This window comes from Caballeronia sp. AZ1_KS37, from assembly GCF_023631165.1.
Lineage (GTDB): Bacteria > Pseudomonadota > Gammaproteobacteria > Burkholderiales > Burkholderiaceae > Caballeronia > Caballeronia zhejiangensis.
In genome coordinates this window covers 57,001-169,476 of the sequence record NZ_JALQDP010000004.1, presented here as the reverse complement: position 1 = coordinate 169,476, position 112,476 = coordinate 57,001, and the positions used below count along the sequence as shown (strand labels likewise).

The 112,476-nt window shown below is 63.5% G+C and carries 109 protein-coding genes and 5 tRNA genes (2 of these 114 cut by a window edge); 59 read left to right on the top strand and 55 right to left on the bottom strand.

Annotated features, from left to right (window positions below; genetic code table 11):
* Both NCS00_RS04615 and NCS00_RS04610 read right to left on the bottom strand, forming a co-directional pair.
* On the bottom strand, positions 1–1,007 hold the 5' portion of the coding sequence (locus NCS00_RS04615; protein ID WP_250439411.1) for an ATP-binding cassette domain-containing protein. 928 nt of this gene lie to the left of the window's left edge; the window shows 1,007 of its 1,935 coding nt (coding positions 1–1,007); it begins with the start codon at positions 1,005–1,007; the stop codon falls past the left edge of the window.
* A 201-nt stretch (positions 1,008–1,208) separates the two neighbouring features.
* Entirely contained in the window at positions 1,209–1,616 is a 408-nt protein-coding gene (locus tag NCS00_RS04610; protein ID WP_033536673.1) for a DUF4399 domain-containing protein, read from the bottom strand.
* 217 nt (positions 1,617–1,833) lie between these two features.
* Here NCS00_RS04610 and NCS00_RS04605 point away from each other — a divergent pair, with 217 nt between their 5' ends.
* Positions 1,834–2,016, top strand: a complete 183-nt coding sequence (locus NCS00_RS04605; RefSeq protein WP_008350739.1) for a rubredoxin — start codon at positions 1,834–1,836, stop codon at positions 2,014–2,016.
* A gap of 41 nt (positions 2,017–2,057) precedes the next feature.
* Here NCS00_RS04605 and NCS00_RS04600 read toward each other — a convergent pair whose 3' ends face one another.
* From NCS00_RS04600 to NCS00_RS04575, 6 genes are all read right to left on the bottom strand, one after another.
* Positions 2,058–3,869: a GT99 family glycosyltransferase N-terminal domain-containing protein gene (locus NCS00_RS04600; RefSeq protein ID WP_250439409.1), complete on the bottom strand. Its 1,812-nt coding sequence runs from the start codon at positions 3,867–3,869 to the stop codon at positions 2,058–2,060.
* A 124-nt stretch (positions 3,870–3,993) separates the two neighbouring features.
* On the bottom strand, positions 3,994–5,958 hold the full coding sequence (locus NCS00_RS04595) for an HAD family hydrolase (protein ID WP_250439407.1): 1,965 nt from the start codon (positions 5,956–5,958) through the stop codon (positions 3,994–3,996).
* A gap of 2 nt (positions 5,959–5,960) precedes the next feature.
* The gene (locus NCS00_RS04590) at positions 5,961–7,043 is read right to left on the bottom strand and encodes a glycosyltransferase family 2 protein (protein ID WP_244807829.1); all 1,083 of its coding nucleotides are present in this window, start codon (positions 7,041–7,043) and stop codon (positions 5,961–5,963) included.
* Positions 7,044–7,628: 585 nt separating this feature from the next.
* Complete coding sequence (locus NCS00_RS04585) at positions 7,629–8,375, bottom strand: class I SAM-dependent methyltransferase (RefSeq protein WP_008350746.1); 747 nt, start codon at positions 8,373–8,375, stop codon at positions 7,629–7,631.
* Complete coding sequence (locus NCS00_RS04580; RefSeq protein ID WP_008350748.1) at positions 8,375–9,172, bottom strand: bestrophin-like domain; 798 nt, start codon at positions 9,170–9,172, stop codon at positions 8,375–8,377. The genes NCS00_RS04585 and NCS00_RS04580 overlap by 1 nt, the downstream gene beginning before the upstream one ends.
* A gap of 123 nt (positions 9,173–9,295) precedes the next feature.
* Positions 9,296–9,370: transfer RNA gene (locus NCS00_RS04575), tRNA-Arg, on the bottom strand.
* A gap of 140 nt (positions 9,371–9,510) precedes the next feature.
* On the opposite strand from NCS00_RS04575, the gene NCS00_RS04570 reads away from it, so the two are divergent.
* Entirely contained in the window at positions 9,511–9,828 is a 318-nt protein-coding gene (locus NCS00_RS04570) for a hypothetical protein (RefSeq protein ID WP_008350750.1), read from the top strand.
* Positions 9,829–9,834: 6 nt separating this feature from the next.
* On the opposite strand, the gene NCS00_RS04565 is transcribed toward NCS00_RS04570, so the two are convergent.
* On the bottom strand, positions 9,835–11,733 hold the full coding sequence (locus tag NCS00_RS04565; protein ID WP_033536690.1) for a bifunctional sugar phosphate isomerase/epimerase/4-hydroxyphenylpyruvate dioxygenase family protein: 1,899 nt from the start codon (positions 11,731–11,733) through the stop codon (positions 9,835–9,837).
* A gap of 249 nt (positions 11,734–11,982) precedes the next feature.
* Between NCS00_RS04565 and NCS00_RS04560 the strand changes: the two genes are divergently transcribed.
* Positions 11,983–12,840 (top strand): shikimate dehydrogenase, encoded by an 858-nt coding sequence (locus NCS00_RS04560; protein WP_034471290.1) that lies wholly within the window; start codon positions 11,983–11,985, stop codon positions 12,838–12,840.
* Positions 12,841–12,909: 69 nt separating this feature from the next.
* Here NCS00_RS04560 and NCS00_RS04555 read toward each other — a convergent pair whose 3' ends face one another.
* Positions 12,910–13,590, bottom strand: a complete 681-nt coding sequence (locus tag NCS00_RS04555; protein WP_008350756.1) for a TetR/AcrR family transcriptional regulator — start codon at positions 13,588–13,590, stop codon at positions 12,910–12,912.
* Positions 13,591–13,720: 130 nt separating this feature from the next.
* Here NCS00_RS04555 and NCS00_RS04550 point away from each other — a divergent pair, with 130 nt between their 5' ends.
* The gene (locus tag NCS00_RS04550; RefSeq protein ID WP_239295192.1) at positions 13,721–14,119 is read left to right on the top strand and encodes a hypothetical protein; all 399 of its coding nucleotides are present in this window, start codon (positions 13,721–13,723) and stop codon (positions 14,117–14,119) included.
* On the opposite strand, the gene NCS00_RS04545 is transcribed toward NCS00_RS04550, so the two are convergent.
* Positions 14,120–15,598: a sensor domain-containing diguanylate cyclase gene (locus NCS00_RS04545; RefSeq protein WP_008350760.1), complete on the bottom strand. Its 1,479-nt coding sequence runs from the start codon at positions 15,596–15,598 to the stop codon at positions 14,120–14,122.
* Between the two features lie 282 nt (positions 15,599–15,880).
* On the opposite strand from NCS00_RS04545, the gene NCS00_RS04540 reads away from it, so the two are divergent.
* From NCS00_RS04540 to NCS00_RS04515, 6 genes are all read left to right on the top strand, one after another.
* Positions 15,881–16,384 (top strand): YbhB/YbcL family Raf kinase inhibitor-like protein, encoded by a 504-nt coding sequence (locus tag NCS00_RS04540; RefSeq protein ID WP_250439405.1) that lies wholly within the window; start codon positions 15,881–15,883, stop codon positions 16,382–16,384.
* Positions 16,385–16,487: 103 nt separating this feature from the next.
* Positions 16,488–17,855: an MFS transporter gene (locus NCS00_RS04535; RefSeq protein WP_034471296.1), complete on the top strand. Its 1,368-nt coding sequence runs from the start codon at positions 16,488–16,490 to the stop codon at positions 17,853–17,855.
* Between the two features lie 115 nt (positions 17,856–17,970).
* Positions 17,971–18,519 carry a type 1 glutamine amidotransferase domain-containing protein gene (locus NCS00_RS04530; RefSeq protein ID WP_244807824.1) on the top strand — a complete coding sequence of 183 codons (549 nt, stop codon included), beginning with the start codon at positions 17,971–17,973 and terminating at the stop codon, positions 18,517–18,519.
* A gap of 25 nt (positions 18,520–18,544) precedes the next feature.
* Positions 18,545–19,075 (top strand): DUF4142 domain-containing protein, encoded by a 531-nt coding sequence (locus NCS00_RS04525; protein ID WP_250439402.1) that lies wholly within the window; start codon positions 18,545–18,547, stop codon positions 19,073–19,075.
* Complete coding sequence (locus tag NCS00_RS04520) at positions 19,072–19,431, top strand: DUF1488 family protein (RefSeq protein ID WP_008350770.1); 360 nt, start codon at positions 19,072–19,074, stop codon at positions 19,429–19,431. Before NCS00_RS04525 ends, NCS00_RS04520 begins: the two co-directional genes overlap by 4 nt.
* Before the next feature lie 56 nt (positions 19,432–19,487).
* On the top strand, positions 19,488–20,063 hold the full coding sequence (locus NCS00_RS04515; RefSeq protein WP_034471300.1) for a glycine zipper domain-containing protein: 576 nt from the start codon (positions 19,488–19,490) through the stop codon (positions 20,061–20,063).
* A 58-nt stretch (positions 20,064–20,121) separates the two neighbouring features.
* On the opposite strand, the gene NCS00_RS04510 is transcribed toward NCS00_RS04515, so the two are convergent.
* Positions 20,122–20,373 (bottom strand): hypothetical protein, encoded by a 252-nt coding sequence (locus tag NCS00_RS04510; protein ID WP_250434238.1) that lies wholly within the window; start codon positions 20,371–20,373, stop codon positions 20,122–20,124.
* Between the two features lie 183 nt (positions 20,374–20,556).
* Between NCS00_RS04510 and NCS00_RS04505 the strand changes: the two genes are divergently transcribed.
* Complete coding sequence (locus tag NCS00_RS04505) at positions 20,557–21,009, top strand: PA2169 family four-helix-bundle protein (RefSeq protein ID WP_008350776.1); 453 nt, start codon at positions 20,557–20,559, stop codon at positions 21,007–21,009.
* A gap of 102 nt (positions 21,010–21,111) precedes the next feature.
* Here NCS00_RS04505 and NCS00_RS04500 read toward each other — a convergent pair whose 3' ends face one another.
* Positions 21,112–21,333, bottom strand: a complete 222-nt coding sequence (locus NCS00_RS04500; protein ID WP_008350777.1) for a hypothetical protein — start codon at positions 21,331–21,333, stop codon at positions 21,112–21,114.
* Positions 21,334–21,655: 322 nt separating this feature from the next.
* Complete coding sequence (locus NCS00_RS04495; protein ID WP_008350779.1) at positions 21,656–21,997, bottom strand: BON domain-containing protein; 342 nt, start codon at positions 21,995–21,997, stop codon at positions 21,656–21,658.
* Positions 21,998–22,447: 450 nt separating this feature from the next.
* On the opposite strand from NCS00_RS04495, the gene NCS00_RS04490 reads away from it, so the two are divergent.
* Positions 22,448–23,935 (top strand): RNA polymerase factor sigma-54, encoded by a 1,488-nt coding sequence (locus NCS00_RS04490; protein ID WP_008350781.1) that lies wholly within the window; start codon positions 22,448–22,450, stop codon positions 23,933–23,935.
* Positions 23,936–24,007: 72 nt separating this feature from the next.
* Here the strand turns inward: NCS00_RS04490 and NCS00_RS04485 are convergent, their stop codons facing one another.
* The 9 genes from NCS00_RS04485 to NCS00_RS04445 form a co-directional block, all read right to left on the bottom strand.
* Positions 24,008–24,919, bottom strand: a complete 912-nt coding sequence (locus NCS00_RS04485; RefSeq protein WP_034471304.1) for a YihY/virulence factor BrkB family protein — start codon at positions 24,917–24,919, stop codon at positions 24,008–24,010.
* 116 nt (positions 24,920–25,035) lie between these two features.
* Positions 25,036–25,383, bottom strand: a complete 348-nt coding sequence (locus NCS00_RS04480; protein ID WP_008350784.1) for a hypothetical protein — start codon at positions 25,381–25,383, stop codon at positions 25,036–25,038.
* Between the two features lie 109 nt (positions 25,384–25,492).
* A complete protein-coding gene (otsA, locus tag NCS00_RS04475) occupies positions 25,493–26,947 on the bottom strand; it encodes an alpha,alpha-trehalose-phosphate synthase (UDP-forming) (RefSeq protein ID WP_008350786.1) in 1,455 nt (484 codons plus the stop codon).
* 190 nt (positions 26,948–27,137) lie between these two features.
* Complete coding sequence (locus tag NCS00_RS04470; protein ID WP_008350788.1) at positions 27,138–27,374, bottom strand: hypothetical protein; 237 nt, start codon at positions 27,372–27,374, stop codon at positions 27,138–27,140.
* 224 nt (positions 27,375–27,598) lie between these two features.
* The gene (locus NCS00_RS04465; protein WP_008350790.1) at positions 27,599–27,817 is read right to left on the bottom strand and encodes a hypothetical protein; all 219 of its coding nucleotides are present in this window, start codon (positions 27,815–27,817) and stop codon (positions 27,599–27,601) included.
* Positions 27,818–28,039: 222 nt separating this feature from the next.
* Positions 28,040–29,443, bottom strand: a complete 1,404-nt coding sequence (locus NCS00_RS04460; protein WP_008350792.1) for a sigma-54-dependent transcriptional regulator — start codon at positions 29,441–29,443, stop codon at positions 28,040–28,042.
* A 323-nt stretch (positions 29,444–29,766) separates the two neighbouring features.
* Positions 29,767–30,000 carry a hypothetical protein gene (locus NCS00_RS04455; RefSeq protein ID WP_008350794.1) on the bottom strand — a complete coding sequence of 78 codons (234 nt, stop codon included), beginning with the start codon at positions 29,998–30,000 and terminating at the stop codon, positions 29,767–29,769.
* A 71-nt stretch (positions 30,001–30,071) separates the two neighbouring features.
* Positions 30,072–30,389 carry an ElaB/YgaM/YqjD family protein gene (locus NCS00_RS04450; protein ID WP_250439400.1) on the bottom strand — a complete coding sequence of 106 codons (318 nt, stop codon included), beginning with the start codon at positions 30,387–30,389 and terminating at the stop codon, positions 30,072–30,074.
* Between the two features lie 48 nt (positions 30,390–30,437).
* Positions 30,438–30,767, bottom strand: a complete 330-nt coding sequence (locus NCS00_RS04445; RefSeq protein WP_008350796.1) for a hypothetical protein — start codon at positions 30,765–30,767, stop codon at positions 30,438–30,440.
* A gap of 589 nt (positions 30,768–31,356) precedes the next feature.
* Here NCS00_RS04445 and NCS00_RS04440 point away from each other — a divergent pair.
* From NCS00_RS04440 to NCS00_RS04430, 3 genes are all read left to right on the top strand, one after another.
* The gene (locus tag NCS00_RS04440; RefSeq protein ID WP_008350797.1) at positions 31,357–32,424 is read left to right on the top strand and encodes a sigma-54 interaction domain-containing protein; all 1,068 of its coding nucleotides are present in this window, start codon (positions 31,357–31,359) and stop codon (positions 32,422–32,424) included.
* Positions 32,425–32,718: 294 nt separating this feature from the next.
* Positions 32,719–33,273, top strand: a complete 555-nt coding sequence (locus tag NCS00_RS04435) for a hypothetical protein (protein WP_008350798.1) — start codon at positions 32,719–32,721, stop codon at positions 33,271–33,273.
* On the top strand, positions 33,270–33,794 hold the full coding sequence (locus NCS00_RS04430) for a hypothetical protein (RefSeq protein WP_008350799.1): 525 nt from the start codon (positions 33,270–33,272) through the stop codon (positions 33,792–33,794). Before NCS00_RS04435 ends, NCS00_RS04430 begins: the two co-directional genes overlap by 4 nt.
* Positions 33,795–33,857: 63 nt before the next feature.
* On the opposite strand, the gene NCS00_RS04425 is transcribed toward NCS00_RS04430, so the two are convergent.
* From NCS00_RS04425 to NCS00_RS04410, 4 genes are all read right to left on the bottom strand, one after another.
* Positions 33,858–34,259 (bottom strand): type II toxin-antitoxin system HicB family antitoxin, encoded by a 402-nt coding sequence (locus tag NCS00_RS04425; protein ID WP_033536674.1) that lies wholly within the window; start codon positions 34,257–34,259, stop codon positions 33,858–33,860.
* 13 nt (positions 34,260–34,272) lie between these two features.
* Positions 34,273–34,473: a type II toxin-antitoxin system HicA family toxin gene (locus tag NCS00_RS04420; protein ID WP_075644177.1), complete on the bottom strand. Its 201-nt coding sequence runs from the start codon at positions 34,471–34,473 to the stop codon at positions 34,273–34,275.
* Positions 34,474–34,646: 173 nt separating this feature from the next.
* Positions 34,647–36,002: an ABC transporter ATP-binding protein gene (locus NCS00_RS04415; RefSeq protein ID WP_033536675.1), complete on the bottom strand. Its 1,356-nt coding sequence runs from the start codon at positions 36,000–36,002 to the stop codon at positions 34,647–34,649.
* A gap of 12 nt (positions 36,003–36,014) precedes the next feature.
* Positions 36,015–37,778, bottom strand: coding sequence for an ABC transporter permease (locus tag NCS00_RS04410; protein WP_008350803.1), 1,764 nt, complete (start codon positions 37,776–37,778; stop codon positions 36,015–36,017).
* Between the two features lie 726 nt (positions 37,779–38,504).
* Between NCS00_RS04410 and NCS00_RS04405 the strand changes: the two genes are divergently transcribed.
* Entirely contained in the window at positions 38,505–40,190 is a 1,686-nt protein-coding gene (locus NCS00_RS04405; protein ID WP_034471417.1) for a sensor domain-containing diguanylate cyclase, read from the top strand.
* Positions 40,191–40,310: 120 nt separating this feature from the next.
* Positions 40,311–40,574 carry a hypothetical protein gene (locus tag NCS00_RS04400; protein WP_008350806.1) on the top strand — a complete coding sequence of 88 codons (264 nt, stop codon included), beginning with the start codon at positions 40,311–40,313 and terminating at the stop codon, positions 40,572–40,574.
* A gap of 31 nt (positions 40,575–40,605) precedes the next feature.
* Here the strand turns inward: NCS00_RS04400 and NCS00_RS04395 are convergent, their stop codons facing one another.
* Both NCS00_RS04395 and NCS00_RS04390 read right to left on the bottom strand, forming a co-directional pair.
* Positions 40,606–41,946 (bottom strand): ATP-binding protein, encoded by a 1,341-nt coding sequence (locus tag NCS00_RS04395; RefSeq protein WP_008350808.1) that lies wholly within the window; start codon positions 41,944–41,946, stop codon positions 40,606–40,608.
* On the bottom strand, positions 41,930–42,652 hold the full coding sequence (locus tag NCS00_RS04390; protein ID WP_008350810.1) for a response regulator: 723 nt from the start codon (positions 42,650–42,652) through the stop codon (positions 41,930–41,932). The genes NCS00_RS04395 and NCS00_RS04390 overlap by 17 nt, the downstream gene beginning before the upstream one ends.
* 245 nt (positions 42,653–42,897) lie before the next feature.
* Here NCS00_RS04390 and NCS00_RS04385 point away from each other — a divergent pair, with 245 nt between their 5' ends.
* Positions 42,898–43,494: a Spy/CpxP family protein refolding chaperone gene (locus NCS00_RS04385; RefSeq protein ID WP_250439398.1), complete on the top strand. Its 597-nt coding sequence runs from the start codon at positions 42,898–42,900 to the stop codon at positions 43,492–43,494.
* A gap of 69 nt (positions 43,495–43,563) precedes the next feature.
* On the opposite strand, the gene NCS00_RS04380 is transcribed toward NCS00_RS04385, so the two are convergent.
* Positions 43,564–44,262 carry a pirin family protein gene (locus NCS00_RS04380; protein ID WP_008350815.1) on the bottom strand — a complete coding sequence of 233 codons (699 nt, stop codon included), beginning with the start codon at positions 44,260–44,262 and terminating at the stop codon, positions 43,564–43,566.
* A 355-nt stretch (positions 44,263–44,617) separates the two neighbouring features.
* On the opposite strand from NCS00_RS04380, the gene NCS00_RS04375 reads away from it, so the two are divergent.
* The 5 genes from NCS00_RS04375 (at position 44,618) to NCS00_RS04355 (ending at position 49,992) form a co-directional block, all read left to right on the top strand.
* The gene (locus NCS00_RS04375) at positions 44,618–45,304 is read left to right on the top strand and encodes an ABC transporter permease (RefSeq protein WP_008350817.1); all 687 of its coding nucleotides are present in this window, start codon (positions 44,618–44,620) and stop codon (positions 45,302–45,304) included.
* Positions 45,305–45,331: 27 nt separating this feature from the next.
* Positions 45,332–46,045, top strand: coding sequence for an ABC transporter permease (locus tag NCS00_RS04370; RefSeq protein WP_008350819.1), 714 nt, complete (start codon positions 45,332–45,334; stop codon positions 46,043–46,045).
* 25 nt (positions 46,046–46,070) lie between these two features.
* A complete protein-coding gene (locus NCS00_RS04365; protein ID WP_008350821.1) occupies positions 46,071–46,850 on the top strand; it encodes an ABC transporter ATP-binding protein in 780 nt (259 codons plus the stop codon).
* A 550-nt stretch (positions 46,851–47,400) separates the two neighbouring features.
* Positions 47,401–48,549: a porin gene (locus NCS00_RS04360; protein WP_008350822.1), complete on the top strand. Its 1,149-nt coding sequence runs from the start codon at positions 47,401–47,403 to the stop codon at positions 48,547–48,549.
* 333 nt (positions 48,550–48,882) lie between these two features.
* Positions 48,883–49,992 (top strand): porin, encoded by a 1,110-nt coding sequence (locus tag NCS00_RS04355; RefSeq protein ID WP_250439396.1) that lies wholly within the window; start codon positions 48,883–48,885, stop codon positions 49,990–49,992.
* Positions 49,993–50,070: 78 nt separating this feature from the next.
* Here the strand turns inward: NCS00_RS04355 and NCS00_RS04350 are convergent, their stop codons facing one another.
* The 3 genes from NCS00_RS04350 to zwf all read right to left on the bottom strand — a co-directional run bounded on the left by NCS00_RS04350 (position 50,071) and on the right by zwf (position 54,261).
* Positions 50,071–51,981 (bottom strand): bifunctional transcriptional regulator/glucokinase, encoded by a 1,911-nt coding sequence (locus NCS00_RS04350; RefSeq protein ID WP_033536676.1) that lies wholly within the window; start codon positions 51,979–51,981, stop codon positions 50,071–50,073.
* The gene (gene pgl, locus NCS00_RS04345; protein ID WP_034471312.1) at positions 51,962–52,672 is read right to left on the bottom strand and encodes a 6-phosphogluconolactonase; all 711 of its coding nucleotides are present in this window, start codon (positions 52,670–52,672) and stop codon (positions 51,962–51,964) included. The genes NCS00_RS04350 and pgl overlap by 20 nt, the downstream gene beginning before the upstream one ends.
* Before the next feature lie 128 nt (positions 52,673–52,800).
* Positions 52,801–54,261: a glucose-6-phosphate dehydrogenase gene (gene zwf / locus NCS00_RS04340; RefSeq protein ID WP_008350831.1), complete on the bottom strand. Its 1,461-nt coding sequence runs from the start codon at positions 54,259–54,261 to the stop codon at positions 52,801–52,803.
* Between the two features lie 586 nt (positions 54,262–54,847).
* Here zwf and NCS00_RS04335 point away from each other — a divergent pair.
* The 6 genes from NCS00_RS04335 to NCS00_RS04310 all read left to right on the top strand — a co-directional run bounded on the left by NCS00_RS04335 (position 54,848) and on the right by NCS00_RS04310 (position 61,724).
* The gene (locus tag NCS00_RS04335) at positions 54,848–56,101 is read left to right on the top strand and encodes an ABC transporter substrate-binding protein (RefSeq protein WP_008350833.1); all 1,254 of its coding nucleotides are present in this window, start codon (positions 54,848–54,850) and stop codon (positions 56,099–56,101) included.
* 255 nt (positions 56,102–56,356) lie between these two features.
* The gene (locus tag NCS00_RS04330; RefSeq protein WP_235366287.1) at positions 56,357–57,214 is read left to right on the top strand and encodes a carbohydrate ABC transporter permease; all 858 of its coding nucleotides are present in this window, start codon (positions 56,357–56,359) and stop codon (positions 57,212–57,214) included.
* On the top strand, positions 57,204–58,061 hold the full coding sequence (locus tag NCS00_RS04325; protein ID WP_008350838.1) for a carbohydrate ABC transporter permease: 858 nt from the start codon (positions 57,204–57,206) through the stop codon (positions 58,059–58,061). The genes NCS00_RS04330 and NCS00_RS04325 overlap by 11 nt, the downstream gene beginning before the upstream one ends.
* Positions 58,062–58,091: 30 nt before the next feature.
* Positions 58,092–59,210, top strand: a complete 1,119-nt coding sequence (locus tag NCS00_RS04320; protein WP_008350840.1) for an ABC transporter ATP-binding protein — start codon at positions 58,092–58,094, stop codon at positions 59,208–59,210.
* 106 nt (positions 59,211–59,316) lie between these two features.
* Positions 59,317–61,428: a prolyl oligopeptidase family serine peptidase gene (locus tag NCS00_RS04315; protein WP_250439390.1), complete on the top strand. Its 2,112-nt coding sequence runs from the start codon at positions 59,317–59,319 to the stop codon at positions 61,426–61,428.
* 89 nt (positions 61,429–61,517) lie between these two features.
* Entirely contained in the window at positions 61,518–61,724 is a 207-nt protein-coding gene (locus NCS00_RS04310; RefSeq protein ID WP_250439375.1) for a hypothetical protein, read from the top strand.
* Between the two features lie 428 nt (positions 61,725–62,152).
* Here the strand turns inward: NCS00_RS04310 and NCS00_RS04305 are convergent, their stop codons facing one another.
* Positions 62,153–63,364, bottom strand: a complete 1,212-nt coding sequence (locus tag NCS00_RS04305; RefSeq protein WP_250439373.1) for a Bcr/CflA family multidrug efflux MFS transporter — start codon at positions 63,362–63,364, stop codon at positions 62,153–62,155.
* Between the two features lie 146 nt (positions 63,365–63,510).
* On the opposite strand from NCS00_RS04305, the gene NCS00_RS04300 reads away from it, so the two are divergent.
* The 4 genes from NCS00_RS04300 (at position 63,511) to NCS00_RS04285 (ending at position 67,175) form a co-directional block, all read left to right on the top strand.
* Positions 63,511–63,963, top strand: a complete 453-nt coding sequence (locus NCS00_RS04300; RefSeq protein ID WP_008350847.1) for a hypothetical protein — start codon at positions 63,511–63,513, stop codon at positions 63,961–63,963.
* A gap of 154 nt (positions 63,964–64,117) precedes the next feature.
* Positions 64,118–65,401, top strand: a complete 1,284-nt coding sequence (gene hemL / locus NCS00_RS04295) for a glutamate-1-semialdehyde 2,1-aminomutase (RefSeq protein ID WP_250439365.1) — start codon at positions 64,118–64,120, stop codon at positions 65,399–65,401.
* A gap of 18 nt (positions 65,402–65,419) precedes the next feature.
* Positions 65,420–66,532 (top strand): bifunctional diaminohydroxyphosphoribosylaminopyrimidine deaminase/5-amino-6-(5-phosphoribosylamino)uracil reductase RibD, encoded by a 1,113-nt coding sequence (gene ribD / locus NCS00_RS04290; RefSeq protein ID WP_034471322.1) that lies wholly within the window; start codon positions 65,420–65,422, stop codon positions 66,530–66,532.
* A 28-nt stretch (positions 66,533–66,560) separates the two neighbouring features.
* Positions 66,561–67,175: a riboflavin synthase gene (locus NCS00_RS04285; RefSeq protein ID WP_175981801.1), complete on the top strand. Its 615-nt coding sequence runs from the start codon at positions 66,561–66,563 to the stop codon at positions 67,173–67,175.
* Between the two features lie 19 nt (positions 67,176–67,194).
* Here NCS00_RS04285 and NCS00_RS04280 read toward each other — a convergent pair whose 3' ends face one another.
* Together NCS00_RS04280 and NCS00_RS04275 are read right to left on the bottom strand one after the other, a co-directional pair.
* Positions 67,195–67,599: a hypothetical protein gene (locus NCS00_RS04280; RefSeq protein WP_008350857.1), complete on the bottom strand. Its 405-nt coding sequence runs from the start codon at positions 67,597–67,599 to the stop codon at positions 67,195–67,197.
* A complete protein-coding gene (locus tag NCS00_RS04275; RefSeq protein ID WP_502801570.1) occupies positions 67,592–67,927 on the bottom strand; it encodes a type II toxin-antitoxin system Phd/YefM family antitoxin in 336 nt (111 codons plus the stop codon). Before NCS00_RS04275 ends, NCS00_RS04280 begins: the two co-directional genes overlap by 8 nt.
* Positions 67,928–68,135: 208 nt before the next feature.
* Between NCS00_RS04275 and ribBA the strand changes: the two genes are divergently transcribed.
* The 4 genes from ribBA to NCS00_RS04255 are packed head-to-tail and all read left to right on the top strand — an operon-like array spanning position 68,136 to position 71,472.
* Positions 68,136–69,299 (top strand): bifunctional 3,4-dihydroxy-2-butanone-4-phosphate synthase/GTP cyclohydrolase II, encoded by a 1,164-nt coding sequence (gene ribBA, locus NCS00_RS04270; RefSeq protein WP_033536677.1) that lies wholly within the window; start codon positions 68,136–68,138, stop codon positions 69,297–69,299.
* Positions 69,300–69,334: 35 nt separating this feature from the next.
* Positions 69,335–69,844: a 6,7-dimethyl-8-ribityllumazine synthase gene (gene ribH / locus NCS00_RS04265; protein WP_008350863.1), complete on the top strand. Its 510-nt coding sequence runs from the start codon at positions 69,335–69,337 to the stop codon at positions 69,842–69,844.
* Positions 69,841–70,278 (top strand): transcription antitermination factor NusB, encoded by a 438-nt coding sequence (gene nusB, locus NCS00_RS04260; RefSeq protein WP_008350865.1) that lies wholly within the window; start codon positions 69,841–69,843, stop codon positions 70,276–70,278. The genes ribH and nusB overlap by 4 nt, the downstream gene beginning before the upstream one ends.
* Positions 70,279–71,472: a pyridoxal phosphate-dependent aminotransferase gene (locus NCS00_RS04255; protein ID WP_250439355.1), complete on the top strand. Its 1,194-nt coding sequence runs from the start codon at positions 70,279–70,281 to the stop codon at positions 71,470–71,472.
* A 69-nt stretch (positions 71,473–71,541) separates the two neighbouring features.
* Here the strand turns inward: NCS00_RS04255 and NCS00_RS04250 are convergent, their stop codons facing one another.
* On the bottom strand, positions 71,542–72,687 hold the full coding sequence (locus NCS00_RS04250) for a lytic transglycosylase domain-containing protein (protein ID WP_033536678.1): 1,146 nt from the start codon (positions 72,685–72,687) through the stop codon (positions 71,542–71,544).
* A gap of 587 nt (positions 72,688–73,274) precedes the next feature.
* Between NCS00_RS04250 and NCS00_RS04245 the strand changes: the two genes are divergently transcribed.
* Genes NCS00_RS04245 through NCS00_RS04235 form a run of 3 tightly spaced genes read left to right on the top strand, consistent with a single transcriptional unit; the run spans position 73,275 to position 76,538 of the window.
* A complete protein-coding gene (locus NCS00_RS04245) occupies positions 73,275–74,870 on the top strand; it encodes a UbiD family decarboxylase (RefSeq protein WP_250439354.1) in 1,596 nt (531 codons plus the stop codon).
* Positions 74,867–75,865: an asparaginase gene (locus tag NCS00_RS04240; protein ID WP_250439343.1), complete on the top strand. Its 999-nt coding sequence runs from the start codon at positions 74,867–74,869 to the stop codon at positions 75,863–75,865. Before NCS00_RS04245 ends, NCS00_RS04240 begins: the two co-directional genes overlap by 4 nt.
* Positions 75,866–75,869: 4 nt before the next feature.
* Positions 75,870–76,538 carry a LysE family translocator gene (locus NCS00_RS04235; RefSeq protein ID WP_250439509.1) on the top strand — a complete coding sequence of 223 codons (669 nt, stop codon included), beginning with the start codon at positions 75,870–75,872 and terminating at the stop codon, positions 76,536–76,538.
* A gap of 10 nt (positions 76,539–76,548) precedes the next feature.
* On the opposite strand, the gene NCS00_RS04230 is transcribed toward NCS00_RS04235, so the two are convergent.
* Positions 76,549–77,514, bottom strand: a complete 966-nt coding sequence (locus tag NCS00_RS04230) for a threo-3-hydroxy-L-aspartate ammonia-lyase (protein WP_175981788.1) — start codon at positions 77,512–77,514, stop codon at positions 76,549–76,551.
* A 129-nt stretch (positions 77,515–77,643) separates the two neighbouring features.
* Complete coding sequence (locus tag NCS00_RS04225) at positions 77,644–77,946, bottom strand: hypothetical protein (RefSeq protein ID WP_034471336.1); 303 nt, start codon at positions 77,944–77,946, stop codon at positions 77,644–77,646.
* 1,332 nt (positions 77,947–79,278) lie between these two features.
* On the opposite strand from NCS00_RS04225, the gene NCS00_RS04220 reads away from it, so the two are divergent.
* The 3 genes from NCS00_RS04220 (at position 79,279) to trmB (ending at position 80,784) form a co-directional block, all read left to right on the top strand.
* Positions 79,279–79,839, top strand: a complete 561-nt coding sequence (locus NCS00_RS04220; RefSeq protein WP_008350879.1) for a YggT family protein — start codon at positions 79,279–79,281, stop codon at positions 79,837–79,839.
* Positions 79,840–79,893: 54 nt separating this feature from the next.
* Positions 79,894–79,968, top strand: a tRNA-Gly gene (locus tag NCS00_RS04215).
* A gap of 75 nt (positions 79,969–80,043) precedes the next feature.
* Positions 80,044–80,784 (top strand): tRNA (guanosine(46)-N7)-methyltransferase TrmB, encoded by a 741-nt coding sequence (gene trmB, locus NCS00_RS04210; protein WP_250439341.1) that lies wholly within the window; start codon positions 80,044–80,046, stop codon positions 80,782–80,784.
* Between the two features lie 69 nt (positions 80,785–80,853).
* Here trmB and NCS00_RS04205 read toward each other — a convergent pair whose 3' ends face one another.
* The 3 genes from NCS00_RS04205 to NCS00_RS04195 form a co-directional block, all read right to left on the bottom strand.
* Complete coding sequence (locus NCS00_RS04205; protein WP_175981786.1) at positions 80,854–81,687, bottom strand: undecaprenyl-diphosphate phosphatase; 834 nt, start codon at positions 81,685–81,687, stop codon at positions 80,854–80,856.
* A gap of 62 nt (positions 81,688–81,749) precedes the next feature.
* Positions 81,750–82,343, bottom strand: a complete 594-nt coding sequence (locus NCS00_RS04200; protein ID WP_008350882.1) for a DUF1439 domain-containing protein — start codon at positions 82,341–82,343, stop codon at positions 81,750–81,752.
* A 72-nt stretch (positions 82,344–82,415) separates the two neighbouring features.
* Complete coding sequence (locus NCS00_RS04195) at positions 82,416–82,703, bottom strand: YkgJ family cysteine cluster protein (RefSeq protein ID WP_250439322.1); 288 nt, start codon at positions 82,701–82,703, stop codon at positions 82,416–82,418.
* 148 nt (positions 82,704–82,851) lie between these two features.
* Between NCS00_RS04195 and hemN the strand changes: the two genes are divergently transcribed.
* The 8 genes from hemN to NCS00_RS04155 all read left to right on the top strand — a co-directional run bounded on the left by hemN (position 82,852) and on the right by NCS00_RS04155 (position 92,288).
* Positions 82,852–84,234 (top strand): oxygen-independent coproporphyrinogen III oxidase, encoded by a 1,383-nt coding sequence (gene hemN, locus NCS00_RS04190; RefSeq protein ID WP_250439320.1) that lies wholly within the window; start codon positions 82,852–82,854, stop codon positions 84,232–84,234.
* A 146-nt stretch (positions 84,235–84,380) separates the two neighbouring features.
* Positions 84,381–85,760 carry an amidase gene (locus NCS00_RS04185; protein ID WP_008350885.1) on the top strand — a complete coding sequence of 460 codons (1,380 nt, stop codon included), beginning with the start codon at positions 84,381–84,383 and terminating at the stop codon, positions 85,758–85,760.
* A gap of 145 nt (positions 85,761–85,905) precedes the next feature.
* Complete coding sequence (locus tag NCS00_RS04180) at positions 85,906–86,424, top strand: disulfide bond formation protein B (protein ID WP_033536679.1); 519 nt, start codon at positions 85,906–85,908, stop codon at positions 86,422–86,424.
* Positions 86,425–86,881: 457 nt separating this feature from the next.
* A complete protein-coding gene (gene xdhC, locus NCS00_RS04175; protein ID WP_250439304.1) occupies positions 86,882–87,907 on the top strand; it encodes a xanthine dehydrogenase accessory protein XdhC in 1,026 nt (341 codons plus the stop codon).
* 40 nt (positions 87,908–87,947) lie between these two features.
* On the top strand, positions 87,948–88,970 hold the full coding sequence (locus NCS00_RS04170; protein WP_008350888.1) for an adenosine deaminase: 1,023 nt from the start codon (positions 87,948–87,950) through the stop codon (positions 88,968–88,970).
* A gap of 9 nt (positions 88,971–88,979) precedes the next feature.
* Complete coding sequence (locus tag NCS00_RS04165; RefSeq protein WP_008350890.1) at positions 88,980–90,350, top strand: NCS2 family permease; 1,371 nt, start codon at positions 88,980–88,982, stop codon at positions 90,348–90,350.
* 25 nt (positions 90,351–90,375) lie between these two features.
* Complete coding sequence (gene guaD, locus NCS00_RS04160) at positions 90,376–91,704, top strand: guanine deaminase (protein WP_034471346.1); 1,329 nt, start codon at positions 90,376–90,378, stop codon at positions 91,702–91,704.
* Between the two features lie 149 nt (positions 91,705–91,853).
* A complete protein-coding gene (locus NCS00_RS04155) occupies positions 91,854–92,288 on the top strand; it encodes a hypothetical protein (protein WP_008350894.1) in 435 nt (144 codons plus the stop codon).
* On the opposite strand, the gene NCS00_RS04150 is transcribed toward NCS00_RS04155, so the two are convergent.
* The 8 genes from NCS00_RS04150 to NCS00_RS04115 all read right to left on the bottom strand — a co-directional run bounded on the left by NCS00_RS04150 (position 92,289) and on the right by NCS00_RS04115 (position 100,425).
* A complete protein-coding gene (locus NCS00_RS04150) occupies positions 92,289–93,353 on the bottom strand; it encodes a 2-aminoethylphosphonate aminotransferase (protein ID WP_250439294.1) in 1,065 nt (354 codons plus the stop codon). It abuts the gene before it with no gap.
* Complete coding sequence (aepY, locus tag NCS00_RS04145; protein WP_250439292.1) at positions 93,353–94,510, bottom strand: phosphonopyruvate decarboxylase; 1,158 nt, start codon at positions 94,508–94,510, stop codon at positions 93,353–93,355. Before aepY ends, NCS00_RS04150 begins: the two co-directional genes overlap by 1 nt.
* Positions 94,503–96,200, bottom strand: a complete 1,698-nt coding sequence (gene aepX / locus NCS00_RS04140; protein ID WP_008350901.1) for a phosphoenolpyruvate mutase — start codon at positions 96,198–96,200, stop codon at positions 94,503–94,505. The genes aepY and aepX overlap by 8 nt, the downstream gene beginning before the upstream one ends.
* On the bottom strand, positions 96,197–96,973 hold the full coding sequence (locus tag NCS00_RS04135; protein ID WP_008350902.1) for a phosphocholine cytidylyltransferase family protein: 777 nt from the start codon (positions 96,971–96,973) through the stop codon (positions 96,197–96,199). The genes aepX and NCS00_RS04135 overlap by 4 nt, the downstream gene beginning before the upstream one ends.
* Positions 96,974–96,997: 24 nt before the next feature.
* Positions 96,998–98,014 carry a flippase-like domain-containing protein gene (locus NCS00_RS04130; protein WP_008350904.1) on the bottom strand — a complete coding sequence of 339 codons (1,017 nt, stop codon included), beginning with the start codon at positions 98,012–98,014 and terminating at the stop codon, positions 96,998–97,000.
* Entirely contained in the window at positions 98,011–98,823 is an 813-nt protein-coding gene (locus tag NCS00_RS04125) for a HalD/BesD family halogenase (protein WP_008350907.1), read from the bottom strand. The genes NCS00_RS04130 and NCS00_RS04125 overlap by 4 nt, the downstream gene beginning before the upstream one ends.
* Complete coding sequence (locus tag NCS00_RS04120; protein ID WP_175981768.1) at positions 98,820–99,518, bottom strand: CDP-alcohol phosphatidyltransferase family protein; 699 nt, start codon at positions 99,516–99,518, stop codon at positions 98,820–98,822. Before NCS00_RS04120 ends, NCS00_RS04125 begins: the two co-directional genes overlap by 4 nt.
* A gap of 187 nt (positions 99,519–99,705) precedes the next feature.
* Entirely contained in the window at positions 99,706–100,425 is a 720-nt protein-coding gene (locus NCS00_RS04115) for a DUF4136 domain-containing protein (RefSeq protein ID WP_250439267.1), read from the bottom strand.
* Between the two features lie 223 nt (positions 100,426–100,648).
* Between NCS00_RS04115 and pepN the strand changes: the two genes are divergently transcribed.
* The 3 genes from pepN (at position 100,649) to NCS00_RS04100 (ending at position 104,722) form a co-directional block, all read left to right on the top strand.
* A complete protein-coding gene (gene pepN / locus NCS00_RS04110) occupies positions 100,649–103,366 on the top strand; it encodes an aminopeptidase N (protein WP_034471352.1) in 2,718 nt (905 codons plus the stop codon).
* 165 nt (positions 103,367–103,531) lie between these two features.
* Entirely contained in the window at positions 103,532–104,551 is a 1,020-nt protein-coding gene (locus NCS00_RS04105) for a class 1 fructose-bisphosphatase (RefSeq protein ID WP_008350914.1), read from the top strand.
* 95 nt (positions 104,552–104,646) lie between these two features.
* Positions 104,647–104,722 (top strand) — tRNA-Thr (locus NCS00_RS04100).
* A gap of 370 nt (positions 104,723–105,092) precedes the next feature.
* On the opposite strand, the gene NCS00_RS04095 is transcribed toward NCS00_RS04100, so the two are convergent.
* Positions 105,093–105,347: a hypothetical protein gene (locus NCS00_RS04095; RefSeq protein WP_250439265.1), complete on the bottom strand. Its 255-nt coding sequence runs from the start codon at positions 105,345–105,347 to the stop codon at positions 105,093–105,095.
* On the opposite strand from NCS00_RS04095, the gene NCS00_RS04090 reads away from it, so the two are divergent.
* Together NCS00_RS04090 and NCS00_RS04085 are read left to right on the top strand one after the other, a co-directional pair.
* A complete protein-coding gene (locus NCS00_RS04090) occupies positions 105,346–105,495 on the top strand; it encodes a hypothetical protein (protein ID WP_008350916.1) in 150 nt (49 codons plus the stop codon). The two genes, NCS00_RS04095 and NCS00_RS04090, sit on opposite strands and share 2 nt — an antisense overlap.
* Positions 105,496–105,729: 234 nt before the next feature.
* Positions 105,730–106,332 (top strand): chorismate mutase, encoded by a 603-nt coding sequence (locus tag NCS00_RS04085; RefSeq protein WP_250439263.1) that lies wholly within the window; start codon positions 105,730–105,732, stop codon positions 106,330–106,332.
* 7 nt (positions 106,333–106,339) lie between these two features.
* Here NCS00_RS04085 and NCS00_RS04080 read toward each other — a convergent pair whose 3' ends face one another.
* Positions 106,340–107,485 carry an exonuclease domain-containing protein gene (locus NCS00_RS04080; protein ID WP_008350920.1) on the bottom strand — a complete coding sequence of 382 codons (1,146 nt, stop codon included), beginning with the start codon at positions 107,483–107,485 and terminating at the stop codon, positions 106,340–106,342.
* Between the two features lie 1,241 nt (positions 107,486–108,726).
* On the opposite strand from NCS00_RS04080, the gene NCS00_RS04075 reads away from it, so the two are divergent.
* Positions 108,727–109,869, top strand: coding sequence for a porin (locus NCS00_RS04075; protein WP_008350922.1), 1,143 nt, complete (start codon positions 108,727–108,729; stop codon positions 109,867–109,869).
* 71 nt (positions 109,870–109,940) lie between these two features.
* On the opposite strand, the gene greB is transcribed toward NCS00_RS04075, so the two are convergent.
* Positions 109,941–110,492, bottom strand: coding sequence for a transcription elongation factor GreB (gene greB, locus NCS00_RS04070; protein ID WP_250439260.1), 552 nt, complete (start codon positions 110,490–110,492; stop codon positions 109,941–109,943).
* Positions 110,493–110,664: 172 nt separating this feature from the next.
* Here greB and NCS00_RS04065 point away from each other — a divergent pair.
* Both NCS00_RS04065 and NCS00_RS04060 read left to right on the top strand, forming a co-directional pair.
* Positions 110,665–110,741, top strand: a tRNA-Arg gene (locus NCS00_RS04065).
* Between the two features lie 87 nt (positions 110,742–110,828).
* A tRNA-Arg gene (locus tag NCS00_RS04060) sits at positions 110,829–110,905 on the top strand.
* A 61-nt stretch (positions 110,906–110,966) separates the two neighbouring features.
* On the opposite strand, the gene NCS00_RS04055 is transcribed toward NCS00_RS04060, so the two are convergent.
* Together NCS00_RS04055 and NCS00_RS04050 are read right to left on the bottom strand one after the other, a co-directional pair.
* Positions 110,967–111,458, bottom strand: a complete 492-nt coding sequence (locus NCS00_RS04055; protein WP_008350926.1) for a phage protein NinX family protein — start codon at positions 111,456–111,458, stop codon at positions 110,967–110,969.
* 62 nt (positions 111,459–111,520) lie between these two features.
* Positions 111,521–112,476, bottom strand: partial view of a RelA/SpoT family protein gene (locus NCS00_RS04050; RefSeq protein ID WP_008350928.1) — the 3' end only. Its footprint extends 1,441 nt past the window's final position; the window shows 956 of its 2,397 coding nt (coding positions 1,442–2,397); its start codon lies off the right edge, out of view; its stop codon occupies positions 111,521–111,523.

Here is a 112,476-nt window from a genome sequence, read left to right as displayed (position 1 = left end):
CGTTCGCCGTAGCGCTTGGTCACATCGGTCAGTTCGGCGACGATCTTGCCGGACTTCTCGCCCTGCCCGACATCGAGCCTGACATTGCCCTGCACGTTGCGGCGCTCGGCGCGTTCGTTGCGCATTTCGACGAGCCGTGCGATGCGTCCGACGCTGCGCGTGCGCCGCGCCTCGACGCCTTTGCGGATCCACACTTCTTCCTGCGCGAGCAGCTTGTCGAACTTCGCCTGTTCGATCTGCTCGACTTCGAGCTGTTGCGCCTTCCTCGTCTGATACGCGCTGAAATTGCCGGGATACGACAGCAACCGACCGCGATCCAGTTCGACGATGCGCGTCGCCACGCGATCCAGAAACGCGCGATCGTGCGTGATGAAGAGCAGGCCCGTGCGCAACGTGACGAGCAGTTCCTCCAGCCAGCGGATGCCGTCGAAGTCGAGGTGGTTGGTCGGCTCGTCGAGCAGCAGCACGTCGGGCTGAACGACGAGCGCGCGCGCCAGCGCCACGCGCTTTTTCATGCCGCCGGACAGATCGCCTGCGCGGGCATCGCCATCGAGACCGATCTGCGCGAGTGTCGTCGCGACGCGCGTGCGCCAGTTCCACGCGTCGCGGGTATCGAGCGCCGACTGCAGCGCGTTCATGCGCGCGAGCAGCTCGTCGTGCTTCGCGCCTTCGGGCGTATCGGCGAGCGCGTGCGCGACGGCGTCGTACTCGTCGAGCAACGCGCGCGCTTCGGTGAGGCCGGACGCGACGACATCGAACACGGATGCGTCGAGATCGAACTCGGGTTCCTGCGGCACGTAGACGGTCGTGAGCTCGCTCTGACGCGTGACGAGCCCGTCGTCGGGCGCGGCGAGCCCCGCGACGATCTTGAGAAGCGACGACTTGCCCGCGCCGTTGCGGCCGATCAGCCCGACACGCTCGCCCGCTTCGAGCGAGAAGTCGGCGTGATCGAGCAATGCGACGTGGCCGAACGCGAGCTGCGCGTCCGAGATGGAATAAAGCGACATGGGAAAACCGGATGAATGGCGAAGAATCGGCGCCGAACACGCGAGCAACCGATGGAAGCGGCCATTGTACCGGGCGCGGCGCGCGATCACGCACGCTCCATCCGCCATTGGCCGAACGGACGAGGCGCGCAGCGCCAGCAAGCGCGAAAGGCCGCCCGGATGGCTCCGTGGCCGCCTTTCCTCGCGTCGTGCCGAAACAACTTACTGCACGTGCACCTTGATCGTCTGGCTCATTTCGGGGCCGTACGAGCGGTGCGCGCCGTCGCCGAACTGCATTGTCAGCGTGTGATCGCCGGGCGGCAGCTTCACGTCGGCTTCGGTCTGGCCCTTGCCGAAGTGCAGCGACGTGTCGTTCGCCGGGATCACGGTGCCTTTGGGCAGCGGCTTGCTATCGATCAGCAGGTGGTGATGGCCGGTTCCATCGGTCATCGTGCCCGCCGGAGCGACCGACATGCCGTCGACGCCGAATCTGACGTGCACGGGGCTCGTGACGGTCGCGCCATCCTTCGGTTCGACGAAATAGACGCGCGCCTGCGCATGCGCCGCGCCGGCGTACTGGGTGAGCAGGACCGCGCCCGTCAGCATCGCGCCCAAGAGCTTTTTCTTCATCGTTTTCTCCACGTTGTGAAACCGGTCGATGGCGCGAGTCGGCGCCGGAGCCTCGAAAAGCATACACCGGGCTTTCGGCACGCCGGAATCGGGACCATCCTGCCTACGGCGATCGGGGAACGATCGCGCCGATTACGGTAAGATGCCGGCTCGCTGCGCCGCGCATCGTCTTCGAACGCACGCGGTCCGTTTATTTCTTTCGAATCAAGAGTCTGTCGTGAGCGAAGTCATCGAATTCAAAAGCTGGGTCTGCCTGATTTGCGGCTGGATCTACAACGAGGAAGAAGGTCTGCCGGACGATGGCATCGCTGCCGGAACCCGTTTCGACGACATCCCCGCCGACTGGCGCTGCCCGCTGTGCGACGTGGGCAAGGCCGATTTCGTCGTCGTCGAGTTTTGATGCTGGCGCCGCGCCTAATTGGCGGCGCGGCGCAGGCCCTGTCAATCGCAAAGTTTTAGCATCGCGACAAGGTGGCGGGTGCGCCATCTGGTTGTGACCAATCTACTTTGCAGATATGACGCTACGATGCGCGCGGCATGAAGCAGTCGGTCATGGCGCAATTCTAGCGCCGCCAGCCTGCTACTCAACATCACCGCATCGCCTTCTGCTTTCTCGCGCAACGCGACTTCCGTTGCTTTCTGCGCGTCGATGTTTGCAAATTCCTCCCTTAAACGCTCGTGTTCTTGCTTTTCAATTTCCCGCGCTTCCTTCGACTCCGCCAACTCCAGCCGTAACGCTTCGGCTTCTGCCGACAGCCGATCAAGCGCAACGTTGCGGTCATTCAGCGCGAGTTCCTCGGCAGCGCTTCGGCCATCCGGTCTTTCCGAACTTGCGTTGTGCTCGATGCCGCAGGTTTCCAGCACCCGAATTCTGGCGTCTCGCTCCTCGATCCACTGATCACGCTCTTTTATCCAGCCGTCCCTATCGCTTATCCAGCGATCACGGTCGAGAATGAACGTTTGCAGTTGTGAGATACGGGTATTTTGCTCAGCGCACTGACGTCTCAGATTGAAGAGCTCATCAAGGAGTTTATTTGGAGCATCAACCTCCAGCGTTCGGCCGCTAGTTTCCGGAACTGGCTTTTTGTCCACGAGCCGTTCACCGCGCCGTTGATTCTGAAACGAAACGAAGTGTTTTTCTGCGATGTCCGCAACTGAAGGGTTCGATAACCGCCATAAGTAGTATTCAGACGAAAACAACAGCGAATACGGTATCAAATAATTCAGGAAGAACCATATCCGAAATAACCGTGACGATTCGCCGGACTCGTCGAAAAAAGTCTGAATAGGGGTGCTACCGAAGAATCGAACCTTTTTGCGCCACAGTACCGCCTCGATCCCGAGGCTCGAATTGATGGTCCATAATTCCTGAATCGCGCCAAGGAATTTCAATGGCGAGCTTCCCAGGTCGACCTTGCCGGGATAAAGCGCCTTTCCGTTCGGATGATATCGGACAAGCGGAGTGTGTTCGGAGGTTGATCTCGACGCGAATTCGAGCAGCGAGAGATTGTTCCATCCTTTGCTGAAGGCGAGCGCGTTAGAGTCCGTTTCCACCTGCAGCGCGACGCCGATCGTATGCGAGTCTTCCGAAGAACGATACATCTCGCGCGCTTCATCCGAGATCAGTACCGATTCGAGAGTCTCGGAAATCGCGGCGTCACCTCGATCGCCGACCCAATCGCGAAATGCGGCTTTCTCGCGCTGCCACCGGATGCCGACTTCAGTATCTCCGTTGACTCCGCTCGTGTCCCAGTAGGCGCATTGTGCGTAATACGGTTTCCGCAGTGGTCCGATCTCATTGAAAACAAGCGCGCAGCCGGACTCTTGGGCCGCGCGTCGCATTGACGGACAATTGAGCCATGTGACCGCGACAACTTCTTGATGCAGCGCTTTCAAGCGCGAAAAGGCGTCTGCGAAATATCGATGCAATTCCGAAGAGTCTCGTGTCACGTAAGAGATGAACCGGTCAAGCGGCGCTTTGTCAAGTGACCAGTCCGTCAAACCGTCTTCATAGCAAACCAGCCGGACCCTTTCAGAATCCAAATTCCCCACGTTATACTCGTGAAACTGCTTTGACCAGTCCGACAGTTCCCAACGAGAAAGGTCGGATTCGATATTCAAGTAGTACCGCGGTAAAAGAATGGTCGACTGCTTTGCTCTGAACGCGTGAAGCCATTTCAGGATTACCCAATAGTAATGAGCAGTTCCTTCCACCGGAGCGACGAGTGGAACGAGCAGGACGAAATGCGTCATACGATTTGCCGGTCTGATGCTTCGTGATTTTCGATGGGACTTGAAACGAAGCGTGCAGTGCGTCCTCGCGTCGTGCGCGAGCCATTTGCGGCGCTTCTTCCTCTCAGCAATCCAGCTACTTGTTTTAAGTTAGCGCATTCAATACATCAAAACCAGCCTTCCAGAAAGAGCGAGCTCTGCTGAGCGCGATTTCCTCGTTGCTCGGCCGGCCATTTTTGACGTCAAGCCGTTCGGCGAGGCTCGTTCGTGCGCTGGTGTCGCCTGCAGAATCCGAGTGCGTGAGCGCGCCGAATAACGCCGCCTCGCTCTTGCTCGGACGCTCGACCAGTCGGCTGAACGGCTGCGCCCATGCCGGCGAGATGAATTTCTCGTAGCCGAAAGCCAGGATCGTCGGCAAGACCGTATGCACATATTCGAGCGCGCCAGCTTGAACCTCCGCCGCAAGCTTTTGCACGGCGATGTCTTCGTTGTTCTCCTCGAGTATGGGAACGATCTCCTCTCCTTCACGACGGTATCCCAATGTCGTGCCGTGCGGTGCTACCGTCGCAAACTCCAGAATTTCGACGCCCCCCGCTTGCAAAAGCTCCGTTTCGTGACGGGGATCGCTGTTCTGAACCATGAAACCGAAGTAGGCGTCACTCGGTAGCTGATTGATTCTCACCGATTCGAAAGTCCCGAAATAATAGCCAAACGTACGGAAGTCGCTTCGAGACGTCTGGAGGATACGTGAGAGGCCCCCTTGCATGTTTCCTCCCCAGCCAATGTCAGACACGGCGATTCTCTTGCATCCGATAACTGTCTTCGACAAGTACGCAGATACCAGCGCACGCTGCTCGGCTGCGACGTCCATGAGTTGCGAAAGAAGAATACTGATCAGCCGGTGCATTCGCATGTCGCCGCCTACTACTCGCTCGTCTTCGCTTGCGAAGCCGACCGCCTTTATCGCGGCACGATTACGCGAAACGTCGAGCCCCAGACGTTTGAAATGCTGCTTGACCGTTCTCTCCGTTTTTCCACCGAAAAGATGCCACACACGATCGGGCGGAAAATCGACGAAGCTCGGCAGGAGCGTGGCGGCGCGCGAAATGTAAACGTACTCGCTCGGAATTTTGACACCCATTTGCTCCGCGTACTGCTCATACAGCTTATGGAACAGGTAACTGTCACGCGCGAAGAACAGAACCTTGTCAACGTTGTCCAGCTTCAACTGATGCATCATCCAGATGAAGTAGCCGAGGAACAACGGTCCAAACACCTGTGCGCCGATGTCGAACCATGGCTCCGCCACCTCGCGCTTTCTCTGCATAAGTACTGCCCGCGTCCCGCCGGCGATGAGACTGGCGGTGTGCGGCATGTCCACTGACGACACTATCGGATTCCGTAAGAAATCGGACTCGATGCGGGCGAGATAATCGAAATGCACGCCCTTCACGCCAGCGCGCTTCGCCATTTCTACATCCGCGTGGAGGTTGTCACCGAAGTGCAGCATGCCCCGCGTCGTGCCGCCTGCCCTTTTTGCAGCGATCGCGAAAAGAGAGCCTTCGTGCTTGCTGGCTCCCTCCTCGCAGGACACCACCAGTTCTATCTTTCCGTATCCGCATGCCTGAATGAGTTCGAGAATGACCGTCGACGGGAGATACATGTCGGAGCAAAGCACCACGGGCTTGCCAATGGCTTGCGCGTATGGCACTAGCTCCCGCATGACTGGGTTGCAACAGACGATTGCCCGCTCCACCTGGAGTTCTACCACCTTGCACCGGTCAACCAGGCGATCCGCTCCCAGTTGCGATGCCAACTCTTCATAGATCTCGTCGTAAGTCACTTCGTAGGAGTTGCGGAGCCTGTAGTACTTCTCGCGCGTCTGAATTTCCGCGAGAAGTCGATTCGCCGGAAACGAGTCGACCATCCCGTAATCCAATTCAGTGTACTCATCGTGCCGCAATTGAGCCGCCACCAAGTCGAAAACGTCAGCAGGTCTTGCAACCAGACGATGAATGAGCGTATCGAACACGTCGAACGACACGATTCCTGCTTCGTCGATCAGACGTTTTGCGTCCTCAAAACTGCAATTCTTGTTTATGCGCCACATATCTATCGCTGCAGGAGTAACCAGGTTTTTGTTCGGTCCACGGCTTGCCGCAAGCCGACCGAATTCGCCGTCCGCAAGAACTGAAGCAAGTAATGAAGTGCGCGGCCAGAGCGCAGCCACAAATAGCCGAGCTTGAACACGTTTCGCACTGGACGACGTGAGACTCTGCCGGACACGTTCGACAGCTCCGCCCCCAAGGCCCCTATGTCGCCGTGTAATCGTTCGAGCATCGCTCGGGACGAGTTGCTGCTTTGCGTCGCGTACCACGACAAGTGCTCAAGAACCGGTCGAATGCTGTTCAGAAACCCAAGGCCGACTGTTCCCGATGAAATGTCGGCTCTAAGCCAGGCATTTCCCAAAATCGTTGCTTCTGCGACGGTCCCGGCAAATGCACGAGCGGCGGCCGAACGGTTTGCATAGGGGCCGCGTACCGAGCTTCGGACGTGAGAAAACACTAGCACCTGCGGAATAACATAGATATCTCCTGCCATGAGCAGACGAAGGTGAAAATCCCAGTCTGACATTCCGCCGAATAGCGAATTGAAGCGAATTTTGGCAACCGCACTTTTCTTTACGAGTAGCTGAATGTTCTTGAACTGATTTTCGACCACCATCGCATTAAGCGAAATAAATCCCGCGCTCATATGCGGCCGCATCAGCTCCGTGCTTTTGACACGCACCACGTTACCGTCGATTTCCTCATCGACGCGTTTTCCCAAAGCTATCACGGCCACCGTTGCCGGATATATTTCCGATAATGTTTCTAATTGCCTAACGCAGATTCCCAGAAAATCCGGGGCCCAGCTATCGTCATCGTCGTGAAATGCGATATGCTCTGCGCCGCTCAGACGCTCCAGCGCCGCGTTCGTTGCATCTTCCGCGCTGAGCTCCTTGTCCAGATGCACTATCTCGATAGCTAGACCGTCGGTGGCTCCCAAGCTTTCCAACACGCGTTGAACGACTCGCGGATCACCGGTATTAGCAATGACGACGTGCCATTTTTTCCACGATTGCCGCATGACGCTTTTCAGCGCTCTACGCAGAAGGACTGGCCGGTCCTTCGTACGCATCACAATCCCGATCATGACGATTCCTTGACCGCTGACTTGTAGAGGTTTCGCGACATCGAGAAATCCGATGCCGAGATGGGACGGGTTGAATTCATAAAGTGCGAACCATTTGCTTTTATGCGCCTTAAGGCCCGAACCAGCCGGATGTCTAACTGGGTCTCAAATTGACGATCCGAGCCATGCGCGATAATTGCCGAAAATCAACAGACGCTTGCCCTTCAGCAGACCTTCGGAATTAACCTTCGCATCTTCCGCTAAGGCCTGAACACTATAAGTGTAATCGCCGATGCTCACAGGTCGATCATGATGCGCTGAATACAACGATGATTTAGGAAATTTCGGCGTTTATTCTGTGATAAATTGTTTTCCGATGTACAGGTTTAGATGCGCAACTGCTATTTGTATAAAGCCTATTATCAGGATAATATCGCGAATTAGATTGCAAACGTCCGAGGTTTTCGGCGCGTCAACTTATCGATCCCGGCGAAAGGCATAGGGTTCGCGCATGACACCGCGCGCCGAGGTTCAAACAATGCGAAGAACATCGATCCGCTGGACAGAATGCCAACGCGTTAAGTCAGGCGATTGAACTTGATCCAGTCAGCGCGCCACCGCGATCAACTCGCGGCTCACTTCATCAACCGGCGCGCGGTTCCAGTCTCCGAACCAGTCGATTTTTGCGAAGCCCGCATCGGTCAGCAAGCGCGCAAGTTCGTCACGCGTGCGAAAGCGCAGCTCGCTCACGGCGCTCAGCGTTTGCTCCGGCGCGTCGGGCGTCGGCATGAAGCGGTAATGCGTCGTGAACGCGACGCGTCCCGTCGAAAGCGGATCGGGCTCGGCGTGCCGCTCCTGCCACACTTCCACCGCGCGTCCATCGGGCGCGCTCACGCATCTCGACGAACGCTCGCGCGTCCAGTTGTCCCACGCGCGCGCCGCCGGATGGCGGCTCTCGAACGCGATCGCGCCGCCCGGCCGGATCGCCCGGCGCGCGGCTTTGAGCGTCGCGAGAAACGCGTCATCGTCGAGAAAGACTTGCGCGACGTGGCCCGTCATCACGAGCAGATCGGCCGCGCCGACGAACGGCAGCGCGCTCGCGTCGCCTTCGATCCACGTCACCTCGTCGCCGTCGGGACGCGAGCGCGCGACGCGCAGCATCTGCGGCGACGGATCGATGCCCGTCACGCGATGGCCGCGCTTGGCCAGCTCGCAAGCCAGCAACCCCGTGCCGCAACCCAGATCGACGACGTGCCGCGCCGATTGCGCCAGCGCGAGATAAAACGCCGTGTCGGCGGCGAACGGATTGAGGACGTCGTAGAGCGCGACGAGGCGCGGATCGTCGTAGAGCATCAGCGGGATTCGTAGGAGAGCGCGTCGCGCATCGGCTGGCTGCCGACCATGATCGGCCCGGTGAACGGCGTATCGAGATCGAGGATCACGAGCACCGCCGACGCGATCGACAGCGCGCCGAGCATGATCGTCACGAGCGAGAGCGCGTTGCGCGGCGCGATCAGCCCGAAGCACAGAAAGATGATGAGCAGCCAGCCGACGAGAATCCGGTCGAACGGATACGAAATCGATCCGTGCGCCTCCTCGATCAGCTTCCAGCGCAGCGCGATCAGCTGCTCGAAGCGCGCGGCGGCTTCGACCGCGAGCTGGCGATGATAGTCATCGCGCGGAACCAGCAAGCGCACTTCGCGCTGCGCCTCGCTCAGCATGGCGCCGAGCGTGCTGCTCGCGAGACTGTCGTTCTTGTTCGGTGCCTCGACCGCCGGATATTCGCCGGGCGGCCGCGGCTCGCTCGGCCACGTGCTCGCCACCGCCGCCGCCGTGTATTTGCGCAGGAGTTGCCGCGCGTGACCGAGTTCGGCGCCGTAGTCGCGCATCGTGCGATCGAGTTCGATGATCGAGGACGCGTAGCTGCGCATGTCGTTGTTGGTCGTGTCGAAAACCGTTTTCGCCGATGCGGTCAGAAGGCCGAGCACGAGCGCCGCGAACGTGACCAGCATGCCGACGAGCAACTGGACCAGTTGCACCGTCTCCTGCGCCTTGTGTTCCTCGGGCAGAAGCGGCCGCACGATCGCGCCGATGCCCGTGCTGGCCAGAAGGAGAACGAAGACGAGCACCGCGGATTGAATTTCCGTCATGAGCGCGCGAGCCGTGATGGCGTGACCGGAGTGGACGCATTATCGACGGGAAAGCGCGCGCGGTCCAATGCGGACCGGATACGGCGAAGAAAAAGAAGGGGGAAAAACGGCGTGCGGGAATCGTGGTCCCCCCGGCAGGAATCGAACCTGCATCTAGCGCTTAGGAGGCACTCGTTCTATCCATTGAACTACGGGGAGCGGACCGCGCAGGGCCGACAGCGTCGGCGAAGCGAGCGCAGAGTATAGCAAACGCTTTCGTTCGCCGCGTATCCGAAAAATCGGCGAAAACCAGGGTTTGCACCTATCAAGTTCCGCCTGATCGCGCCGCCATCGGAGTAATGGACCCATTTCCCGATACAAAGCCGCAGGGCGCGTTTTCGGCGTTGCTGGCAGACCAAGACCTGACGCACCTCGAACTGGTGCTGCGTCGTTCATTGTCGTGCGATCTCGGCGGCCCGCTGCTGCCGCCTTCGTACTGGCGCGAGCGGCTCGCATCGATCACACGTCGGTCACATCTCTCTCATACGCAGATCCAGACCGTGCATCGGCTGTTTCTGCACATCGACGCGTTCGAGGCCGCCGGCCGCGCCCGCGAAGAAGAACTCAGGCGCGAGCGTGAACTCGCCGCGGGCAGCGGAAAAACCGCAAGCGCCTGAGCGTCTTCAGGCCGACTGACGCGCGCGCTGTTGCGCGTGCGCGGCGAGCCGCACCGCCGCGTTGGCCGCGCCGTAGCCGTCGTAGCCGCCGCGCCGCTCGATCACTTCGAGGAAGAAGCGCTGATCGAGCTGCTCCGTGTACGCATGGAAGAACTCGCCACCGCGCTCGTCGCGGTCGTAGAGGATATTGTGCTCGCGCATCTGATCGATCTGCTCGTCGGGCAGGCCGAAACGCGCGACAAGGTCGTCGTAGTAGTTGCGCGGGATTCGCAGGAATTTGACGCCATCGGCTTCGAGGCGCGGAATCGCGTCGAAGATATCGGGCGTGCTGAACGCGACGTGATTCAGACCCGAGCCCCGATACGTCGACAGCGACTCCGACACCGCCGTATAGCGATCCATCGACGCATTCAGCGCGATTCGCACCGAACCATCGCGGCTTCGCACCGCGCGGCTGCGCACGAGCCCGTACGGATCGGGCACGAGCACGGCGGGCTCGGTCTCGAAACCGAACGCGCTGCGAAAGAAAAGCACCCAGGTATCGAGCGCATCGGCGGGAAGCGACAGGCACACGTGATCGATGCGCGACAGCGGCCCGACTTCGTACGGCCCGTCGATGTCCGTCAGGATGAAATCCGATTCCCACAAAGTCGGGCCGCCTTTCGCTTCGTCGACGAAATAGTCGAGGCTGCCGTCGGGCGACTGCACGCCCGGCACCACGCGCTCGTTCGGACCGACGCGCCCCGAGAACGGCTGCGAGCCATACGCGGCGGCGCGCTCGAACGCCTGCTTCGCGTCATCGACGTGAAACGCCGACGCGCACAGCGACAAGCCGTGCTTCTGGAAGAACGCGCTCGCGAAGGAATCGGCCTCGGCGTTCAGCACGATCGAACCCGCGCCATGCCGATACAGCGCGACATCCTTCGAGCGATGCTTGCCCGCGAGCCTGAAGCCGAGCCGTCCGAGCCATTGCGACAGATGCTCGCGCGTCGAATCGTCGACGGCGAATTCGAGGAACTGAAAGCCGATGTGCTCGGGCGGCGCGGGCGGATTGAACAGCTCCGGCGGGACGGCCTTGCCTTCGGAAACCAGCAGCTCGCGCGTCTGCTCTTCCAGAAAGCGCAGCGAGCGATAGCCGTCCGCCGCCGTGATCGCGGTCGGCGCGGCGCGAAAGCCGTCGTTGAAGATTTCGAGCGACAGCGGCCCCTTGTAGCCCGCTTCCAGCACGCGCGCGGTGAAGCGTGCGACATCGAACGCGCCTTGCCCCGGAAAGCACCGATAGTGACGGCTCCATTCGAGCACGTCCATCGCGAGAATGGGCGCATCGGCGATTTGCACGAACGCGATGCGCTCGCCCGGAATCGACGCGATCTCGTCGACGGAATCGCGGATCGACAGCGTGTGGAACGTATCGAGCGCGAGGCCGAGACTCGGATGATTCACGGCATCGACGAGTTTCCACGCGTGCTTGTACGAGTTGACGTAGCGGCCCCACGCGAGCGCTTCGTACGCGACGATCACCCCCGCTTCTTCCGCGATTTTGGCGAGCACGCCGAGCTGGTCGACGATGAGCGCGTCGTCGCGAATCGTATCCGGCGACACGTTGCTGCAGACGAGAATGCGGTCTGTGCCGAGCTCGTGCATCAGCTCGAACTTGCGCTTCGCGCGCTCGACGTTGCGCGCGAGACGCTCGGCGCTCACGCCGTCGAAATCGCGGAACGGCTGAAACAGATAGATCTCGAGGCCGAGATCCGCGCACATGCGGCGCACGTCGGCGGGCGTGCCGTCGAAATACAGCAGGTCGTTCTCGAAGATCTCGACGCCGTCGAATCCGGCGGCCTTGATAGCGTGCAGCTTCTCGGGAAGCGTGCCGCTGATGGAAACCGTCGCGATGGAAGTGCGGATCGAACGCAGCATCGCTGCCTCCTCGTTGCAATTCAGTGAATGCGGGATGGATCGAGCGGTGCCTTCCAGTGTAGGACGTCCGCATGGCGAACGCGCGCAATCCATGTCATTCTGCGAGATAATAACAAACTAACTAGACCGTACAAATCAGTGGAAACACGAACCGACAAGCCTCGCGCGGGCGTTCACACTGCGACGTATTCATCTCGCACTGCAGCATGCAGTGCTCATCCATGCCGGAGCGCTCGCATGACCAACAAGACTTCGTATCTCATCGGCCTGATCGGATCGGGCATCGGCGGCTCGCTCACCCCCGCCATGCACGAAAAGGAAGGCAGCAACCTCGGACTCAATTACGTCTACCGGCGCATCGACCTGCAGGCGCTGGAACTGGAGCCGTCCGCCCTGCCCGATCTGCTCGATGCCGCCGAGCGCATGGGCTACGACGGCCTGAACATCACGTATCCGTGCAAGCAAAGCGTGATCCCGTTGCTCGATGACCTCGATCCCGACGCGCGCGCGCTCGGCGCGGTCAACACCGTCGTGCTGAAGGACGGCAAGCGCATCGGCTACAACACGGACTGGTCGGGCTTCGCGCGCGCGTTTCAGCGCGGTCTGCCGGACGCGCCGCTCGAACGCGTCGTGCAACTGGGCGCGGGCGGCGCGGGCGCGGCCGTCGCGCACGCGGCGCTCACGATGGGCGCGCGCGAACTCACGCTCTTCGATTCCGACGACGCCCGCGCGGCTTCGCTCGCCGCCGAGCTCGCGGCGCGCTTTCCGGATCGCGTCGTGAAAAGCGGCGGCGACTTGCGCGACACGCTCGCCGGCGCGAGCGGCCTCATCCACGCGACGCCGACCGGCATGGCGAAACTGCCCGGCCTGCCGTTGCCGGCCGAGTATCTGCACAAGGAACTGTGGGTCGCGGAAATCGTGTACTTCCCGCTCGAAACCGAGCTGCTGAAAGTGGCGAAGGCGCTCGGCTGCCGCACGGTGAGCGGCGGCGGGATGGCGGTGTGTCAGGCGGTCGATGCGTTGCGCATCTTCACCGGGCTGGAGCCGGATGCCGAGCGCATGTTCGCGCACTTCCAGAGCCTGCTGGAACGCTGATGCATCGGCAGCAATGAAAAAACGGCGACCTCGCGAGAGCGTCGCCGTTTTGCTTTGCGCGCGGGGAAATCAGCCGTCGCGCCGCATGAACCGCAGCACCGCATCGACGATCATCTCGCGATGACGCGCACGCGAGCGCGCGCCCGACGGATCGCGCCCGAACGCCGCGCCCCAGGTATGACGGTTCGCCACGCGATGAAAGCAGAACGAGCTGATCATCAGATGCAGGTCGATCGGATCGACGTCTTCGCGAAACTTGCCGGCCGCGACGCCACGCGCGATGAGATCTTCGATCGTCTTCACGACCGTCGAATTGCGCGCCTTGAAGGTCTTCGATTGTTCGATGTACTTCGCGCCGTGGATGTTTTCGATTGTCACGAGCCGCACGAAATCGCGATGCTTGTCGTGATAGTCGAACGTGAAGCCGACGAATTCGCGCAGCGCTTCCTCCGGCTCCATTTCCGCGAGCTGCAATTCCTGTTCGAGCGCGCGGATATCGCCATAGACCTGCTCCAATACCGCTTCGTACAGCCCTTCCTTGCTGCCGAAGTAGTAATACAGCATGCGCTTCGTGGTGTTGGTGCGCTCCGCGATGGCATCGACGCGCGCGCCCGCGAGTCCCATCGCCGAGAACTCCTGCGTGGCGATGTCGAGAATGTTCCGCTTGGTCTCCTCAGGATCGTACTTGCGCCGCCCCTGCTCCGTGGTCGACGAGGGCGCGGCGCTAGCGGCCTTGCTTCCTTTTTTCATTTTTCTGTCTGAGAACGGCGTTGAAAATCGATTCTAGCACGCGATATTGACGCATCCTCGCCATAACAGACGTTGCGCACGGAGGGCTTCACCTATAATTTTTTGACCCCACGAACAAAGCGAAAATCACATGCCGACGAAGCGCTCGACCCTACTCGTTCCCGCCGTTCTGACCACATGGTGCCTGTGTGCGATGGCGCAGACCGCGATGCCGCCGGGCCATCCGTCATCGAAGGAACTGGCGGCTGCGGAAGGCGTGATGACGAGCGCGAACATCGCTCGGGGCGCGGCGGATGTCTGTCATATCGACGCCGCCAAGGTCGCGCGCTTCAAGAACGTCGTGCGGACAAGCTATCCCGACGCACCCGATTTCGATGGCGAATGGAAGCTCGGCCTTGCGCAGGCGCAACCGACCGTCGATCGCTTCGACAAGCTGAAGACGAGCAATCCCGCCGAGTACAAGAAGCAGATCGGCGAAGCGTGTCCGGCGCTCAGCCGCGGCATCGACGAAGTCACACAGTCGCAGTGATCACTCGCTCGCGCCGTCGTAATGCGCGCGCTTTTCCGCGTACATCGCGGCATCGGCGCGTTGCAGCATCGGTTCGAGACGCTCGCCTTCGTGCGCGGTGGCCGCGCCCGTCGCGAAGGAAAGCGGATTGCCCGAATAGAACTGATTGTTCACTTCGAGCAACTGGCGAATGCTCTCGATGACCGTCTCGCCGCCGCGTTCGTCGGTGCCCGGCAAGAGCACCATGAACTCGTCGCCGCCGATGCGCGCCGCCTGGAACGGCTTCTCCACCGCCTTGGCGAGCACTTCGCCGGCGCGCCGCAGAAGCGCATCGCCGGCGGCGTGGCCGAGTTGATCGTTGACGGCCTTAAGGCCATTCACGTCGATGGCGATCGCCGTCACCGGGAACGGGCCTTTGCGTTCGAGACGATTGATCTCATCGATATAGAACGAGCGATTCTTGAGCTTCGTGAGCACGTCGTGCTTGCCGAGAAACTCCAGATACGCCTCGGCCTTCTTGCGCGCGGTGATATCCGTCAGCGCGACGAGCACGAGATCCCAGCGCGCCTCGTGCCCCGGAAACACCGAGAACTGCAGATGCACGTGCACCTCGTGGCCTTCGAGCGAATAGTTCAGCACTTCGCGCTGCTGGAAGAGCTTGCCGTCCCACAAATCGATGAGCTGTTCCTGAAAGTACTGTTGCATGTCGTCGCGGAACACATCGGACAGGCGCGCGAGCAGCGTCGCCTTGTCGGGCGCGGCGAACATCCGCAGCGTGTGCTGATTGACGTCGAGAACGTGGATCTCCTGCATGCAGCGCTCGACGAACTCCGGGTGCACGTTCGTGAAAGTGCGAAAGTCGACGATGCCGCGCTCGCGCACATCGTCCAGCAGCGATTTCACGGAGCTGAAATCCTCGACCCACAACGACACCGGCGAATGCTCGAAGAGCCCGCGCGCATAGAGCTCGCTTGCGGCGGCGCTGCGGCGCATCGCTTCGAGCTCGGTGATGTCCTCGATCGTGACGAGCACGCGGCTCCATGTGTCCTCGTGTCCCGGCAGCACGACCGCCTTGAGCAGCACGTCGAGACGCTTGCCGTCGAGCGTGTAGTTGACCGTCTGACTGACGAAGCGCGATTGACCCGCCCAGAGTTGCTCGAGTTCGTCGACGTGCGTGGTGAGCATGTCGTCGCGGAACACGCGATCGAGGTTCTGCACGAGATGATCGACATCCTTCGCGTGAAAGAGCGACAGCGTGCGCCGGTTGACCTTCACGACCCGAATGCGCGACGAGCACTCCGCGATACGCCCGGGATTCTCCGCGAGAAACGACCGCAGATCGGCGACGCCCGCCGCGCGCCAGCGTTCGAACTGCTCGCGCACGGCGCTGAAATCTTCGAGCCAGAGCGAAACGGGCGCGAGCTCGAACATGTCGGCGTCGTCCGCCGGCATGCTCGCCGGCACGAATTGACCGGCAGCGCGGCGCGGGTCGTTTGGCATGGTCGTCCTTTCGGCTCGCGCCGGCTGAATTCATCTCATTATTGTAGCGCGCGTCATATTTCGAGGGCTCGATCGCCCGCTTCCGGCCGTCTTCGCGCATTCCGTCCGGCGGCATTCGCGCTCATGCGGGATATCGGGGGCGGATGCTACACTCGACTGGCTTCGTCCTTGCCGCCTCGGGCACGTTTGCTGCACCGGCTCACGCGAGGCTCGCGGCGCCACGCAGTCCGATGCGCCGTGCCGCATCCATCCACATCGCTATAAGAAGGAGGCTCGACTCTCATGGCTGATTTCCGCATCTGGTCCGACGAATTTCCGGCGAACGGCTTCATGACGCGCGCGCAGGAATTCGACCAGCAGGCCTTCGGCGGCTCGGGCGAGAACGTATCGCCGGCGCTGCAATGGGAAGATCCGCCCGCCGAAACGCGCAGTCTCGCGCTCACCGTCTACGATCCCGACGCGCCGACCGGCAGCGGCTTCTGGCACTGGATCGTCGTCAACATTCCGCCCGACGTGCGCTCGCTGCCGCGCAACGCCGGCAAGGGCGACGGCAGCCTGCTGCCGCCAGGCGCGCTGCAGTTGCGCAACGACTACGGCACGGTCGGCTTCGGCGGCGCGGCGCCGCCGCGTGGCGACAAGCCGCATCGCTACATCTTTCGCATCCACGCGCTCTCGGCGGAAAGCCTGCCGCTCGATGGCAACGTGACCAATGCCGTCGCGCGCTTCATGACGCATCTCAACGAGATCGATTCGGCAACTTACACCGGCCTCTACGAACTGAAGTAAGCACGCGGGCGAAGACGCGGCCCCGCGTGGCGGCGTCTTCGTCCTGGCCATTCGAAATAACGGCGCGACACACGATGCGCCGCCCGCCACTTCCCGCCCATCGATGGACTCCGATAAAGGTCTGCCGCTGCCCCAGCGATACTGGGCCATTGCCGTCGTCGCGCTCGGCATCACGCTCGCGGTGCTCGACGGCGCCATCGCCAACGTCGCGCTGCCGACCATCGCGCGCAATCTGAACGCGTCTCCCGCCGACTCCGTCTGGATCGTCAATGCGTATCAGCTCACGATCACCATATCGCTGCTGCCGCTCGCCTCGCTCGGCGACCGCATCGGCTACCGGCGCGTGTACATGACGGGGCTCGCGCTCTTCACGCTGTCGTCGCTCGCGTGCGCGCTGTCGGGCTCGCTCGCTGCGCTCACCATCGCGCGCGTCGTCCAGGGCTTCGGCGCGGCAGGCATCATGAGCGTGAACACGGCGCTCGTGCGCATCATCTATCCGCAGGATCAGCTCGGTCGCGGCGTGTCGATCAACGCGACGGTCGTGGCGATCTCGTCGGTGATCGGGCCGACCGTCGCGTCCGGCGTGCTTTCGGTCGCGACGTGGCCGTGGCTCTTCGCGATCAACGTGCCGATCGGCGTCGCGGCGTTCGCCATCGGCTGGAACGCGATGCCGCGCACGCCGGGGCATCGGCAGCCGTACGACTACATCAGCGCGATCATGAACGCGCTCTTTTTCGGCCTCGCGATCGTTGCCGTCGACGGCATCGGGCACGGCGAGCATCGGCCGTATCTCGTCGCCGAATTCATCGCGACGGCGGTCATCGGCTATTTCTTCGTCAAGCGGCAACTGACGCAAAGCGCGCCGCTTCTGCCCGTCGATCTGCTGCGCATTCCGGTGTTCGCGCTGTCGGTCGGCGCGTCGGTGTGTTCGTTCTGCGCGCAGATGCTCGCGTTCGTTTCGCTGCCGTTCCTTTTGCAGAACAATTTCGGCATGGGCCAGGTCGAGACCGGGTTTCTGATGACGCCGTGGCCGCTCGTGATCGTGTTCGTCGCGCCGCTCGCGGGCGTGCTCGCGGACCGGTATTCGGCCGGCCTGCTCGGCGGCATCGGTCTCGCGATACTGACCGTCGGACTCGTGCTGCTCGCGAGCGTCGGCGCGCATCCGACGGCCCTCGACGTCGCATGGCGCATGGCCGTGTGCGGGCTCGGCTTCGGGCTGTTCCAGTCGCCGAACAATCGTCAGATGCTCGCTTCCGCGCCGCGTCATCGCAGCGGCGGCGCGAGCGGCATGCTCGGCACCGCGCGCCTCACCGGTCAGACGCTCGGTGCCGCGCTCGTCGCGCTGATCTTCGGCGTCGCGCCCAAGCAAGGCCCGGTGATCGCGCTCGGCGTCGCAGCCGTGTTCGCGGCTGCCGCAGCGGTCGTCAGCGTGCTGCGTCTGACGGGCAAACGCAGCGTCGAGCCCGCCTGATCCGCCCTTCCCGCTCAAGGCCGCCCGGCCGTTCCGCTGGGCACAGCCTTTGCTGAACTTCGACCATGGATTCCGCACGCGCGGAAGAGTCGAAATCAGCAATAGGAGTGTGTTCATGGCCAATTCCCTCAACGGTTGCAAGGTCGCGATTCTCGCCGTCGACGGCTTCGAGCAGGCCGAGCTCGTGGAACCGCAACGCGCGCTCAAGGAAGCGGGCGCGCAGGTGGACGTCATATCGCAGAAAGCCGGTCAGATTCAGGGCTTCAAGCATGTCGACAAGGGCGACAAGGTCGATGTCGACGTGACCTTCGACGCCGCCAATCCCGCCGACTACGACGCGATCGTCCTGCCGGGCGGCGTCGTCAACGGCGACGCGATCCGTCTCGACGCGAAAGCGCAAGCCTTCGTCAAGGACGCCGACCGCGCGAAGAAGCCGATCGCAGTGATCTGCCACGGCGGCTGGCTGCCGATCTCGGCTGGCATCGTCGCGGGCCGCACGATGACGAGCTGGCCGAGCCTGCAGGACGACGTGCGCAACGCGGGCGGAACGTGGGTCGATCAGGAAGTGCAGATCGACGGCAATCTCATCACGAGCCGCAAGCCCGACGATATTCCGGCGTTCAACAAGGCGCTGATCGACGCGCTCGGCAAGGCGCGCGCGTGAGCGCATGTTCATCGGAGGCCCGCCGATGCCGAAATACTTTCCATCCGTGACGCGCGTGATCGTGCTGTCGCTCGCCGCTGCTTTCGCGCCGCTCTCGCAGGCACAGACGCCAAGCGAGAAGCTCTCGCCCATCGATCAGCAATTCCTGCAGGACGCGGGTCAGGCGGGCGCAACCGAACTCACGGCGAGCAAGCTCGCGCTCACGCATGCGAGCGACCGGCAGGTGCGGGAGTTCGCACAGCGAATGATCGTCGATCACACGAAGCTCGCGCGCAATCTCGACGTGCTCGCGAAGCGTCACGGCATCACCGCGCCGCCCGCCGCCGATACCGCCGTGATCGGCAGCCTGCAAAATCTCCAGGGTGCCGAGTTCGACAAGGCCTATATTGAAAAGGTGGCCGTGGGCGGGCATCAAAAGGCCGTCGAACTGTTCAGAAAAGAGAGCGAAACCGGCAACGACACCGCGCTGAAAGCCGCGGCGACCAAGGCGTTGCCGATCATCAGCCATCACTACGAGATGGCGCAGCAGCTCGCAAAAGCGAAGGCGGCGTCATGAGGATCGCGCACGTCGCCGGTCGCGCCGCCTTGCGTTCCGTTTCCCGTCCCGCTTATGAGGACTCGACCATGCACATCACGTTTGCCGACGAACCGCCTGTCTACGACGGCGACGATCTCGCGATTCACTTCGCCGCGCTCATCGACGGCGAGCCGGTCGTCTGCTCGATCACCGCCGAAGCCCTCGAAGATCACTTCGGCGCGAAATCGCCGCGCGAGGACGATCTGCTCGCCGCGTTCGAACAAGGCGCGTCGCGCATCCGCGCGGTGTGCGCCGAAGTGCTCGACGACAACGGCGGCCAGCCCGCCGTGCTGAGGAGCGGATTGTTCCGCGTCGCCGGCCTGGAGCCCGAGTGAGCGGCCTCGTCGTCTGAACGACGCATTCCCAAAACCCAAGCCAACAAGGAGGGAACATGTCCCTGATCATTGCGGGCCGATTTCAGACTTTTCGCGCGGCCGAAACGGCAGCGCAGAAGCTCTTTGCGCGCGGCTTCCTGGAAGAAGACGTGACGCTTTTCTTCGTCAATCCGAGCGGCCAGCACGCACGCCATCCGATCGGCGGCGATGTCGGCACCGATGCGGGTGCGAGCGGCGCGCCCAAGGGCGCCGGCAAGGGCGTGACGATCGGCGCGGTGGTCGGCGCGGTCATCGGCGCCGCCATCTTCGCCGTCTTCAAGGCGCCGCTGCTGGTTTCGGTGATCGCGGCGGGCGTCGGCGCGTACGTCGGATCGCTCGTCGGCGCGATGTCGCATACGAAGAAGAAGCCGCACGGCGCGGCGCAAGCGGAAGAGCCCGCGCGTCATGCGGGCGTGCTGGTGGCCGTGCACGTATCGCCGGAAACGCACGATCAGGCCGCGGCGGTGCTGCGTGAAGCAGGCGGAATGGACATCGAACGCGCGTCGGGCCGCTGGCAACAAGGCCGCTGGAGCGACTTCGATCCGCTGAAGCCGCCGCAACCGGCTGGCGAGTTCGCGCAATCGCGCGTGTGATCGTAGTTTCGCGCCGTATCGATGAAACGCCCGCTTCGTGCGGGCGTTTTCGTCTGTCCTAGACCCAGGGCGCGTTCGGCCGATTCGGCTGCACGTTGGCGCGAATGGCGCAGTCGGCCGGCAGCACGCGCCCCTTCTGCGCATGTGCGACGGGCGGCTCGCAGATGCGTCCGTATTCCGCGCGCGAAACGTGTGTCGAGCGCGCGTGCGCGTCGATGCTTTCTTGTCGGATATGCAAGGTCAGCGCCGATGCGGCGACAGCCGCCAGCACCAGAAACTCGCGATGCGCGAGCCGGTTGAAAAATTTCACTGCGTTCTCCTGTTGCCTTGTCGCGCGCACGTCCCGAACCGGTCGCGCGCTGTAGTGCGGTGACGGCAGCAAGGCGTATGCCGCGCGGCCCGCGATCGGGCACGCCGCGTGCGTCATGAATCCGCGAGCCGCATCCCGCAGGGGTTGCGCAGTGGCAATGTCCTAACGAAAAGGAGGTCTCATATGAGCACGAATGTCGTATCGGTACTCAACGATCTGGTCGAAACCTCGAAGGACGGCGAAAAGGGTTTTCTCAAGGCCGCCGAGGATACGCGTGATCCAAGCCTCAAGCTGCTGTTTCAGAATCGCGCGCAAAAGTGCGCCGAGGGCGCGCGCGAATTGCAGGACATCGTTGCACGCCTGGGCGGCAAGCCCGAAACCGGCGGATCGGTGTCGGGCGCGCTGCATCGCGGCTGGGTCGACGTGAAGTCGGCCGTAACCGGCCATAGCGATCACGCGATCCTCGCCGAATGCGAGCGCGGCGAGGATGCAGCGAAGAAGAATTATCGCGAGGCGCTCGACAAGGACCTGCCCGCCGATGTCCGCGCCGTGGTGGAGCGCCAGTATCAGGGCGTGCTGGAGAATCACGACCGCATCCGCGATCTGCGCGATCAATACGCAGCCGCGAAGTCCTGATGCTGACGCGGTGAAGCACGCGGCCCGGCTTTCCGGGCCGCTTCGAAAGCAAACGGCCGCACGAAGCGGCCGTTTGTTCGTCAAGCGACAGTACGACGCGGGTTACTGCGGCTGACCCTTGTCATTGGTGCCGAGCGCCGAAGCCGCCGCCGCTGCGGATGCGCCGTGCAGCTTGTGCGCCTTGTTCTGCTGATGCAGATTGGTGCCCTTCTGCTTCTTCGCCACCGGCGCCGAGGCTGCCGCATCGGAGGCTGCCTGGGCGAATGCCGTCGTCGAGAATGCCAGCGCGAGCGCGCCGATCAATGCCATCTTTTTCGTCTTCATGAAGAGCTCCTTTTTGCCGGGGCCTCTGAACGCCGGGCTACTGCGCATTCGTGAGCCGCCTGTTTGAGTGTCGACCTGAACGGCCGTCTCGTTTTTGAGTTTCGAAGTGCTGCGAGGTGCTGCGCACTGGTGAAGCGTCTTGCGAGAACTTGCGACTGAAGCACCGGACGACGAAAACGTGAACCGATGCCTCCAAGCGAGAACCCGCGCTTCGTCCGAGTCATCGCCTTTTGCGGCGAATCGTCGAACCCGCGCGGGTTCCGGTACTGCTGGCACTCAACCGCGGCCCGCCGAGGCGAAGCCGGGCATACGAACTATGCCATTACTTGGCGGCAATTTTAAGATGGTTCTTCACGGAAGCAACACCCGAGACGTTCGAGACGACTTCTTCGGCGGCGGTCTTGTCTTCCGCCGACGGCACCGTGCCCGTCAGCGACACGACGCCCGCGTGCGTCTTGACGTGGATATGCGTGGACTTGACGTTCTTCGCGCCGAGCAGTTCGGCCTTCACTTTGGTGGTGATCGCGCTGTCGTCGACCTTCTGGCCCATCGACGTGCCGGAACCGCTCGTCGACGACGCTGCGTTGGTCTGTGCGCCGACGTTGAGCGCGAACACCACGCACGCGATACCGCCGGCTGCCTTCAGGATTTGAGTCGTCTTCATGTCGATACTCCCTTTTTTCGATTTTGGTCTGACGCCGCGTTCACGCATTCCGTGCTAGACGCGGCTCTTCGATGACGTCCGCGCCGTAGCACGCGGATCGTGAACTTCGATCCGCAACGTGCGTGCCAGATCCGGCGGCCGCGCGAGCCGACCGAAGCCGAAGCGTCCTGAACGCCCCGCGCGGCAAGGCCTGAGTGCGTGGGCGAACAAATCTTCGACGTTCATCGGAAGGCTTGCCCGCACGCAACGCGACGCGCCTGAAACCCGCAGCGGTTTTGTCTGAGCGCGTGTAAAAACTGCGTGAAAGAGGCCTCGGAAAGGCTTCAAAAGACGGGTGCCGGTGACGAAAAACGTAGTCCCTGCACGACCTTAACGTTCGATGGCATGGCTGTTGCTTTAGTAGTCGCAAACCTGCCCATCACGTCTGGAACAATCGAGGATTAGCAAGCAATGCCGCCTACACTCGAACTACGCGCGAAGCAAACGCTCGCACTCACGCCGCGCCTTCAACAGTCGGTTCGCCTTCTGCAACTCTCGTCGCTCGAGTTCCAGCAGGAACTGCGAAACGCACTGGATACCAACCCCTTTCTCGAATACGACGAGTCCCAGACCGAGGACAACGCGCTCGGCGCCGACAACGGCAGCTCGATGTCCGACTCGACCTTGTCGACCACATCCGACAACGCGACCGAGACGCCGCTCGCGCCCGAAGCGAGCATGGAAGCCGAATCGAACGTGGATTCCGGCTCGCGCGACGATTCCGTCAGCGAATTCTCGTCCGATCCGTTCGGCCGCGGCGCGTCGCGCAACAACGGTGACGGCGAAGGTTCCGATCCCGCCGACTGGGTTCGCATCGAACCTTCGTTGCACGAAACGCTCCACGACGCGCTGCGCCTATATCAATTGAACGAACGCGATCGCGCCATCGCGCAGCTCATCATCGAAGCGCTCGATGACGACGGCTATCTGCGGCAGGACTTGAGCGACCTCGCGAATGTCGTGGAGATCGAACCCGCGCTTCACGAGGACGAACTCAACATCGCGCTGAAGCTCGTGCAATCGCTCGACAAGCCGGGCGTCGGCGCGCGCAATCTCTCGGAATGCCTGACGCTCCAACTCCAGGCGCTCGACGAGGACACGCCGGGCCGCGCCGTTGCGATGGAAATCGTCGCGCATCATCTGGAGCGCCTCGCACGCCGCGAGCAGGCGGAACTGCAGAAGAAGATCGGCTGCAGCGCGGATGAACTGCGCATCGCGTGCGCGCTCGTACGCCGCCTCGATCCGAAACCGGGCGAGAACTACGGGTCGAGCGAGGACAACTACGTCGTGCCCGACGTCATCGTGCGTCAGGTGAAAAAGCAGTGGGTCGTGACGATCAATCCGGCGGTGTTGCCGCGTGCGCGCATCCATCGGATGTACGCGGAACTGTTCGCGCAGTCGGCCGGCGCGAGCCGTTCGCCGCTCGCGCAGCAGTTGCAGGAAGCGCGCTGGCTGATTCGCAACGCGCAGCAGCGCTTCACGACGATTCAGCGCGTGGCCGAATGCATCGTGTCGCATCAGAAGGCGTTCTTCGATTACGGCGAAATTGCGCTGAAGCCGCTCGTGCTGCGCGATGTCGCCGATGAACTCGGCCTGCACGAATCGACCATCTCGCGCGCGACGGGCAACAAGTACATGGCGACGCCACGCGGCATCTTCGAGTTCAAGCACTTCTTCCCGCGCGAGCTGTCGACGGAAAGCGGCGGCACGTGTTCGGCCGCGGCCGTGCGCGCGCTGCTCAAGGAAATGATTTCGAAGGAGAACACGCGCGATCCGCTCTCCGACGTGAGTCTCGCGAAGATGCTCGCCGATCAGGGCGTGATCGTCGCGCGCCGGACGGTAGCGAAGTATCGCCATCTGATGAAGGTGCCGCCTGCGGAATTGCGTCGTCAGGCGTAAGGCGTTTCACCCATCACAGCGGGTAACTGCTGAAGAGGCCGTCCCTTCGCGGACGGCCTCTTTCATTGATGCTCAACGCCAGCCCGATGCGCGATGCGTGCGCTTCCTCGCCGCCGTCGCCGCTAGCTCCGCGCCTAGCAGAAACACCGCCGCCGAGTAGTACAGCCACATGAGGATGATCGCGAGCGAACCGGCCGCGCCGAACATGTTCGCCGTGCCCGCGTGCGCGAGATAGAACGCGAAGAGGCGCTTGCCGGCTTCGAAAAGCATCGCGGCGGCGGCGGCGCCGAGCGCGGCATCGCGCCAGAGCATGCGCGTCGTCGGCAGGAATTTGAGCAGCACGGTGAAGGCGATCATCAGCACGCCGAGCGATATCGCGCGTCGCGTCAGCCCCGAGAGCACGACGAACGGACTGCCATCGCCCAGCACCCAATGTCCGAGCAACTCGACGAGCGCGTCGAGCACGAGCAGCACCGCGACCAGCAAACCCGAACCGACCACGAGCCCGAACGACATCAGCCGCACGCGCAGCAGCGTGACGATGCTTTCGCGCGTGCTCACGGCGGGCGTCGGCCAGATGACGTTGAGCGCGCTGTGCAGCGACGAGAATGTCGCCGATGCGCCGATCAGCACGCCCGCGAGCGACAGGATCGCCGTGCTGCGCGCGATGTCCGCGTGCCACGCGTTCGCGACGATCGCTTCCAGCGCGTGCGCCGCATCGACGCCGACGACGCCGCTGATTTCGTCGAAGAGCCTGCCTTGCACGGCATCGGCGCCGAAGAAGACGCTCGCCACCGCGATCACGATGACGAGTGTCGGCGCAAGCGAGAACGCGGCGAAGAACGCGATCGCCGCCGAGAACATCAGGCAGTGGTCCTGCGACCATTGCATGACGGGATCGACGATCCACGAAAGCCAGCCGAAGCGCGACGTGCGGCCCGATGCGACGGGCGCGGATTGTGTGGCGGAGACGTCCTGATCCATCGTGAGCGTGACTGGGAGCAATCCGACGATGTTAGCCCCGCGATGCGAAGCGCGTGTAAAAAGCGGCGCGCTCCGTCCGGAGCGCGCCGCTTGTAGTGTGCCTCAGCCGATGCGTGTCAGGATCGATCGGCTGCGGGGTCGGCGTCCTCGTCGGGGAGATCGCGCGTTTCGTCCTCGATTTCGTCGGGCAGGATGTCGGCATCGGCTTCCAGATTGTTGTCGCCATCCGCCGATGCCGCCTCGCCCGTGCCGAAGCGGTCCGTATCGCTGTTCAGCTCCGCCTCGGACTGCCCGAGCGCGTGGGCGTCGAGCTCGTCCTCGATGTCGCCGGGATAGCGCTTTTCGCCCTGCACGTCGGAGCCGCTATCCGACGAGTCGCTCGGGCCGAGCGCGCCGGTGCCGTGTCCCTTGCCGTATTCCGCGCCGTCGTCTTCGGGCGGGTTCAATGTGCTTCCGCTCATCATGACCTCCTTCGTTCGTGTCCACGATGAATCCGCAAGTCCCGTTCCGCGCGTAAAAAAACCCGCGCTTCTTTCGAAGCGCGGGTTCTTCTCTATCGGCGAATCGGAGCGTTCAGGCCTTGGCGGCCGGCCGCTTGGCTTCGGACGCGCCCTGCTTCACGGTCTTGACGGTTTTCTCCGTGACGGAAGTCGCCGTCGCGACGCTGCGCAAGTCCGACAGGAACGAATCGCGCCAGACCGAAAGATTATTCTCGCGCAGCGGCGCCATCATGTCGGCGTGACGCGCCTGGCGTTCGGCGAGCGGCATCGACAATGCGCGCTCCAGCGCTTCGGACATCTGCGACAGATCGAACGGATTGACGACGAGCGCGCCCGGCAACTGGTCCGCCGCGCCCGCGAACTGCGACAGGACGAGCGCGCCCGGATCGGCCGGATCCTGCGACGCGACATATTCCTTCGCGACGAGATTCATGCCGTCGCGCAGCGGCGTCACGTAGCCGACTTGCGAGAGCCGGAACAGCGCCATCAGCAGATTGCGCTCGTATTTGCGGTTGAGATACTGGATCGGCGTCCAGTCGAGCTGCGCGAAACGTCCGTTGATGCGCCCCGCCTCGCCTTCCAGATTCTGTCGAATGCGCTGATAGGTCTGCACGTCCGAGCGCGTCGGCGGCGCGATCTGCACGAGCGACACGCGCCCATGCCAGCCGGGCGCATTCAGCAGCAGGCGCTCGAACGCCTGAAAGCGCTCGACGAGACCCTTCGAGTAGTCGAGACGATCGACGCTCATGATGAGCTTGCGGCCGCGCATGCTGTCACGCAGGCTTTTCACCGGCTTGCGGTTCGAGAACTGCTCGGCGGCCTTGGCGATGGCGTCCGGATAAATGCCGATTGGATACGCGCCCACCTTGAGCATGCGGCCGAAGGCCTGAAGCATGCCGTCGTCGTCGTTGTAGTGGCCGCGGCTCGTGCGTTCCACGTAATCGATGAACGACTGCTTGTCGGCATCCGTCTGAAAGCCGACGACGTCGTACTGGCACATCGCCGCGATCAGTTCCTCATGCGGCGGAACCGTACGCATCATCTCCGGCACCGGAAACGGAATGTGCAGGAAGAAGCCGATCGGATTCGCGACGCCGAGCTTGCGCAGCTCCTGCGCGAACGGGAGCATGTGATAGTCGTGCACCCAAATGATGTCGTCGGGCTTGAGCAGCGTCTTCAGCTTGGCCGCAAGACTCGCGTTCACGCGCATGTAGCCCGCGTACTCCTCTCGATCGAAGCGCGAGAGGTCGTTGCGATAGTGAAAAGTCGGCCACAGGGTGGCGTTCGAGAAACCTCGGTAATACTGGTCGTAATCGCGGCGCGTCAGGCCGACGGTCGCGTAGGTCACTTTTCCGCTGTTCTCCAGAACAGGCGCGCCCGATTCGCCGACGATCTCGCCGCTCCATCCGAACCACACGCCCCCAGTCTCCTTGAGCGCGTCCAGCACGCCGATCGCGAGGCCGCCCGCGCTGGGCTTGCCTTCCTGGATCGGTGCGACGCGATTCGATACCACGATCAATCTGCTCATTACAGCATCACCTCTCAGTTGTCGTTGCATGCTCGAATTGGCGATCAAGGGTATGCAAAAGCTGTGCCTTTTTGTTGGTTTTTGTAAACGAAAGTTTGTATGGAGATGTTACGGACGAACGAAAACACGCGGCGAAGGCGCGCCGCGTAGAAATTTTTGTTCTTTTGCCGGATGCTGCCGCCGGCTGAAATCACGAGTCCTGCTCGGAGCCCAAATCGCGCTGATAGTCGATTCCTTCGCGCCGCACGCCGCCCTGATTGTGTTCGCCATCGGGCGGTACGCCAGGCGCGGGGCGGTTCTGCGAGGCGGGATCGTGTTCGGCGGGCGGTGCGGACGCGCTCTGCGTGCCGGCCGACTTGGCGGCTTCGGCGCGCGCTTCGCGCTTGGAAGAATGACGCGCGGAGCGTCGAAGTGCGGGATGCCTCATGATGCCTCCAGGTAAGAAGGCCGTCGCGATAGTGACGTCGGCGGCGTCGGACCGATGCGCTGCGATGAGCGCGGCTTCAGAAAAAACGACCGGCGACAGAACGTGTCGCCGGTCATCGTTGCGTCATCCGTTGTAATCCCTACGTCCGGGATGGAAACTTATTCAAACCTTGCACGAATTCTGGGCATTGTCCAACGTCTGCGGTTCAACATCGTTCTGACACGCTACTGCACATGCGGCTGATCGCCCGGTCCAGGCGGCGGATCGCCGATCGGCTGCGACGGCGGTTCGGGCGGCTCGCGCGTCGGGTCCGGATTGGTGTCGGGCGGAATCGGCGTGGGCGGCGGCTGGTCCGGCGGCGTCACCGGCGGGTCCGGCGGCTGCGGCGTCTGAGCTTCGAAACGGGCATCGTCGGAAGCGCGGATCGACATGTTGAGTGACATGATGGGCTCCTTGCGGTCTTGTGATCGTACTTTTCCCATCCGCGACACGCACTGGCGCGACTGCGCGGATGTCATTCGATCGGCAGCAAGGGCCATGCCCCTGAGACACATCGGCTACGTTCGCTTCTGAGACATTATCGGCGTAGAAAACGCGCCTGCCAATGAAAAACGCCTGCGGTTTTACAAGCCGCAGGCGTCGATTTGTCTAAAGATACGCGAAGTTCAGGGATTTTCGCTGTCGGAATCGCTTATGTCGCCGCCTTCGCCGACGGCAGCCTTGTTCGCATCCTCGCCGTACTCGACGAGCCGGTTATAGAGCGTTTTCAGGCTGATGCCGAGGATTTCCGCCGCGCGCGTCTTCACGCCGCCGCACTGATCGAGCGTCGCCAGAATGAGCTGACGGTCGGCCTGCGCGAGCGACGTGCCGAACGGAATCGTTACCGCCGTGCCCGCCGACGGCTTCGAAAGCGAAATCTGCAGCGGCACGGTCGCGGTGCTGTCCGAGTCCGACGCCGACATGATGTACGCGCGCTGCACGTAGTTCTTCAGTTCGCGCACGTTGCCGGGCCAGTTGTACGACGCCAGCATCTCGCGGACGGCGGGCGGGAAATCCTTTTTCGTGTTGTACCGGGCGTTCAGTTCGTCGAGAAACGCCTGGCCGAGCAGCTCGACGTCCTTGCCGCGCTCGCGCAGCGGCGGCAGGTTGATCGGGAACACGTTCAGACGGTGATAAAGGTCGAGGCGCAGCTTGCCTTCGAGCACGGCCTGCTCGGGATCGCGATTGGTCGCGGCGATCAGGCGCACGTCCGTCTCGATTTCCTTGGTCGTGCCGACGCGCATGAACATGCCCGTCTCCAGCACGCGCAGCAGTTTCACCTGAAGCTCGATCGGCATTTCGGTGATTTCGTCGAGGAACAGCGTGCCGCCGTTCGCGCGTTCGAAATAACCCTTGTGCTGCCGATCCGCGCCCGTGAACGAGCCGCGCTCGTGGCCGAACATCTCCGATTCGATCAGGTTCGGCGAGATCGCGCCGCAGTTCACCGCGATGAACGAATGCTTGCGGCGCAGCGAGAGCTCGTGCAGCGTCTGCGCGGCGACTTCCTTGCCGGTGCCCGACTCGCCGATGAGCAGCACCGATGCCGCCGTCGGCGCGACGCGGCCGACCTGGTCGTAGACAGTCTGCATGGCAGGTGAATTGCCCAGCATCAGACCGAAGCGGCCCATGCGGCGCAATTCGCCGCGCAAGGTGCCGATTTCCGCTTTCAGGTCGCCGGCGCGCGGCAGGCGCGAAAGGATGGCCTTCACGCGCTGCATGTTGATCGGCTTGACGAGGTAGTCGGCGGCGCCCATCTTGAGCGCGCTGACGGCGGATTCCACCGTCGCGTGTCCCGTAATGACGATGAACTCGACGCCCGAGCGCGGATCGAGATCCTCGAACAGGTCGACGCCCGTGCCATCGGGCAGTTTGAGATCGGTGAATACGACGTCCGGCGTTTGCCGCACGAGCTGGATGCGCGCCTCGCGCAGATCGCTGGCGGTGGCCGTCGTCAATCCGTCTTCGCCGATGATCGCGGCTAGCGCCTCGCGGGTACTGGGATCGTCATCGACAATCAATACGTGTGGCATTGCGTTTCGAATTCTTCCTAAGCGTTTCAGGGTCACACGCCAGGTGGCGGCGTGGTCTTCTCCGCGCGGCGGCGCTGCCGCACGGGCCGGTGCGATTCGCGGTTACGGCCGAAAAAAGATAATCGGCGTCACGCAGAATGCGCGAAAAATAAAATAATTTCCGATTTCTGCACGCTTGATTCGGCCCAAGTAAGTTTTTCCATTTAGGCAACTTATGGCCGAAGTTTCACTGATTATAAGCGTTTATCAAGATGAAAACGCACGCTGGTCCAGCGTGCGTTTGATTGATCGGACCATTAATTCGGCCGAATGTCTGAAGTGAATCAACTCCGCGGAAAATGCCATGCATCGGCGGTGCCGCCGACCGCACCGTGGCCATTTACGGCCTGCCCGCTCGCGCCGGTGGCGGGCGTGAGCACCTTGCCGCCCTCGTCTTCCCAACGGCTCAGATCGCGTGCAGTGCGCCGCCCGGCGTCCTGAGACTGCACCCACTTCCATGCGAGAACGCCGCCTAGCGCGAACAGCGCGCCGAAAATTCCGATTGAAGGCCGTGCCATTTGTGTTCTCTCCTTCGTCTAATGAAAATCGCCGCTGTCAGGAAAGCCGGCCGGAGCGATAAAGCTGTAAATCACCGCGAAACCAGAAGTCCCACCAGAAAACCGACGCCCGCCGCCATGCCGAGCGATTGCCAGGGATTGTCCTTCACGTATTTCTCGGTGCAATCGACGCCTGCGCGGTATCGGCTTTGCACACTCGCCTGTGCATCTTCGAGCGCGCCGCGCGCCGAATCGACGTGATCGCGCAGACGCGAGCGCAGCGCATCGACGCCCTCGCCTGGCAGCGTCGCCGACAAGCGCAGCAATTCCTCCGCGTCGTTCAGCAGCACCTTGATGTCTTCGATGATCTTTTGCTTGCCCAACGCAAGCTGGACAGTCGTTTGACTCATGGAATGTAGTCCTCGCCCAAGTGGGTTTGTCGGGATCGTCGGCGCGCGTCAGCGCGTTTCGGCGACCGGCACGCCCGCGACGCGGAGGCGCTCGCCCGCCGCGCTCCGCGCGCGCAGGCTGCGCACGACGCCGCTCGCCATCAACGCGCCGCCCATCGCGCCGAACACGAGGCTCGTCACGTTCGCGGCACGCGCGAGCGCTGGCGTGCCCGCCGCATAGCCTAGCACCGCGCACATCAGCGCGGTCACGAGCGCGACAGCGGCCCAGTGATAGATGTCGATCGGCTCGCCGGCCGTGAGTTCCTTCCGGGTCCGGGCCGGCCGCGTGGGAATCGAGCGCGGATGTGCGCCCCCGTCGAAGTTGAAAATGTCTTCCATGATGCGTTGCCTCTCTCGCCCATCCTCGTGTGCGCGCCTCCGAGACCGCGCCCGTCGGCAATTTTTCGAATATGAGTCACGATGTGAGCCCTATCATGCAGCTTTCGTGCCAGATCCGGCGACACCGCGCAGGACTGCCGATGGGAGGCGAACCCGCCGACGATCGGGTAACAATTACGCCGTCGCCTTGTAAATTTTCAGTACGGCAAGGAGAACCTTTCCGGAAGCGCCGCGAGGGCCCGCGCGATGCAGACAAAATGCGCCGAACGGCCGGCCCGCGCATTGCCGCAATGTCGTTGCGAATGGTTAAATAGCGTTTATGAGATAGGTGCGTTTGCAACGAACCGGCTCTGAACAAGCAGCCGATGCAGACGCGCCTGGACCGACGCTCAACCAGGAACGACGCTCACGGATCGCGTGAGTCTCAAGGGCAGCGCGCAAGGGCGCGTCATATGCCGATGCGCGCGGTCATCCACGGTTGCGCCGCTCGCGCGCGCCGAGCCGCGCCAGGCCGACCGCAACCGGAAGCGCCCGCGCGAGTCCGCCGCCCGCCCACTACATACGCAGCACTCAGGAACGATCAGGACACATGGCGTCAACCGATCTGGATCAGCCGCCCGCCGCGGTCGGCGATACACCCGCGCAAAGAAAACGCAACACGGGGGAAGTGCCGGGCTTGAAGTCTTATGGACTGCTCTATGGCTCGTCGCCCGTGATGCAGGAGTTGTACGCGCAAATCGAGCGCGTGGCCGCGACCGATGCGACCGCGCTCATCATCGGCGAGTCGGGCACAGGCAAGGAGCTCGTCGCCCGTACGATTCACGACCACAGCGCGCGCAAGGACGCGCCGTTCATCGCGGTGAACTGCGGTGCGATTCCCGACAATCTCATCGAGGCCGAGCTCTTCGGCCACGAGAAAGGCAGCTTCACGGGCGCGGTGCAGGGACGCATCGGCTATTTCGAGCATGCGAACGGCGGCACGCTCTTCCTCGACGAAGTGACCGAGATGTCGCCCGTGCGCCAGGTCAAGCTGCTGCGCGCGCTGGAAACAGGCACGTTCTTTCGCGTCGGCGGCAACGATCTCATCAGCTCCGATGTGCGCGTGATCGCAGCGACGAACCGCGATCCTGTCGCGGCCGTGAAGGAAAACGGCCTGCGCGAGGATCTCATGTACCGGCTCGCCGTGTTCCCGCTGCGCGCGCCGCCGTTGCGCGAGCGCGATTCGGATCGCGAACTGCTCGCACAGCATTTCCTGTCCGAAATGAACGCGCAGGAGGGCACGAACAAGGTCTTCAGCAAACGCGCGCTCGACGTGCTGCGAACGTATTCGTGGCCGGGCAACGTGCGCGAACTGAAGAACACGGTTTATCGCGCGTTCATTCTGGCGGAGAAGACGGTGGAGATCGCGCATCCGCATCTCGCATCGCGCGTGAAGAAGCCCGTCACGCAAGGCGACGCGATGAACGTCTGGGTCGGCACGCCGCTCGCCGATGCGCAGAAGCAGATCATCCTCGGCACGCTCAAACACTGCGGCGGCGACAAGCGGCGCGCCGCGAAAGCGCTCGGGGTGAGCCTGAAGACTTTGTACAACCGCTTGGGCGCGTACGAAAACGAGGACACCGAGGGCAGCGACGCGTCGTCGAATAGCGAAAGCTGAAGCGTATCCGAGGCGATATCCGCATGACCGGGAAGCGAGCGCAGACATCCGCGCTCGCTTTTTTTTCGCGCACGGAGCGATACGTGGATCAAAACGTGCTCTTCACGCTTGCAATTTCTTGCAATTTTCTCAAACCGGTAATTAGAAGCATGCTTCAAAATGCGCGAAGCCCGCGTGCGCGTTTCGTCTCTTCGCGTTGCCGGGCGGTGACTTGAGGGCGGAACCTCAAGTAGATTCGAGCCCCTCGAACCCCGATCGCAAGCGTCGGGAAACGGAAGACGAAGGAAAAGCAACATGCAGATCAGGGTTCATCGGCGCGGGTCGCGTGCCGCCGCGCTCGCCGCGATCGTTTCGGGCGCCATCGCTTGCGTGAGTCTCAGCGGATGCAATTCGCTCTACAGCGAAGGCGCGACGGCCGGCGCCGGTATCGCGGGCGCCGCGGTGGCAAACAGTGTCACCAGCAACGCCGCCGTCGCAACGGGCATCGGCCTCGGCGCGGTCGCCGCCGCGCGCGCGGGCGTGCAGTACACGCAGCGCGTCGCGCATACCTACTCGCAGGATCAGATTGCGACGGTCGCCGGTCCGCTCGCGGTCGGCGCGGTTGCGCCGTGGAAGGCCGTGCATTCAGTGCCGATCGAGGACGACGAAAAAGGCCGCGTGACGGTGAGCCGCACCATCAGCAGCGGCGTGCTCGAATGCAAGGAGATCGTGTTTTCCGTCGATCGCGACGCGACCAAGGACCGCCCCGCCGACAGCGCGTTCTACGTGGCATCGGTTTGCCGCGACGGCAACAAGTGGAAGTGGGCGTCGGCCGAACCGGCTACGCCGCGCTGGGGCGCGCTGCAATGACGCTGTCTTTCGACGTATCTTTTGCGCTGCGTCTTGGGCTCGTCGCTGCCGGCGCGGCCGCGTGCGTGACGATGAGCGGCTGCGCATCGATCGGCGCCGCGACGGGTGCGGTGGCGGGCGTCGCGACCGGCGCGTTCACGACGAACCCGGCTGTGGGCCTGGGCGTCGGCATCGCGGTGCAGGCCGCCACCGACGAACTCGTCGCGCGCACGATGAAATCGCTGCATCAGGATCAGCAGGTCATGATCGCGGTGACGGCGGGCATGTCGCAGGTCGGCGAAACGCGGCCATGGAAGGTCAAGCATACGTTGCCGGTCGAGAACGGCCACGGCGAGGTGCGCGTGCTGCGCGAGTTCAATAGCGCGCTCGCGAGCTGCAAGGAATTCGCGTTCTCGGTCGTCGATGGCGACGATGCGAAAGCGCCCGCCGAGTGGTTCGTCGCTACGGCCTGCCAGCAATCCGAAGGATGGAAATGGGCGTCGGCGGAACCGGCCGTCGAGCGTTGGGGGAATCTGCAGTAGGTTTCCCGCGGCTGGATATCGAACGCGCGGCGCTCGTCACGAGCGCCGCGCTTTTTTGCGGTCTCAGCCGTTCGCGATCGCTTCGAGCGCGACCCGCGCCAGAAAGCCGCTGCGGGTTTCGTGGCGCGCCTCGACGTAGCTGTCGATCTTGCGCAGCACGAATCGCGGCAGGCTGATGTTGATGCGCTCGGGACGCGAGTCGAGCTTCGAGAGATCGACTTCGACGTAGGCCCAGATTGCCGTGGCGAAGTCGGGGTTCGGCATCAGATCTTCAATCGGGGAAGGCACCAGCGAAACGTCCAAACCGTCCTCTATAAGAATCGAGACGTGGCTGTAGATTGCCTCCTTCGTATTTTTAATTGCCTCGTCGACCGTCTCTCCCGCAGAAAAAACGCCGGGAATGTCAGGCACGGTAACGCCGTAGCAACTGTCCGGGTCTTTGTGAATGGCGACTGGGAATTCCACTTTCGAATCTCCGTTATGAAGAGTACAGCCGGTTGAGCAACCCGGCCGTCTTGAGGACGCTTCTTACCGTTCCAATGGAAAGATCTTTTCGGGGATGAGGCACCGTGACCAAGCTCATATTTCCCCGACGTTTGAAATGATGGTGACTGCCGACAATTCGGTCCAAGTGCCACCCGTCATCCAGCAGCATTCGTATCAAGCGCGATGAATCCATCTCGTCTCCGAACGCTGCGTGTGTAGCTTTACACACGCAGCAACACTGTTCAAGACGAAAACGGTACGATTCAACGCACCGCGCGAACATTCAGCCAAACGGCCAACGCGCAAAGAAAAAGCGCGGCGCCGTCGCCGGCAACCGCGCTTCACGTGCTTGCATCCACAGGAAACTCAAGCCTCCACGTCCTCCAGGCTCAGCATCTCGGTCTGATCGTTGTACGAGAAAATTTCCCCGTAGCGGCCCCAGTCGATAACCGCATCGAGCGTTTCCTGCGCGGCCTTGTCGGAGAGAAAGTCCTCCAGTTCCTGCTCGAAGCGCAAGCGCGGCGCGCGATGCCCAGGCCGCTCGTTCAGCACCTTCTTGATCCGCGCCGCCAGCGGCACGTGCCGCAGCAGATGCTCCGCGAACATCATCTTGCGCTCCTGCGTGCCGAACTCCGCGAACACGCGCGCCTGCGGCGTCAGATAGATGTCGCCCTCGCGCACGTCCGCGAAACCGAGATGTTGCAGCACTTCCGCGATCGGGAAGAGATCGTCCACTTCGAGATGCAGCGACCGCGCGATTTCCGGCATGTCCGCGCGGCCGTGGTACGGCTCGGCCGCGAGCGTTTCGATGAGACCCGCCATCAGGTTCGTCGAGACTTCGGGCAGCCAGCTTCCCAACTCCAGCCCCTTCTTCTTCGCTTCGCCCATCTGCCGCGCGGTCATCTTCGCGTAGATATCGTCGACGAGACGCCGGAACGCCGGATCCAGGCGATTGCGCGGATGCTTGAACGGCACCTTGATCTCGGCCATCACGCGGCCCGGATTCGACGACAGCACGAGAATGCGGTCGCACATGAACACCGCTTCCTCGATGTTGTGCGTGACGATCAGCACCGACTTGATCGGCATGCGCCCTTGCGTCCACAAATCGAGCAGGTCGGTGCGCAGGTTTTCGGCGGTGAGCACGTCGAGCGCGGAGAACGGCTCGTCCATCAACAGCAAGGTCGGATCGACGACCAGTGCCCGTGCGAAACCCACGCGCTGACGCATCCCGCCCGACAATTCACGCGGATACGCGTTCTCGAAGCCGTCGAGACCGATCAGGTCGATCGCGGCCAGCGCGCGCTCGCGCCGCTCGCGCGCGGCCACGCCTTGCGCTTCCAGACCCGCTTCCACGTTCTGCAGCACGGTCAGCCACGGAAACAGCGCGAAGGTCTGAAACACCATCGCGACGCCCTTCGCGGGACCGCGCAACGGCTCGTTCAGATAAGTGACTTCGCCGCCCGTCGGCTCGATCAGCCCGGCGATGATGCGCAAAAGCGTCGACTTGCCCGAGCCCGAACGTCCGAGCAATCCGACGATCTCGCCTTCGCGCAGCGAGAGATTCGCATCGTCGAGCACGAGCAGTTCGCCCTGCGTCTTGTTGAAGCCGCGGCTCACGTTCGCGACGCGCAGGATTTCCGCGCCGAGACGCGGCGGCGTGCCCTGGGGTCGCCGCGAGTCTTGCGCAGCGGACGTCTGCGTAGTTTTCAGGTTCTGCATCGGAACTCGTCCTCAATCCAGCCGGAGTCTTGCTTCGGCGTAGGCGTATAGCGGGCGCCACAACAGTCGGTTGAACAGCGTGACGAACAGCGACATCACGGCGATGCCAAGAATGATTTTCGGATAGTCGCCCGCGGCGGTCGTCTGGGCGATATACGCGCCGAGACCATGCGCGACAACCTCCGTCTTGCCCCACGACACCGCTTCCGCGACGATGCTCGCGTTCCACGCGCCGCCCGAAGCGGTGATCGCGCCGGTGATGTAGTAAGGGAAGATGCCGGGGAGCATGCACTTCTTCCACCACTGCCAGCCGCGAATCTGGAAGTTGGTCGCGGCCTCGCGATAATCGTTCGGGTAGGAAGACGCGCCCGCCACCACGTTGAAAAGGATATACCACTGCGTGCCGAGCACGATCAGCGGCGAGAGCCAGATATCCGGGTTCAGATGCCAGCGCACGATCACGACGACGAACACCGGAAACAGCAGGTTCGCCGGGAACGCGGCTAGGAACTGCGCGAGCGGCTGGATCTTCTCGGCGAGCGCGGGGCGCAGGCCGATCAGCACGCCGAGCGGCACCCAGATCACCGAAGCGATCGCGATCAGCACGACCACGCGCAAGAGCGTGATGAAGCCGAGCACGAACACGTGGCCGACTTCGCTCCACGTGACGCCCGTCGCGACGAACGACGCGACCTTCCACACGACGAACACCGTAACTAGCAGCACGGCCGTGCCCCACGCGATATCGCCCGCGCGCGTGGACGGCACCTTCGCGCGCAGCGGCAGGCCGACGTTTTCCAGCGCGCCCTGCAGCGACGGCAGCTTGATGGGCACGCGCGCCGCCTTCGCGAGGATCCAGCCGGCCGGAACCAGCAGACGGTGAATCAGGCGCGTGCGGCGGATCAGGTCGAGCAGCCACGACTTCGGCTCGTCGCCGGAACTCGTGTTCTCCATGCGGAATTTGTCCGCCCACGCGACGAGCGGGCGGAACATCAACTGGTCGTAGGCCAGGATGACGACGGTCATCGCGAGAATCACCCAGCCGATCGCGGAGAGATTGCGCTCGCCGATGGCGGTCGCGAGATACGCGCCGATGCCCGGCAGTACGATCGTGCGGTTGCCGACCGTGATCGCCTCGGAGGCGACCACGAAGAACCAGCCGCCCGACATCGACATCATCATGTTCCAGATGAGGCCCGGCATCGAGAACGGCACTTCGAGCTTCCAGAAGCGCTGCCAGTTGGTGAGATGAAAACCGCGCGAGACTTCGTCCAGATCGCGCGGCACCGTGCGCAGCGACTGATAGAAGCTGAACGTCATGTTCCACGCCTGGCTCGTGAAGATCGCGAAGATCGCCGCGCATTCGGCGCCGATCACGCGCCCCGGGAACATGGCGAGGAAGAACGTCACCGTGAACGAGATGTAGCCCAGCACCGGCACCGACTGGAGAATGTCGAGAATCGGCACGAGCACGATCGACGCGCGCCGGCTCTTCGCCGCGAGCGTGCCGTAGATCAGCGTGAAAATGAGCGACGCGACCATCGCCAGCAGCATGCGCAAGGTCGTGCGCAACGCGTATTCGGGGAGATTCGCGGGGTCGAGCGAGATCGCCTGGGTCTGCAGGGTCGAGATCGGCGCCAGGGTCTCGTGGAAACCGACTGCGGCGAGCGCGATGATGCAGATGATCATCGGGAACGCGACGAAATCCCAGCGGTTGGGCAGGATCCGCCACGCCGACGCATTCGCCGTGCGATTCAGATTGAAACCAAATTCCATGCAAGGCCCTCCCCGTAAGGCTTTGTTCCGACCGCGCCGGGCGCGGGATGTTGCTTCTGACGGCAGATAACCGTCAGGCGGGCAAGAAGCCTCTGCCCGGGACGACCCCATGCTCAACGCACGGAGCCGCCGAAACGACGACACGTTCAGCTCGCAGCGCGGCGCCAGGCAGTCGCCGCGTCAGACGATCCCCGTTCTGAACCGCGCGACACTACACCAACCCGCGTGACAGGCACAACCTTCATGCGGTCCGGCACGCGAATCATGCGATGTTTCTGTTGCTCTTCGGCACGGCACGGGCAAAATGAAGGGCAGCCCGCGTCGAATGCGCCCGGCGCTCGTGCTTTCGCTTCCTTTCAGTTTGGCTGCGGCTCGCCGCTACTCGACGAAGAAGCGCCAGCGCGTGCGCCCGGCGCGCGTCCGTTGTGTTGGACAGACGTCGCACGCCGTGACATGGCGCTTGATAGGCGGCAAAAAACATCGTCCAATCTGGGCTTATCACAAACAATAATTTGAGCGCCGATGCGATGCGAGACGCCAGATCCGAGCCGAATAACCGCCTGAGCCGCGCCCGCCGCCCCGTTGCGAGCACAAGCCGGAATACGGCAGACATCACGCGCTGCAATCCACACGCCCGCGTCGACCGCCATGTGCACACCGCGCCGAATGGCCGGCATGGCGCATGTGACCTTTGTCTCGCGTGAACCTCCCATGCGCGCGCGTCCGATGAACAAACTCATCCTGCACCGTGTGATCGCGACGCTCGGCATCGCCGCGTTGGCGTGCGCGTGCTGGGTGGCCGCCGGCTTGTTGTCGGACCGAATGGTACAACAGGAGATGACGGCGACGGTGCGTACCGAGCGTCAGATGGCGGGGTCGATCGTCGACAACATGGCGCAGATCATCGCGAGCGATCTGGCGATGTCGCGCGCCATTCCCGCCACGCTCGCGCAGATGGACCTCACGCAGCGCGCGCTCGCGGAGTCGCGGAATTATGCCTCGAACCCGGCCGGGACGGAACTCGAACGCCGCAAGGACTGGACCGCGCGCCCCGCGCTCGAAAAGGTCAATCACTTCCTGCACGACGCGCAGGGCTTCTCCGGCCTCGACTCGATCTGGCTCGTCAACGAGCGCGGCTTCTGCATTGCGTCGAGCAACGCCGCCGACGACGACAGCTTCATCGGCTACGACATGAGCGCCCGGGGCTATGTCGCCCGCGCGCTGCTCGGCGGCTTCGTCGAGATGTACGGCGTCGGGCGGCTGTCCGGCGAGCCGGGCATCTTCATCGCGGCGCCCGCTTACGAAGACGGCATCCTGGTCGGCGCGGTGATCGCCAAAGTGAGCATCGACCGGCTGCGGCACTGGGTGTCGCGCGCCGGCACCTTCGTGACCGATGAAAACGGCGTCGTCGTGATGGCGCACGACGGCCGGCTCGAATACCAGGCGATGCCCAATGCGCCCATCGCGCGCATGACGGAGCGCGAACGCGTCGAGCACTATCGGCGCGAGTCGTTTCCGGAGCTGCGCATCGCGCACATCGGCGAGCAGATGCGCGCCTCGGAGCACTGGCTCGCGCCCGCGCTCGCGCAAACCTTCTACGCCGCGAACGGCAGCAACGTGCCTTCGCTCTACGACGAGCGCACGGGTCTCAATTCGGGACTGTCGGCGCATATCGTGCATCCGCTCACGAGCTGGCCGGAGATCAGCCGCAATCACAGCCGCGACCGCTTCCTCGTGTTCCTGACGATGCTCGGCGTCGTGACGCTCGCGATCGTGATCGCGACGTCGTATTCGCGTGAGCGGCGCCTGCACCGCGCGACCCGCGATCTCGCTGAACAGCTCCAGTCGGCCAATACGCTGCTTTCGGCCGAAGCGCGCCACGACGCGCTCACCGGCGCCCTCTCGCGCCGCTATTTCCTCGACACGCTGCGTCACGAAGTGGAGCTCGCGCGCTCGGTCGGCACCCCGCTGTCGGTGGCGATCGCGGATCTCGATCACTTCAAGCAGATCAACGACCGCTTCGGGCACGCGTCGGGCGATCGCGCGCTGGAGCATTTCGTCGAAGTGTGCCGTGCGCAGCTTCGTCCGAGCGATGCGATCGGGCGGCTCGGCGGCGAGGAATTCGGCATCCTGCTGCCGCAAACCCCGCTCGCCGACGCGCACGCCGTGCTTGAGCGCCTGCGGAAGCGCTTCCATCACGAGCACTGCGCGCATCTGCCGGACGACGCGGCGCTGTCGGTATCCATCGGCATCACGGAGCTCGCGCCCGACGACGCGCTCGAATGGATTCTCTCGCGCGCCGACCTCGCGCTTTACGAGGCGAAATCGCGCGGGCGCGACCGCAGCGAAGTGCGCCCCGCCGATCCAGGCCCGTCCACCCGGCATCCCGAAGACACGCTGGCCGGCAAGTAGCCGGCCGAACCGGCGCGTCGAGTCACCGCACGGTCATGCGCGTGCCGCGACGCGCACGCATCGCGCAGGTATCATCGATGTTCGAAATCGAATGCCGCTGGCGTGAATCGGGAGGATTGCATGAAGGGAAATCTGGTCATCGTGTGCCGGGATCAGGACGCAGAAACGTTCGACCACCTGCTCGCCGAGTACGGCTCTTTTCAGACGCGGCTGTCGTCGACGACGTGGTTCCTGAAGATCGATCTCGCGCCCGAGGTGATTCAGGAGGAGATTCTCTCGCGCCTCGGCAAGTACACGACGCACTACATCTTCGAGGCGTCGACGGTGACGTACAACACGGTGGACAGCGAAGCGGCGTCCGCGCTCGAAACCCTGTTCGACTGACGCCGCTCCGCCTCTCTGACCGAGCGCGCCGTTACAGCGCGCGCTCTTCGTGCTGCGACCCGGCGCGGCGCTCCTGCACCGGCCGCGTGGCGCTGTCGAACGGAAAGGTCATCGTGACCTGCAATCCGCCGTCGGCACGATTGCCGATCTCGCACTCGCCGCCCGCACGTCGCGCGAGCCGCTCCACGATCGCGAGTCCGAGCCCGCTGTGGCCGCTGCCGCCGCGCGCCGGATCGAGCCGCACGAAAGGCCGGCTCGCCTTGATGAGATCGTCCGGCGCGATGCCCTTGCCGTGATCGGACACCGACAATACCCAGCCCTTGGCTTCCCGCCGCGTCTCGATGACGACCGGCGGCGCGCCGTATGCATGGGCGTTATCCAGCAGATTCGACAACAACCGGTCCAGCGACGCCGCCGGCAGCGCGAAAGCGGGCCCCGCTTCGAGCTTCAGGCGGATCGGCTGCGCGTCCGGCGACACCGCGCGATACGCCCGCGCGATCCGCTCGCACTGCTCGTCGACGGGAACCGGCTCGCTGCCGTCCGGGCGGTCGTGCGCGAACACGAGGAACTGGTCGACGATATGCGCCATCGAATCGACATCGCGCACGACGCCGTCGCGCATTTTGTCGTCGTCCATCATTTCGGCGCGCAGACGCAGGCGCGCGAGCGGCGTCTTCAGATCGTGCGCGACGCCTGCAAGCATGACGGCGCGATCGTTCTCCGTCTGCGAGACCTCGCGGACCATCTGATTGAAGCCGTGCGTGAGCTGCCGCAATTCGCGCGGACCGCGCTCCGGCACGGGCGGCGTCGGCTGGCCGCGTCCGAAGCGCCCGACCGCCTGCGCGAGCGCGCGCAGTGGCGACTGCAACTGCCACGCGCCGAAAAGCGCGGCGAGCACGGCGGTTGAAAAGATCAGCGCGAGCCAGACGAGCATGCGGTCGCGCGAGCGCGGCGGACGCAGCGGCTGCACCGGCACGACGACCCAGCCTGCGTCCTTCGCGCCGTGCACCCAGACGCTCGGCGGGCCGCCGGGCTCGTTAAGACGCACGTCGGTGCCGTCGGGCAAACGGTCTTTCAGATCCTCGACAAAGCGCTGCAGTGGCGGCGGCGTGCCCTCGTCCGGCTGCTTCGGCACGTCCGGGCTATCGAGCGCCACGAGGCGCACGCGCGGCGGCAGCGGTTGATCCGGCGTATTGGCGATGTGCTGGCGCACCGCCTCGACCAGGAACACGGCCTCCTCGACGGCGAAGCGCGTCTGCACGTTATCGCGCTCGAAGCGGATGATCGCGAACCACGCGACATGCGACAACACCAGCATGCCGATGACGATGACGACCAGCCGGCCGAACAGCGTGTCAATTGCCCGGCGCATTTTGCTCGCCGTCCGGCACGAACACGTAACCGCGTCCGCGCACCGTCTGGATGAAGCGCGGCGCCGACGGATCGGTTTCCAGGATGCGGCGCAGGCGCCACACCTGCACGTCGATGCCGCGATCGGTGCCGTCGTACTCCGGACCGTGGAGCAGTTCGAGCAGGCGCTCGCGCGTGAGCGTGCGCATCGGGTTGTTCACGAAAATTTTCAGAAGCGCGAATTCGCTGCCCGACAGCGTGAGCGGCCTGTCGTCCTGTTGCAGCGTGCGCGACTGGAAGTCGAGCCTGAAGCGGCCGAACGAATACGGTTCGCGCTGCTCCGGCGCGGCGGACGGAATCGTGCGGCGGCGGCGGAGCACGGCCTGCACCCGCGCGAGCAGTTCGCGCGGATTGAACGGCTTGCCGAGGTAATCGTCCGCGCCGAGTTCGAGGCCGACGATGCGGTCGACGTCGTCCGCGCGTGCGGTCAGCATGATGACGGGGATGTCGTCGCCGGATGCGCGCAATGCTTTGAGCGCGGTCAGCCCGTCGACGCCCGGCATCATCAGGTCGAGCACGATGAGATCGGGCCGCTCGCGTTCGATGCGGCGTTCGAGACCGCCGGCGTCATGCAGCACCGATACCTCGATGCCCTGCCGGACCAGATAGTCGCGCAAAAGGTCGCGCAGTTCGGCGTCGTCGTCGACGACAAGTATTTGCGTAGTCATGGAATGGAGTTTAGCGCGTGCGTCAGACCTCGATTGATGACAGGCCTGCCATAAGGGTTACGGGGTGTTACGACGAAAGCGAGGCGTAAACCTGCGTAACAAGCCTAAACCATGCCGTAACACGCCGTGCACGGCGAACCCCTACGCTGTGTCTCACCGACAAGCGCGAGACCTCCACGCATCAACCCGTACGTCGATGCAGGTTTCGCGGCTTCGGCTTCGAAAACAATCAAGGGAGTACCAAGATGGCCAAGCAATATCGCATCCTCACCGCCGCCGCTGCCGCAATCGCGCTGACGTTCGGCACGGCCTACGCCGCGACGAACGACGCGCCGCCCCCGCCGCCTCCGGGCGGTCCGGCCATGATGGGCGGCCCCGGCGGTCACGGCGGCCACCGCATGGAAATGCGGATGCAGAAGCAGCTGGACGAACTGCACGGCCAGTTGAAGCTAAACTCGGATCAGGAAAAGCTGTGGCAGACCGCGCTCACGACGATGAAGCAGAATCGTCAGGCGATGCGCGAAAGCTTCAGGCAGATGCACGATCAGATGAAGTCGATGGAAAACCAGCCGATCCTCGACCTGAACGCGATGCACGCCGCGCATCAGAAGATCGAGCAGCAGAACGAGCAGTTGCGCGAGCAGACCGCGACCGCGTGGTTGAACTTCTACAACGCGTTGAACGACCAGCAGAAGACGACGGTCAGCACGGCGCTGAAGAAGCACTTCGCGAAGATGCGCGAGCACGAGCAGAAGATGCACGAGCGCTGGGGCAAGCACCGCGGCGGCCCGGACGGCGCACCGGGCGCGGCGGCGGGCGCATCCGCCACGGCCAAGCCGTAAGCCGTCTCGGCGCATGAAAGAAGGCCGCGGAGCATGCGCTCCGCGGCCTTCTTTACATCAGTGGAACGATCAGGCGAGGTCGAACAGCAGCACTTCCGCGTTATCGCCCTTCTCGATCGTCACCTTCGACACGTCTTCGAGCTTCACGGCGTCGCCCGCGCCGAGCGCTTCGCCGTTGACCGTCACCGCGCCGCGCGCCACATGCACATACACGCGGCGGCCCGCCGGCACGTCGAAGTCCGCGCGCTCGTCGCCGTCGAAAAGTCCCGCGAAGATGCGCGCGTTCGCGCCGATCTTCACCGAACCGTCGGTGCCTTCCGGCGATGCGATCACCCGCAGGCGGCCGCGCTTTTCATCGTCGGCGAAGCGCTTTTCCTCATACCCGGGCGCGCCGCCCGGCGCATCCGGAATGATCCAGATTTGCAGGAAGTGCGCGGTGTCCGTCGGCGAACCGTTGAATTCGCTGTGGCGCACGCCGGTGCCGGCGCTCATGCGCTGGACATCGCCGGGACGGATCGTCGAGCCGTTGCCCATGCTGTCGCGATGCGCGAGCGCGCCCTCGAGCACGTAGCTCACGATTTCCATATCGCGATGGCCATGCGCGCCGAAGCCCTGTCCGCCCGCGACGCGGTCCTCGTTGATCACGCGCAGCGCGCCGAAGTGCATGTGCTCGGGATCGTAGTAATCGGCGAAGGAGAAGCTGTGATACGAGTCGAGCCAGCCGTGGTTGGCGTGACCCCGTTCGTTGCTGCGGCGAATCTCGATCATGGTATTTGCTCCCGCCCAAGGCGTTGTTTTGCGATGGAGAGAATGTAAGGGCGACGCCCTTCCGAAACAACGCGCGCCACGGCACTACATCGTTCCGCTGATGCATGTAATCGGACACATCCTGCTTCGAACTCGCGCCCTGGCCGGCTTCGGGTAAAATACCGCGCTTTTCCGGGCGGCGACGGGTTGGGAACGCCCGCGAGACGCCGGAACGCGCCGCGATGCGCCGGAAAAACGCATCGGAAACGTTGGCAGGGTTAGCAGCAGCGGCTGCTCGCAATTTTGGCCATCTAGAATACCGACCGCCGCGCTCGTCACACTCCATGCACGTCAGGCACCTTACCAAGGAATCACCATGTTGCAAGGCTACGGTCCGCTGATCCTCGCGGGCACCTGGCAGACCGTCAAGCTGGCGGTGCTGTCGCTCGTGTTCGCCTTCGTGATCGGCCTGATCGGCGCGGCGGCGAAGCTGTCGAAGAACCGCGTCGCGTCGGGCGTCGGCACCGTCTACACGACGCTCATCCGCGGCGTGCCCGATCTCGTGCTGATGCTGCTGCTCTTCTACAGCATCCAGATCTGGCTGAATCTCTTCACCGACGCGATGGGCTGGGATCAGATCGACATCGATCCGTTCCTCGCCGGCATTCTGGTGCTCGGCTTCATCTACGGCGCGTATTTCACCGAAACCTTCCGCGGCGCGTTTCTTTCCGTGCCGCGCGGCCAGCTCGAAGCGGGCGCGGCCTACGGCATGACGCCGTGGCAGACCTTCGCGCGCATCATGTTTCCGCAGATGATGCGTTTCGCGCTGCCGGGCATCGGCAACAACTGGCAGGTAATGGTCAAGGCGACGGCGCTCGTGTCGATCATCGGTCTCGCGGACGTCGTCAAGGCCTCGCAGGACGCGGGCAAGGGCACGCTGCGTTTCTTCTTCTTCACGCTGCTCGCGGGCGCGATCTATCTCGCGATCACCACGATCTCGAATCTCGTGCTGATCTGGCTGGAGCGGCGCTATTCCATCGGCGTGCGCAAGGCCGACCTCTAATCGGTCCATTACAGGGCGGCAGGGATCATGATCGAAATCATCCAGGAATACTGGAAGAATTACCTCTTCACCGACGGCTACCGCATCACCGGTCTCGCGATCACGATGTGGCTGCTCGTCATCTCCATCGGCCTCGGCTTTTGTCTTTCGGTGCCGCTCGCGGTCGCGCGGGTGTCGAAGAACAAGCTGCTCTCGCGTTCGGTGTGGCTCTATACCTACGTGTTTCGCGGCACGCCGCTCTATGTGCAATTGCTGCTCTGCTACACGGGCCTGTATAGCCTCCAGGTCGTGCGCGATCACATGCTGCTTTCCGAGTTCTTCAGAAGCGGGATGAACTGCACGCTGCTCGCGTTCACGCTGAATACGTGCGCCTACACCACCGAGATTTTCGCCGGCGCGATCAAGGCGACGCCCTACGGCGAAATCGAAGCCGCGCGCGCGTATGGCATGTCGAGCTTCACGCTGTATCGGCGCGTGATTCTTCCGTCGGCGTTGCGGCGCGCGCTGCCTTACTACAGCAACGAAGTCATTCTGATGCTGCACGCGACCACCGTCGCGTTCACGGCGACCGTGCCGGACATCCTCAAGATCGCGCGCGATGTCAACTCGGCGACGTATCAGTCGTTCGAGGCGTTCGGCCTCGCCGCCCTGCTCTACCTCTGCATTTCGTTCGCGCTCGTGTGGCTGTTCCGCCGCGCCGAGCATCGCTGGCTCGCTTATTTGCGGCCGCAAGGCAAATAAGTTCACCGCCGCTCAAGGACCGTTCATGATTTCCCAGCAGCACAAGCTTTTCGTCGATGACATTCACAAGCAGTACGGCAGCAACGAAGTTCTCAAGGGCGTGTCGCTGAAGGCGAAGGCCGGCGACGTCATCAGCATCATCGGGTCGTCGGGCTCGGGCAAGAGCACGATGCTGCGCTGTATCAACTTTCTCGAACAGCCGAATCAGGGGCGCATCTTCGTCGACGGGAAAGAAGTCCGCACGATGAAGGACAAGACCGGCGCGCTGAAGGCGGCGGACGCGCAGCAATTGCGGCAGGTTCGCTCGAAACTGTCGATGGTCTTCCAGCACTTCAATCTCTGGTCGCACATGAACGTGCTGGAGAACGTGATCGAGGCGCCCGTCAACGTGCTCGGACTTTCGCGGAAAGAAGCGGAGGAGCGCGCGCGTACCTATCTGGAGAAAGTCGGGCTCGCGCCGCGCGTGGAGAAGCAGTACCCGTCGCATCTGTCGGGCGGGCAGCAGCAGCGCGTGGCCATCGCGCGGGCGCTCGCGATGCATCCCGATGTCATGCTCTTCGACGAGCCGACCTCCGCGCTCGATCCGGAGCTCGTCGGCGAAGTGCTGAAGGTGATGCAGACGCTCGCCGAGGAAGGCCGCACGATGATCGTCGTCACGCACGAGATGGCGTTCGCGCGCAACGTGTCGAACCATGTGGTGTTTCTGCATCAGGGGCGCATCGAGGAAGAAGGCCATCCGGATGCCGTGTTCGGCAACACGAAGAGCGAGCGCCTGAAGCAGTTTCTGTCGGGCAGCCTGAAGTAAGCGATCGCTGCCGGAAGCAGCCTTCCACTCCAAAAAAAGCGTCCGTGAGGCGCTTTTTTTACGCCCGGCCGCAAGGCTTTAGACCTCTTTCGCGCCCTGACTCGACCTAGCGCCGCGGCGAGCGCGCGTCAATAGGCGACAAACCTGACCCCGAAACTTACATGCCGCTGAAGCCCTGATGGAATAAGGCTTTGCGGCGTATTTCCCATCCTGTGGGTCGACTGCCTAGCACATGGGCATTGCATTTTTGACACAAACGGTCGGCGATCGTCATTTTTCTTTGGCGACCATAACGTAATTTGTTAAATTGGTAACGAAAGTACCAAAACGAAGTACACAAAAAGTAGTTTTACTTCAAAAGTCCAAAAGAAACTGAGGAACGGCACCGATCGACGGATCGGGGTCAGATTCGCGCCCACGACGTGCGAATCGTCACTAGCACTACAGCCCGCGCGTGTCCTTCCTCTGAAAACATTTTCGGTTGGGTGCGCTCGCATCGAACCACACAGCAGCACTTGGGTTCTATTTCTTGACAGGGTTGGAGGAGATGATGAAGAAAGCTTTGCTCGCGTCGGCAGCACTGCTGGCGTTCAGCGCGGGGGCGCACGCTCAGAGCAGCGTGACGCTGTATGGCCGCCTGGACGCGGGGCTCGAATACATGAACGGTGTGCCGACCGGTCCGGCCGGCGCGCCCGCCACCGGCTCTTCGCACCGCTTCAAGGCGGAAAGCGGCGATTGGGGCACGAGCTTGTGGGGTTTGAAGGGCGTCGAAGATCTGGGCGGCGGCTATCGCGCCGTGTTCCAGTTGGAAGGCAGCTTCAACACCATGACGGGTCAAGGCCCGGGCGGCGGCGGCCTCTTCAATCGCTGGGCGACGGTCGGTATCGCGAACAATCAGTTCGGTACGCTGTTGCTGGGTCGTGAACTCTTCATCGCCAACGGCGTATGGGACTTCGATCCGTTCGGTCAGTCGAACTGGTCGTCCGCATCGCTGGTGCGTGGCCGCAACTGGCCGCAGTCGAGCAACAACATTTCGTACCAGTCGCCGAAGTTCGCGGGCTTCGACTTCTACGGTCAGTACTCGCTCTCGAACGCGACGAACTGGAACGGTAACGGCACGACGCCGCAAGGCCGCGAAGCGGGCGCGTACATCACGTACACGACGCCCCTCTTCCAGATTCGCGGTATGTACGACGAAATCCGCAACCCGGCAAACGGTACGCTCGGCGGCGCGTACAACCCGATCGACGGCGGCTCGGGCGGCAACGGCGTCTATGCGTACTCGCGCGAGTACACGGCGATGTTCAACCTGTTCCTCGGTCAGTTCAAGGTACAGGGCGCTTATCAGGCAATCCGCAGCTCGGGCATGACGGGCCAGTTGCCCGGCCAGCCGACCACGCTCGATCACGAATGGGGCGGCGTGACGTGGCAAGCCACGCCGGCAGCAGCGCTGATCGCGGCGGTGTACCACGTCAACGGCAACAACGGCGCGGGTAACGCGACCATCTACACGGTCGGCGGCTCGTACAACCTGTCCAAGCGCACGCTGCTCGACCTGCAGGTTGCGACGGTGCAGAACAGCAAGGCCGCGAACTACGGTCTGAACGCCAACAACTATGGCTCGGCTGCTTCGACGGACAACCCGTTCCCTGGCCACAGCCAGACGGGCGTGTACGCAGGTATCCAGCACTCGTTCTAAGCAACGGGTCTGACAGAAAAGTCTTTTAGAAGGTTTTCACGCTGCTGCGAGAGGCGCGTATCGGTGCGGTGCCCGAAAGGGTATCGCACCGTTTTTTATTGGATCGCGAGACTTTCGGGCGTTTGCAGCTCGGGCATAACGAACGTCGATGCCGACGGTATCCTGCCCGCGCACGACATTTGTCAACTCGGCAACTAAAACTACAAAACCGGGCATCCGACAAAGTAGTTCTACTTCACAATCCCTCCGAATTCGAGAAATGACGCGGATCGCGGCGTGATCGCGATGCTTCGTCATGCACATGTTTTCTTTGACAGCGTTTTGGAGGGGATGATGAAGAAGGTATTGCTCGCGTCGGCAGCACTCATGGCGTTCAGCGCAGCGGCACATGCACAGAGCAGCGTGACGCTGTACGGCCGCATCGACGCGGGACTCGAATACATGAGCGGCGTGCCTGACGGCGCCGGCGGCAGCACGCATCGTTTTCGCGCCGAAAGCGGCGATTGGGGCACGAGCCTGTGGGGCATCAAGGGCGCCGAGGACCTGGGCGGCGGCAACCGCGCCGTTTTCCGGCTGGAAAACGGCTTCAACGCGATGAACGGCCAGGCGCAAGGCAACCTCTTCAATCGCTGGGCGACGGTCGGTATCTCCAACGATCAGTTCGGTACGGTTCTGCTCGGCCGTGAGCTCTTCATCTCGAACGGCATATGGGACTTCGATCCGTTCGGTCAGTCGAACTGGTCGTCGGCATCGCTGGTGCGTGGCCGCAACTGGCCGCAGTCGAGCAACAACATTTCGTATCAGTCGCCGAAGTTCGCGGGCTTCGATTTCTACGGCCAGTACGCGCTGTCCAACGCGACCAACTGGAACGGCAACGGCACCACGCCGCAGGGCCGTCAGGCCGGTGCGCAGATCACCTACACATCGCCGCTGTTTCAGGTGCGCGGCATCTACGACGAGATCCGCAACCCGGCGAACGGCACGCTCGGCGGTGACTACAGCACGGGCAACGGTGCCTACGCCTACTCGCGCGAATACACGGCGATGTTCAACGTGTTCCTCGGCCAGTTCAAGCTGCAGGGCGGCTATCAGGCGATCCGCACGTCCGGCATGACGAACCTGCTGCCCGGCCAGCCGAGCACGCTCGATCACGAATGGGGCGGCGTGACGTGGCAAGCCACGCCGGCAGCGGCGCTGATCGGCGCGGTGTATCACGTGAACGGCAACAACGGCGCGGGCAACGCGACCATCTATTCGGTCGGCGGTTCGTACAACATCTCGAAGCGCACGCTGTTCGACATTCAGATCGCCACGGTGCGCAACAGCAGCACCGCGAACTACGGCCTGAACGCCAACAACTACGGCACGTCGGCGGCGACGGACAACCCGCTCGTCGGACACAGCCAGTCGGGCGTGTACGCGGGCATCCAGCACTCGTTCTGACGCGCCGGTTCGATCCGCAAGACAAAGGGCCGCCGATTCGCATCGGCGGCCCTTCGTTCATCGCGCTTCGAAAGCGCTTCAGTCCCGCGCCATTCCCGATGCGCCGTGGCTCAGCCAGTCGAGCACGGCGGCGGCGTCATCGTCGCTCGACTGACGCGCCTTCGCGACCGTCTCGCTGATCTTCGCGCCGGGCTTCGGCGCGGCACGGCGAATCGCGACGCCGACCGCGAGAATGTCGATGATGACGAGGTGCAGAATGCGCGAGATCATCGAAAGCTGCGACTCGCGGATCTCGATGTGATCCGTCTCCAGCGCGACCGTCGCGCGCTTGGCGAGCGGCGTGTTGCTCGACGTAATAGCGATGACCGTCGCGCCTTGCTGCATCGCCACTTCGAGCACGCGCAGCAGTTCCGGCGCGCGCCCCGACTTCGACACCGCCACGATCACATCGCCCTTGCCGAGCAGCGCCGCGGACGCCGCCTGCATGTACAGGTCGCCGTACGCGATCGTCGGAATGCCGAAGCGGAAGAACTTGTAGTGCGCGTCCTGCGCGACGATATTCGAATTCCCGAGCCCGTAGAACTCGATGCGCCGCGCGCCGTTGAGGATATCGATCGCGCGCTCGACGTTCTCGAAGTTCAGATGCTCGCGCAACTGCAGGATCGCCGACACGGTGTTGTCGAGCACCTTCGCGCCGAAGTCCGTGGCCGTATCGCCGAGATGCACCTGGCTGTGGCTCACCGGAATGGTGCCGGTCAAGCCGGTCGCGAGCTTCAGCTTGAAGTCGGACAAGCCCTGGCAGCCGAGCGAGCGGCAAAAGCGGATTACCGTCGGCTGGCTGACGTCGGCCTTGCGCGCGATGTCGATGATCGGATCGTTGATGATCGAGCGCGGATGATTCAGCGCGAGATCGGCGACGCGCCGCTCGGCGGGCGTCAGCGCGTCACGCATCTGGCGGATGCGTTCGAACACGGCCGACGAACCGCTGTTCGCGCGATTCGACAACTGTTCCGACAAAATCGCCGACACGCCGAGAAACGCCGGATATTCCGCCGTGATGATGTACGTCGGAATGCCCGACAGATACTGCTGGAAGCGCCCTTTCGACTCGAAGCGCTCGCGAAACGGCGACTTGTGGAACAGCTCGCCGAGCTTCAGCACGATGCCGCCGCCGATGTAAATGCCGCCCAGCGCGCCCAGCGTCACGGCGATATTGCCCGCGAACGTGCCGAGGATCGCGCAGAAACAGTTCACCGTTTCGAGCGCGAGCGGCTCGCCTTGCAGCGCGCGCGTCGTGACATCGGCGGCGGTGAAGGTGTCGGCGACCGTGACGTTGTCGCGCTCCGCGAACGCCCGGTAGATCAGCTCCAGCCCCTGCCCCGCGCACACGCGCTCGAACGAGACGTGCGGAAACTTGCGGCGCGCATAGCGGGTGACGAGGTCTTCGTTCTCGTCGAACGGCGAAAACGTCGCGTGGCCGCCTTCGCTGCCGAGCGCGATCCAGCGATCGTCCGCCGGAATCAGCCCGGAGACGCCCAAACCCGTGCCGGGGCCGAGCAGACCGATCACGCTGTTCTGCCGCCGCGAGCCGCCGCCGACCTGTTCGCGCTGGGCGTCGGTCAGGCCGGGCAGCGCCATCGCGAGCGCGGTGAAGTCGTTCACGACGAGCAGCGTGTCGAAGCCGAGCGCGCGGCGCGTCGCCTCGATCGAGAAGCTCCAGTCGTGATTGGTCATCTTCACGTGATCGCCGTCGACCGGATTCGCGATCGCGATCGCCGCATGATTGACGCGGCCGACCTTCGTGTCCTTCAGATACTGCTGCATCACCTCCGCGATGCCGGGGTAATCGGCCCCCGGATACACGCGGATCTGCCCGATCTCGCCGGTTGCGGTCTCCAGCGCGAAGCGCGCGTTCGTGCCGCCGATGTCGGCCAGAAGCCGCGGTCCGTCGGCGTGCTGAGCCGCTGTCTTATGCACACCAGTAGACATCGAGCTTCACTCCTTCAGCGTGGGCCAGCGTCGAGATGGCGTTTTTTTGCGGCGCGGCGAGCGCCGCGTTCAGGACGTCGAGTTTCTTCTGCCCGGCGATGAACAGATACAACTGCCCGATCTGCTTGAGCGCCGACATCGACAGGCTCACGCGCGCATGCGGCGCCGCGCCCGGATGCACGGCGATGAACCGGTCCGGCGTGGAGATCGCGAAATCCCATTCGGGCGCGTCGGCGAAAATCGAGGCCGTGTGGCCGTCCTCGCCCATGCCGAGCACGGCCACGTCCGGCAGACGGCGGCGCGGATCGGCGTTCAGTTCGGCGATGTGCGCCTCGAGCGGCTTGGCCGTATCGACGAGCGGCAGGAAATACGCCGACCCCGCCGCGTTCTGCAGCAGCGTGTCGCGCACGAGCTGCGCGTTGCTCGCGGAATCGGTTTCGGGCACCCAGCGGTCGTCGACGAGCGTCACGTCGATGTGCGCCCAGTCGAGCGGCTCGCGCGAGAGCGACTGCAAGAACGGTTTCGGACTCGTGCCGCCCGAGACCGCCAGCGTGGCGTGAGCGGTTTGTCCGGCGGCATCGGCCGATGCCGCGCCTCTTGCCGCGAGGGACGCTTTCAGCGCGTCGCTCACGGCTTTCGCCAGCGCGTTCGAATGGGCGCGCGGATCGTCGAAAGTATGAAGCTCGATCACTGCTCCTCCTGCTTGTTCTGGTTTATCGATCCGCTTTCTGTTCGCGCCGTCGCAATGACGGGCGAAGCGGTGTCCTGAATCTTCGTGCGCGCCGCGCGCCTCTTGCGGGCTGCGTCGGCGTCACTCCCTCAATTCTCTTCTTCCAGCCAGCACGTGCCCGCCTGCGCGAGCATCGCGCTCGATGCCGCCGGTCCCCACGTGCCCGCCGCATACGGCTTCGGCTTGCTGGTCGCCGATGCCCACGCGTTCAGGATCGGCTCGACCCAGCGCCACGCCGCTTCCTGCTCGTCGCGCCGCACGAAAAGCGCGAGGCGGCCGTGAATCACATCGAGCAGAAGCCGCTGATACGCCTCCATCTGTCCTTCCTTGAAGAACTGATCGAACGCGAGATCAAGATGCACGCTCGCGAGGTTCATGCCCTCGCCCGGCTGCTTCGCCAGGCAGTAGAGACGAATCGACTCGTTCGGCTGCAACCGGATCACGAGACGGTTCGCGCCCGCGCGCAATGCGTTCGCGCCGAGCGCCGAATGCGGCACCGCGCGGAAATTCACGACGATCTCCGCGACGCGATCCGCGAGCCGCTTGCCGGTGCGCAGGAAAAACGGCACGCCCGCCCAACGCCAATTCTCGATCTCCACCTTCAGCGCGACGAAAGTTTCCGTCGTGCTGTCGGGGCGCACGCCCGGCTCGGTCACGTACGCGGGCACCGCCGTACCGCGGATCACACCCGCATGATATTGCCCGCGCACCGCGACGCGGCTGATGTCGCGCTCGTCGATGGGCTTGAGCGCGCGCAGCACGCGCAGTTTCTCGTCGCGCACGGAGTCGGAGTCCATCGAGTGCGGCGGCTCCATCGTCACGATGGAAAGCAACTGGAGCAAGTGGTTCTGCACCATGTCGCGCAGCGCGCCCGTATTGTCGTAGAAGTCGCCGCGCGCTTCCACGCCCAGTTCCTCGGCGATCGTGATCTGGATGCTCTCGACCCATTCCCGCCGCCACAGCGGCTCGAAAAGCGCGTTGCCGAAGCGCAGCGCGAGCAGGTTCTGCACCGGCTCCTTGCCGAGATAGTGATCGATCCGATAGATCTGCTCTTCCTGGAAGATTTCGCCGACGGCGTCGTTGATCGCGTTCGACGACTTCAGGTCGTAGCCGAGCGGCTTTTCGAGCACGATGCGCGCGTTCTGGTTCAGGCCGACATCGGCCAGCGCCCGGCAGATCGGCACGAACAGCGACGGCCCCGTCGCCAGATAGAAGACGCGCGTGCCGTCGAACCGGGCGAGCGCGTCGCGCAAGACGACGAAGTCCTCCGGACGTCCCAGGTCCAGCCCGACGTACTCGAAGCGCTCGATGAAGCTCTGCCACGCGGCTTCATCGATGCCGTTCTTCGCTACATGCGGCTTCACGTGATCCTCGACCCACGCGCGGTATTCCTCTTGCTGCTTGGCCTCGCGCGCGACCGAGACGATTCTGCCCGCCGGATTGAGCATGCCCGCGCGATGCGCCTCGAAGAGCGCGGGAAGAATCTTGCGCATGGAGAGGTCGCCGGTGCCGCCGAAGAGTACGAAGGTGAAGTTCGAGTCGCTTTGCATGAGTCTCTACGTGGGTTCGAGAGCGGATGTGAGTCGAATCGGGGCGAGTCGCCCGGGTGACTACGGATGACAGCGTAGTCCGATAAAATTTTTTTTGACACTGAATTGTAGTTTAACTACAATCCAAATCAAGAGGAAATGTCATCTACAGAAAATTGCCAAAGTCAATCAGACAAGTCTGGTGACGAGCTTTTTTACAGATGATCGTTCTGAGCGCATGTTAACGGAGCGCGCGGCGCGCCGCTTTCCACGGAAAGCGCCCCTTGCGGCTCACGATCGTTCAGGCCTCGCGCCTCGCCGTCGAGTGCGTCTTTCGGGGCAACGCTCGAACGAACGGGTAAAAATCAAAAGAGGAGACAGCCGTTGCGATTCAACCCACTCATCTCTTGAGCGCCGTGCGGCCGACTATCGGTCTGCCGGCCCGGCACGTCGCGTCCGTCGTGACTCGCGCCTGCCGCATCCCCGCCGACACCGCCGATTCCCGGCCATCCAGTTTTGCCGTTTTTTCGACCACCGCTTCTTAGCCATGCTTCTGGCTGCATCGGGAGCCAATCGTTTCTTGTCAGGTGTCTGGAGGAGATAAACAATGAAAGTCCGTAAGCTCATGGGCGCGCTGTGCGCCGCAGGTCTTCTGTGCGGCGCGACGGCGTCGGCGGTTCAGGCTGCCGAGGCCGTTTCCGTGTTGCACTGGTGGACGTCCGGCGGCGAATCCAAGGCTGTCGGCGTGCTCAAGGACGACATGACGAAGCAGGGTTACACCTGGAAGGACTTCGCTGTCGCGGGCGGTGCGGGCGCGGCCGCGATGACCGCGCTGAAGACGCAGGTCATCTCGGGCAACGCGCCGTCGGCGGCGCAGATCAAGGGCCCGCTGATCCAGGAATGGGCCGAGCAAGGCGTCCTCGTGCCGATCGATTCCGTCGCGGGCGACTGGAAAAAGAACCTGCCGCCGGAAATCGACAAGATCATCCACGCCGACGGCCACTACGTCGCCGCGCCCTTCTCGGTGCATCGCGTGAACTGGCTGTACATCAACAAGGCCGCGCTCGACAAGGCGGGCGGCAAGGTCCCGACCAACTGGAACGAGTTCTTCCAGGTCGCCGACAAGATGAAGGCCGCGGGCATCATGCCGATCGCGATGGGCGGCCAGCCGTGGCAGGACCTGACGCTGTGGGAAGACGTCGTGCTGTCGCAGGGCGCGGACTTCTACAAGAAGGCGATCGTCGATCTCGATCAGAAGACCTTGACCTCGGACAAGATGGTTCAGGTGTTCGATACGGTCCGCAAGATCCAGGGCTACTTCGATAGCGGCCGCACGGGCCGCGACTGGAACCTCGCGACCGCGATGGTCATCAACGGCAAGGCCGGTATGCAGTTCATGGGCGACTGGGCGAAGGGCGAATTCGCCGGCGCCGGCAAGAAGGCGGGCACGGACTACGTGTGCGCGCCGGTGCCGGGCACGGAGAAGGCCTACACGTTCAACGTCGACTCGTTCGTGTTCTTCCAGCAGAAGGGCCAGAAGGCTGCGACGCCGGGCCAGCTCGCGCTCGCGAAGACCATCATGACGCCGGAATTCCAGGAGCAGTTCAGTCTGAACAAGGGGTCGATCCCGGTGCGTCTCGGCGTCCCGATGGATAAGTTCGACGACTGCGCGAAGAAGTCCTACGCTGATGAACAGACGGCGATCAAATCGGGCGGCTATGTTCCGTCGCTCGCGCACGGCATGGCTCAGGGCGATGCCGTCGCCGGCGCGATGACCGACGTCGTGACGAAGTTCATGAATTCGTCGCAGGATTCGAAGAGCGCGGTTGCCGCACTCGCGAACGCCGCCAAGACGAAGTAAGGCCGCATCCGCCCGGCGCGTGTGCGAAAGGCATGCGCCGGGCGGGGCAAGACAGAGCAGGACTGCATCTGTAACGTCGCAACATTTCAGCGCCAGCAGGCATTCGCCACAGAAGCGCCAGTCAGTGCACCTAAACGCACGAAAAGCGCCGGCGCATCTTCCAGGAGTCGAGTCGTGACTGCCTCCATCGCCGCGGACAAGAAACCGCAAAACCCGCCCCGTCGCGCGTCACCGACGGCGGCGCTCGCCGATCGCATGATTCCGAAGCTGGTGCTCGCTCCCAGCGTCGTGATCGCGCTCGTTTTCGTGTACGGCTTCATCGCCATTACCGGGTATCTGTCGCTTTCCGAATCGCGGCTCATGCCGCGCTACGATTTCGCGGGCTTCGACCGCTACAAACAGCTTTTCGCCAACGACGTCTGGTGGACTTCCGCCGCCAACCTCGGCTGGTTCGGCATTCCGTTCATCGGGATTTGCGTGTTCCTCGGCCTTTTCCTTGCGATCCTTCTCGACCAGAAGATCCGCAACGAAGGTGCATTGCGCGCGGTCTTCCTCTATCCGATGGCGCTTTCGTTCATCGTGACCGGCACCGCGTGGCAGTGGATTCTGAACCCCGGCCTCGGTCTGGAGAAAGTGTTTCATGACTGGGGCTGGACGAGTTTCTCGTTCAACTGGCTCGGCGACCCGGACAAGGCGATTTTCTGCGTCGTGATCGCCGCGGTGTGGCAATCGACGGGCTTCGTGATGGCGCTCTTCCTCGCCGGTCTGCGCGGCGTCGACGGCGAAATTTTCAAGGCCGCGCAAGTCGATGGCGCGACGCTGCCGACCATCTACCGCAAGATCGTGATTCCGAGCATGCGCCCGGTGTTCTTCTCCGTGCTGCTGATCCTCTGCCACATCACGATCAAGACCTTCGACCTCGTCGTCGCGTTGACGGCGGGCGGTCCGGGCACGTCGTCGTCGCTGCCGGCAATCTTCATGTACACGTTCTCGTTCAATCGCGGGCAACTGGGCGTGGGCGCCGCATCGTCGATGATGATGCTCGCCACCGTCGTCGCCGTGCTCGTGCCGCTCATGTATCTCGAATCGAGGAGCACCCGCAATGCAGCCTAAGATGACCCTGAGCCGCGCCGTCATCTACGCGGTGCTCATACTTTTCGCGCTCTACTTCCTGTTCCCGATCTACGTGATGCTGTCGACGTCGTTCAAGGATCTCGACCAGCTTCGCACGGGCAATCTGCTCACGCCGCCGACGCACTTCACGTTCGCGCCGTGGGTCAAAGCGTGGCAGGAAGCGTGTACCGGCGTGCGCTGCGACGGCATGGAGCCGTTCTTCATGAACTCGGTCCGCATGGTGATCCCCGCCGTGCTGATCTCGTCGTTCATCGGCGCGTTCAACGGCTACGTGCTCACGCACTGGCGCTTCCGCGGCGCGGACGCCATCTTCACGATGCTGCTCGTCGGCTGCTTCATCCCCTTCCAGGCGATCCTTCTTCCCATGGCGCGTCTGCAGGGCTTTCTCGGCCTTTCGAACACGACGACCGGCCTCGTGCTCGTGCATGTGATCTACGGTATCGCGTTCACGACGATGTTCTTCCGCAACTTCTACGTGAGCATTCCGGCCGAGCTCGTGAAGGCGGCGCGCATCGACGGCGCGGGTTTCTTCACCATTTTCACGAAGATTCTGCTGCCGGTGTCGCTGCCGATCTTCATGGTGTGCCTGATCTGGCAATTCACGCAGATCTGGAACGATTTCCTGTTCGGTATCGTGTTTTCGGGCGTGGATTCCATGCCGATCACGGTGGCGCTGAACAACCTCGTGAACACATCGACGGGCGTGAAGGAATACAACGTCGACATGGCCGGCGCGATCATCGCCGCATTGCCGACGATCCTCGTCTACATGATCGCGGGACGTTATTTCGTGCGCGGGCTGACGGCCGGCGCGGTGAAGGGTTAAACGAGCAGTATCGAGAGATAGAGGATTCACATGGCAAGCCTTTCCATCCGTGACGTGTACAAGACCTACCCGAACGGGGTGCCGGTTCTCAAGGGCGTCAATATCGATATCGAGGACGGTCAGTTCCTGATCCTCGTCGGCGGCTCGGGCTGCGGCAAGTCGACCCTGCTGAACATGATCGCGGGTCTGGAGACCGTGACCCGTGGCGACATCATGATCGACGGCAAGACGGTCAACGACCTCTCGCCGAAGGACCGCGATATCGCGATGGTGTTCCAGTCCTACGCGCTCTACCCTTCGATGAGCGTGCGCGACAACATCTCGTTCGGTCTCAACATTCGCAAGGTGCCGAAGGACGAGCAGAAGAAGATCGTCGATCGCGTGTCGGAGACGCTGCAGATCGGTCATCTGCTCGATCGCAAGCCGGGGCAACTGTCGGGCGGGCAGCGTCAGCGCGTCGCGATGGGCCGCGCGCTCGCACGCGATCCGGTGATGTTCCTGTTCGACGAGCCGCTTTCGAACCTCGACGCGAAGCTGCGCATCGAGATGCGTTCGGAGATCAAGCTCTTGCATCAGCGCCTCGGCACGACGATCGTCTACGTGACGCACGATCAGATCGAAGCGATGACGCTCGGCGATCGCATCGCGGTGATGAAGGACGGCATCGTGCAGCAGTTCGGCGCGCCGCAGGAGATTTACGATTCGCCGTCGAATCTGTTCGTCGCGGGCTTTATCGGCGCGCCGCCGATGAACTTCATCACGGGCAAGCTCGTCGAGTCGGGTTCGGGCGTCGGTTTGCAACTCGATACGGGCGTCACGCAGAAGGTGCTGAATCTGCCGTTCGATGCGGGTCGTTTGCGCAGCAAGGTCGGGCAGGATGTGATTCTGGGCCTGCGCCCGGAGCGCATCACCGATTCGCGCAGCGCGCACGATGTGTCGGATGCGAGCCTGCAGCCGGTCGACGTGCGCGTCGACGTGATCGAGCCGACCGGCCCGGACACGCTCGTGTTCGCGCAGGTGAACGGCAAGCGCGTCGTGTCGCGCGTGCACCCTGCGAGCAATCCGCAGCCGATGACGAACATGACCCTGCTGTTCGATGTGTCGAAGGCCGTGCTGTTCGATCCGCAGACGGAAGAGCGGCTGGCTTGAGTCTGCCTGGTCGTTGAAGTTGAAAGCCGCGCTGATGCGCGGCTTTTTCATTGCGCCGCCATAACAGGCACAATCGGCGTTTTGCCTTTCGAAGCTCCGATTCCGCATGACCATCCTCGATCAGAATCCCGAACTCGCCTGGCCGCCCTCCGACGGCCCCGATCCCTTCATCGGCCTCGAAGCGCTCGACGACGCCCGCGTGCAGTCGTGGATCGACGCCCAGAACCGCCGCACCGAAGCCGCGTTCGGCAACACGCCCGACGCGCGCGCCCTCGCCGGCCGGCTCGAAAAGGCGTACACGTCGAAAGACCGCATCGTCGCCTGTTCGCGTTACGGCGACTGGGGCTACAACACATGGCAGGACGACGCGCATCCGCTCGGCATCGTACGCCGCACGCCGTGGTCTGCGTGGCTCGAAGGCAAGCCCGCATGGGAAACGATCCTCGACGTCGACGCGCTCGACCTGAACACCGACGCGGTGGGCGACACACGCTGGGCCCTCGCCGACTTCGACATGCTCTATCCCGACTACGATCGCGCGCTCGTGAGCCTGTCGCCGGGCGGCTCGGACGCGTGCATGGTGCGCGAGTTCGAGATCGCGTCGAAAACGTTCGTCGCGGATGGCTTCGCATTGCCCGATGTCGGCAAGCACGACATCTCGTGGATCGATCGCGACACCGTGTACGTCGGCTGGGACGACAGCAAGACGAACCCGAGCCCCGCGCTGACGACATCCGGATTTCCACGGCAGGCGCGTCGCTGGAAGCGCGGCACGCCGCTCGCGGATGCGCCCGTCGTGTTCGAAGGCAATCGGCGCGACGTGTCGGCGGGCGTGGACTACGATCCGATCGAGAAGCTGCATCTCGCGTCGCGCGCGGTCACGTTCTACGACACGCTCAACTACTGGCTCGACGAAACCGCCAACGAATGGCGCCAGTACGATCTGCCGTCGCACGCGGAAATCGAGCACTGGAACGGCTGGCTCTTCGTCACGCCGCGCAAGTTCTGGAACGCGGGCGGGCGCCGCTACGCGCCCGGCACGCTGACCGTCATCCGCCGCGACGCGTTTCTCGCCGGCTCGCGCCGGTTCACGGCGCTTTTCACGCCGTCGGAACGCCTCGTCCTCGCGGGCATCGACTTCACGAAGCAGTTCCTCATCGTTTCGCAGATGGATGACGGCACGCCGCGCGTCACGCTGCTGCGCCCGGACGCGAATCCCGATGACGCATGGCAGGCGCACGAATTCGCGCTGCCGGAAGCGAGCCAGTCATGGGTCGATTCGATCGACAGCGAACGCGACGACACCGTGCTCATCCACGTCGAGCATTTTCTGTTGCCGCCGTCGCTCTATCACGCCGATCTCGCCAGCGACGCGCCCTGGCGACTGCTCGCGCGCCTTCCCGCGCAATTCGACGCAACCGGTCTCGCCGCCGTGCGCCGCCACGCGATCGCGCCGGACGGCGAGCGCATTCCTTACTGGCTGATCGGAAGAGACATCGAGACCACCGCCGAACCGCGCCCTTGCCTGCTCTACGGCTACGGCGGCTTCGAAGTCGCGCTCGACCCCGGCTACGACGCAACCACGGGCATCGCGTGGCTCGAACGCGGCGGGCTGTACGCGGTCGCGAATATCCGTGGCGGCGGCGAGTTCGGCCCGGCGTGGCATCAGGCGGCATTGCGCGAGAACCGTCAAATTTCGTTCGATGATTTCACCGCGGTGGCGCAAGCGCTCGTCGATGGCGGCGTCACGACGCCGAAGAACCTCGCCATTCGGGGCGGCAGCAACGGCGGCCTGCTCACCGGCGCGTGCATGGTCCAACGGCCCGAGCTTTTCGGCGCCGTGCTGTCCGAAGTGCCGCTGCTCGATATGGCGCGCTTCCACTTGCTGTTGCAAGGCGCATCGTGGATCGACGAATACGGCGATCCCGACGACGCCGGCGATCTTCATCATCTGATGGCGTATTCGCCGTATCAGAACGTGAAGGCCGACGTGACGTATCCGCCGGCGCTGTTCACGTCATCGACGAGCGACGACCGCGTGCATCCCGGCCACGCGCGCAAGATGGCCGCGAAGATGCAGGCGCAAGGCCACGCCGACGTCTGGTATCAGGAGACCGGCGACGGCGGGCACGGCGCGGGCGTCGAACCCGGAGCGGTCGCGCAGGCGGAAGCCGCGGCCTTCACGTTTCTCGCGGCGACGATCGGCCCGCTCGAATAGCAGCACGCGGGGACGTTTCAGTCGATGCCTATCGAGAAGCGCGAACGCATTCTGCAGGATCTGGACCCTTCGAATGCGCTTCCCGAGTCATGCCGATACCGATCCCGCCGACACGCTTCACGCTCGACCCCGATGCGTTCGCCGCCGCCGGCGAACGCGCCTTCGTCACGTCGAACCTGCATGAGATCGTCGCGCTCTGCGTGATCTCCGATGTCAACGAGGCCACGCTGTCCGCGCTCGCGGCGCGCGGCATTCGTCTCGCGCCGCCCATGCCGACGATCACGCGCGCGGTTTAGGCGAACATCGGTTTCACGGCGCGCAACAGCGCGTTTCGGCCGTCACGCGGCCTTGCCCACCGATTCGAATTCCTTCGATATGTCGTCGTTCGACGACGGCCTACACTCGTCTCATTCCTTGATGCAGTCCAGCTTCGTCGACAAGGCTGAAACGGCAACGAGGAATAACCGAATCGACACGAACCCGATCAGGAAGCACCTTTGACCCAGGCACCACTGATCGCTCATCTGGAGAACATGCCTATTGCCCCTGCGACCGAAGCGAGCCGGTAAACAACTTTGACCCAGTAAGTTACCGAATCGACAAACAACTGCGATCGACCCAGGAAGCACCTTTGACCCAGGCACATCTGATTCGAGACCGCAAAAACGAGCATCAAATGTTGAGCCTCGCCACATAGCGAGGCTTTTTTGTTTCTGCGCGCCGTTCAGACCTTCACGGGCGCCGCGTGCGACCGCAGCACCAGCGTGCGCCCGGCGAATGTCAGCACGCCGCACACGCCTATCACGATGCCCATGCCATGCGGCGAAACATCGTGAAACAAGCCGACGGCGAGACTCGCGAGCGCGCCGAGCGCGAGCTGCATCGCGCCGAAAACCGCGGCGGCCGCGCCCGCGTTGTGCGGATACCGATGCATCAGCTCGGTCGTGCAATTGGCCGACAGCAGTCCGACCACGCCGACCACGAAGAACAGCGTCACGACGATCGACCACAGGCCGCCCAAGCCCGTCAGCGCCACGAACGCGACCGCGAGCGCCGCCGCGACGCTCACGAACGATGCAGCCGAAATCATCTTCATCGCGCCGACGCGGCCGACGAACTTCGTGTTGAGCACATTCCCCGCGATGATGCCGACGATGTTCAGGCCGAACAGCAGCCCGTAATACTGCGGCCTGACGTGGAAGTAATCGATATAGACGAACGGCGTGGCGGTGATGTAGGCGAACATCGACGCGAAAGCCATGCCGCCGCACATCATGTGGCCCCGGGTGACGGGATCGGTCAGCAGATGCCCGTAAGCGGCGAACGATTTGCCGACCGCCGCGCTCGCGCGCCTTTCCTTAGGCCATGTCTCCGGCACGCGCAGATACGCCGTCACCGCGCATGTCACGCCGAAGAGCGTCAGCGCGACGAACACGACGCGCCAGCTGCCCAGCAGCAGCAATTGCCCGCCGATCAGCGGCGCAAGCAACGGTCCGATCGACGTGACGATGGACAGCATCGACAGGACGCGTGCCGCGTCGGTCGGCGCGTGGGCGTCGCGGGCGATCGCGCGCGCGAGCACCGACGCCGCGCCCGCGCCGAGCGCCTGCAGGAAGCGCACGAAGACGAGCGCGTCGATGGAAAACGCCGCCGCGCAGCCGATGCTCGCGAGCGCGTACAGCGCGATGCCGCCGAGCAGGACGGGGCGGCGGCCATAGGCGTCGGACATCGGACCGTAGAGCAGCATGCCGAACGAGAAGCCGAACATGAAGCTCGTCAGCGTGCTTTGCGCGGCGGCCGGGCTCGTGCCGAACGCGGCGGCGAGCGACGGCAGGCTCGGCAGATACATGTCGATCGACAGCGGGCCGCACGCGGCGAGCGCGCCGAGCAGAAGGATCAAACGGCCATCGGGCCGGCGCCGGGTGGTGTCGGACATGGAGTTCGGGAGACGGGGAAGCGTTGAGGCCGCGCGGCATCCTTACCGCGCAAGGAGCAAACATTGTACGCGAGCCCTTGCCGCGATCCGGCCCCGGTCGCGACGCTGCGTTAAGCTCATCGCTCTCTTCTCGTCCGACCGAACCCATGACCGCCTTTCTGCTGATCTGGAGCCCAAAGAAATGGCCGTGGCCCGACTTGCCCGAGTTCGCGCGGCGCGTCGCCGCAGGCGATGCCGTCGCCGACGTATGGGGCTGCGGCACCGCGCGCGGACTCTTGCCGGGCGATCGGGTCTTCGTGCATCGCGTGTCGCAGGAACCCAGGGGCGTGTTCGCGTCGGGCTGGGTGACGCGCGCGCCGTACGAAGTGCCGGATGCCGGAGCCAAGCGCGGCTATCGGCTGTGCATCGACTTCGTTTATGACTGGCTCGTCGATGCGCGCGAGCAGGTCGTCGTCACGCGCGACGAATTGCGCGCGCATCCGTTCTCCGTGCAGACGTGGGACGCGCAGATGTCCGGCACGCTCATCAAGCCGATCGCCGAGGGCGCGCTGGAAAAACTGTGGGCCGCACGCACCGGACGGCGCTCGATGCGACCCTAGCCGGACACGGTTGCATTGCAACGACTCCGGTACAATTTCAGCATCGTTCTTCGCGCCGGACGGCGCGTTTCGCGCGCCGCGCAGACGTTGCAGCGGCAGCCGGGCGCATGTCCTCGCGACTCCCGCATCCACTTTTCAGTGCAGGCTTCCATCCATGTCCAAGAATCAAGCTCTCTTCGAACGCGCGCAGCGAACCATTCCCGGCGGCGTGAACTCGCCGGTGCGGGCGTTCCGCTCGGTCGGCGGCACGCCGCGCTTCATCGAGCGCGCAGAAGGCGCGTATTTCTGGGATGCGGATGGCAAGCGCTATATCGACTACATCGGCTCGTGGGGCCCGATGATTCTCGGCCATGTCCATCCGGAAGTGCTCGGCGCCGTACAACGCGTGCTCGCGAACGGCTTCTCGTTCGGCGCGCCGACCGAAGCCGAAATCGAAATCGCCGAGGAAATCTGCAAGCTCGTGCCGTCGATCGAACAGGTGCGGATGGTGTCATCCGGCACCGAAGCGACGATGAGCGCATTGCGCCTCGCGCGCGGCTTCACGAACCGCAGCCGCATCGTCAAGTTCGAAGGTTGCTATCACGGGCACGCGGACAGCCTGCTCGTCAAAGCCGGCTCCGGTCTGCTCACGTTCGGGAATCCCACTTCCGCCGGCGTGCCCGCCGACATCGCGAAGCACACGACCGTGCTCGAGTACAACAACGTCGAGCAATTGAACGAGGCGTTCAAGGCGTTCGGGCCGGAAATCGCGTCGGTGATCGTCGAGCCGGTCGCGGGCAACATGAATCTCGTGCGCGCGACGCCCGAGTTTCTCAGCGCGCTGCGCGAACGCTGCAACGAATACGGCTCCGTGCTGATCTTCGACGAAGTCATGTGCGGCTTTCGCGTGGCGCTCGGCGGCGCGCAGCAGGTCTACGGCATCAAGCCCGATCTCACCTGTCTCGGCAAGGTCATCGGCGGCGGCATGCCGGCGGCCGCGTTCGGTGGACGCCGCGACATCATGGCTCATCTCGCGCCGCTCGGCGGCGTCTATCAGGCGGGCACGCTGTCGGGCAATCCGATCGCGGTGGCCGCGGGCCTGAAGACGTTGCAACTGATCCAGCGTCCCGGTTTCTACGACGATCTCGCCAAGCAGACGCGCAAGCTCGTCGACGGCCTCACCGGCGCCGCCCGCGACGCGAAGGTGCCCTTCTCCGCCGATTCGATCGGCGGCATGTTCGGCCTGTATTTCATGGACAGCGTGCCGGGCAGCTTCGCGCAAATCCAGCAAGGCGACACGAGGCGCTTCAATGCGTTCTTTCACGCGATGCTCGATGCCGGTGTGTACTTCGCGCCGTCCGCGTTCGAAGCGGGCTTCGTGTCGAGCGCGCACGACGACGCGATCATCGACGCGACGATCGACGCGGCGCGCGGCGCGTTCGCGTCGCTCGCCGCCTGACGTTTCCGGGCCGCGCCGATGTTCTCGCAAACCGACTTCACGCACATGGAGCGCGCGCTCGCGCTCGCCTCGAAGGGCATGTACACGACGACGCCGAATCCGCGCGTCGGCTGCGTGCTCGTCAAGAACGGCGAAGTGATCGGCATGGGCTACACGCAGCCGGCCGGCCAGGATCACGCCGAAGTGCAGGCGCTGAAGGACGCCCGTTCGCGCGGCAAGGATCCGCGCGGCGCGACCGCGTATGTGTCGCTGGAACCGTGCAGTCACTTCGGCCGCACGCCGCCGTGCGCGCATGCGCTCATCGATGCGCGCGTCGAGAAAGTAATCGCCGCGATGGAAGATCCGAACCCGTCGGTGTCCGGCCGCGGCTTGACGATGCTGCGCGACGCCGGCATCGACGTGCGTTGCGGACTGCTCGCGAACGAGGCGCACGAGATGAACATCGGCTTCGTGTCGCGTATGACGCGCCGCCGTCCGTGGGTGCGAATGAAGGTTGCGGCCACGCTGGACGGCCGTACCGGTTTGCCGACGGGCGAGAGTCAGTGGATCACGGGCGAAGACGCGCGCGCCGACGGCCACGCGTGGCGCGCCCGCGCCTGCGCGATTCTCACGGGAATCGGCACGGTGCGCGAGGACGATCCGCAACTGACCGTGCGCGCGGTCGACACGCCGCGCCAGCCGCAACGCGTGCTGATCGACAGCCGGCTGGACGTGCCGATGCACGCGCGCATCCTCGACGGCGCGCCGCCCTGGATTTTCCATTCCGCCGACGCCGATCCGGCGCGCATCGACGCGTTGCGCGAGAAAGGCGCGGATCTGATCGAGCTGTCGAACGAGTACGGCAAGGTCGATCTGCCCGCGATGCTCACGGCGCTCGCCGATCGCGGCATCAACGAATTGCATGTCGAAGCGGGCCACAAGCTGAACGGCTCGCTGCTGCGCGAAGGCTGCGTCGACGAACTGCTGATCTATCTCGCGCCGAGCCTGCTCGGCAGCGCGCCCGGCATGTTCGACTTCGCGCCGCCCGACACGCTGGATGCGCGGCCGCATCTGAAATTTCATCGCATCGACCGGCTCGGCGACGATCTGCGCATACTTGCGCGTTTTGCCGAAGCCAACGTGGCGAGCTGACCCAGCACCGAATCGAGGAATCCGACCGATGTTCACAGGAATTGTCGCGGCCGTGGGCCGAATCGAAAAAGTCACGCCGCTCGGTGCCGAGCCGGAAGCGGGCGTGCGTCTGACGGTCGCCGCGGGCGATCTCGATCTCGCCGACGTCGAGCTCGGCGACAGCATCGCGATTCAGGGCGCGTGCATGACGGTTGTCGAGAAATCGGCCGGCACGTTCGACGTCGAAGTGTCGCGCGAGAGTCTCAACAAGACCGTCGGACTCGGCGATGCGGGCGCCGGCGTGAATCTGGAAAAGGCGTTGCGCGCGCACGACCGGCTTGGCGGGCACCTCGTATCCGGTCACGTCGATGGGCTGGGCGTCGTGTCGAAGTTCGAGCCGGTGGGCGAATCGCACGAATTGCGCATCGTGGCGCCGAAGGATATCGGCAAGTATCTGGCTTACAAGGGCTCGGTGACGGTGAACGGGGTGAGCCTCACGGTGAATTCCGTCAGCGACAGCGCCGACGGCTGCGAGTTTTCCATCAATCTGATTCCGCATACCGTCGAAGTGACGACGCTCAAGGCGCTTGCCAAAGGCGCGAAGGTCAATCTGGAGATCGATCTGATCGCGCGGTATGTGGAGCGGATGATGAGTGCGGGGTGAATGCTCGCGTTGTCCTGACCTAGCGCTCCGGACCCCACAGATCCCTGAATTCGGAGGAAGTCTCTTTCATGCGCCGGAGCGACAAGAAAGTGATCGTGTCACCGGACAACAGATAGAGCAGCACGTAGTCATCGAACAGATGTTCGTGTAGCTCGCCTTGATGAGGCGCGCCCGACTTCGTGACGTCCACGATCTCCTCGATCGTCAGCAAAGCATCGACCGTATCCGGCTTCGAATTGAGAAGGCGTCGTCCAAGAGCCGGAAAGCGCCGAAGCACCGGCACGACCTTCTTTTCGATCGCCTCGACTAGCCGAAGGAAGCTTTCAGGCCGGTCAACGCGGTTCCAGTAGCGCTCGATATCCGTGAGTCGGGCATTGAATTCGCTCGAGATTCGGATGGTCGCGCGCTTGCGTTCATCATTCACGGTCCGACTCTCCGTCATCGGTTTGCGGCGCTCCCAGACGCGCTTTCAGACGGATGAAGTACTCGTCGGCATCTTCCGTTTCGTTCTTGTCGAGGCTCTTCAGAGCGGTCAACGCGTCGTTCAGCAGCACCAGATGAATGCGGGACCTCTCCATGCGGTAGAACGCTTCGAGCTTTTCCGCGCTGATCAACGCGGCATAGCTTTCTCCGTTCTTCGTGATGATCTTTTCATTGCCGCCGCGAACCTCGTCGACGAGTTCAGAGAGATTTGCACGCGCCTGAGAGAGCGGAATGATGTCCCTTGCCCTAAAAGCCATGTTCGGCCCCATTAAGTTTAATGTACACAACATTGTACAAAACCCATCCGCTTTAAAGTTACAGTGAGGACAGTTTCCCAAACGCTTGCCCGTCGCGCCATTCGTCCGAATGGCTTAGGAAACCTCCACCTCTCGAAGAGAGTCGATTTCCCCGACGCTCCACCAGCCGTGGCGTAAAATACGCGCTTTCCCCAAATCAGAGCCCGCTCGGGACGTCATCATGTCGCTCGCCTCCACTCCTGAGATCATCGCTGAACTGAAAGCCGGCCGGATGGTGATCCTCGTCGACGAAGAAGACCGCGAGAATGAAGGCGATCTCGTCGTCGCCGCCGAATTCGTCACGCCCGAAGCGATCAACTTCATGGCGAAGCACGGCCGCGGCCTCATTTGCCTCACGCTCACGCAGGAACGCTGCAAGCAGTTGAACCTGCCGCTCATGACGCATCGCAACGGCACGCAGTACGGCACGGCGTTCACGGTGAGCATCGAAGCCGCCGAGGGCGTGACGACCGGCATCTCGGCCGCCGACCGCGCGAAAACCATCGCCGCGGCCGTCGCGCACGATGCGCGCGCCGAGCACATCGTTCAGCCGGGCCACGTCTTCCCGATCATGGCGCAGCCGGGCGGCGTGCTCGTGCGTGCGGGCCATACGGAAGCCGGCTGCGACCTGACCGCGCTCGCGGGTCTCACGCCCGCCGCGGTGATCTGCGAGATCATCAAGGACGACGGCGAAATGGCGCGTCTGCCCGACCTCATCGAGTTCGGCCAGCAGCACGGCATCATGATCGGCACCATCGCCGATCTGATCCACTACCGCAGCCGCACCGAATCGATCATCGAGAAAGTCTGCGAGCGGACGATGCAGACCGCGCACGGTCCGTTCCGCGCGCTGCTGTATCGCGACGAGCCCACCGGTTCGCCGCACATCGCGCTCGTGCGCGGCACGCCGCGTCCGGATCGCGACACGCCGGTGCGCGTGCACGAACCGCTCTCCGTGCTGGATCTGCTCGAAATCGACTCGTCGACGCACTCTTGGACCATCGACGCCGCGATGAAGGAAATCGCCGCGCGCGATCTCGGCGCGATCGTCATGCTCAATTGCGGCGACACGAAGGAACATCTCGTCGACGTGTTCCGCGCGTTCGACCAGAAGGACAAGGCGGCGGAACTCAAGCGCCGCCCGATCGACTTCAAGACCTACGGCATCGGCGCGCAAATTCTGCGCGATATCGGCGTCGGCAAGATGGAAGTGCTCGCGAATCCGCGCAAGCTCGGCAGCATGTCGGGCTACGGCCTGGAAGTGACAGGCTTCGTGCCGATGCCCGGCTGCCCCGCCACCGCCGCGCCCGCCGATACGAGCATCACGCAGTTGCGCTCGGCCTGAACGCCAAACCCAATCTGAACCAACGGAAATCATTCATGGAAATCGGACAATACCAGCCGAACCTCGACGGTGACGGCCTGCGCATCGGCATCGTGCAGTCGCGCTTCAACGAACCGGTGTGCAACGGCCTCGCCGACGCCTGCATCGAGGAGCTGGAACGCCTCGGCGTGATCGGCCAGGACGTGCTGCTCGTCACGGTGCCCGGCGCGCTCGAAATTCCGCTCGCGCTGCAAAAGCTCGCGGAATCCGGCCAGTTCGACGCGCTGATCGCGCTCGGCGCCGTCGTGCGCGGCGAGACGTATCACTTCGAGCTCGTGTCGAACGAAAGCGGCTCGGGCATCTCGCGCATCGCGCTCGACTTCGGCATTCCGGTTGCGAACGCCGTGCTGACGACCGAGAACGACGAGCAAGCCGTCGCCCGCATGACCGAAAAGGGTCGCGACGCCGCGCGCGTGGCGGTCGAAATGGCGAATCTGTCCGTCGCGCTCGAGCAGCTCGGCGGCGACGATGAAGACGAAGACGAAGAAGACGAGGACCGCGCATGAAGAGCGCACGACGCCGTTCGCGCGAACTCGCGACGCAAGGGCTTTACCAGTGGTTGCTGTCGGGCGCGCCCGCCGGCGAAATCGACGCGCAGTTGCGCAATTCTCAAGGTTTCGACAAGGCCGACAAGGATCATCTCGATGCGATCCTGCACGGCGTGATCAAGGAATCCGACGCGCTGTCGGCCGAGTTGCAGCCGTGCCTCGATCGTCCGATCGAGCAGCTGTCGCCGGTCGAGCGCGCGGTGCTGCTGGTTGCCGCGTTCGAGTTCAAGCATCACATCGACGTGCCGTATCGCGTCGTCATCAATGAAGCGGTCGAGTTGACGAAAACTTTCGGCGGCTCGGACGGCTACAAGTACGTCAATGGCGTGCTGGACAAGCTCGCCGTCGTGATGCGGCCCACCGAAGCGCAGGCGCGCGGCCGCGGAGCATAAATGAACCAGACAGCCGAACCGCTCGTGCGGCTGGCGTCGCGCGTCGACGCAATCGAGCCGTTCTACGTGATGGAGCTGATGAAAGAGGCGCAGGCGCTCGAGCGCGCGGGCCGCGACATCATCCACATGAGCATCGGCGAGCCGGATTTCACCGCGCCGGAGCCGGTCACGAACGCCGCCGCCGATGCCCTGAAGCGCGGCGTGACCCAGTACACCAACGCGCTCGGCATCCACGCGCTGCGCGAGGCGATTTCGCAGCATTATCGCGATACCTTCGGCCTGGCCGTCGACCCCGAGCGGATCGTCGTGACGGCGGGCGCGTCGGCGGCGCTGCTGCTGGCGTGCATGGCGCTCGTCGATAACGGCGACGAAGTCCTGATGCCCGATCCCTGCTATCCGTGCAACCGGCATTTCGTGTCGGCGGCGGATGGCAGGCCGGTGCTCATCGCGAGCGGCCCGGCCGAGCGCTTCCAGTTGACGGCCGAGCATGTCGAGGAGAACTGGAGCGAGAAGACGCGCGGCGTGCTGCTCGCGTCGCCGTCGAATCCGACGGGCACGTCGATCGAGCCGAACGAACTGCGGCGCATCGTCGACACGGTGCGCGCGCGCGGCGGCTTCACGATCGTCGACGAGATTTACCAGGGCCTGAGTTACGACGCGAAACCCGTGTCCGCGCTCTCCTTCGGCGACGACGTCGTCACCGTGAACAGCTTCTCGAAGTACTTCAACATGACCGGCTGGCGGCTCGGCTGGCTCGTCGTGCCGCACGCGATGGTCAGCGCGGTAGAAAAGCTGTCGCAGAATCTGTTCATCTGCGCGTCGGCGCTCGCGCAGCATGCGGCGCTCGCGTGCTTCGAGCCGGAGACGATCGGGATCTACGAAGCACGGCGACTGGAGTTCAAGCGGCGTCGCGATTACATCGTGCCGGCGCTGCGCTCGCTCGGTTTCGGCGTGCCGGTCGTGCCGGACGGCGCGTTCTACGTCTACGCCGACACGACGACGGTTCATCACCCCGCCGCCGGCGACAGCGATGCGCTCACGCATTCGATGCTCCACGACGCGGGCGTCGTGCTCGTGCCGGGCGCGGATTTCGGTTTTCACGCGCCGCAGCGCTACATCCGGCTGTCGTATGCGACGTCGCAGGCGAAGCTGGAAGAAGCGGTCCAGCGACTGGGCACGCTGTTCCGTCGATAATCGCGACGGCACGCGCAACAAAAAAGGGCACCCGCGGGTGCCCTTTCCTTTTTACGTCTGCCGAAAGCCTTACGCGCCCAGCTCCGCCGATGCGACGTGCTTCGTCTCCCCGTCGCCATCGTCCTGCGATTTCTTCGGCGATTCGATCGTCGCGTGAACGCGTTTGTCCGCGGACGTCGAGGCGAGAACCTGCTTCGGCGCGGCCTGGACCGGCGCCTGCGGCGCGTTGATCGGCACATTGCGGCCACGCGCGACATCGCGCAGACGCGAGCGCTCGGCCAGCACCTTCGCGCCGTAACCGCCGTCGTCCTGCGTCGTCGAGCCGACGTAGTAGCGCAAGCCGCCCGCCACCGAGCCACCGCGCGCGATGCAATCCTTCAGCACGAGCGCGCCGACCTTGATGTTCGCGAGCGGATCGAGCGCCGCGTGCGAGCCGCCGAAGTACTCGAATTTGTCGGAATGCACCTTCGACATGACCTGCATGAGGCCCTGCGCGCCGACGCCGCTTTCCGCATACGGATTGAAGCCCGATTCGATCGCCATCACCGAAAGCAGCAGCAGCGGATCGAGGCCGACTTCGCGACCCGTATCGAACGCGGCGCGCACGAGTTCCGTGACCGGCTCTTGCGCCACGCGATAGCGACGCGCGATGAAATTCGCGACGAGCTTCTGCTCACGCGCCGAGACGAGCACGCGGTCATCGCGCGCATCCGCGACGACGCGTTGCGCAGGAATCAGGTTCGCCAGCATGCCGACGGACGGCATCGTGCGCGGATCGAGCCCGTTGGGCGACACGGCCAGGCTGATGCCGCCGGTGAGCTGACGGGTGCTGGCGTCGTCGCTGGCCGCCGCGCCGAGCGACGGGGTCACGGCGGCCGGCGCCTTGGCAATTTCGGGCGCCGCCGTGTTAGCGGCCACGTTCACGGGCAGCGCGGCGTCGCCGGGCGCGCGATGCACCGCCGAGAACGGCGGCAGCGGCTGGCCGGCGAGCAAACGCGCCGGACCGGCCTGGACCGCGGCCGACACGAACGGCATGATCTTTGCGGCGAACGTCGTGCGCCAGGAAGGCGCCAGCCAGAGCGCGAGCGCACTGACAACGGCCGCGCAACCGACCACGGCGAAGAGATGGTGACTCAAACGGCGTCCGCGACGTAGCGCTACGCGCACAACCTGCGCGGCGCGGGAGTCGGAACCCCACCAAACCGAAGCATTCATCGATACTCCCAATGTTGCATGATTTGCGCAGATGAATACGAATGAAGCACGTACTCGAAAGACAAATCAGACACCGCTCACTCTCGGTAAGCGTCAGCGGCATCGGGGATACGGCAAGCGCCGTCTGAAAAGCCGATCCGGCAAAAATCCGCCGGGTTGCGCGGCACGAACTGCATGCCCTGAACGCGCACGTGGCTTTCCACGCGAAAAACCGGCGTGTGAAACGCCGGCAATGACAACCAACAGCCATGGATCGCCGGGCAGGAGCGGCGCAGGCGACGCATTGGCGTCTGACAGACCTGAGGCTAAGGTAAAAAGTTTCAAAACCTGCAATGGATGCCAAGCGATTCTAACAGGGTTTAATGATCCGTCAATGCTATAGACTTTGGTTTCAATTACTTACAGTTATATTGAACAGTGTTCAGCAGCCGAAAACCACGTCTCCCGGGCGATTCCAAGCGGTTTTCGCTGAATGTCGCCCAACGCACGGACGCCGACGCAGGTAAAATCGACAATCGCTTAGCGCGCAGCCGTCCCGCCCGGCGAGTTCTGCCTCCGGGCGCCTTCGAGTCCACTTCCGACCATCGATGAAATACAAAGATCTGCGCGACTTCACCGCCCGCCTTGAAGCGCTCGGTGAACTCCGCCGCATTCGGCAGCCCGTCTCTCCCGTTCTCGAAATCACCGAAGTCTCCGATCGCGTGTTGCGCGCGGGCGGACCGGCGCTGCTGTTCGAAGCGCCCACCCGTCACACGATGCCCGTGCTCGCGAACCTGTTCGGCACGACGCGGCGCGTCGCGCTCGGCATGGGCATCGAGACGGACGCGCAAAGCGGTTCCGATGTGAGTCTCGGCAGCGACGTCGCCGCGCTGAGTTCGTTGCGCGATGTCGGCAGGCTGCTTTCCGCGCTCAAGGAGCCCGAGCCGCCGAAGGGCCTGAAGGATGCCGGCAAGCTGCTCTCGCTCGCGAAGGCCGTGTGGGACATGGCGCCGAAGTCGGTCAGCGCGCCGCCCTGTCAGGAAATCGTGTGGGAAGGCAACGACGTCGATCTCAATCGGCTGCCGATCCAGACATGCTGGCCCGGCGACGCCGGTCCGCTGCTCACCTGGGGCCTCACCGTCACGCGCGGGCCGAACAAGCCGCGTCAGAATCTCGGCATCTATCGGCAACAGCTGATCGGGCGCAACAAGCTCATCATGCGCTGGCTCGCGCATCGCGGCGGCGCGCTCGATTTCCGTGAGTTTGCGCTCGCGAATCCCGGCAAGCCGTATCCCGTGGCGGTCGTGCTCGGCGCCGATCCGGCGACGATTCTCGGCGCAGTGACGCCCGTGCCCGATTCGTTGTCCGAATATCAGTTCGCTGGTCTCCTGCGCGGATCGCGCACCGAACTCGCCAAATGCCTGACGCCGGGCGTCGATGCATTGCAGGTGCCGGCACGCGCGGAAATCGTGCTCGAAGGTTTCATCTATCCGCAAGACGGCGCGCCGCCGCCTGCGCCCGCAGGCGCGCCGCCGCGTCCGTCGGCGGGGGCGTCGGCGAAATACGAGCACGCGCTCGAAGGCCCGTACGGCGATCACACCGGCTATTACAACGAGCAGGAATGGTTTCCGGTCTTCACCGTCGAGAAGATCACGATGCGCCGCGACGCGCTGTTCCATTCCACCTACACAGGCAAACCGCCGGACGAGCCTGCCGTGCTCGGCGTCGCGCTGAACGAAGTCTTCGTGCCGCTGTTGCAGAAGCAGTTCACCGAGATCACCGATTTCTATCTGCCGCCGGAGGGCTGCAGCTATCGCATGGCGATCGTGCAGATGAAGAAGAGCTATCCCGGCCACGCGAAGCGCGTGATGTTCGGCGTCTGGAGCTTCCTGCGGCAATTCATGTATACGAAGTTCATCGTCGTCGTGGATGAAGACGTGAACGTGCGCGACTGGAAGGAAGTGATCTGGGCGATCACGACGCGGGTCGATCCGACGCGCGACACCGTGATGGTCGACAGCACGCCGATCGATTATCTCGATTTCGCGTCGCCGGTTGCGGGTCTCGGCTCGAAGATGGGACTCGACGCGACCAACAAGTGGCCCGGCGAAACGAATCGCGAATGGGGCCGCCCGATCGTCATGGACGAAGCCGTGAAGCGCCGCGTCGATACGCTCTGGACCGAACTCGGACTCGACAAATGACGATCGCGGCCACGCTCTATCGAGGCGATGTCATCGAGAACACGCACGCGGCGCATGTCGCGGTCGTCGATGCCGATGGCCGCCTCATCCATTCTTTCGGCGATCCGCGCCGCGTGACGCTGCCGCGCTCGGCCGCGAAGCCCGCGCAGGCGCTCGCCGTCATCGAAACGGGCGCGCTCGAACGCTTCGGCTTCACCGACGAGGACCTCGCGCTGATGTGCGGATCGCACAGCAGCGAGCCGCGTCATATCGAGCGCGCGCTCGCGATGCTCGCGAAGTCGAACGCGAGCGAAAGCGATCTGCGCTGCGGCGGCCATCCGCCGATTTCGGACGCCGTGTACAAGGACTGGATCCGGCGCGATTTCACGCCGACCGCCGTCTGCAGCAATTGCTCCGGCAAGCACGCCGGCATGCTCGCGGGCGCGCGCGCGATGAACGCGCCACTCGCCGATTACCACTTGCCCGGTCATCCGCTGCAGGCGCATGTGAAGCGCACGGTGGCGCGCGCCGTCGATCTCGCCGATGACGAAGTGCAATGGGCCATCGACGGCTGCAATCTGCCGACGCCGGCCTTCCCGCTCGAACGTCTCGCGCGGCTCTATATGAACATCGCCGCCGCGTCGGACGGCTCGCCGCTCGCACGCATCCATCGCGCGATGACGTCGCATCCGGAACTCGTCGCGGGCGAAGGCCGCTTCTGCACGCTACTGATGCAGGCGTTCGGCGGCGCGCTCGTCGCCAAGACCGGCGCGGACGCGAGTTACGCGATCGGCGTGCGCCGCGAGACAGGTCCGATCGGCATCGCGGTGAAAGTCGAGGACGGCAATACGGCCGTGGTGAACGCGGTCGTCGTCCATCTGCTCGATGCGCTCGGCATCGGCACGCAAGCACAGCGCGATGCGCTCGCCGCCTTCCGTAATCCGCCCAAACGCAACACGATGAACGTGCCGACCGGCCGTCTCGATGTCAGCTTCACGCTTCACAACCATCAATAACAACATGCATTCGTGGTCGTTGCTGTCGGACGGGTTCTTTCTGTCGCTGTCGCTGTGTCTGGATATCGGGATCGCCAACTTCGCGATCATTTCGCTCGCGCTGTCGCACGGATTCAAGCCGGGGATGGTGCTCGGCCTCGGCACGTGCTTCGGCGATCTGTTCTATGCGGCGCTCGCGCTCGCGGGCATGTCCGCGCTCTTGCAGTTCTCCGCCGTGCGCTGGGTCGTGTGGATCGGCGGCGCCGTCGTGCTGCTCTTTCTCACCTGGAAGATGGCGCGTGAAGCGCTCAATCCGGCGTCGGCGCCGCCCGTCGAAGGCGAAGCGGATCTCACCGTGCCGCGCCCGAAGCATTGGCAAAGCTTCCTGCGCGGATGCCTGCTCGCGGTGTCGTCGCCGAGCGCGATATTGTGGTTTGCGGCGGTCGGCGGCGCGCTCATCGCCAAGGCCGGCGCGACGAGTCCCGTCAGCGCGTCGGTGTTTCTGATCGGCTTCTTCTGCGGCGGGCTCGGCTGGACGATCTTCATCTGCACGCTCGCGAGCCACGGCCGAAAGCGCGCCGGCACGCAGCTCCTGCGCGCGTGCCACGTGATGTCCGCCGTGCTGTTCGCGTACTTCGCGTACAGCGTGATCGTGAACGGCTACCGCGATCTGATCGTCAACGCAGCGTCGTGACGATCCGCCATCACGCGAGATACTGCGACAGCTTCGGCAAATCGACGTTGCCGCCCGACACGATCACGCCGACGCGCTTGCCTTCGACCGGCACGACCTTCTGCAGCACGGCGGCCGCGGCGAGGCAGCCGGTCGGCTCGACGACCATCTTCATGCGCTGCGCGAAGAAGCGCAGCGTGTCGATCAATTGCGCATCGCTCACGGTGACGATCCGGTCCACGTGGCGCTGGATGATCGGAAAGTTGTATTCGCCGACGTGCGTCGAAGCGGCGCCATCGGCGATCGTGCGCGGCACGTCGATATGCACGATTTCGCCGCGAGCGAGCGATTGCTGCGCGTCGTTGCCCGCCTCCGGCTCGACGCCGATCACCTTGCAGTCCGGCGACAACGCCGCCGCCGCGAGCGCGCATCCGCCGATGAGCCCGCCGCCGCCCAGACACACGAACAGATAATCGAGCGGACCGGTTTCCTCGATCAGTTCCTTCGCCGCCGTGCCCTGCCCCGCGATCACATGCGGATGGTCGTAGGGCGGAATCAACGTCATGCCGCGTTCCTCGGCGAGCTTGCGGCCGATTTCCTCGCGATTTTGCGTGTAGCGGTCGTAGGTGATCACTTCGCCGCCGTAGCCGCGCGTCGCCTCCATCTTCGCGGCGGGCGCGTCTTCCGGCATGACGATCGTCGCGCGGATGCCGGCGAGCTTCGCGGACAGCGCGATCGCCTGCGCATGATTCCCCGACGAGTACGTGATGACGCCCGCTGCGCGCTGGCGGTCGTCGAAATGAGAGAGCGCGTTGTAGGCGCCGCGGAACTTGAACGCGCCCATGCGCTGAAAGTTCTCGCACTTGAAGAAGAGCGACGCGCCCGCGATGGCGTCGGCGGTGCGGGAAGTCAGGACGGGCGTGCGATGGGCGAATCCTTCGATGCGCCGGGCGGCGTCGGCGACGTCATCGAAAGTCGGGGCGGGAAGAGTGGACATCGGCGTGAGAGCGTGAGGTGAGGAGGATCATCATTGTCCCAGTTCCGTCGCAAAAATCCAGAAATCGGCCCGTAAACGCAGAAGGCGATGCATGCATGCATCGCCTTCGGAATAAGCCGTTCGGGCCGATCAGCGGCGCCAGTAGCCCGGTCCGTGACGGTAGTAACCGTGATGCCGGTAATACGGACGGCCGTAGTAGCCATAGCCGCCGTAGCCGCCATAAACCACCGCGGGCGGCGGCGCATACATGACAGGCGGCGGCGCCACATAAACGGGCTGCGGCGGCGCGACATAGACAGGAGCCGGCGGCGCCGCATAGACCGGATAGGCCGGCACCCCGATACCCACGCCCACCGACACATGCGCCTGCGCTGCACCGACGAATCCCACGCCGAGCGCACCAGCGACCAACAAACCACCGAGCTTTTTCACTTTCGTTCTCCTCGCCGCTACGCATGATGGCCGGTCCAGGCGGCTCACGAGCGACGGTATGAGTCGAATTTATCGAAAAAGCAGATCGGTCGGCGGAGTCATTTGTTGCAAATTGCAAGATGCTTAACGCTGCCAGGAGACCGAAAGCCGGGCGATGGCCGCAAACAGGCTCCGATCGACCGTTCGGCGGACCTGCGCGCGGTGGCTCGACTCGATATACGCCATAAGTTAAAAAACGGCGTAACGTCTATTTACAAAAGAACGGAAAAGCCCCGACGGACAATGCGTCCTCCGGGGCTTCTCATGTAATGCGCGAGATTCTTAAAAGCTCGAAGCGTCGTTCAACCCACTTTGACGTAAGCGAATTCACGCGTGACGTTCGGCGGCACATAAGCCGCGCCGATAACGACGCGAGGCGTCAGTCGCTTTTTCTGATCCCACCAGCGGCGCCGTTGGGCTTGGCTCAAAAATCGCAGATGCTTTCTATAAGAGAAAATGCTCACGGCAACCTCCGAACGTAGCGAATGAAACCTTGATGGGAGAGCCGGCCGCATCCCGCCGCGCCTGCGCTCCCGCTGAAATCGTCTTCTCTTTAGTATCGAGCGCCCTGTTCGTTCCTCAATGTACGCAAAGAAACCAAGCCTTCACGTCGATATGCGATTGATGTGTGTTAAACCACATTCAGCGAAAAGCATGCTTTTTGGCCGGAAAATTCGTCCTGTCTGATTTCTCGCCCAACTCATTCGAAGGGAAACAATCCCGCCCAATGAAGCGCTCGGCCCTTTCGCTTTCCGTCTTTATATCCTGCCAGTTTTGCGTGAAATACGCTTTTCGCGATCGTCTCAAAATGGCAACACTAGGGTTTTCCGACACTGGCGTTTCATGCGGATGAGTCTCCTGCGATTAACTTTCGCGTACCTTTCACGCAATCGCCCGACCAATCGCGCGCGGCGCGTGCGACAACGTCCCCAAGCGGCTGCAAAGCCATGTTAAGGTGACGTCCGGCGCCCCATCAGGCAAGCCTGTTGGGCGGGGAGTTCGAATCGCCGAGAACAGAAAAACGCGAAGCTTCGTCTAACGGCGTGCGTGCGACGGGCGCGCAAACGCGCATGATGCGCCGCGCGCCGCGATGACTTCGACGAGATACTCAGTCCAGAGAACGAACAATGATCAAGGTCAGCATTCAAGATTCGCGCCGCGCGGACGGCCGCCATCCAGACATCACTCGCGGGCGGCTCTGCGCCCGCTAGCGCCTTTCGTCTCCCTTCACCTTTCGCTTAACCCGACCCGGCGCACGTCGCAACACTGCGCACGCATCCTAGAGGACCCGAGATGTTCGGCGATATCGCCCGTTTTCTGCTCAACACCCTTTTCACCCTGTTCGGCGCGGCGCTCCTGCTGCGCGCATGGATCCAGGTCGTGCGGATGCCGCCCTACAACCCCGTGTCGAACGCCGTGATGCAGGCGACCAACTGGCTCGTGCTGCCGCTGCGCAAGATTCTTCCCGGCGGGAAGATCGACTGGGCGAGCATCGTCGCGGCGTTCATCGCCTCGGCTGTCTACGTGACGCTGATGGTCGTGCTCGCGGGCGTCGATCCCACGCTCATGGCGCCGACCCTTCTGCTCGTCGCGTTGCTGACCGTCGTCAAATGGGCGCTGAACCTGATTATCTGGGTGACGATCCTGATGGCGCTCCTGTCGTGGCTCAATCCGCAGTCGCCGGCGATGCCGCTGCTGTATCAGATCACCGCGCCGTTTCTCGATCCGCTGCGGCGCATCCTGCCGCGACTCGGTGGCATCGATCTTTCGCCGATTCTGCTCTTCGTGATCGTCCAGGTGCTGCTGATGGTCGTGACGCGCGTCGCCGTCTCGATGACGCTCTTCGGCATCTGAAACCCGCGCGCAATTGCGCCTCGGGACGCGTTGCGCTTACAATAGCCGGCTCATGCGGGCGTCGTATAATGGCTATTACCGTAGCTTCCCAAGCTACAGACGTGGGTTCGATTCCCATCGCCCGCTCCAGAATCTCAGCGAAAGCCGCCCCAAGTCACGTTTGGGCGGCTTTTTAGTTTCGCGCATCCGTTCCAGCATCGCCTCATGAGCCACGATCCCCAAGACGAAGCCGACGACAACGGCACGCACCCGTCCGACGTCAACGAAAACGCCACGCTGCGGCATCGGCGCATCCGCAGCTTCGTCACGCGCGCGGGGCGCGTATCGTCGGGCCAGCAGCGCGCGATCGACGATCTCGGCCCGCGCTACGTCGTGCCCTACACGCCGCAGCTCGCCGACTGGGACGCGCACTTCGGCCGCCACGCGCCGCGCGTGCTCGAGATCGGTTTCGGCATGGGCGCGACGACGGCGGAAATCGCGGCCGCGCGTCCGGGCGATGACTTCATCGGCGTCGAAGTGCACGAGCCGGGCGTCGGCGCGCTGCTGAAGCTGATCGGCGAGCAAGGGCTCGGCAATATCCGCATCCTCCAGCACGACGCCGTGGAAGTGCTCGAACACATGATCGCGCCGGACAGTCTCGACGGCGTACACATCTACTTTCCGGATCCGTGGCACAAGGCGCGCCATCACAAGCGCCGCCTGATTCAGCCGAAGTTCGTCGCGCTGCTCGTGTCGCGCATGAAGCCGGGCGGCTATATCCATCTGGCGACCGACTGGCAGAACTATGCCGAGCAGATGCTCGAAGTGCTGTCGGCGGAACCGGCGCTCGAAAACACCGCCGACGGCTACGCGCCGCGCCCCGATTTCCGCCCGGTCACGAAGTTCGAGCGGCGCGGCCTGCGGCTCGGCCACGGCGTCTGGGATCTGATGTTCCGCCGCCGCTGAACGGCATCGCCCAGAAAGGAAAACGCCACGGCAAGCCGTGGCGTTTTGCTTTGCGTGGCGAGAGCGGGATCAGTCGGCCCAGCTCAATCCGCCGCTGTATCCGACGATCAGGATCAGCAAGCCGAAGCCGATGCGATACCACGCGAACGCCGTGAAATCGTGCGACGCGACGTAGCGCAGCAGCCAGCGCACGCAGACGAACGCGCTGACGAAAGCCGCGACGAGCCCGATGACGAACAGCCCGATATCGTTCACGGTCAGCGTGCGCCAGTACTTGGCCATTTCGTAGAGCGTCGCGCCGAAGATGATCGGAATGGCGAGGAAGAACGAGAACTCCGTCGCCACGCGCCGTTCGAGCCCGAACAACATGCCGCCGATGATCGTCGCACCCGAACGCGAGGTGCCCGGAATCAGCGCGAAACATTGCGCGAGGCCGACCTTGAAGGCATCCCCATAGGAAAGATCGTCGACGGAATGCACGCGCGTGATGACGCCCCGCTCGCGCTGGCGCGACTCCGCCCAGAGAATGACGATGCCGCCGACGATCAGCGCGACCGACACCGGCACCGGCGAGAACAGCACCGCCTTGATGTGCTTTTCGAGCAGGAGACCGAGCGCGATGGCCGGAATCGTCGCGATGATGACGTTGAGCGTGAAGCGCCGCGCATCGGAGCGTGCGGGCAGGCCGGCGACGACGGAGCCGATCTTCGCGCGGTATTCCCAGCAAATCGCGAGAATCGCGCCGAACTGGATGACGACGTCGAAGGTTTTCGATTGCGCGTCGGTGAAATTCAGCAAGCTGCCCGCCACGATCAGATGCCCCGTGCTCGAGACCGGCAGAAATTCGGTCAAGCCCTCCACGACGCCCAGGATGAGCGCCTTCACCATCAATATCCAGTCCATCCGTCAGCCCTTGTTCGCGGTGTAGCCGTAGGTTTTGATGCACATTGCGCAGCGATTTCGATTCACTTCTCGACAATCTGCACACGTATGCCGTTTGTAAGGACTGTGATTGTACCGGGTTCGTAAGACACCCCGGCGAACTGGAGCTCCTCGGGCTTGAAGGTGTGGATCGGATAGCGGTCGAGCAATTGCGCCGCGAGTTGCGCGCCGACCGACGCGATCTGCTGGTTATATTGCGCGGCATCGCCCGTGAACTGCGCATCGTCGACGGACGGCGACACGAGAATGACCGAACGGCTCGGCGCATCGTAGCCGAGCTGCGTCGAGAGCGTGAACGCGCCGATCACGGGATTCGGCATGAACGGCGTCGAAAGTCGCGCATCGACGCGCACGGTCACGCGATTGCGATCCGGCGCCATCCCGACGACGGGATTGCTCAGGACGACGTCGAAAATCTGCGAAGCCGTGCGTTGCAGCGGGAACTTGCGCGCGACGGCGGCTTGCACCTGCTGCGTCGAGAATGTGTAGTGATCCGGAATGAAGGGGAATATCGAGTTCGAGGCCGCGTGGGCCTTCGATGCGAGTGCGAGCGCGGGCAGCGCCATCAGCCCTGCCCGCACGAACCGGCGCCGCAGCGGCGCGACGGGTTCCGTCATGCTTGATCCTCCAGTGTTCTTCTTCGAATCTGCGCCGTCTTCGGCGCGGTCCGCGAATTGGACTGTCGATCGTCACGACAGTTGCGTCGGCTGCGTCGCTGTTTCGAGCCGCTCGATCCACGTCAGCGCATATTCGCGCGTCTCGCCGCACATCTCGTGCGAAGGCTGCAATCCGCCGCAGCACGCCGGCCTGCGCGGATCGCCGAAAATCCTGCAGCGCAGATCGTCGCCCAATTGAACGCAGCGTTCGCCCGCGCGCTTGCCATCCGGCATTCCCGGAATCGGACTCGAGATGGACGGCGCGATGCAACAGGCGCCGCAGCCCTGGCGGCAGGCATGGGGCGAAGAATCGATCGACATGGCGTGACTCAACAGCGCAAAAAGAACCGGCATTTTCTCATGCCTCTTCTTTGCGGTTCGTCAAATGCTGCCATTGGGCTGCGACCTTATCACGCAATGTTCGCGCGCATCGTCCGACTACACTCGGACGTTCCCCCCGAGGTCCGCCATGACTCCCGCCGCCCCGCTCTTTCGCCCCGACCTGCTCGCGCGCTACGACGCGCACGGTCCGCGCTACACGTCCTATCCGACCGCCGTCCAGTTCACCGATTCCTTCGACGCCGCGCACTATCGCGAAGCCGCGAGCCAGTCCAACGCGAACGCCGATCTCTCGCTCTACTTCCACATTCCGTTCTGCGACACCGTCTGCTTCTACTGCGGCTGCAACAAGGTCGCGACGAAGAATCGCGCGCACGCTCGCCCGTACCTCGATCGCATGAAGCGCGAGCTGGCGCTGCAAGCAGCGCTTTTCGATACGTCGCGCCCGGTGACGCAGCTTCACTGGGGCGGCGGCACGCCGACTTTCCTCTCGCACGACGAGATGGCCGAGCTGATGTCCGCGACGCGCGAGCACTTCAATCTCGTTTCCGACGAGCGCGCGGAATATTCGATCGAAGTCGATCCGCGCGAGGCGTCGGCGCAAACCGTCGCGTTGCTGCGCGAACTCGGCTTCAACCGCCTGAGCCTCGGCGTGCAGGACTTCGACGAACGCGTGCAGCGCGCCGTCAATCGCATTCAGCCGCGCGAAATGACCGAAACCGTGCTCGACGCCGCGCGCGCGAACGGTTTCAAGTCGGTGAGCGTCGATCTGATCTACGGCCTGCCGCATCAGAGCGTCGAAAGCTTTTCGCGCACGCTCGACGCGATCGTCGATCTGAAACCGGATCGCGTCTCCGTGTTCGGCTACGCGCACATGCCGGCACTCTTCAAGATGCAGCGGCAGATCGACGAAAGCGCGCTGCCTTCACCGGCCGTGCGTCTCGCGATTCTCGAGCGCGTGATCGGGCGCATGAGCGACGCGGGCTACGTGTACATCGGCATGGATCATTTCGCACTGCCCGGCGACGAGCTCGCGCGCGCCTTCGAAGCCGGCACGCTCCAGCGCAACTTCCAGGGCTACAGCACGCATGCGGATTGCGATCTGATCGGCATCGGCGCGTCGTCGATCGGCAAGATCGGCGATGTCTATGCGCAGAACGCCCGCGAACTCGCCGACTATGCCGCGGCAATCGACGCGGGGCGGCTCGCCATCGCGCGCGGCGTGCGCCTGTCCGCCGACGATGCACTGCGCCGCGACGTCATCATGCGTCTCATGTGCGGCGGCGAGCTGCGCTTCGACGATGTCGCGAACGCGCACGGCATCGAATTCCCCGCCGTTTTCGCCGACGAACTCGCGCGCCTCGCGCCGATGGCCGGCGATGGCCTCATCGATCTCTCGCGCGACGCGATCCGCGTGCTGCCCGCTGGCCGCATGCTGGTGCGCAACGTCGCATCGGTATTCGACCGCTATCTGGGTCAATCGAGTCTGCGGCGCTTCTCGCGCACGATCTGAGCGGTGTCCGATCGGCGTCGGTGGCTTAGAATGACAGCCACCTTGGACGCCCCGGCTTTCGGCTGCGGCGTCCATCCACTCACTGCCGATGCGAAGCGCCGGGCATTGCCGGCTTCTCGCAGACGGCGACGCCACTGCCCGACGCCATGCCGACCACTTCGCCGCAGTTCGCCCCTCTCGCCCAACTCGCCGCCGATCTGAAAAGCGGCCGCACGACGAGCCGCGCGCTCGTCGAGACGGCGCTCGAACGGATCGCCGACCCGGCGGGCCAGGGCTCGACCGTTTTCCTGCATGTCGATGCCGATCACGCACGCGCCGCCGCCGATGCGCACGACGCGCTGCGCCGCGCCGGGACCGTGCTCTCGCCGCTCGCGGGCATTCCTGTGTCGATCAAAGATCTCTTCGATGTCGAAGGCCAGGTGACGCGCGCCGGCTCGAAGGCGCTCGCCGACAACGCGCCCGCCAGCGCCGACGCCGTGACCGTCGCGCGCCTGCGCCGTGCGGGCGCGGTGATCGTCGGGCGCACCAACATGAGCGAGTTCGCGTTCTCGGGCCTCGGGCTCAATCCGCATTACGGCACGCCGCGCTCGCCGTGGCGCGCGAACGTGCCGGGCGACGCGCGCATCGCGGGCGGCTCGTCGTCGGGCGCGGCGGCATCGGTCGCCGATGGCATGGCAGCCGTCGCGCTCGGCACCGACACCGGCGGCTCGATCCGCATTCCGGCCGCGCTGTGCGGCCTCACCGGCTTCAAGCCGACCGCGAGCCGCATCCCGAAGCAAGGCGGCGTGCCGCTGTCGAAAACGCTCGATTCGTTCGGTCCGATCGGCGTGTCGGTCGCATGCTGCGCGCTCGTCGACCGGATTCTCGCGGGGCGCGATCCCGGCGTGCCCGCGACGCGCCCGCTCGAAGGCGTGCGCCTCGGCGTGCTGACGAACTACGTCACCGATGGCGTCGAGGCGAGCGTCGCCAGCGCCGTCGCCGCGGCCGTCAATCATCTCGCGGCGGCCGGCGCGCTCGTGGAAGACGTGCGCTTTGCGCCGCTCGATCGTCTGCCGGAGATCAATCGCTATCCGCTCGTCGCGATCGAAGCGTATGCGTGGCATCGCAAGCTGATGGCCGAGCGCGGCGCCGATTACGATCCGCGCGTGCTGGCGCGCCTGCAACGCGCCGAAGCGGCGAGCGCGGCGGATTACATCGACTTGTGCGAGGCGCGCGCCGCGATGATCGAAGCCGCGCGCACGACGCTCTGGCAACGTTTCGACGCGATTCTCTGCCCGACGGTGCCGGTGCTGCCGCCGCGCATCGCCGATCTCGAATCGGATGACGACGCCTTCACGCGCACCAACGCGCTGATCCTGCGCAATCCGACCGCGTTCAATTTTCTCGATGCCTGCGCGCTCTCGCTCCCCTGCCATCCGCGCGGCGAGGCGCCCGTCGGCCTGATGCTCGCGGGCGCGCCGAACTCCGACGACACGTTGCTGTCGATCGGACGGGCGGTCGAAGCGGTGCTGGAAACGACGCGCTGAGCGGGCCGGGAAACTCGGCCAATCGTCGCGGCTGATTTTGCGCACCGGGCGTTCGCGCTAGAATTCCCCGCGATCCCCACGCAACTCAGGTGCTTCCTTCTCGAATCGTTGCGAAATAATGAACAACTCTTTACATCACTTCACGATGCATCAGGACGACCGGGTGATGCGCCGCGAGCGCCGCCTGCTCGTGCTGCTCGGTTTGGTCAGTCTCGGTCTCGTCGGCGGTGCGCTGTATCTGCAGTTCTTCCATAACGAAGATCCCTGCCCGCTTTGCATCATCCAGCGCTATTTCTTCGTGCTGATCGCGATCTTCGCGTTTCTCGGCGCGGCATTCCGCAACTGGCGCGGCATCGCGCTTTTAGAGACGCTGGTCGCGATTTCGGCGCTCGGCGGTCTCATCACCGCGATTCGCCACGTCTATGTGCAGTCGCATCCCGGCTTCAGTTGCGGCTTCGACGCGCTGCAACCGATCGTCGACGGCCTGCCGCCCGCAAGCTGGCTGCCGCAAGTGTTCAAGGTCGCCGGTCTGTGCGAAACGCCGTATCCGCCGATCCTCGGACTCTCGCTGCCGCAGTGGTCGCTGATCGCGTTCGCGCTGATCTTCGTGCTCGTCGCGGCCAGCCTGCGATTCAAGCGCAAACTGCGCTCGACCGTCCGGTAATGTGTTCCGGGCGGCCGTCCGCGCCGCCCGTCCTTCATCGCGCTTTGCGCGCTTTCTCTTTCCCGCATCAGCGCATCCGCATAATCTTGATACGTCTGCCGCAATGTTTTTGAGATATTGCGGTGTTAAGGTCGTGTCTGGATGGCGATCTACGTGCGCGCAGTCCGCTTCGCTCAAAGGCAACCGGTTTTTTTCACGGTAACGCATGAAACGAACGGAAACCGCGTAACGCGCGCCCGGTCCGCAATGTCTTCCTGAATCATGACAACGCAAACCATCCGCTTCCCTTCGGCTCTGCGCCCTATTCCTATGCGCTCGCACGCGTTTGCGTGTGCGCGCTTTTCCCGCTTTTCTCTCGCTGGCCGATGGGATGTCCATCGCCCGGTAAACTAGCGTCTGCGACGACGCAAATCCGCGCAAACCCCGCACAAACCCGATCACTTCCGGAGCTCACTCGATGCAAGTTTGGCTGAACGACCTGCAACACCTGCTCGCGCACGGCGACGCCGTCGTGCTCGTGACGGTCGCGCGTGTCGAAGGCTCCGCGCCGCGCGAGCCGGGCACGAAGATGATCGTCACCCGCGAGGACGCGCGCTACACGATCGGCGGCGGCCATCTGGAATGGAAGGCCATCGAAACGGCACGGCAAGTGTTGAAGGACGGCATGCGCAGCCCGCACATGCGCAGACTCGAGCGTTTCGCGCTCGGCCCGAGCCTCGGCCAGTGCTGCGGCGGCGCCGTCGTGCTCGCATTCGAGCGGCTCGACGTCGCGGATCTGAACTGGGTGACGACGCTCGGCAAGCGCACCGCGCAAGGTTTATCGACCGTGCGCAGCGTTTCCTTCGCGCCGGATCCCGAGCTTCGCGATGCGGTGATGCTCTCCGATCCCGAACCGGGCGCGACCGACGCCGACTGCCTGCTGTGGGACGGCGCCGGTTTCGACGAGCGCGGCGCGCTTTTGACCGAGACCATCGCACCGAACGACTTTCAGGTCGTGCTGTTCGGCGCGGGCCATGTCGGGGCAGCGCTCGTGCGCGTGCTCGCGACGCTGCCGTGTCACGTGACCTGGGTGGACGAGCGCGATGCGGCATTTCCCGCACCGCAGTTCGTGCCCGATAACGTGACGATCGAGCCGACCGACGCGCCCGACGAAGCTGTCGATAATGCGCCGCCCAACGCGTACTTCATCGTGATGACGCACAACCACACGGTGGATCTTGCGCTGGCCGAATGCATCCTGCGGCGCGGCGACTTTGCGTTCTTCGGCATGATCGGCTCGTTCACGAAGAAGAAGCAGTTCGAGCATCGGCTCGCGGCGCGCGGCATCGACCCGGCGCGCATCGCGCGGATGGTGTGTCCGATCGGCATCGACGGCATCGTCGACAAAGCGCCCGAAGTGATCGCCGTTGCAGCGGCAGCCCAACTGCTGCAGGCGGTCGAAGCCAACGCTTCGAGCCATGCGTCGTCGCAACAGACCGCCTGACCCACAGGCGAACTTGTAGCCCCAAAACTCAAAAGCCCAAATGAATCCCACACTCGCCGACAAGATTGCGCACGCGCCGAAAGCCGAGTTGCATATCCATATCGAAGGGTCGCTAGAGCCGGAACTGATCTTCGCGCTCGCGAAGCGCAATAACGTGAAGCTCGCGTACGACTCGATCGATGCGCTTCGCGCGGCTTACGCGTTCACCGACTTGCAGTCGTTTCTCGACATCTACTATGCGGGCGCGAGCGTGCTGCTCACGGAGCAGGATTTCTACGACATGACGATGGCCTACGTCGAACGCGCACTCGCGGATCACGTCGTGCATGCGGAAATCTTCTTCGATCCGCAAACGCACACGGAACGCGGCGTGCCGATCGAAACGGTCGTCGCGGGCATCGACGCCGCGCTCGCGGAAGGCGAAAAGCGCGGCTTGTCGAGCAAGCTGATTCTCTGCTTCCTGCGCCATCTGTCCGAAGACGACGCGCTCGCCACCTTCGACAGCGCGTTGCCGCTGTTCGACAAGTACGCACATCGGCTGATCGGCGTCGGGCTGGATTCGTCGGAACGCGGCCATCCGCCGTCGAAATTCGAGCGCGTGTTCGCGAAAGCGCGCGAACGCGGTCTGAAGCTCGTCGCGCATGCGGGCGAAGAAGGACCGCCGTCGTATGTCTACGAAGCGCTCGATCTGCTGAAAGTGGATCGCGTCGATCACGGCGTGCGCAGCATCGAGGACGCGGCGCTCGTCGCGCGTCTCGCCGATGCGCGCATCGCATTGACGGTGTGCCCGCTCTCGAACATCAAGCTCTGCGTATTCGACGACATGACGAAGCACACGCTGAAGGATCTGCTCGATCAGGGCGTCGCGGTGATGATCAATTCCGACGATCCGGCGTACTTCGGCGGCTACGTCAACGCGAATTACTTCGCGATCGTCGATGCGTTGAAGCTCACCGATCACGAGGTCTACACGCTGCTGAAAAACAGCCTCGAAGCCTCGTTCGTCACCGAAGAAGAACGCGACGCGATGGTCGCGCGCCTGGATCAGCACTGGAAGCAGTAAGCAAGCACGATGGAAACAACCGCAACAACACAACAAGACAGCACCGCGCTCGAACGATTCTTCGGCATTCGCGCGGCCGGCTCGCGCACGAAGACGGAAATCGTCGCGGGCATCACGACGTTCCTCACGGCGATGTACATCATCGTCGTCAATCCGGGCATTTTGTCGGCGGCGGGCGTGCCGTTTCCGGCGGCGCTCACCGCCACGGTCATCGTCAGCTTTCTTGGCAGCTGCGCGATGGGCCTGTATGCGCGCAATCCGGTGCTCGTCGCGCCCGGCATGGGCATGAACGCGCTTTTTGCGTTCGTCATGGTTCACGGCGGCAAGATGCCGTGGCAGACCGCGCTCGGCTGCGTGTTCTGGTCCGGCGTGATCTTCGCGATTCTCGCGGCGTTCAACGCGCGCAAGCTCGTCGTCGATGCGATTCCCGCGAATCTGCGGCACGCGGTCTCGTGCGGCATCGGACTCTTCATCAGCCTGATCGGGCTCGTGAACGCGAAGTTCGTCGTCGGCGATCCGGTGACGATCGTGCATTCGGCGTCGCTCAATCCGGTGGTCGTCACGTTTCTGATCGGCCTCGCCGTCACGACGATTCTCGTCGCGCGCAAGGTCACGGGCGCGCTGATGCTCGGCATCGTGTTCACGACGATCATCGCGATTCCGATCGGCCGCTTCTACGGCGACGGCACCGCGTACTGGCCCGCCGCCATCGCCACGAAAACGCTCGTCAACTGGAACGGCCTCTTCGCCGCGCCGGACTTTTCGGCGCTCGGGCAGCTCGATCTGATGGGCTCGCTGAAGGTCATCTACTGGCCGTTCATCTTCGTGATGCTGTTCACGTCGTTCTTCGACGCGCTGTCCACGTTCATGGCGATTTCGGAAGCCGGCAAGCTCTACGACAAGGACGGCAATCCGCGCAACATCCGCCAGTCGATGATGGTCGACTCCTTCTCCGCGCTCATTTCCGCGCCGCTCGGCACGAGCCCGGCGAACGCGTACATCGAATCGGCGGCGGGCATTTCGGCGGGCGGACGCACGGGTCTCGTCGCGGTCGTCGCCGGATTGTGCTTCCTGCCGTTCCTGTTCCTTTCGCCGCTCCTGTCGCTCGTGCCGGCGATCGCGACCGCGCCCGCGCTCGTGCTCGTCGGCGTGTTCATGATGGAAGCGATCACGAAGATCGAATGGCATCGCTTCGACGAAGCCATTCCCGCGTTCCTCGCGATGATCCTGATCCCGCTGACGTACTCGATCACCGATGGCGTCGCGTACGGCTTTCTCGCGTTCGTCGTGCTGAAGTCGGCGACCGGGCGCGCGCGTGAGATCAAGCCGGCGATGTGGATCATCGCGGCTTTCTCGTTAGTCCTGCTTTCGCAGCTTTGAACATCAGATACGGAGACGTTGCACCATGACTCAGACCGCCTACCGCGCCCAATTGCTGACCTTTCGCGAGGACCCCGCGCATGCCGCCGACGGCGCGGTGTACGAGGCCGATGGCCTCCTCGTCGTCGATGACGGCAAAGTGGTCGCGGCAGGCGCGTATGCGTCGCTGCGCGACACGCTCGCCGCCGACGCGACCGTCCACACGATGCGCGACAAGCTGATCGTGCCGGGTTTCATCGACTCGCACATCCACTATCCGCAGACGGACATGATCGCGTCGCCCGCGCCGGGCCTTTTGCCGTGGCTCAACACGTACACGTTTCCGACCGAGCGCGGCTTCGAGAATCCCGCCGTGGCGCGCGAGACGGCGAGCTTTTTCATCGACGAGCTGCTCGCGTGCGGCACGACGACCGCGCTCGTCTACTGCACGGTTCACAAGCAATCCGCCGATGCGTTCTTCACTGAAAGCGAAGCGCGCGGCACGCGCATGATCGCGGGCAAGGTGCTGATGGACCGCAACTGCCCCGAGTTTCTGCGCGACACGGCGCAATCCGGCTACGACGACAGCGCCGAACTCATCGCGCGCTGGCACGGGCGCGGCCGTCAGCAGTACGCGCTGACGCCGCGTTTCGCGCCGACATCGACAGAAGCGCAGCTCGAAGCATGCGGCGTGCTCGCGCAGAAGCACAACGACGTGTTCATCCAGACGCACGTCGCGGAAAACACCGACGAGATCAAATGGGTCGAGAGCCTGTTTCCGGGACATCGCAGCTATCTCGACATTTACGATCACTACGGCTTGCTGCGTCGCCGCGCGGTGTACGGCCACTGCATCCATCTCGACGACAAGGACCGCGCGCGCATGGCGGAAACGGGCTCGGTTGCATCGCACTGCCCGACTTCGAACCTCTTCCTCGGCAGCGGCTTGTTTGATTTCGAGAAAGCTGGCGAGTCAAACATGCCGGTCGCGCTCGCGACGGATGTCGGCGGCGGCACGTCCTTCTCCATGCTTCAGACGATGGGCGCCGCGCACAAGATCGCGCGTCTCACCGGCCATCATCTGACCGCGACGCGCATGTTCTGGCTCGCGACGACAGGCGCCGCGCAAGTGCTCGAACTCGACGACAGGATCGGCACGCTCGCGCCCGGCAGCGAGGCGGATTTCGTCGTGCTCGATCCGAACTCGACGCCGCTGCTCGCGCGCCGGACGTCGCGCACCGAATCACTGGAAGAACTGCTGTTCGCGTTCGCGCTGCTCGGCGACGATCGCGCGGTCTTCGAGACCTACGCGGCCGGCAAGCGCGTGCACGCGCGCGACACGCGCAACACGGCGAAGCTGGAACTGGCGGCCTGACGCGTTCAGGAATCCGCGCAACCGACGCCCTTCCTTCGAAGGGCGTTTTTGTATGTAGCGTCACGCAAACCGCGACGATCCACTCGACGGAATGAGCACTTTTGTTGCAATCTCGTTAAAGTGCTGGCTGTTACGTTCGCTGCTTCGCCATGATCGCTGCCCGACTCGTTCGCTTTGTTCTGCCGATGACGCTCGCGTCGCTGGCCGCGCTCGCCCACGCGGAAGCGCTCGATGCGCAACTCGATTGCAAGTCGACGCCGCACGCTTTCATCGCGCCGCTGCAAGAAAACAATCTGCTGGAAAAGAAGCCGATGCGCGTCGAGCCGAACTCGATCAACGCGTTCCGCGCGGCGAAAGGCGCGACGCTGACGGCATATGGATTCAAGGTCTACGCGCTGGTGGCGTATCAGAAGGACGATCCGCTCTTCAGGCAGGGCAAGGGCGAGCCGATCGGGGATGCGGCATACGGCGCGGTCGTCTGGGGCGGCGACGCCGAAGTCGAGCAGAAAGTGCGCGCGGCGGGCAGCGACGCGGTCGTGCGCCACGTCGCGCCCTTCATCACGGCGATTTTCTGCAAGCTGTAATCAGCGCAGCAGCGTCACGAACGACGAAATCAGGCGATCCATGTCGTTCGCGTCGAGCGCGCCCATCGTCGAGATGCGGAACAGTTCCTTCGACAGGCCGCCCTGCCCCGCATAAATCACGAAGCCCTTCGCCTTGAGCGCGTCGTGCAGCGTTTCATACGTGACGCCCTTCGGCAGCCGATACGCACGCAACACCACCGACGACTCTTCCGGCGGCAACGCGCTCTCGATGCCGAGCGCAGCCAGCCCCGCGCGCACCTGTTCGGCGAGCTTCGCGTAACGCTGATGCCGCGCGCGCCAGCCGCCTTCTTCCTCGAACTCGCGCAGCGCCTCGACGAGCGCGTAATACGCATGCACCGACGGCGTGAACGGCGTGTTGCGCTCGTCCTGCAGCTTCGCGAGGCGCGCGATGCCGAGGTAATAGTTGCGGCTCGCGGCCTGCGCCAGCGCATCGCGACGCGCGATGACGAACGCCGCGCCCGGCACGCCGTGCAGGCACTTGTTCGCGGTCGCGGCAATCGCGGCGATGCCGCCGCCCGCGAAATCGATCGCTTCGGCGCCGAAGCTGCTCACCGCGTCGAGCAACAGACCGACGCCGCGTTCCTTGCACGCGCGCGAAAGCTGATCGATCGCGTTCAGGCGGCCGGTCGTCGTTTCGTGATGAATGATCGCGACATTGCTGAACTTCTTCGTGTCGAGCAGGCCGACGATCGCGTCGATGTCCGGCGCCTGCATCCACTCGTATTTGACGACCTCGTGATCGATCCCGTACTGCTTCGCGATCTGCGCGATGCGATCGCCATACACGCCGTTTTCCACGATGAGCAGCCGCCCGCCCTCCGGCACGAGCCCGGCGATCATGCTTTCGACCGCTGCGGTGCCCGAACCGGTCATCAGCACGGCGCTCCACACGGCCGGATCGAGCGCGTAAGCGGCGACGAGACGCTCGCGCGCTTCGTCCTGCAGATCGAAGAACTCCGGCTCGCGATGGCACAAGTCGGTTTGCAGCAGGCTCTTGCGCACGCGTTCGCTCAGCGTGACAGGGCCCGGATTGAGCAGCAGCATCAACGGCCTCCTATGTGTTGTTGCAGACGCGCGCGTACATCCTCGGGCGTGATTTTCGGACGAGGCAAGTCGGCGGGCGTGCCGATTCTGATCGACAGCCGCGCGAAACGCACGCCGCCGACATCCTTCGCTTCGAAGAGACGATCGATCACGCCGATGTCGTCGCCGTCGAGCGCGAGCGCATAGCCGCACGCCGATGCGATCGACGCGAAATCGACTTCGCGCGACACCGTCGCCTGGCCGCCGGTCGATTCGTGCGCGCCGTTGTCGAGCAGCAGGTGAACGAGATTCGACGGGCCGTATGCGCCGAGCGTCGCGAACGCGCCCATCCGCATGAGCGCGGCGCCGTCGCCATCGAGCGCGACGACGGTCAGATCCGGACGCGAGAGCGCGAGGCCGAGCGCCATCGGCGTGACGCAGCCCATCGAGCCGACGAGATAGAGCTGATTCTCGCGGTCGTCGATCGCGTACAGCTCACGTCCGCAAAAACCGGTCGATGCGAGCACGACCGTCGCATCCTTCGGCGTCTTCGCGACGACCTTTTGCAGCGCGTCGTGGCGCGTCACGCGCTCGCCTTCGAAGCGCTGCACGCTCGCAGGATTCGCATTGACGCGCACGCCGGACAAGCCGGTTTTCTTCAGCTCGTAAGGCGCGACGCTGCCCTTTTGCATCACGAGCGCGTACGGCCGGCCCGTGCGGTCCATGTAGTCGGTCGCGCGATCGAGCGCCGGGCCGATCTCGCCGGCTTCCGTGGGGAACAGCTCCCACGGGATTTCCATCGTCTCGAGCATCTGCGGCGTGATGGGGCCCATCAGCGCGTGCTGCGGCTCGTCGTGGACGCCCGGCTGGCCGCGCCACGTGACGATCAGCAATTGCGGCAGACGGAAGGTCCACGTGAGCGACGTCAGCGGGCTTACGGCATTGCCGAGACCGGAGTTCTGCATCATCGCGATGCCGCGACGCTTCTTCCCGCCGCCCAACGCGACGCCGGCGATCAGCGCGACCGCGTCGCCTTCGTTCGCCGCCGACACGTAATGCAGCGATTCGTCCTGCAACACGTAGTTGATGAACGGAGTCAGAAACGAGCACGGCACGCCTGCATACCAGTCGAAGCCTCGCTCGCGCGCCGCCTCGACAAACTGGGCGGCCTCAATCACGCGCGTTCTCCGTGCTTTCCGAGCCGATCGGCGTCTGACCGTGCGCGAAATCGCCCGCGCGACGGAAATCGTCGAGATCGTTCACGCCGCGCCAGTGGCCGTGCACGTATTGCACTTCGATTTTCTGGCCATCGGCGATCAGCGCGTTGAGAAGCGCGGCCGTGTCGAGCGTGTCGAAATCGGCGCGTTGCTGCAGCGTGCCGAGCGTTGCGAGCAGGCGTTCGCGCGCAGCGGCGCGCACCTTGACGAGGCCCATCCAGCGGCCTTGCGGCGCGCGTCCATCGGCGATCGTCTGGCCCGCGCCGACCACGCTTTCGAGCCACACTTTCTGGCCGAAGAGCGCGCGGTCGTCAGCGGTCGAGCAGTACGCGAAATCGGTTGCTGCCGCGCCCGCCTGTAGCGTCTGCGACGAATCGACGACCACGCAGAAGTCGCTGTCCGACTCGACCAGATCGCGCAGGATGTAGCTGCGGAACAGCAGGTCGCCGTAGGAAATCACAGTGTCGCCGTTCATGTGCTGGACGGCGCACGCGAGCGACGCAAGTTCGCCCGTGCTTTCGTGCTTCTCGTTGACGACGAGGCGGATGCCGCCCTTCTCGATCGCATCGGCGCGATATCCGCCGACCACGGTGATGTCGTTGATGCTTTCCTTCTTGAACGCCTCGACGAGATGGCGCAGCAGCGGCTTGCCGGCGACCGGCAGCATCACCTTCGGACGCGCTTCGGTCAGCGCTTCGAGGCCCGCGCCGCGGCTCGCGGCGAGCACGATCGCGCTGCGCTTCTCGTTGGCCGCGCTCAGGTAGATGTTCTCGGCGGCGGAATATTCGTCCGCGTCCTGCAGACGGAAAATCTCGTTCACCGACGCGATGCGGTCCTCGACGTTGACGAGCGTCTCGCTGTCGTGGATTTCCTTCGCGATCGCCTGCATCGCCGAAACCGCGCCGCGAATCAGATGATTCGCCCAGATCACGCAGCTGATGCCCGCCTGACGGAACGCATCGGTGGGCGTGCTGTAGTACTTCGTCGGCACGATGACGAGCGGACCGCGCCCCGCCCATTCGCGCGCGAACGTGAGGATTTCGTCGGGCTTCGAGAGCTTGCTGTGGATGAGAATCGCATCCGCGCCCGCCTGGCGATACGCTTCGGCGCGCTTCAACGCCTCTTCCATGCCCCAGCCGGCGATCAGCGCTTCCACGCGCGCGACGATCGAAAAATTCGGATCGCTTTGCGAATCCTTGCCCGCCTTGATCTTGCCGCAGAACTCGTCGATATCCGCGAGCGGCTGCGCTTCGCCGTTGATGAAGCTGTTGGTCTTCGGAAACTGCTTGTCCTCGATGCACACGCCCGCGATGCCGCGTTGCTCGAGCTTGCGCACGAGACGCCGCACGTTGTTGAAGTTGCCGTAGCCGGTATCGCCGTCGAGCAGGATCGGCAGATCGCTTGCGTCGGCCATGAATTCGAGGTTGTCGACGACCTGCGTCCAGCTCGCTTCGTTGTTGTCGCGCACGCCGAATTGCGCGGAGATCGACAGGCCCGAGCCCCAGATCGCCTTGAAGCCGGCTTCCTTCGCGATGCGCGCCGAAATGCCGTTGTGCGCTTCCATCAGGAATTCGAGGCGGTTGCTTTGCAGCATTTCGCGCAGGCGCAGCGTGCGCGAGTAGCCAACCGGGATTTGCGTGGGTGCGTTCATTGTTGCGAGGCTCCTGCAAACTGACGCAGCGCGTTGAGCGACGGCAACACTTCGTCCGCGGCGCGCTTCACGTCGTTCTGAAAATCGATTTCGATCCACGGCGCGCCGGTCACATCGGCGATATCGAACGCGTGGGACTTTTCCAGCAACAGGTCGCGCACCGCTTCTTCGTGCGGCATCTTCGCGCGGCCCGTCGCGACATAATCGGCGCAGATTTCGGCGAGGCGCGTGGCCGTCGCGTGATCGAAGCGGAAGAAGCCGACAGATTCGCCGATCGTGTCGTACTTCAGCCCCGCCGCGACCTGCTTGCGCAGTTCGACCGGCACGCCGTTCTCGACGCACAGCTTCACCGGCTCGTCGCCGGCTTCGAAATCGCGATCGATCAGCAGACGATTCAACGAGCCGCCCGCGACGAGCGGCTCGAAGATGCGTTCGTCGTAGAGCACGTCGGCGTCCATCAGAAGGACGTCGCCGCCGCGCGTCATCGCGTCGCGCGCGGTGTGCACGGACAGCACGCTGCCGAGCGTGAATTCGTCGTTGACGACGATTTCCGTCTTCGGCTTCCAGTCGATCGCCGCAAGCTCCGCCTCGATCTGCTCGCTCTTGAAGCCGGTCACGAAGACGACTTCATCGACGTTCGCGGCTTTCAAAAAGTGCAGATGACGTTCGAGCAACGATGCATCACCAAAGCGCAGCAGACACTTCGGCTTTTGCTGGCCTTCGGGCTGAACGAGGCGCAAGCCCATCCCGGCCGCAAGAATAATTGCGCGCATGCTTGTGTTCCCTTCGTGGGTGGGTCAGTCGATATCCGGCACGCGCGCGAGACGGCGGCGCTGCCAGCCTTTTTCAACGAAATGCAGATAGACGATGCCCGGCACGCCGAGCAGCAGTTCGCGCGCGCGCTTCGCAAGCGACAGCGCGAGCGCCGCTTCCGGCGGCAAGCCGACCAGACGCGCAAGCAGCAGATAGCCGCCTTCCTGCACGCCGAGCGAGCCGGGAATGGCGAAGGCCGCGCCGCGAATCGCCTGGCCGAGACTTTCGAGCAGCAACGCTTCCGCCCAGCCGACCGGATGGCCGAGCAGATGCAGCGCAAGCCACACTTCGCCCGTGCCGACGATCCAGCCGACGAGACTCAGCCCGAAGCTCGCCGCGACCTTGCCGCGCTCGCGATACATCTCGTGGACGGCGGCGTCGACGGCTTCGGCGCGCGTGACGAGCGACGACCAGTCGCGCTTCGCCGAGAACTTCGCGGCGATGCCGGACGCAAAGCGCATCGCGCGGCCGAAGAGACCGCGCCGCTGCGCGAGATAGAAACCGAAGATCATCAGACCGATCACGCCGATCACCGCGAGCACGGCGATCGTGACCGTCGATGACGAGCCGCCCGCCGCATAGCCTGTCAGCAGCACGACGCCGATCAGCGCGAAGATCAGTTGCGCGACGGTCTGCATCGTCGTGCTGACGGTGATGACGGCGGCCGCGTCGCGCGCGCGCATGCCGCGCTGCGCGAGATAGCGGACCATCAGCATCGGCCCGCCGATCTGGCCCGCGGGCATCAGGCTATTGACCGATTCGCCGGCCCAGCGCGCGAGCAAGGCGTCGCGCAGGGACACGTCGCGTTCCTTGCTGGAGAAGAGCACGCTGATCGCGCCGGCATCGACGACGAGCGGCACGAAGTGAAACGCCGCGACCGCGATCAATCCCCAGCCCGCCGCGGCCAGCGTCGATGCAACCGAACCGAAGCCTTGCCAGCCGAGCAGCGCGATGAACAGCACCACGCCGACCGACAGCAGGAATGTGCCCGCGCGGCTCATGCCTGTCCGTTCTTGCCGCCCTTGCGGCGAAAGACCTGCCTGAATCCGAAATACGCGATCGAGTCTTTCATGTTCGAGATGAAGCGCTGAAACGGACGCATATTCGGGTTCGTCACGTACTCGAACGTGAGCGACACGCGCATCTCGTTTTCGCCGAGCGGCGTGACGCGATGGCGCAGCTTGTCGCCGTCGAAAAACACGAACGCGCCGGGCGGATATTGCACGGAGCCCGGCTGATCGGGAACCGCCGGATTCTTCGTGTGCAGTTCGTAATCGAGCTTGCAGGACGAATCGTCGATCACGCCGAGCAGGAGCGTGTAGCGGCGGCCATCGTAATACGACGTGTCGTAATGCCAGCCGATGTGGTCGCCGGGCTTCGTGTAAAAGTAAAGCGCGTAGGCGTGAGGATCGTCCTCCGGCGAGAGTTGCAGCTTGTCGCCGGTGATCGATTCCAGCCACTTGATGAGCGCTTCCGATCGATACAGGTCGGCGATGAACGGCGCGAGCTTGTCGAGCGTGTGACGGCTCACGCTGCCGCCCGCCTTGTGCCCCGGCAGATAGTTGCGGTTCACGGACGGCATCACGTCGTGCACGGCGGCGATCAGCCGCTCGGTGTAGTCGCGCGGCAGGAAGTCTTCGATATAGAGAAACGAGCCTTGCTGGCCGTACTCGTCGCGCAGCTTCGGCGTCTGCAGCGCGGCGAGGCGCGCGTTCATCGTCGAATCGATATCGCGCTTCGACGGGCGCGCGGTCGTCGCCGTCTGCGCCGGTTGTGTCAGCGTGCTCTCCGGAGTTGCCGTATCGCTCATCTCACCGCCTGGAAATCTTTGTCGTCTTTTGCACGTGTGGCCTGCGCGCGGCGTTTCGTCTGCGCGACGACGCGCTGATAGTCCACCGCCACATAAATGGCGAAGAGCGGCGCGCCGATCGCCGCGGCGATCAGAAACGGCGTCATGCCGTTCAGAATGGTCACGAGCGGAAGCAGATACAGCACGTCTTCCGTTTCGAATCCGGCCAACGACGCCTGTTTCGTGCCCGACTTGCCGATCATTGATTCGATACGCATGCGCAGGAAAAAGATCAGCGCAACCGCCACGCCCGCCATGCCGCCGAGCCATTGGGCGGGCACGATCATCGACGGATGATGCACGGCCACGTAAAACCCGATGCCGAGGAACAGCAGCACCGTCACGAGCGCATCGCACGCGAGATCGTAGAAATGGCCGATCTTGCTCGACTGGCCGCTGATGCGCGCGAGTTCGCCGTCGGTGTGATCGACGAAATTCGACAGCGCGATGAGAAGCGCGCCGAGCGTGCACATCCAGAACTGGCCGAGCGACAGATACCACGCTCCGGCCAAGCCGATGGCGAGGCGCAGCGTGGTCAGATGGTTGGGCGTTACCGGCGTGCCGACGAGCGGCGTGACGAGACGGCGTGCGAGCCGCGCATCCCATGTGGTGGGCTCGGGAACGGCTTCAGGATTGGGCGGACACGATTTTGTCATCCCGGGAATATATCGCTAATTGACCGAAGCTGCATATATTGCGGCCCGGCGCCGCCGCGATATTTCCCTGTTTAGTCAAGGGCGGCGGGCGTGTTTGAAACATTTCCCGAAGCCGTAAAAGGCAATGCTCACTGCGCATGACGGCAAAAAATTCCGATGCCGTTTTCGCGTCGATGCGACGGCCCGATCAATCGACGGTTTTCGCTGCGGGCGCGGGTGCGACGCTGCGCTCGTTCGGTCCGGCCGACGCGGCCGTCTCGTTCGACATGCCGCCGCTCTTGTCCACCGGCAGCGTCACCGTTCTGACCGTGCCGTTACCGAGCGGAAAGTCCGCCAGCGCGCTGCGCACGAGATACGGCATCGCCTGATACAGCGACGGATCGCCCGTCGCGTTCACCGCCGTCACCTTGTACGTCTCGCGGCCGGTCTTGCGGTCGTTCATGCGGATCTGCAGCGCGTGGGTATAGACCGGATAGCTCTGATCGACGTAACCCGTCGCGCCCCACGAACCGTACGGCCCCCACCCGCCCCACGGTCCGCCCCAGTATGGGCCGGCGCCCCACGGACCGTACATCGGCCACGGATCGTAGTAGACCGGTTGACGCACGGTCACCATGTCGCCGCGAACCGAATAGGCGATCGCGATCTGATAGTTCGCGCTCGCCTCGGGCGCCTGACGGAAGTTGTACTTCGCGAGTTCGTTGGCGACGAGCGTCTCGTAGGTCGTCTGCTCGATGCTGTTCTGCTGCTCGCCCTTGCGCGTGAACGCGTAGGTGCGGGTCGCGTCGCTGCCGCTCCAGTCGGAGAATGCAGTGACCTGCGTCTGCACGTAGGTCGTGCAGCCGGCGAGCCACATCGCCGCCAGCATCAGCGGCCATGTGACGAGCGTCCTGATCGGGAATTTCATGGTCGTCCTCACTTCGTTCAGCACCCTTCTCCGTTATAGACAGCACCGCCTTGCGTCGCATGGCGGCGTCCTTGTTTTGTGGGGTCCACGACGCGTGGCGCCGCCCGATTCACGATCGCCGGGCGGCTTGTACAATGATTCGACCAGGCGCGCACGCGTTGGTGCGCTAAAAGCGCACGCGCGAGACGCCGGCGCCGTTCAATCCAAACATGAAGATCTTGCCATGTCTACCACGACCGCATCCGCTGTGATTCGCCGCCAGGACTACACGCCGCCCGCGTTCCTGATCGATTCCGTCGCGCTCGAATTCGACCTCGTGCCATCGCGCACGGTCGTGAAGAACACGATGAAGCTGCGGCGCAACCCCGACGCCCAAGGCGACGCATCGCGCCTCGAACTGATGGGCGAGCAGCTCGAATTCGTGAGCGCGGCGATCGACGGCGTCGCGCACGCGGATGTCCGCGTCAATGAAAACGGACTGTCCATCGGCAGTATTCCCGCGGATGCTTTCGAGCTTAGCATCGAGAGCATCTGCAATCCGGCCGAGAACACGACGCTCTCCGGACTTTACGTCTCCAGTGGCAACTTCTTCACGCAGTGCGAAGCCGAGGGCTTTCGGCGCATCACCTACTTCCTCGATCGCCCGGATGTGATGGCTACCTACACCGTCACGCTGCGCGCCGACAAGACCGCGTGTCCGGTGCTGCTGTCGAACGGCAATCTGATCGAGGAAGGCGATCTGCCCGATGGCCGCCACTTCGCCAAATGGGAAGATCCGTTCAAGAAGCCGAGTTATCTGTTCGCGCTCGTCGCGGGCAAGCTCGTGTGCATCGAGGAACGCATCGAATCGGGCTCGGGCAAGGAAAAGCTGCTGCAAGTCTGGGTCGAGCCGCACGATCTCGACAAGACCCGTCACGCGATGGATTCGCTCATCAACTCGATCCGCTGGGACGAGAAGCGCTTCGGCCTCGAGCTCGATCTGGACCGCTTCATGATCGTCGCGGTGAGCGACTTCAACATGGGCGCGATGGAGAACAAGGGCCTCAACATCTTCAATACGAAGTATGTGCTCGCAAACCCGGAAACCGCGACGGACACCGACTTCTCCAACATCGAGGCCGTGGTCGGCCACGAGTACTTCCATAACTGGACCGGCAATCGCGTGACCTGCCGCGACTGGTTCCAGTTGAGCCTGAAGGAAGGCCTGACCGTGTTTCGCGATCAGGAATTTTCCGCCGATATGGCCGCCGGCGACGTCGAGGGCGCGGCGAGCGCCGCCGCACGCGCGACCAAGCGCATCGAGGACGTGCGCGTGCTGCGTCAAATGCAGTTCGCCGAGGACGCCGGCCCGATGGCGCATCCGGTGCGCCCGGAAAGCTACGTCGAGATCAACAACTTCTACACGATGACCGTCTACGAAAAAGGCTCGGAAGTCGTGCGGATGTATCAGACGCTTTTCGGTCGCGACGGCTTCCGCCGCGGCATGGACCTGTATTTCAAGCGGTTCGACGGCCAGGCCGTGACCTGCGACGACTTCCGCCAGGCGCTCGCCGACGCGAATCATCGCGATCTCGCGCAATTCGAGCGCTGGTACAGCCAGGCGGGCACGCCGCGCGTGTCGGTGCGCGCAAATTACGACGCCGGGACGAAGCGCTACACGCTGACGCTCACGCAGGGTTACGGCGACGGGTCGGAAGCTGCGCGCGAAACGCAGAAGGGGCCGCTGCTGATTCCGTTCTCGGTCGGCCTGATCGGCCAGAACGGCGCGGACTTGCCGCTGCGCCTCGAAGGCGAGAAGGAACCGAACGGCACGACGCGCGTGCTCGAATTCACGGAGCGCGAGCAGTCGTTCACTTTCGTCGACGTGAACGAGGCGCCGCTGCCGTCGCTGCTGCGCAATTTCTCCGCGCCGGTGATCGTCGAATACGACTATACGAACGATGAACTCGCGTTCCTGCTCGCGCACGACAGCGATCCGTTCAACCGCTGGGAAGCCGGCCAGCGGCTCGCCACGCGCGAGTTGCTGGCGCTCGCCGAGCGCGCGGCCAAGGGCGAGGCGCTCGCCATCGACGATCAGGTGATCGCCGCGTTCGCCCGCGTGCTCGACGACACCACGCTCACGCCCGCCTTCCGCGAGCTCGCGCTGATGCTGCCGTCGGAGAGCTATCTGGCCGAGCAGATGACCGTGTCCGATCCCGCCGCCGTCCACGCTGCGCGCGTGTTCATGAGCCGCCGTCTCGCGTCGCAAATGCGCGACAAATGGCTCGCGACGTACGAAGCGAACCGCACGCCGGGCGAATATCGTCCGACGCCGGAAGACGCGGGCAAGCGCGGCCTGAAGAACCTCGCGCTCGCCTATCTCAGCCAGCTCGACGATCCGCGCGACGCCGTCAAGCTCGCGCAGGCGCAGTACGACGCCGCCAACAACATGACCGACCGCTCGGCGGCGCTTTCCGCGCTGCTGCTTGCGAGCGCGACCAAGGGCGCGGATGCGACCGTCGCGGACGCGGCGCTCGCGGACTTCTATCGCCGCTTCGAGAACGAGGCGCTCGTCATCGACAAGTGGTTCGCGCTTCAGGCGACGCAGCGCGGCGGCCCGGATCGCAAGGTGATCGAGATCGTGCGCAAGCTGATGCAGCATCCGGCGTTCAACATCAAGAATCCGAATCGCGCGCGCTCGCTGATCTTCAGCTTCTGCAGCGGCAATCCCGCGCAATTCCACGCCGCCGACGGCTCCGGCTACGCGTTCTGGGCCGAACAGGTGATCGCGCTCGACGCGCTCAATCCGCAGGTCGCGGCGCGGCTCGCACGCGGGCTCGAACTGTGGCGCCGCTTCACGCCGCAGTTGCGCGAGAAGATGCACGCGGCGTTGAGCGACGTCGCCGCGAAGGCGAAATCGCGCGACGTTCGCGAGGTCGTCGAAAAGGCGCTCGCTGCTTAAGCGCTGTTTCGTCGGGAGTTTTTGGTGTTTAGCGGCCGCCGCGCGAGAACCTCGCGCGGCGGCCGTTCTCGCTTATGGCGGATGCAGGCGGTCGCTGTCACATGGAGCGGCCGGGTCGAGCGGTTAGAATCGTGAATATTCGTCTAACGCTCACGGAGCCTAAGCATGTCCTCCATTTCCAGCCGCACCACGCTCTCGAAGTATCTGATCGAGCAGCAGCGTGAACATCAGAACCTGCCTGCCGACTTGCGTCTGTTGATCGAAGTCGTCGCGCGTGCCTGCAAGCAGATCAGCTATCACGTCAGCAAGGGCGCCCTAGGCGAGGCGCTCGGCTCGGCAGGCAGCGAGAACGTCCAGGGCGAAGTGCAGAAGAAGCTCGACGTGCTTTCGAACGAAATCCTGCTCGAAGCCAACGAATGGGGCGGCAATCTGGCCGCGATGGCATCGGAAGAAATGGAAAAGATCTTCCCGATTCCGAATCGCTACCCGAAGGGCAACTATCTGCTGACGTTCGATCCGCTCGACGGCTCATCGAACATCGACGTGAACGTGTCGATCGGCACGATCTTTTCGGTGCTGCGTTGCCCGGACGGCGCCGATCCGAGCGAAGCGGCGTTCATGCAGCCGGGTTCGCAGCAGGTCGCGGCGGGCTATGCGGTGTACGGTCCGCAAACCGTCCTCGTGTTGACGACCGGCCACGGCGTGAACTGCTTCACGCTCGATCGCGAGCTCGGCTCTTGGGTGCTCACGCAGCGCGACATGAAAATCCCCGTCGAGACCCGCGAATACGCGATCAACGCGTCGAACAGCCGTCACTGGTATGAGCCGGTGCAGCGCTACATCGGCGAGCTGAACGACGGCAAGGACGGCCCGCGCAAGGAAGACTTCAACATGCGCTGGATCGCATCGATGGTCGCGGACGTGCATCGCATTCTGAATCGCGGCGGCATCTTCATGTATCCGGCCGACAAGCGCGATCCGTCGAAGCCCGGCAAGCTGCGTCTGATGTACGAGGCTAACCCGATGTCGTTCATCGTCGAGCAGGCGGGCGGCGCCGCGACCAACGGCGAACAGCGCATCCTCGATATCGTTCCGACGAGCCTGCATCAGCGCGTCGCCGTGTTCCTCGGCTCGAAGAGCGAGGTCGATCGCGTGACGCGCTACCACGTCGAAAAGAAAAATTGATCTAAGGTATTGCCAAAGCCAGAAAGGCTCTGCATAATCTCACTTCTTCGTTGCTGACGAACTAAACGAACGCAAAAAACGAAGAAAAATTCGGAGCCGGAATAGCTCAGACGGTAGAGCAGCGCATTCGTAATGCGAAGGTCGGGGGTTCGATTCCTCTTTCCGGCACCACAAGAATTCAGGCAGTTCTAAAAACCCGCGATCACGCATGTGTCGCGGGTTTTTGCTTTTTGCGCCGCGTTTCTCGAAACCCCCGCAATCTTTCGCACTTTCGCAACGATCGCCATCGCGACACACAGGTTTGCGATTCGAACCGAAAATCGGCTTCAGCGATTTCACATTCGGCAGCACCCGCGCGCCTGATTCGTCTTATATGTGCGCTTTCGTACAACAACGAGCCATTTTCCGCTGCGCACCATGAAGCGTCAACGCTGGTTTCCCGGTATCGTTATATCCATAGAGGAAAAGCTACAGTTTAAGTACGCGCTGATGCCTTTCGGGGTAGAGCCCAAGCTGGATGCGGCTCGCGGGGCGGCAGTCGCTAGGCGATAAAACGTAGTTTTTGCAGCAACGAATACAGCGGCCGGCAATCAATTACCGAAGCGATTCCGGTCCCGACACGAACGATCATGCGTTGTTGATGAAACGCGCCGATTCGGCTCAAGCAGAAGCGGTGGCGATCCGATAACGCATCTATGGAAGGAACCGTAATCGGCAATTCGGCTGCATGCGGCGGCGCAATAGCCGCATCGACCGTGTTAGCGCAATTGTTGTAGTCATTCAGGAGAGAAATCATGGACGCAAAACCGACGAAAATCCCGACGCCCGACAAGGTGCTTTGTCCGGATCCGGAACCGGTTGGCGTCGAGTTTCTCGCGACGGAGCTGCCCGAGCATGTGCGCGCGTTCTTCGACGAACAGCGCGACTCGGCGCAGTCGAAGTAGGCGGACCCGCTGGATCACGCCGTCGTCGTGAGAACGACGCCCGCCGCGCGCGGCGCACTCGGATCATCCGGTCCGCACATGGCTCACGCCAGGACGCGTCGCGCCTCTCGTTCATGACCGCATCGGGGCGGGTCGTGCGCTACGGCTCGCCTCGTGAAATCCCCTCCGCCAGTTGGCTGCCGTCGTTCCCGTTTGACCGCGGTGCGCTATTCTGGCGCTTTTGCCCGGATACCGATGCGCCGCCGATCGCCCCCTTCTCTCCTCGCCTCCGCCGCGTTCGCCTGTGCGCTTGCGTTCGCCGCGCCCTCTTCCGTGCATGCAGACGGCGACGACACTCCGTTCACCAACCTCATCGCCCTCGTCTCCCAACGGCTCGCACTCGCGGAGCCGGTCGCGCGCTGGAAGTGGGCGCATCACGAGCCGATCACCGATGCGCCGCGCGAAGAAAGGTTGCTCAAGCACGTCGAGGAAAAGGCCGGCGCCGCGCAGGTCGATCCCGAATTCGCGCGTCAGTTCTTTCGCGATCAGATCGAAGCCAGCAAGGATGTGCAGAACGCGCTCTTCGCGAACTGGCGCGCGCTGAAAGCTGCGCCGGAAGAAGCGCCGCCCGATCTCGCCAAGGACACGCGTCCGAAGCTCGATCGGCTGACGCAGTCGCTCGTCTCGGCGCTCGCGCATGTCGAGCCGATCCGCCATGCCGAAGACTGCCCAGTGCGGCTCGCGGAAAGCGTCGCGCGATGGAAGCATCTGACGCGCTACAACTCGTCGATGAACGCGCCGCTCATGCGCGCGCTGTCGCACGTCTGCGCGTCGGGCGGCGTGGGCGCGGTCGGGTGACGGCGCGTCAGATGGCGGACGCGAGCGTTGCGGCGACAAGCGGTGTCGCGACGAGACCGCGCGCGAGACGCTCGCTTAGAATTCGATAAGTGGACAGCTCGAACGCGGGAGAATCCGCGCTTGCGCGCAGCGCGCCGGCTTCCTCGAGCGTGCCGGCCGTGCCGAGATAGCGCCAGTTGTCGATGACATGCCACGCGCGTTGCCCCGATGCCGCATCGCACTCTTCGATCGCGATAGCACCCGCATACGGCCAAGGCGCGCCGCGAACGTCGCCGGAACGCGACTTCGGCGCGCGGTTGTGCGCTGGACGCGCGCTCGCGATCCATTGCGCCTCGGCCAGCAATGCCCCGATTTCGCCGCCCGTCGCCTTCCATTCGAGACGACGCACCAGCGCGGCGAGACGCAGATCCTTCGCCGAGCGCCGCGGGCCGACGAGATGCGAACGCACACGCTGACGCAAGCGCACGCTGCGGCCAGCGTAGAGCGGCGCGTCGTCGTCGCCATAAAACATGTAGACGCCGCAGCCCGAAACGATCTGCTCGATCGTGTCCTCGTCGATGTGCGCGGCGAGCTGGAACCGGCGCGTCACGCGTTCGAGATGCGTGCGCATCACATCCGGCGCATGCGCGCGATGCAGGTGCTGCCAGAATTGCCACAGCAAATCGGCATCGGCGAGCGCACGATGCCGCGCCGCCGGCACGAGCGCGTGGCGCGCGACGAGCGCATCGAGACCGTGACGGCTTTCCGCCGGATAAACGGCACGGGAAAGCTGTACCGTGCACAGCACGTCGGGCGCGAAGCGAAGGTCCACGCGCCGGAATTCGTCCTTCAGAAAGCTGTGGTCGAAGTGTGCGTTGTGCGCAATGAAAAGGCGGCCCTTCATGCGGTCGAGCAAGCCGGACGCCAGCTGCTCGAACGTCGGAGCCTCGCGCACCATTGCATCGGTGATGCCCGTCAACTGTTGCACGAACGAAGGAATCGGCCGCTGCGGATTGACGAGCGATGTCCACTGCGACACGCCCGCCGGCCCGACTTCGACAACGCCGATCTCGGTGATTCGGTCCACGCCGAATGTGCCGCCGGTCGTTTCGAGATCGACGAAGACGATGGGTTCGGAGGGATAAGCGTAGCTTGCGGACGGATCGGGATGCATCGTGAACGGCGAGAGACGGCGGGATGCGCCTTGGATGGAGCGAATGCTGGATTGCCCATTCTAACGCAGCCGGAAGCGGCGGACTTTTACCGGAACAGTCGGTGGGCGGGACGAGTCGGCTTTTTTGGCTAGTTTTTGCTTCAGTTAAAACCACACCATTTTGATAGTTTCCCATTAAGCCGATGCTGAATTTAACGCATCGCAATGGCGGATAACCCTTAAAAGCATTTCCGGATTATCAAGGATAAGAGTTTGCGGCCGTCGCGGCTCGCTGAGCCGCAGGAAGGCGAACCTTGCGAGGCTTGGGCGAGGGCCGTTGCGCCGCGCTCGCCCGTGGCTGCCGCCCGCCAGCGTCCATTTAGGGCGCTGACCGTTTTCTCGCTTAGTTAATCGGTCCGGATTAAATGAAAATAGCGCAAGCACGGTTTATCGGCGAAAAAGAACGCGATGCAACGCGGCTTCTCCTATACCGAACGATATTAAGACTTTAGTGCCTCCTGGGCTGCACAGAGCATTATATTAATCGTCAGCGCCTTTCGTCTTGCCCGATTCTCCGACATTAACCGACGTGCAAACTAAGTCGCAACTTAAATGTAATGAAACAAATCGGCGATGATTCCGCTCGACCGATTCGAGCAATGATGCCAAACGCTCGTCGCGTCTTCCTTATTGCGCGCAGCCGCCGCTCAAAAGCTTTCGCGACGCGGACGCGAACCCAAGTCCCACAAGGCTCCGGGCAAAAAAAAGCGCGACCGGGAAGTCGCGCTGACAAAGTTTGGAGATCTTTTTCCGTCAACGAAAAAGTCTGCTTCGGAAAGCAGAGACGACAGTATAACGATGCGGCCCGCATTCATTACCCGCAAAAGCAGCAAACTTCTGTTTCAAATATCTCAACAATCGAATTTCCAGAAGTTTCCCGTTGTTTTCTTGCGGCAATCGTGTCGCGCATGCGCAACGTCATTTGGTTGACACCGCATGTCTTACGACTTTATTCGCGGATAAACCCTTGTATATAAACAAAAATACGCGTTCCATCGATCATTGCCGCATCCACAATGATTTATTGTGGAAATTGGAACGCCTTGCGCTGTAACACCGTCTTTACACTTCGTCTGGTCCGGAAACAAATGTGTCGGTGACGCCGATCCATTGCTCCTCCGCCCGCGCCTCTCGCAGCGCGCCGGAGCGAGGTTTCCTCAAAGCCTGGGTCCCCGGCCCTATCTGCTCTCGGAGTTACAAAGATGAAAAAGACTCTCATGGTCGCCGCCCTGTCGGGCGTTTTTGCTACCGCCGCCCATGCGCAAAGCAGCGTCACGCTGTACGGCCTGATCGATGCGGGCATCACCTACACGAACAACCAGCAAGGCCACAGCAACTGGAAGGCGACGAGCGGTTCGGTCAACGGCAGCCGTTGGGGCCTGCGCGGTTCGGAAGACCTCGGTGGCGGCTTGAAGGCGATCTTCACGTTGGAAAACGGCTTCAACATCATGAACGGCACGAACGGCCAGGGCGGTCGTGAGTTCGGCCGTCAGGCGTTCGTTGGTCTGTCGAGCAACCAGTTCGGCTCGATCACGCTCGGCCGTCAATATGACTCCGTGGTCGACTTCCTCGGGCCTCTGGCTCTGACGGGCACGCAATACGGCGGCACGCAGTTCGCTCACCCGTTCGACAACGACAACCTCGACAACACGTTCCGCGTCAACAACTCGGTCAAGTACACGAGCGCGAACTACGCTGGCTTCAAGATGGGCGCGATGTACGGCTTCTCGAACGAAGCCGGCGGTTTCGCGGATAACCGTGCGTACAGCGTCGGCGCGTCGTACAACTACGGCCCGTTGAACGTTGCTGCAGCGTACATGCAACTGAACAACGTCGGCTCGCCGACGAACAACACGGCCGGTGCGGTCACGACCGACAACACGCCTTTCGTCGCTTCGCGTCAGCGCATCTTCGGCGGCGGCATCAACTACGCGTTCGGCCCGGCAACCGTCGGCTTCGTGTTCACGCAGACGATGCTCGACAACGCGACGCAGCTGACGAACGTCGGCTCGCAAGGCGCTGGCAACATCGCGCTGAACGGCGACAGCATGCGCTTCACGAACTACGAAGTGAACGGCCGCTACAACCTGACGCCGGCTCTGTCGATCGCAGGTGCGTACACGTACACGGATAGCCGTATCGAAGGCGAAAAGCCGAAGTTCCACCAGTTCAGCCTGCAAACGGCGTATGCGCTGTCGAAGCGCACCGACGTGTACCTGCAAGGCGAATACCAGCACATGACCGACCAGGACGGCCTGCCGGTCGGCGCGGTGATCAACGGCGTTGGTATGTCGTCGAACGGCAACCAGGTTTCGGCGACGGTCGGCATGCGTCACCGCTTCTAAGCTTCACAAGCAGTCCCGCTGTAGAAAAGCCGCTCTTCGGAGCGGCTTTTTTTTCGTCGTTGCGCGTCGCTTCAGCGTGGATATCGGACGTCCAGGATGTCGATCTGCTGAATGCCTGCAGGCGTGTGCAACGGCACCGTATCGCCGATCTTCGCCTTTAGCAGCGCGCGCGCGACCGGCGAGATCCAGCTCACGTAGCCGCGATCCAGATCGACTTCGTCGACGCCGACGATCGTCACCGTCTTCACGTCGCCGTCGTCGCCCGCGTAGTCCACCGTCGCGCCGAAGAACACCTGATCGACATTCTCCTGCTTGCTGCTGTCCACCACTTCCGCGAGATCCAGGCGCTTGCCCAGGAAGCGGATGCGCCGGTCGATCTCGCGCAGCCGCCGCTTGCCGTAGATGTAGTCGCCGTTTTCCGAGCGATCGCCGTTCGAAGCGGCCCACGAAACGAGCCTGACGACTTCCGGGCGCTCCGTATCGAGAAGCTGCAGCAACTCGTCACGCAGCCGCTGATGGCCTTGAGGCGTGATGTAGTTCTTCGTGCCCGCCGGGACGTCGGGCTGGCCGACTTCGAGGTCGTCGTCGGTGTCGTCCGACTCTTTGACAAATGCCTTGTTCATGATGCCGCTCGTTGCCGATTGATGTCGAATTCCGGGATGTACTTGCTTTCGAAACATCAACTTACCACGTCGAGGCCATCTTTCGTCGGAGGCGCATCGACCGAAAATTCGAAATTCTGGCCAAAACCCCTTCCTTTTCAGAATAGGCTTGGCTATAATTCCGCTTCTGCGTGCGGCTGTAGCTCAGTTGGATAGAGTACTTGGCTACGAACCAAGGGGTCGTGGGTTCGAATCCTGCCAGCCGCGCCACCTTTTCGGATGTTCTCGCTCTGACGAGGTCATCAAGCGCTTAACCATTAGCGCGTTGAAGTAACATAGTGTTGTACCGTTTTGCGTGCGGCTGTAGCTCAGTTGGATAGAGTACTTGGCTACGAACCAAGGGGTCGTGGGTTCGAATCCTGCCAGCCGCGCCATCTTTCGAAGGGCCTTCCAGACGGAAGGCCCTTTTTGTTTGTCCCGACCGTAGCGCGCAATCTACTGTCGCGGCACCGAGCCGATATCGCCGATACCCAGGTCCGGCCTCGGCACATCCTCCACCGAAGCCACCGCGCTCGACTCCCCGATCGCCTCAGCCCGCGCGCCGAGCAGCGTCTGAGAACGGCGCGGGAATTCGTCGTCGACGGCATCGCCGAAAGCATGCCGCACGAACGCCCGCAGCAAGGCGATGCGTAGCGACGCGCCGCGCCCTTCCACGGGTTTGCCGTCCTTGCCGAACGTGACGGTGCAGACCACTTCCCCGCGCCCGTGATCGTGCATCTCGAGCTTGCAGGCGCGCTCCAGAACCACGGCCGCTGCATCCCATGACGTCGATGGCAGGAAACGCCCGTCCCAGGGCTTGCCGCGATCGTTGCCGCGAATGGACAGCGTCTCGCCGCTATCGGTGAAGTGGATTTCCCGGATGAATTCGTGCAGCCCGCGCGCGACCCAATAGTCGAGCGTGGCGCCTTCGAGATCGGATGTGTTCATTACGGCGCTCTCTCCTGTTCGTCGAACGACGACAGGCATGCACGCCGCATACCCGCGCCGCGTCAGTAGTCGGCGCGCTCGCGGTCGATGCGCATGCCGCCGTCCTGATTGCGGTGATGCGGTTCGTCGCTCGGACGCTCGCGCGCGATGCGCATCACGTCCGGATTGGTGCGCACGCGGCGCATGACGTTCGCCAGATGCACGCGGTCGCTCACCTGGATCACGAAGCGCAGCAGCTTCGCTTCCTGCGACACGTCTTCGTCCATCGCGATATGCACGATGTTCGCGTCCGCCGACGTGATGTCCGCCGCGACGCGCGCGAACACGCCCTTCGTGTTCTTCACGAGCACCTTGACGGCGACGTCGAACAGACGGCCCGGCTGCGGCGCCCACGCGACGTCGATCCAGCGGCCCGGATCGCGCCGATGGATGCGCTGCGCCACGCGGCATTCGGTCGTATGGATGGCCATGCCGAGTCCGATGCCGATATAGCCCATGATGTCGTCGCCCGGAATCGGTCGGCAGCACGGTGACAGTTGCACCGACATGCCTTCCGTACCCGTGATGACGACCGGCGGCGCGGTATTCGTGTTGTGATGCTCGCGATGCGGGTGATCTTCGTCATCGGCGATGCCGTTCATCAGCACCTCGATGCGCTTGGCCATGACCGCCGCCACGCGCCGGCCGAGACCGATATCGGCGAAGATTTCCTGACGCGTCTTGTTGCCGGTCCAAAGCACGAGCTTTTCCCATACTTCCGGCGTGACGTCGGATAGCGCGAGACCGTAACCCTTGAGACTTTGATCGACGAGCCGCTCGCCCAACTGGACCGACTCGTTCAGTCGCATCGTCTTCAGATAGTGACGGATGGCCGAGCGCGCCTTGCCGGTGCGCACGAAGCCGAGCCACGCGGGATTCGGCTTCGAGTACGGTGCGGTGATCACCTCGACGATGTCACCGCTCTTCAACTCCGTGCGAAGCGGCAGCAGTTCGTTGTTGATCTTCACCGCGACGCACT

Coding starts and splice junctions, on each gene's coding strand:
- NCS00_RS04610 (WP_033536673.1), bottom strand. CDS start 1,616: ATGAAGAAAAAGCTCTTGGGCGCGATGCTGACGGGCGCGGTCCTGCTC.
- NCS00_RS04600 (WP_250439409.1), bottom strand. CDS start 3,869: ATGACGCATTTCGTCCTGCTCGTTCCACTCGTCGCTCCGGTGGAAGGA.
- NCS00_RS04595 (WP_250439407.1), bottom strand. CDS start 5,958: ATGTGGCGCATAAACAAGAATTGCAGTTTTGAGGACGCAAAACGTCTG.
- NCS00_RS04590 (WP_244807829.1), bottom strand. CDS start 7,043: ATGATCGGGATTGTGATGCGTACGAAGGACCGGCCAGTCCTTCTGCGT.
- NCS00_RS04585 (WP_008350746.1), bottom strand. CDS start 8,375: ATGCTCTACGACGATCCGCGCCTCGTCGCGCTCTACGACGTCCTCAAT.
- NCS00_RS04580 (WP_008350748.1), bottom strand. CDS start 9,172: ATGACGGAAATTCAATCCGCGGTGCTCGTCTTCGTTCTCCTTCTGGCC.
- NCS00_RS04570 (WP_008350750.1), top strand. CDS start 9,511: ATGGACCCATTTCCCGATACAAAGCCGCAGGGCGCGTTTTCGGCGTTG.
- NCS00_RS04560 (WP_034471290.1), top strand. CDS start 11,983: ATGACCAACAAGACTTCGTATCTCATCGGCCTGATCGGATCGGGCATC.
- NCS00_RS04555 (WP_008350756.1), bottom strand. CDS start 13,590: ATGAAAAAAGGAAGCAAGGCCGCTAGCGCCGCGCCCTCGTCGACCACG.
- NCS00_RS04550 (WP_239295192.1), top strand. CDS start 13,721: ATGCCGACGAAGCGCTCGACCCTACTCGTTCCCGCCGTTCTGACCACA.
- NCS00_RS04545 (WP_008350760.1), bottom strand. CDS start 15,598: ATGCCAAACGACCCGCGCCGCGCTGCCGGTCAATTCGTGCCGGCGAGC.
- NCS00_RS04540 (WP_250439405.1), top strand. CDS start 15,881: ATGGCTGATTTCCGCATCTGGTCCGACGAATTTCCGGCGAACGGCTTC.
- NCS00_RS04535 (WP_034471296.1), top strand. CDS start 16,488: ATGGACTCCGATAAAGGTCTGCCGCTGCCCCAGCGATACTGGGCCATT.
- NCS00_RS04530 (WP_244807824.1), top strand. CDS start 17,971: ATGGCCAATTCCCTCAACGGTTGCAAGGTCGCGATTCTCGCCGTCGAC.
- NCS00_RS04525 (WP_250439402.1), top strand. CDS start 18,545: ATGCCGAAATACTTTCCATCCGTGACGCGCGTGATCGTGCTGTCGCTC.
- NCS00_RS04520 (WP_008350770.1), top strand. CDS start 19,072: ATGAGGATCGCGCACGTCGCCGGTCGCGCCGCCTTGCGTTCCGTTTCC.
- NCS00_RS04515 (WP_034471300.1), top strand. CDS start 19,488: ATGTCCCTGATCATTGCGGGCCGATTTCAGACTTTTCGCGCGGCCGAA.
- NCS00_RS04505 (WP_008350776.1), top strand. CDS start 20,557: ATGAGCACGAATGTCGTATCGGTACTCAACGATCTGGTCGAAACCTCG.
- NCS00_RS04500 (WP_008350777.1), bottom strand. CDS start 21,333: ATGAAGACGAAAAAGATGGCATTGATCGGCGCGCTCGCGCTGGCATTC.
- NCS00_RS04495 (WP_008350779.1), bottom strand. CDS start 21,997: ATGAAGACGACTCAAATCCTGAAGGCAGCCGGCGGTATCGCGTGCGTG.
- NCS00_RS04490 (WP_008350781.1), top strand. CDS start 22,448: ATGCCGCCTACACTCGAACTACGCGCGAAGCAAACGCTCGCACTCACG.
- NCS00_RS04485 (WP_034471304.1), bottom strand. CDS start 24,919: ATGGATCAGGACGTCTCCGCCACACAATCCGCGCCCGTCGCATCGGGC.
- NCS00_RS04480 (WP_008350784.1), bottom strand. CDS start 25,383: ATGATGAGCGGAAGCACATTGAACCCGCCCGAAGACGACGGCGCGGAA.
- otsA (WP_008350786.1), bottom strand. CDS start 26,947: ATGAGCAGATTGATCGTGGTATCGAATCGCGTCGCACCGATCCAGGAA.
- NCS00_RS04470 (WP_008350788.1), bottom strand. CDS start 27,374: ATGAGGCATCCCGCACTTCGACGCTCCGCGCGTCATTCTTCCAAGCGC.
- NCS00_RS04465 (WP_008350790.1), bottom strand. CDS start 27,817: ATGTCACTCAACATGTCGATCCGCGCTTCCGACGATGCCCGTTTCGAA.
- NCS00_RS04460 (WP_008350792.1), bottom strand. CDS start 29,443: ATGCCACACGTATTGATTGTCGATGACGATCCCAGTACCCGCGAGGCG.
- NCS00_RS04455 (WP_008350794.1), bottom strand. CDS start 30,000: ATGGCACGGCCTTCAATCGGAATTTTCGGCGCGCTGTTCGCGCTAGGC.
- NCS00_RS04450 (WP_250439400.1), bottom strand. CDS start 30,389: ATGAGTCAAACGACTGTCCAGCTTGCGTTGGGCAAGCAAAAGATCATC.
- NCS00_RS04445 (WP_008350796.1), bottom strand. CDS start 30,767: ATGGAAGACATTTTCAACTTCGACGGGGGCGCACATCCGCGCTCGATT.
- NCS00_RS04440 (WP_008350797.1), top strand. CDS start 31,357: ATGGCGTCAACCGATCTGGATCAGCCGCCCGCCGCGGTCGGCGATACA.
- NCS00_RS04435 (WP_008350798.1), top strand. CDS start 32,719: ATGCAGATCAGGGTTCATCGGCGCGGGTCGCGTGCCGCCGCGCTCGCC.
- NCS00_RS04430 (WP_008350799.1), top strand. CDS start 33,270: ATGACGCTGTCTTTCGACGTATCTTTTGCGCTGCGTCTTGGGCTCGTC.
- NCS00_RS04420 (WP_075644177.1), bottom strand. CDS start 34,473: ATGGATTCATCGCGCTTGATACGAATGCTGCTGGATGACGGGTGGCAC.
- NCS00_RS04415 (WP_033536675.1), bottom strand. CDS start 36,002: ATGCAGAACCTGAAAACTACGCAGACGTCCGCTGCGCAAGACTCGCGG.
- NCS00_RS04410 (WP_008350803.1), bottom strand. CDS start 37,778: ATGGAATTTGGTTTCAATCTGAATCGCACGGCGAATGCGTCGGCGTGG.
- NCS00_RS04405 (WP_034471417.1), top strand. CDS start 38,505: ATGAACAAACTCATCCTGCACCGTGTGATCGCGACGCTCGGCATCGCC.
- NCS00_RS04400 (WP_008350806.1), top strand. CDS start 40,311: ATGAAGGGAAATCTGGTCATCGTGTGCCGGGATCAGGACGCAGAAACG.
- NCS00_RS04395 (WP_008350808.1), bottom strand. CDS start 41,946: ATGCGCCGGGCAATTGACACGCTGTTCGGCCGGCTGGTCGTCATCGTC.
- NCS00_RS04390 (WP_008350810.1), bottom strand. CDS start 42,652: ATGACTACGCAAATACTTGTCGTCGACGACGACGCCGAACTGCGCGAC.
- NCS00_RS04385 (WP_250439398.1), top strand. CDS start 42,898: ATGGCCAAGCAATATCGCATCCTCACCGCCGCCGCTGCCGCAATCGCG.
- NCS00_RS04380 (WP_008350815.1), bottom strand. CDS start 44,262: ATGATCGAGATTCGCCGCAGCAACGAACGGGGTCACGCCAACCACGGC.
- NCS00_RS04375 (WP_008350817.1), top strand. CDS start 44,618: ATGTTGCAAGGCTACGGTCCGCTGATCCTCGCGGGCACCTGGCAGACC.
- NCS00_RS04370 (WP_008350819.1), top strand. CDS start 45,332: ATGATCGAAATCATCCAGGAATACTGGAAGAATTACCTCTTCACCGAC.
- NCS00_RS04365 (WP_008350821.1), top strand. CDS start 46,071: ATGATTTCCCAGCAGCACAAGCTTTTCGTCGATGACATTCACAAGCAG.
- NCS00_RS04360 (WP_008350822.1), top strand. CDS start 47,401: ATGAAGAAAGCTTTGCTCGCGTCGGCAGCACTGCTGGCGTTCAGCGCG.
- NCS00_RS04355 (WP_250439396.1), top strand. CDS start 48,883: ATGAAGAAGGTATTGCTCGCGTCGGCAGCACTCATGGCGTTCAGCGCA.
- NCS00_RS04350 (WP_033536676.1), bottom strand. CDS start 51,981: ATGTCTACTGGTGTGCATAAGACAGCGGCTCAGCACGCCGACGGACCG.
- zwf (WP_008350831.1), bottom strand. CDS start 54,261: ATGCAAAGCGACTCGAACTTCACCTTCGTACTCTTCGGCGGCACCGGC.
- NCS00_RS04335 (WP_008350833.1), top strand. CDS start 54,848: ATGAAAGTCCGTAAGCTCATGGGCGCGCTGTGCGCCGCAGGTCTTCTG.
- NCS00_RS04330 (WP_235366287.1), top strand. CDS start 56,357: ATGATTCCGAAGCTGGTGCTCGCTCCCAGCGTCGTGATCGCGCTCGTT.
- NCS00_RS04325 (WP_008350838.1), top strand. CDS start 57,204: ATGCAGCCTAAGATGACCCTGAGCCGCGCCGTCATCTACGCGGTGCTC.
- NCS00_RS04320 (WP_008350840.1), top strand. CDS start 58,092: ATGGCAAGCCTTTCCATCCGTGACGTGTACAAGACCTACCCGAACGGG.
- NCS00_RS04315 (WP_250439390.1), top strand. CDS start 59,317: ATGACCATCCTCGATCAGAATCCCGAACTCGCCTGGCCGCCCTCCGAC.
- NCS00_RS04310 (WP_250439375.1), top strand. CDS start 61,518: ATGCCGATACCGATCCCGCCGACACGCTTCACGCTCGACCCCGATGCG.
- NCS00_RS04305 (WP_250439373.1), bottom strand. CDS start 63,364: ATGTCCGACACCACCCGGCGCCGGCCCGATGGCCGTTTGATCCTTCTG.
- NCS00_RS04300 (WP_008350847.1), top strand. CDS start 63,511: ATGACCGCCTTTCTGCTGATCTGGAGCCCAAAGAAATGGCCGTGGCCC.
- hemL (WP_250439365.1), top strand. CDS start 64,118: ATGTCCAAGAATCAAGCTCTCTTCGAACGCGCGCAGCGAACCATTCCC.
- ribD (WP_034471322.1), top strand. CDS start 65,420: ATGTTCTCGCAAACCGACTTCACGCACATGGAGCGCGCGCTCGCGCTC.
- NCS00_RS04285 (WP_175981801.1), top strand. CDS start 66,561: ATGTTCACAGGAATTGTCGCGGCCGTGGGCCGAATCGAAAAAGTCACG.
- NCS00_RS04275 (WP_502801570.1), bottom strand. CDS start 67,927: ATGGGGCCGAACATGGCTTTTAGGGCAAGGGACATCATTCCGCTCTCT.
- ribBA (WP_033536677.1), top strand. CDS start 68,136: ATGTCGCTCGCCTCCACTCCTGAGATCATCGCTGAACTGAAAGCCGGC.
- ribH (WP_008350863.1), top strand. CDS start 69,335: ATGGAAATCGGACAATACCAGCCGAACCTCGACGGTGACGGCCTGCGC.
- nusB (WP_008350865.1), top strand. CDS start 69,841: ATGAAGAGCGCACGACGCCGTTCGCGCGAACTCGCGACGCAAGGGCTT.
- NCS00_RS04255 (WP_250439355.1), top strand. CDS start 70,279: ATGAACCAGACAGCCGAACCGCTCGTGCGGCTGGCGTCGCGCGTCGAC.
- NCS00_RS04250 (WP_033536678.1), bottom strand. CDS start 72,687: ATGAATGCTTCGGTTTGGTGGGGTTCCGACTCCCGCGCCGCGCAGGTT.
- NCS00_RS04245 (WP_250439354.1), top strand. CDS start 73,275: ATGAAATACAAAGATCTGCGCGACTTCACCGCCCGCCTTGAAGCGCTC.
- NCS00_RS04240 (WP_250439343.1), top strand. CDS start 74,867: ATGACGATCGCGGCCACGCTCTATCGAGGCGATGTCATCGAGAACACG.
- NCS00_RS04235 (WP_250439509.1), top strand. CDS start 75,870: ATGCATTCGTGGTCGTTGCTGTCGGACGGGTTCTTTCTGTCGCTGTCG.
- NCS00_RS04230 (WP_175981788.1), bottom strand. CDS start 77,514: ATGTCCACTCTTCCCGCCCCGACTTTCGATGACGTCGCCGACGCCGCC.
- NCS00_RS04220 (WP_008350879.1), top strand. CDS start 79,279: ATGTTCGGCGATATCGCCCGTTTTCTGCTCAACACCCTTTTCACCCTG.
- trmB (WP_250439341.1), top strand. CDS start 80,044: ATGAGCCACGATCCCCAAGACGAAGCCGACGACAACGGCACGCACCCG.
- NCS00_RS04205 (WP_175981786.1), bottom strand. CDS start 81,687: ATGGACTGGATATTGATGGTGAAGGCGCTCATCCTGGGCGTCGTGGAG.
- NCS00_RS04200 (WP_008350882.1), bottom strand. CDS start 82,343: ATGACGGAACCCGTCGCGCCGCTGCGGCGCCGGTTCGTGCGGGCAGGG.
- NCS00_RS04195 (WP_250439322.1), bottom strand. CDS start 82,703: ATGTCGATCGATTCTTCGCCCCATGCCTGCCGCCAGGGCTGCGGCGCC.
- hemN (WP_250439320.1), top strand. CDS start 82,852: ATGACTCCCGCCGCCCCGCTCTTTCGCCCCGACCTGCTCGCGCGCTAC.
- NCS00_RS04185 (WP_008350885.1), top strand. CDS start 84,381: ATGCCGACCACTTCGCCGCAGTTCGCCCCTCTCGCCCAACTCGCCGCC.
- NCS00_RS04180 (WP_033536679.1), top strand. CDS start 85,906: ATGCATCAGGACGACCGGGTGATGCGCCGCGAGCGCCGCCTGCTCGTG.
- xdhC (WP_250439304.1), top strand. CDS start 86,882: ATGCAAGTTTGGCTGAACGACCTGCAACACCTGCTCGCGCACGGCGAC.
- NCS00_RS04170 (WP_008350888.1), top strand. CDS start 87,948: ATGAATCCCACACTCGCCGACAAGATTGCGCACGCGCCGAAAGCCGAG.
- NCS00_RS04165 (WP_008350890.1), top strand. CDS start 88,980: ATGGAAACAACCGCAACAACACAACAAGACAGCACCGCGCTCGAACGA.
- guaD (WP_034471346.1), top strand. CDS start 90,376: ATGACTCAGACCGCCTACCGCGCCCAATTGCTGACCTTTCGCGAGGAC.
- NCS00_RS04155 (WP_008350894.1), top strand. CDS start 91,854: ATGATCGCTGCCCGACTCGTTCGCTTTGTTCTGCCGATGACGCTCGCG.
- NCS00_RS04150 (WP_250439294.1), bottom strand. CDS start 93,353: ATGCTGCTGCTCAATCCGGGCCCTGTCACGCTGAGCGAACGCGTGCGC.
- aepX (WP_008350901.1), bottom strand. CDS start 96,200: ATGAACGCACCCACGCAAATCCCGGTTGGCTACTCGCGCACGCTGCGC.
- NCS00_RS04135 (WP_008350902.1), bottom strand. CDS start 96,973: ATGCGCGCAATTATTCTTGCGGCCGGGATGGGCTTGCGCCTCGTTCAG.
- NCS00_RS04130 (WP_008350904.1), bottom strand. CDS start 98,014: ATGAGCCGCGCGGGCACATTCCTGCTGTCGGTCGGCGTGGTGCTGTTC.
- NCS00_RS04125 (WP_008350907.1), bottom strand. CDS start 98,823: ATGAGCGATACGGCAACTCCGGAGAGCACGCTGACACAACCGGCGCAG.
- NCS00_RS04120 (WP_175981768.1), bottom strand. CDS start 99,518: ATGACAAAATCGTGTCCGCCCAATCCTGAAGCCGTTCCCGAGCCCACC.
- NCS00_RS04115 (WP_250439267.1), bottom strand. CDS start 100,425: ATGAAATTCCCGATCAGGACGCTCGTCACATGGCCGCTGATGCTGGCG.
- pepN (WP_034471352.1), top strand. CDS start 100,649: ATGTCTACCACGACCGCATCCGCTGTGATTCGCCGCCAGGACTACACG.
- NCS00_RS04105 (WP_008350914.1), top strand. CDS start 103,532: ATGTCCTCCATTTCCAGCCGCACCACGCTCTCGAAGTATCTGATCGAG.
- NCS00_RS04090 (WP_008350916.1), top strand. CDS start 105,346: ATGGACGCAAAACCGACGAAAATCCCGACGCCCGACAAGGTGCTTTGT.
- NCS00_RS04095 (WP_250439265.1), bottom strand. CDS start 105,347: ATGATTTCTCTCCTGAATGACTACAACAATTGCGCTAACACGGTCGAT.
- NCS00_RS04085 (WP_250439263.1), top strand. CDS start 105,730: ATGCGCCGCCGATCGCCCCCTTCTCTCCTCGCCTCCGCCGCGTTCGCC.
- NCS00_RS04080 (WP_008350920.1), bottom strand. CDS start 107,485: ATGCATCCCGATCCGTCCGCAAGCTACGCTTATCCCTCCGAACCCATC.
- NCS00_RS04075 (WP_008350922.1), top strand. CDS start 108,727: ATGAAAAAGACTCTCATGGTCGCCGCCCTGTCGGGCGTTTTTGCTACC.
- greB (WP_250439260.1), bottom strand. CDS start 110,492: ATGAACAAGGCATTTGTCAAAGAGTCGGACGACACCGACGACGACCTC.
- NCS00_RS04055 (WP_008350926.1), bottom strand. CDS start 111,458: ATGAACACATCCGATCTCGAAGGCGCCACGCTCGACTATTGGGTCGCG.